This is a genomic window from Nostoc sp. 'Peltigera membranacea cyanobiont' 210A, assembly GCF_002246015.1.
Classification (GTDB): Bacteria; Cyanobacteriota; Cyanobacteriia; order Cyanobacteriales; family Nostocaceae; genus Nostoc.
Map to the genome: position 1 here is coordinate 428,600 of NZ_NOLJ01000003.1, position 115,343 is coordinate 543,942.

The 115,343-nt window shown below is 41.9% G+C and carries 124 protein-coding genes, 2 tRNA genes and 2 pseudogenes (1 of these 128 cut by a window edge); 93 read left to right on the forward strand and 35 right to left on the reverse strand.

Translation table 11 applies throughout. The features are described 5' to 3' along the window. Both CDG76_RS10990 and CDG76_RS10995 read right to left on the reverse strand, forming a co-directional pair. Positions 1-802, reverse strand: partial view of a DHH family phosphoesterase gene (locus CDG76_RS10990; RefSeq protein WP_094349058.1) — the 5' portion only. Its footprint begins 482 nt before the window's first position; only the first 802 of its 1,284 coding nucleotides appear in the window; the start codon lies at positions 800-802; the stop codon falls past the left edge of the window. 663 nt (positions 803-1,465) lie between these two features. Continuing rightward, positions 1,466-1,963, reverse strand: coding sequence for an HNH endonuclease (locus CDG76_RS10995; protein WP_094349059.1), 498 nt, complete (start codon positions 1,961-1,963; stop codon positions 1,466-1,468). 402 nt (positions 1,964-2,365) lie between these two features. On the opposite strand from CDG76_RS10995, the gene alr reads away from it, so the two are divergent. Both alr and CDG76_RS11005 read left to right on the forward strand, forming a co-directional pair. Continuing rightward, on the forward strand, positions 2,366-3,553 hold the full coding sequence (gene alr, locus CDG76_RS11000) for an alanine racemase (RefSeq protein ID WP_094349060.1): 1,188 nt from the start codon (positions 2,366-2,368) through the stop codon (positions 3,551-3,553). A 213-nt stretch (positions 3,554-3,766) separates the two neighbouring features. After that, positions 3,767-3,848: transfer RNA gene (locus tag CDG76_RS11005), tRNA-Leu, on the forward strand. Between the two features lie 197 nt (positions 3,849-4,045). Here the strand turns inward: CDG76_RS11005 and CDG76_RS11010 are convergent. Both CDG76_RS11010 and CDG76_RS11015 read right to left on the reverse strand, forming a co-directional pair. Continuing rightward, positions 4,046-4,381, reverse strand: coding sequence for a XisI protein (locus CDG76_RS11010; protein ID WP_094349061.1), 336 nt, complete (start codon positions 4,379-4,381; stop codon positions 4,046-4,048). Beyond that, positions 4,369-4,785 (reverse strand): annotated as a pseudogene (locus tag CDG76_RS11015) (element excision factor XisH family protein). The gene CDG76_RS11010 and the pseudogene CDG76_RS11015 overlap by 13 nt, the downstream one beginning before the upstream one ends. 339 nt (positions 4,786-5,124) lie before the next feature. Between CDG76_RS11015 and CDG76_RS11020 the strand changes: the two are divergent. The 14 genes from CDG76_RS11020 (at position 5,125) to CDG76_RS11085 (ending at position 25,171) form a co-directional block, all read left to right on the forward strand. Continuing rightward, the gene (locus tag CDG76_RS11020; protein WP_094349062.1) at positions 5,125-8,817 is read left to right on the forward strand and encodes a CHAT domain-containing protein; all 3,693 of its coding nucleotides are present in this window, start codon (positions 5,125-5,127) and stop codon (positions 8,815-8,817) included. Between the two features lie 10 nt (positions 8,818-8,827). Continuing rightward, on the forward strand, positions 8,828-9,160 hold the full coding sequence (locus tag CDG76_RS11025) for a hypothetical protein (protein ID WP_094349063.1): 333 nt from the start codon (positions 8,828-8,830) through the stop codon (positions 9,158-9,160). Positions 9,161-9,229: 69 nt separating this feature from the next. After that, positions 9,230-10,618 carry a hypothetical protein gene (locus tag CDG76_RS11030; RefSeq protein ID WP_094349064.1) on the forward strand — a complete coding sequence of 463 codons (1,389 nt, stop codon included), beginning with the start codon at positions 9,230-9,232 and terminating at the stop codon, positions 10,616-10,618. A 647-nt stretch (positions 10,619-11,265) separates the two neighbouring features. Further along, complete coding sequence (locus CDG76_RS11035; RefSeq protein WP_094349065.1) at positions 11,266-12,333, forward strand: response regulator; 1,068 nt, start codon at positions 11,266-11,268, stop codon at positions 12,331-12,333. Positions 12,334-12,395: 62 nt separating this feature from the next. Next, positions 12,396-12,773, forward strand: a complete 378-nt coding sequence (locus CDG76_RS11040; RefSeq protein WP_069071198.1) for a response regulator transcription factor — start codon at positions 12,396-12,398, stop codon at positions 12,771-12,773. A gap of 4 nt (positions 12,774-12,777) precedes the next feature. After that, positions 12,778-13,275, forward strand: coding sequence for a chemotaxis protein CheW (locus tag CDG76_RS11045; protein WP_094349066.1), 498 nt, complete (start codon positions 12,778-12,780; stop codon positions 13,273-13,275). Between the two features lie 61 nt (positions 13,276-13,336). After that, complete coding sequence (locus CDG76_RS11050; RefSeq protein ID WP_094349067.1) at positions 13,337-16,147, forward strand: methyl-accepting chemotaxis protein; 2,811 nt, start codon at positions 13,337-13,339, stop codon at positions 16,145-16,147. Between the two features lie 154 nt (positions 16,148-16,301). Beyond that, a complete protein-coding gene (locus tag CDG76_RS11055) occupies positions 16,302-19,325 on the forward strand; it encodes a hybrid sensor histidine kinase/response regulator (protein WP_094349068.1) in 3,024 nt (1,007 codons plus the stop codon). Positions 19,326-19,343: 18 nt separating this feature from the next. Next, positions 19,344-19,781, forward strand: a complete 438-nt coding sequence (locus tag CDG76_RS11060) for a hypothetical protein (protein ID WP_094349069.1) — start codon at positions 19,344-19,346, stop codon at positions 19,779-19,781. A gap of 69 nt (positions 19,782-19,850) precedes the next feature. Further along, entirely contained in the window at positions 19,851-22,490 is a 2,640-nt protein-coding gene (locus CDG76_RS11065) for an NACHT domain-containing protein (protein ID WP_094349070.1), read from the forward strand. 138 nt (positions 22,491-22,628) lie between these two features. Continuing rightward, a complete protein-coding gene (locus tag CDG76_RS36060; protein ID WP_190240821.1) occupies positions 22,629-22,880 on the forward strand; it encodes a hypothetical protein in 252 nt (83 codons plus the stop codon). A 222-nt stretch (positions 22,881-23,102) separates the two neighbouring features. Continuing rightward, on the forward strand, positions 23,103-23,342 hold the full coding sequence (locus tag CDG76_RS11070; RefSeq protein WP_094349071.1) for a type II toxin-antitoxin system RelN family antitoxin: 240 nt from the start codon (positions 23,103-23,105) through the stop codon (positions 23,340-23,342). Positions 23,343-23,495: 153 nt separating this feature from the next. After that, positions 23,496-24,068, forward strand: coding sequence for a Uma2 family endonuclease (locus CDG76_RS11080; protein ID WP_094349072.1), 573 nt, complete (start codon positions 23,496-23,498; stop codon positions 24,066-24,068). 83 nt (positions 24,069-24,151) lie between these two features. Then, on the forward strand, positions 24,152-25,171 hold the full coding sequence (locus CDG76_RS11085; protein WP_094349073.1) for a PEP-CTERM sorting domain-containing protein: 1,020 nt from the start codon (positions 24,152-24,154) through the stop codon (positions 25,169-25,171). A 133-nt stretch (positions 25,172-25,304) separates the two neighbouring features. Here the strand turns inward: CDG76_RS11085 and CDG76_RS11090 are convergent, their stop codons facing one another. Next, entirely contained in the window at positions 25,305-25,589 is a 285-nt protein-coding gene (locus tag CDG76_RS11090) for a DUF427 domain-containing protein (protein WP_094349400.1), read from the reverse strand. A gap of 573 nt (positions 25,590-26,162) precedes the next feature. Between CDG76_RS11090 and CDG76_RS11095 the strand changes: the two genes are divergently transcribed. From CDG76_RS11095 to CDG76_RS11120, 6 genes are all read left to right on the forward strand, one after another. Then, a complete protein-coding gene (locus CDG76_RS11095) occupies positions 26,163-26,387 on the forward strand; it encodes a hypothetical protein (RefSeq protein ID WP_094349074.1) in 225 nt (74 codons plus the stop codon). Positions 26,388-26,656: 269 nt separating this feature from the next. After that, on the forward strand, positions 26,657-27,061 hold the full coding sequence (locus CDG76_RS11100; RefSeq protein WP_223265210.1) for a hypothetical protein: 405 nt from the start codon (positions 26,657-26,659) through the stop codon (positions 27,059-27,061). 314 nt (positions 27,062-27,375) lie between these two features. After that, positions 27,376-28,608 carry a damage-control phosphatase ARMT1 family protein gene (locus CDG76_RS11105; RefSeq protein WP_223265211.1) on the forward strand — a complete coding sequence of 411 codons (1,233 nt, stop codon included), beginning with the start codon at positions 27,376-27,378 and terminating at the stop codon, positions 28,606-28,608. Positions 28,609-28,735: 127 nt separating this feature from the next. Then, positions 28,736-28,951, forward strand: coding sequence for a hypothetical protein (locus CDG76_RS11110; protein ID WP_094349076.1), 216 nt, complete (start codon positions 28,736-28,738; stop codon positions 28,949-28,951). A 7-nt stretch (positions 28,952-28,958) separates the two neighbouring features. Continuing rightward, positions 28,959-29,384, forward strand: coding sequence for a type II toxin-antitoxin system VapC family toxin (locus tag CDG76_RS11115; RefSeq protein WP_094349077.1), 426 nt, complete (start codon positions 28,959-28,961; stop codon positions 29,382-29,384). A gap of 279 nt (positions 29,385-29,663) precedes the next feature. After that, entirely contained in the window at positions 29,664-31,232 is a 1,569-nt protein-coding gene (locus CDG76_RS11120) for a metallophosphoesterase family protein (protein ID WP_094349078.1), read from the forward strand. A 56-nt stretch (positions 31,233-31,288) separates the two neighbouring features. On the opposite strand, the gene CDG76_RS36065 is transcribed toward CDG76_RS11120, so the two are convergent. After that, positions 31,289-31,510: a hypothetical protein gene (locus tag CDG76_RS36065; RefSeq protein ID WP_143854071.1), complete on the reverse strand. Its 222-nt coding sequence runs from the start codon at positions 31,508-31,510 to the stop codon at positions 31,289-31,291. A gap of 63 nt (positions 31,511-31,573) precedes the next feature. Between CDG76_RS36065 and CDG76_RS11125 the strand changes: the two genes are divergently transcribed. Together CDG76_RS11125 and CDG76_RS37250 are read left to right on the forward strand one after the other, a co-directional pair. Next, the gene (locus CDG76_RS11125) at positions 31,574-32,332 is read left to right on the forward strand and encodes a YebC/PmpR family DNA-binding transcriptional regulator (RefSeq protein ID WP_094349079.1); all 759 of its coding nucleotides are present in this window, start codon (positions 31,574-31,576) and stop codon (positions 32,330-32,332) included. 313 nt (positions 32,333-32,645) lie between these two features. Then, entirely contained in the window at positions 32,646-32,822 is a 177-nt protein-coding gene (locus CDG76_RS37250; RefSeq protein WP_190240823.1) for a hypothetical protein, read from the forward strand. Between the two features lie 417 nt (positions 32,823-33,239). On the opposite strand, the gene CDG76_RS11130 is transcribed toward CDG76_RS37250, so the two are convergent. Both CDG76_RS11130 and CDG76_RS11135 read right to left on the reverse strand, forming a co-directional pair. Next, the gene (locus tag CDG76_RS11130) at positions 33,240-33,557 is read right to left on the reverse strand and encodes an RNA recognition motif domain-containing protein (protein WP_094349080.1); all 318 of its coding nucleotides are present in this window, start codon (positions 33,555-33,557) and stop codon (positions 33,240-33,242) included. Between the two features lie 264 nt (positions 33,558-33,821). Next, positions 33,822-34,361, reverse strand: coding sequence for a phycobiliprotein lyase (locus CDG76_RS11135; protein WP_094349081.1), 540 nt, complete (start codon positions 34,359-34,361; stop codon positions 33,822-33,824). Here CDG76_RS11135 and CDG76_RS39050 point away from each other — a divergent pair. The 3 genes from CDG76_RS39050 to CDG76_RS11145 all read left to right on the forward strand — a co-directional run bounded on the left by CDG76_RS39050 (position 34,352) and on the right by CDG76_RS11145 (position 39,785). Next, positions 34,352-34,477, forward strand: a complete 126-nt coding sequence (locus CDG76_RS39050; protein ID WP_262984320.1) for a hypothetical protein — start codon at positions 34,352-34,354, stop codon at positions 34,475-34,477. The two genes, CDG76_RS11135 and CDG76_RS39050, sit on opposite strands and share 10 nt — an antisense overlap. Before the next feature lie 431 nt (positions 34,478-34,908). Further along, complete coding sequence (locus CDG76_RS11140) at positions 34,909-36,360, forward strand: efflux RND transporter periplasmic adaptor subunit (protein WP_094349082.1); 1,452 nt, start codon at positions 34,909-34,911, stop codon at positions 36,358-36,360. Between the two features lie 68 nt (positions 36,361-36,428). Next, complete coding sequence (locus tag CDG76_RS11145; RefSeq protein WP_094349083.1) at positions 36,429-39,785, forward strand: efflux RND transporter permease subunit; 3,357 nt, start codon at positions 36,429-36,431, stop codon at positions 39,783-39,785. Positions 39,786-40,166: 381 nt separating this feature from the next. On the opposite strand, the gene CDG76_RS11150 is transcribed toward CDG76_RS11145, so the two are convergent. Next, positions 40,167-40,460, reverse strand: a complete 294-nt coding sequence (locus CDG76_RS11150; protein ID WP_190240838.1) for a hypothetical protein — start codon at positions 40,458-40,460, stop codon at positions 40,167-40,169. Between CDG76_RS11150 and CDG76_RS11155 the strand changes: the two genes are divergently transcribed. Further along, a complete protein-coding gene (locus CDG76_RS11155) occupies positions 40,450-40,875 on the forward strand; it encodes a GNAT family N-acetyltransferase (protein WP_262984321.1) in 426 nt (141 codons plus the stop codon). The genes CDG76_RS11150 and CDG76_RS11155 overlap by 11 nt on opposite strands. A gap of 49 nt (positions 40,876-40,924) precedes the next feature. On the opposite strand, the gene CDG76_RS11160 is transcribed toward CDG76_RS11155, so the two are convergent. Continuing rightward, positions 40,925-41,401, reverse strand: coding sequence for an NAD(P)H-quinone oxidoreductase subunit N (locus CDG76_RS11160; protein WP_094349086.1), 477 nt, complete (start codon positions 41,399-41,401; stop codon positions 40,925-40,927). Positions 41,402-42,425: 1,024 nt separating this feature from the next. On the opposite strand from CDG76_RS11160, the gene rplC reads away from it, so the two are divergent. From rplC to prfA, 31 genes are all read left to right on the forward strand, one after another. Further along, the gene (gene rplC / locus CDG76_RS11170) at positions 42,426-43,058 is read left to right on the forward strand and encodes a 50S ribosomal protein L3 (protein ID WP_094349087.1); all 633 of its coding nucleotides are present in this window, start codon (positions 42,426-42,428) and stop codon (positions 43,056-43,058) included. Between the two features lie 134 nt (positions 43,059-43,192). Beyond that, on the forward strand, positions 43,193-43,831 hold the full coding sequence (gene rplD / locus CDG76_RS11175) for a 50S ribosomal protein L4 (RefSeq protein ID WP_094349088.1): 639 nt from the start codon (positions 43,193-43,195) through the stop codon (positions 43,829-43,831). After that, positions 43,824-44,138 carry a 50S ribosomal protein L23 gene (locus CDG76_RS11180; protein WP_094349089.1) on the forward strand — a complete coding sequence of 105 codons (315 nt, stop codon included), beginning with the start codon at positions 43,824-43,826 and terminating at the stop codon, positions 44,136-44,138. The genes rplD and CDG76_RS11180 overlap by 8 nt, the downstream gene beginning before the upstream one ends. A gap of 123 nt (positions 44,139-44,261) precedes the next feature. Continuing rightward, positions 44,262-45,125 (forward strand): 50S ribosomal protein L2, encoded by an 864-nt coding sequence (gene rplB / locus CDG76_RS11185; protein WP_094349090.1) that lies wholly within the window; start codon positions 44,262-44,264, stop codon positions 45,123-45,125. A 94-nt stretch (positions 45,126-45,219) separates the two neighbouring features. After that, positions 45,220-45,498, forward strand: a complete 279-nt coding sequence (gene rpsS, locus CDG76_RS11190; RefSeq protein ID WP_012410721.1) for a 30S ribosomal protein S19 — start codon at positions 45,220-45,222, stop codon at positions 45,496-45,498. Between the two features lie 108 nt (positions 45,499-45,606). Then, complete coding sequence (gene rplV, locus CDG76_RS11195; protein ID WP_069070777.1) at positions 45,607-45,963, forward strand: 50S ribosomal protein L22; 357 nt, start codon at positions 45,607-45,609, stop codon at positions 45,961-45,963. Positions 45,964-46,017: 54 nt separating this feature from the next. Next, positions 46,018-46,800, forward strand: a complete 783-nt coding sequence (rpsC, locus tag CDG76_RS11200; RefSeq protein WP_094349091.1) for a 30S ribosomal protein S3 — start codon at positions 46,018-46,020, stop codon at positions 46,798-46,800. A gap of 104 nt (positions 46,801-46,904) precedes the next feature. Then, complete coding sequence (gene rplP / locus CDG76_RS11205) at positions 46,905-47,330, forward strand: 50S ribosomal protein L16 (protein WP_012410718.1); 426 nt, start codon at positions 46,905-46,907, stop codon at positions 47,328-47,330. A 3-nt stretch (positions 47,331-47,333) separates the two neighbouring features. Next, a complete protein-coding gene (rpmC, locus tag CDG76_RS11210) occupies positions 47,334-47,561 on the forward strand; it encodes a 50S ribosomal protein L29 (RefSeq protein ID WP_094349092.1) in 228 nt (75 codons plus the stop codon). 6 nt (positions 47,562-47,567) lie between these two features. Further along, the gene (gene rpsQ, locus CDG76_RS11215) at positions 47,568-47,816 is read left to right on the forward strand and encodes a 30S ribosomal protein S17 (protein ID WP_094349093.1); all 249 of its coding nucleotides are present in this window, start codon (positions 47,568-47,570) and stop codon (positions 47,814-47,816) included. A gap of 46 nt (positions 47,817-47,862) precedes the next feature. Beyond that, the gene (gene rplN, locus CDG76_RS11220) at positions 47,863-48,231 is read left to right on the forward strand and encodes a 50S ribosomal protein L14 (RefSeq protein ID WP_069070772.1); all 369 of its coding nucleotides are present in this window, start codon (positions 47,863-47,865) and stop codon (positions 48,229-48,231) included. Then, positions 48,231-48,584: a 50S ribosomal protein L24 gene (rplX, locus tag CDG76_RS11225; protein ID WP_094349094.1), complete on the forward strand. Its 354-nt coding sequence runs from the start codon at positions 48,231-48,233 to the stop codon at positions 48,582-48,584. The genes rplN and rplX overlap by 1 nt, the downstream gene beginning before the upstream one ends. 126 nt (positions 48,585-48,710) lie before the next feature. After that, complete coding sequence (gene rplE, locus CDG76_RS11230; protein WP_094349095.1) at positions 48,711-49,259, forward strand: 50S ribosomal protein L5; 549 nt, start codon at positions 48,711-48,713, stop codon at positions 49,257-49,259. 20 nt (positions 49,260-49,279) lie between these two features. After that, on the forward strand, positions 49,280-49,681 hold the full coding sequence (gene rpsH, locus CDG76_RS11235) for a 30S ribosomal protein S8 (protein ID WP_094349096.1): 402 nt from the start codon (positions 49,280-49,282) through the stop codon (positions 49,679-49,681). Positions 49,682-49,799: 118 nt separating this feature from the next. Beyond that, the gene (gene rplF / locus CDG76_RS11240; protein WP_094349097.1) at positions 49,800-50,348 is read left to right on the forward strand and encodes a 50S ribosomal protein L6; all 549 of its coding nucleotides are present in this window, start codon (positions 49,800-49,802) and stop codon (positions 50,346-50,348) included. Positions 50,349-50,350: 2 nt separating this feature from the next. After that, complete coding sequence (rplR, locus tag CDG76_RS11245) at positions 50,351-50,713, forward strand: 50S ribosomal protein L18 (protein ID WP_094349098.1); 363 nt, start codon at positions 50,351-50,353, stop codon at positions 50,711-50,713. A 100-nt stretch (positions 50,714-50,813) separates the two neighbouring features. After that, entirely contained in the window at positions 50,814-51,341 is a 528-nt protein-coding gene (gene rpsE, locus CDG76_RS11250) for a 30S ribosomal protein S5 (RefSeq protein ID WP_094349099.1), read from the forward strand. A gap of 89 nt (positions 51,342-51,430) precedes the next feature. Continuing rightward, entirely contained in the window at positions 51,431-51,874 is a 444-nt protein-coding gene (gene rplO, locus CDG76_RS11255) for a 50S ribosomal protein L15 (RefSeq protein ID WP_094349100.1), read from the forward strand. A 74-nt stretch (positions 51,875-51,948) separates the two neighbouring features. Further along, on the forward strand, positions 51,949-53,259 hold the full coding sequence (gene secY / locus CDG76_RS11260; RefSeq protein ID WP_094349101.1) for a preprotein translocase subunit SecY: 1,311 nt from the start codon (positions 51,949-51,951) through the stop codon (positions 53,257-53,259). Between the two features lie 2 nt (positions 53,260-53,261). After that, positions 53,262-53,816 carry an adenylate kinase gene (locus tag CDG76_RS11265; RefSeq protein ID WP_094349102.1) on the forward strand — a complete coding sequence of 185 codons (555 nt, stop codon included), beginning with the start codon at positions 53,262-53,264 and terminating at the stop codon, positions 53,814-53,816. A 174-nt stretch (positions 53,817-53,990) separates the two neighbouring features. Further along, on the forward strand, positions 53,991-54,215 hold the full coding sequence (gene infA / locus CDG76_RS11270) for a translation initiation factor IF-1 (protein ID WP_006276978.1): 225 nt from the start codon (positions 53,991-53,993) through the stop codon (positions 54,213-54,215). Positions 54,216-54,332: 117 nt separating this feature from the next. Beyond that, positions 54,333-54,446 (forward strand): 50S ribosomal protein L36, encoded by a 114-nt coding sequence (rpmJ, locus tag CDG76_RS11275; RefSeq protein ID WP_015129703.1) that lies wholly within the window; start codon positions 54,333-54,335, stop codon positions 54,444-54,446. Between the two features lie 115 nt (positions 54,447-54,561). After that, positions 54,562-54,942, forward strand: a complete 381-nt coding sequence (rpsM, locus tag CDG76_RS11280; RefSeq protein WP_094349103.1) for a 30S ribosomal protein S13 — start codon at positions 54,562-54,564, stop codon at positions 54,940-54,942. Between the two features lie 54 nt (positions 54,943-54,996). Further along, on the forward strand, positions 54,997-55,392 hold the full coding sequence (gene rpsK / locus CDG76_RS11285; RefSeq protein ID WP_012410703.1) for a 30S ribosomal protein S11: 396 nt from the start codon (positions 54,997-54,999) through the stop codon (positions 55,390-55,392). Positions 55,393-55,702: 310 nt separating this feature from the next. After that, a complete protein-coding gene (locus tag CDG76_RS11290) occupies positions 55,703-56,650 on the forward strand; it encodes a DNA-directed RNA polymerase subunit alpha (protein WP_094349104.1) in 948 nt (315 codons plus the stop codon). Between the two features lie 32 nt (positions 56,651-56,682). Continuing rightward, on the forward strand, positions 56,683-57,033 hold the full coding sequence (rplQ, locus tag CDG76_RS11295; protein WP_094349105.1) for a 50S ribosomal protein L17: 351 nt from the start codon (positions 56,683-56,685) through the stop codon (positions 57,031-57,033). 117 nt (positions 57,034-57,150) lie between these two features. Continuing rightward, positions 57,151-57,999, forward strand: coding sequence for a tRNA pseudouridine(38-40) synthase TruA (truA, locus tag CDG76_RS11300; protein ID WP_094349106.1), 849 nt, complete (start codon positions 57,151-57,153; stop codon positions 57,997-57,999). 65 nt (positions 58,000-58,064) lie between these two features. Continuing rightward, complete coding sequence (gene rplM, locus CDG76_RS11305; protein WP_012410699.1) at positions 58,065-58,526, forward strand: 50S ribosomal protein L13; 462 nt, start codon at positions 58,065-58,067, stop codon at positions 58,524-58,526. Then, the gene (gene rpsI / locus CDG76_RS11310; protein ID WP_012410698.1) at positions 58,526-58,942 is read left to right on the forward strand and encodes a 30S ribosomal protein S9; all 417 of its coding nucleotides are present in this window, start codon (positions 58,526-58,528) and stop codon (positions 58,940-58,942) included. Before rplM ends, rpsI begins: the two co-directional genes overlap by 1 nt. 180 nt (positions 58,943-59,122) lie before the next feature. Beyond that, positions 59,123-59,365 (forward strand): 50S ribosomal protein L31, encoded by a 243-nt coding sequence (rpmE, locus tag CDG76_RS11315; RefSeq protein WP_094349107.1) that lies wholly within the window; start codon positions 59,123-59,125, stop codon positions 59,363-59,365. 104 nt (positions 59,366-59,469) lie between these two features. Beyond that, positions 59,470-60,567 carry a peptide chain release factor 1 gene (gene prfA, locus CDG76_RS11320; protein ID WP_094349108.1) on the forward strand — a complete coding sequence of 366 codons (1,098 nt, stop codon included), beginning with the start codon at positions 59,470-59,472 and terminating at the stop codon, positions 60,565-60,567. A gap of 9 nt (positions 60,568-60,576) precedes the next feature. Here prfA and CDG76_RS11325 read toward each other — a convergent pair whose 3' ends face one another. Then, positions 60,577-61,023, reverse strand: a complete 447-nt coding sequence (locus CDG76_RS11325; protein ID WP_094349109.1) for a hypothetical protein — start codon at positions 61,021-61,023, stop codon at positions 60,577-60,579. Between the two features lie 240 nt (positions 61,024-61,263). Between CDG76_RS11325 and CDG76_RS11330 the strand changes: the two genes are divergently transcribed. Together CDG76_RS11330 and CDG76_RS11335 are read left to right on the forward strand one after the other, a co-directional pair. Continuing rightward, complete coding sequence (locus CDG76_RS11330; RefSeq protein ID WP_012410694.1) at positions 61,264-61,626, forward strand: helix-turn-helix domain-containing protein; 363 nt, start codon at positions 61,264-61,266, stop codon at positions 61,624-61,626. A 69-nt stretch (positions 61,627-61,695) separates the two neighbouring features. Then, the gene (locus tag CDG76_RS11335) at positions 61,696-62,154 is read left to right on the forward strand and encodes a DUF29 domain-containing protein (RefSeq protein WP_094349110.1); all 459 of its coding nucleotides are present in this window, start codon (positions 61,696-61,698) and stop codon (positions 62,152-62,154) included. Positions 62,155-62,206: 52 nt separating this feature from the next. Here CDG76_RS11335 and CDG76_RS11340 read toward each other — a convergent pair whose 3' ends face one another. Beyond that, entirely contained in the window at positions 62,207-62,935 is a 729-nt protein-coding gene (locus CDG76_RS11340) for a type I restriction enzyme HsdR N-terminal domain-containing protein (RefSeq protein ID WP_094349111.1), read from the reverse strand. A 94-nt stretch (positions 62,936-63,029) separates the two neighbouring features. Then, the gene (locus tag CDG76_RS11345; RefSeq protein WP_223265212.1) at positions 63,030-64,973 is read right to left on the reverse strand and encodes a hypothetical protein; all 1,944 of its coding nucleotides are present in this window, start codon (positions 64,971-64,973) and stop codon (positions 63,030-63,032) included. Positions 64,974-65,364: 391 nt separating this feature from the next. Between CDG76_RS11345 and CDG76_RS11350 the strand changes: the two genes are divergently transcribed. From CDG76_RS11350 to CDG76_RS11380, 7 genes are all read left to right on the forward strand, one after another. Next, entirely contained in the window at positions 65,365-65,862 is a 498-nt protein-coding gene (locus CDG76_RS11350) for a hypothetical protein (RefSeq protein WP_094349113.1), read from the forward strand. Between the two features lie 34 nt (positions 65,863-65,896). Then, positions 65,897-66,730, forward strand: a complete 834-nt coding sequence (locus CDG76_RS11355) for an Rpn family recombination-promoting nuclease/putative transposase (RefSeq protein ID WP_094349114.1) — start codon at positions 65,897-65,899, stop codon at positions 66,728-66,730. A gap of 52 nt (positions 66,731-66,782) precedes the next feature. Beyond that, complete coding sequence (locus CDG76_RS37255; protein ID WP_094349115.1) at positions 66,783-67,094, forward strand: hypothetical protein; 312 nt, start codon at positions 66,783-66,785, stop codon at positions 67,092-67,094. Positions 67,095-67,249: 155 nt separating this feature from the next. Further along, positions 67,250-68,935: an ABC-F family ATP-binding cassette domain-containing protein gene (locus CDG76_RS11365; protein ID WP_094349116.1), complete on the forward strand. Its 1,686-nt coding sequence runs from the start codon at positions 67,250-67,252 to the stop codon at positions 68,933-68,935. Positions 68,936-69,156: 221 nt separating this feature from the next. Then, on the forward strand, positions 69,157-70,755 hold the full coding sequence (gene gpmI, locus CDG76_RS11370; RefSeq protein ID WP_094349117.1) for a 2,3-bisphosphoglycerate-independent phosphoglycerate mutase: 1,599 nt from the start codon (positions 69,157-69,159) through the stop codon (positions 70,753-70,755). Between the two features lie 142 nt (positions 70,756-70,897). Further along, a complete protein-coding gene (gene secG / locus CDG76_RS11375) occupies positions 70,898-71,131 on the forward strand; it encodes a preprotein translocase subunit SecG (protein WP_094349118.1) in 234 nt (77 codons plus the stop codon). A gap of 10 nt (positions 71,132-71,141) precedes the next feature. Continuing rightward, positions 71,142-71,951 carry a peptidase gene (locus tag CDG76_RS11380; protein WP_094349119.1) on the forward strand — a complete coding sequence of 270 codons (810 nt, stop codon included), beginning with the start codon at positions 71,142-71,144 and terminating at the stop codon, positions 71,949-71,951. A 68-nt stretch (positions 71,952-72,019) separates the two neighbouring features. On the opposite strand, the gene CDG76_RS11385 is transcribed toward CDG76_RS11380, so the two are convergent. The 7 genes from CDG76_RS11385 to CDG76_RS11415 form a co-directional block, all read right to left on the reverse strand. Then, the gene (locus CDG76_RS11385) at positions 72,020-72,463 is read right to left on the reverse strand and encodes a DUF29 domain-containing protein (protein WP_094349120.1); all 444 of its coding nucleotides are present in this window, start codon (positions 72,461-72,463) and stop codon (positions 72,020-72,022) included. Positions 72,464-72,627: 164 nt separating this feature from the next. Continuing rightward, positions 72,628-72,879 (reverse strand): hypothetical protein, encoded by a 252-nt coding sequence (locus tag CDG76_RS38255; protein ID WP_223265213.1) that lies wholly within the window; start codon positions 72,877-72,879, stop codon positions 72,628-72,630. A gap of 268 nt (positions 72,880-73,147) precedes the next feature. Continuing rightward, complete coding sequence (locus tag CDG76_RS11395) at positions 73,148-74,296, reverse strand: glycosyltransferase family 4 protein (protein WP_094349121.1); 1,149 nt, start codon at positions 74,294-74,296, stop codon at positions 73,148-73,150. A 357-nt stretch (positions 74,297-74,653) separates the two neighbouring features. Beyond that, complete coding sequence (locus CDG76_RS11400; RefSeq protein ID WP_094349122.1) at positions 74,654-76,306, reverse strand: MFS transporter; 1,653 nt, start codon at positions 76,304-76,306, stop codon at positions 74,654-74,656. Beyond that, a complete protein-coding gene (gene recO / locus CDG76_RS11405) occupies positions 76,293-77,240 on the reverse strand; it encodes a DNA repair protein RecO (RefSeq protein WP_094349123.1) in 948 nt (315 codons plus the stop codon). The genes CDG76_RS11400 and recO overlap by 14 nt, the downstream gene beginning before the upstream one ends. A gap of 76 nt (positions 77,241-77,316) precedes the next feature. After that, positions 77,317-77,997, reverse strand: coding sequence for a deoxyribose-phosphate aldolase (gene deoC, locus CDG76_RS11410; protein ID WP_094349124.1), 681 nt, complete (start codon positions 77,995-77,997; stop codon positions 77,317-77,319). 168 nt (positions 77,998-78,165) lie between these two features. Beyond that, on the reverse strand, positions 78,166-79,344 hold the full coding sequence (locus CDG76_RS11415; protein ID WP_094349125.1) for a DNA cytosine methyltransferase: 1,179 nt from the start codon (positions 79,342-79,344) through the stop codon (positions 78,166-78,168). Positions 79,345-79,718: 374 nt separating this feature from the next. Between CDG76_RS11415 and CDG76_RS11420 the strand changes: the two genes are divergently transcribed. The 6 genes from CDG76_RS11420 to CDG76_RS11445 all read left to right on the forward strand — a co-directional run bounded on the left by CDG76_RS11420 (position 79,719) and on the right by CDG76_RS11445 (position 85,289). Beyond that, positions 79,719-80,993, forward strand: coding sequence for a glycosyltransferase family 4 protein (locus CDG76_RS11420; protein WP_094349126.1), 1,275 nt, complete (start codon positions 79,719-79,721; stop codon positions 80,991-80,993). A gap of 610 nt (positions 80,994-81,603) precedes the next feature. After that, the gene (gene rsfS, locus CDG76_RS11425; RefSeq protein ID WP_094349127.1) at positions 81,604-82,062 is read left to right on the forward strand and encodes a ribosome silencing factor; all 459 of its coding nucleotides are present in this window, start codon (positions 81,604-81,606) and stop codon (positions 82,060-82,062) included. After that, entirely contained in the window at positions 82,059-82,559 is a 501-nt protein-coding gene (locus CDG76_RS11430; RefSeq protein WP_094349128.1) for a CGLD27 family protein, read from the forward strand. Before rsfS ends, CDG76_RS11430 begins: the two co-directional genes overlap by 4 nt. 95 nt (positions 82,560-82,654) lie before the next feature. Further along, positions 82,655-83,608 carry an asparaginase gene (locus CDG76_RS11435; RefSeq protein ID WP_094349402.1) on the forward strand — a complete coding sequence of 318 codons (954 nt, stop codon included), beginning with the start codon at positions 82,655-82,657 and terminating at the stop codon, positions 83,606-83,608. A 46-nt stretch (positions 83,609-83,654) separates the two neighbouring features. After that, a tRNA-Met gene (locus CDG76_RS11440) sits at positions 83,655-83,731 on the forward strand. A gap of 103 nt (positions 83,732-83,834) precedes the next feature. Continuing rightward, on the forward strand, positions 83,835-85,289 hold the full coding sequence (locus CDG76_RS11445; RefSeq protein WP_094349129.1) for a YcjF family protein: 1,455 nt from the start codon (positions 83,835-83,837) through the stop codon (positions 85,287-85,289). A 303-nt stretch (positions 85,290-85,592) separates the two neighbouring features. On the opposite strand, the gene CDG76_RS11450 is transcribed toward CDG76_RS11445, so the two are convergent. After that, entirely contained in the window at positions 85,593-86,642 is a 1,050-nt protein-coding gene (locus CDG76_RS11450) for a sugar transferase (RefSeq protein ID WP_094349130.1), read from the reverse strand. A gap of 198 nt (positions 86,643-86,840) precedes the next feature. On the opposite strand from CDG76_RS11450, the gene CDG76_RS11455 reads away from it, so the two are divergent. Next, positions 86,841-87,638 carry a 7-carboxy-7-deazaguanine synthase QueE gene (locus CDG76_RS11455; protein ID WP_094349131.1) on the forward strand — a complete coding sequence of 266 codons (798 nt, stop codon included), beginning with the start codon at positions 86,841-86,843 and terminating at the stop codon, positions 87,636-87,638. 278 nt (positions 87,639-87,916) lie between these two features. Here the strand turns inward: CDG76_RS11455 and CDG76_RS11460 are convergent, their stop codons facing one another. Then, positions 87,917-88,561, reverse strand: coding sequence for a DUF3318 domain-containing protein (locus tag CDG76_RS11460; protein WP_094349132.1), 645 nt, complete (start codon positions 88,559-88,561; stop codon positions 87,917-87,919). A 77-nt stretch (positions 88,562-88,638) separates the two neighbouring features. Continuing rightward, on the reverse strand, positions 88,639-89,196 hold the full coding sequence (locus tag CDG76_RS11465) for a hypothetical protein (protein WP_094349133.1): 558 nt from the start codon (positions 89,194-89,196) through the stop codon (positions 88,639-88,641). Between the two features lie 814 nt (positions 89,197-90,010). Between CDG76_RS11465 and CDG76_RS11470 the strand changes: the two are divergent. From CDG76_RS11470 to CDG76_RS11485, 4 genes and pseudogenes are all read left to right on the forward strand, one after another. Continuing rightward, a pseudogene (locus CDG76_RS11470) lies at positions 90,011-90,805 on the forward strand (IS5 family transposase). A gap of 25 nt (positions 90,806-90,830) precedes the next feature. Continuing rightward, positions 90,831-91,709 carry a LysR family transcriptional regulator gene (locus CDG76_RS11475; protein WP_094349134.1) on the forward strand — a complete coding sequence of 293 codons (879 nt, stop codon included), beginning with the start codon at positions 90,831-90,833 and terminating at the stop codon, positions 91,707-91,709. A gap of 701 nt (positions 91,710-92,410) precedes the next feature. Further along, on the forward strand, positions 92,411-93,991 hold the full coding sequence (locus CDG76_RS11480; protein ID WP_094349135.1) for a group II intron reverse transcriptase/maturase: 1,581 nt from the start codon (positions 92,411-92,413) through the stop codon (positions 93,989-93,991). 85 nt (positions 93,992-94,076) lie between these two features. Beyond that, entirely contained in the window at positions 94,077-94,307 is a 231-nt protein-coding gene (locus tag CDG76_RS11485) for a type II toxin-antitoxin system HicB family antitoxin (RefSeq protein WP_094349136.1), read from the forward strand. A gap of 66 nt (positions 94,308-94,373) precedes the next feature. Here CDG76_RS11485 and CDG76_RS11490 read toward each other — a convergent pair whose 3' ends face one another. The 4 genes from CDG76_RS11490 to CDG76_RS11505 all read right to left on the reverse strand — a co-directional run bounded on the left by CDG76_RS11490 (position 94,374) and on the right by CDG76_RS11505 (position 98,893). Further along, complete coding sequence (locus CDG76_RS11490) at positions 94,374-95,024, reverse strand: DUF3226 domain-containing protein (protein ID WP_094349137.1); 651 nt, start codon at positions 95,022-95,024, stop codon at positions 94,374-94,376. Positions 95,025-95,026: 2 nt separating this feature from the next. Continuing rightward, entirely contained in the window at positions 95,027-96,169 is a 1,143-nt protein-coding gene (locus CDG76_RS11495; protein WP_094349138.1) for an AAA family ATPase, read from the reverse strand. 126 nt (positions 96,170-96,295) lie between these two features. Beyond that, on the reverse strand, positions 96,296-96,913 hold the full coding sequence (locus tag CDG76_RS11500) for a Uma2 family endonuclease (RefSeq protein WP_094349139.1): 618 nt from the start codon (positions 96,911-96,913) through the stop codon (positions 96,296-96,298). Positions 96,914-97,084: 171 nt separating this feature from the next. Beyond that, positions 97,085-98,893: an ABC transporter ATP-binding protein gene (locus CDG76_RS11505; protein WP_094349140.1), complete on the reverse strand. Its 1,809-nt coding sequence runs from the start codon at positions 98,891-98,893 to the stop codon at positions 97,085-97,087. Between the two features lie 417 nt (positions 98,894-99,310). On the opposite strand from CDG76_RS11505, the gene CDG76_RS11510 reads away from it, so the two are divergent. Beyond that, the gene (locus CDG76_RS11510; protein ID WP_094349141.1) at positions 99,311-99,901 is read left to right on the forward strand and encodes a restriction endonuclease; all 591 of its coding nucleotides are present in this window, start codon (positions 99,311-99,313) and stop codon (positions 99,899-99,901) included. Here CDG76_RS11510 and CDG76_RS36075 read toward each other — a convergent pair. After that, positions 99,840-100,115: a hypothetical protein gene (locus CDG76_RS36075; RefSeq protein ID WP_143854072.1), complete on the reverse strand. Its 276-nt coding sequence runs from the start codon at positions 100,113-100,115 to the stop codon at positions 99,840-99,842. The genes CDG76_RS11510 and CDG76_RS36075 overlap by 62 nt on opposite strands. Positions 100,116-100,345: 230 nt before the next feature. On the opposite strand from CDG76_RS36075, the gene CDG76_RS11515 reads away from it, so the two are divergent. After that, positions 100,346-100,567: a hypothetical protein gene (locus CDG76_RS11515; protein WP_094349142.1), complete on the forward strand. Its 222-nt coding sequence runs from the start codon at positions 100,346-100,348 to the stop codon at positions 100,565-100,567. Beyond that, positions 100,545-100,802: a ParE family toxin-like protein gene (locus CDG76_RS11520; RefSeq protein ID WP_094349143.1), complete on the forward strand. Its 258-nt coding sequence runs from the start codon at positions 100,545-100,547 to the stop codon at positions 100,800-100,802. The genes CDG76_RS11515 and CDG76_RS11520 overlap by 23 nt, the downstream gene beginning before the upstream one ends. A 95-nt stretch (positions 100,803-100,897) precedes the next feature. Here the strand turns inward: CDG76_RS11520 and CDG76_RS36080 are convergent, their stop codons facing one another. Then, a complete protein-coding gene (locus tag CDG76_RS36080) occupies positions 100,898-101,104 on the reverse strand; it encodes a hypothetical protein (protein WP_143854073.1) in 207 nt (68 codons plus the stop codon). A gap of 26 nt (positions 101,105-101,130) precedes the next feature. Here CDG76_RS36080 and CDG76_RS11525 point away from each other — a divergent pair, with 26 nt between their 5' ends. Beyond that, complete coding sequence (locus CDG76_RS11525; protein ID WP_094349144.1) at positions 101,131-101,349, forward strand: hypothetical protein; 219 nt, start codon at positions 101,131-101,133, stop codon at positions 101,347-101,349. Next, the gene (locus CDG76_RS11530; protein WP_094349145.1) at positions 101,342-101,764 is read left to right on the forward strand and encodes an aspartyl protease family protein; all 423 of its coding nucleotides are present in this window, start codon (positions 101,342-101,344) and stop codon (positions 101,762-101,764) included. Before CDG76_RS11525 ends, CDG76_RS11530 begins: the two co-directional genes overlap by 8 nt. Before the next feature lie 325 nt (positions 101,765-102,089). Here CDG76_RS11530 and CDG76_RS11535 read toward each other — a convergent pair whose 3' ends face one another. Then, positions 102,090-103,220 carry an aldo/keto reductase gene (locus tag CDG76_RS11535; protein ID WP_094349403.1) on the reverse strand — a complete coding sequence of 377 codons (1,131 nt, stop codon included), beginning with the start codon at positions 103,218-103,220 and terminating at the stop codon, positions 102,090-102,092. A 100-nt stretch (positions 103,221-103,320) separates the two neighbouring features. Then, positions 103,321-103,818, reverse strand: a complete 498-nt coding sequence (locus CDG76_RS11540; RefSeq protein ID WP_094349146.1) for a bifunctional nuclease family protein — start codon at positions 103,816-103,818, stop codon at positions 103,321-103,323. A 340-nt stretch (positions 103,819-104,158) separates the two neighbouring features. Here CDG76_RS11540 and CDG76_RS11545 point away from each other — a divergent pair, with 340 nt between their 5' ends. Further along, positions 104,159-104,836, forward strand: coding sequence for a riboflavin synthase (locus CDG76_RS11545; protein ID WP_094349147.1), 678 nt, complete (start codon positions 104,159-104,161; stop codon positions 104,834-104,836). Between the two features lie 62 nt (positions 104,837-104,898). Here CDG76_RS11545 and CDG76_RS11550 read toward each other — a convergent pair whose 3' ends face one another. Then, complete coding sequence (locus CDG76_RS11550) at positions 104,899-106,467, reverse strand: peptidoglycan DD-metalloendopeptidase family protein (protein WP_094349148.1); 1,569 nt, start codon at positions 106,465-106,467, stop codon at positions 104,899-104,901. 90 nt (positions 106,468-106,557) lie between these two features. Next, entirely contained in the window at positions 106,558-107,376 is an 819-nt protein-coding gene (locus tag CDG76_RS11555) for a biotin--[acetyl-CoA-carboxylase] ligase (RefSeq protein WP_094349149.1), read from the reverse strand. 77 nt (positions 107,377-107,453) lie between these two features. On the opposite strand from CDG76_RS11555, the gene pgeF reads away from it, so the two are divergent. Beyond that, positions 107,454-108,239 carry a peptidoglycan editing factor PgeF gene (pgeF, locus tag CDG76_RS11560; RefSeq protein WP_094349150.1) on the forward strand — a complete coding sequence of 262 codons (786 nt, stop codon included), beginning with the start codon at positions 107,454-107,456 and terminating at the stop codon, positions 108,237-108,239. Position 108,240: 1 nt separating this feature from the next. Here pgeF and CDG76_RS11565 read toward each other — a convergent pair whose 3' ends face one another. Further along, positions 108,241-108,693: a retroviral-like aspartic protease family protein gene (locus tag CDG76_RS11565; protein WP_094349151.1), complete on the reverse strand. Its 453-nt coding sequence runs from the start codon at positions 108,691-108,693 to the stop codon at positions 108,241-108,243. A gap of 25 nt (positions 108,694-108,718) precedes the next feature. Then, positions 108,719-109,756, reverse strand: coding sequence for a polysaccharide pyruvyl transferase CsaB (gene csaB / locus CDG76_RS11570; RefSeq protein ID WP_094349404.1), 1,038 nt, complete (start codon positions 109,754-109,756; stop codon positions 108,719-108,721). Positions 109,757-110,179: 423 nt separating this feature from the next. Here csaB and CDG76_RS11575 point away from each other — a divergent pair, with 423 nt between their 5' ends. From CDG76_RS11575 to CDG76_RS11605, 7 genes are all read left to right on the forward strand, one after another. After that, on the forward strand, positions 110,180-110,890 hold the full coding sequence (locus CDG76_RS11575; protein WP_094349152.1) for a TVP38/TMEM64 family protein: 711 nt from the start codon (positions 110,180-110,182) through the stop codon (positions 110,888-110,890). 108 nt (positions 110,891-110,998) lie between these two features. Further along, positions 110,999-111,997 carry a glycosyltransferase family 2 protein gene (locus CDG76_RS11580; RefSeq protein WP_094349153.1) on the forward strand — a complete coding sequence of 333 codons (999 nt, stop codon included), beginning with the start codon at positions 110,999-111,001 and terminating at the stop codon, positions 111,995-111,997. 119 nt (positions 111,998-112,116) lie between these two features. Then, positions 112,117-112,452: a DUF2499 domain-containing protein gene (locus CDG76_RS11585; protein ID WP_094349154.1), complete on the forward strand. Its 336-nt coding sequence runs from the start codon at positions 112,117-112,119 to the stop codon at positions 112,450-112,452. Next, a complete protein-coding gene (locus tag CDG76_RS11590; RefSeq protein ID WP_094349155.1) occupies positions 112,449-112,748 on the forward strand; it encodes a DUF3593 domain-containing protein in 300 nt (99 codons plus the stop codon). The genes CDG76_RS11585 and CDG76_RS11590 overlap by 4 nt, the downstream gene beginning before the upstream one ends. A gap of 47 nt (positions 112,749-112,795) precedes the next feature. Beyond that, on the forward strand, positions 112,796-113,569 hold the full coding sequence (hisA, locus tag CDG76_RS11595; RefSeq protein ID WP_094349156.1) for a 1-(5-phosphoribosyl)-5-[(5-phosphoribosylamino)methylideneamino]imidazole-4-carboxamide isomerase: 774 nt from the start codon (positions 112,796-112,798) through the stop codon (positions 113,567-113,569). 232 nt (positions 113,570-113,801) lie between these two features. Beyond that, positions 113,802-114,509 carry a Uma2 family endonuclease gene (locus CDG76_RS11600; RefSeq protein WP_094349157.1) on the forward strand — a complete coding sequence of 236 codons (708 nt, stop codon included), beginning with the start codon at positions 113,802-113,804 and terminating at the stop codon, positions 114,507-114,509. Between the two features lie 335 nt (positions 114,510-114,844). Further along, entirely contained in the window at positions 114,845-115,249 is a 405-nt protein-coding gene (locus tag CDG76_RS11605; RefSeq protein ID WP_094349158.1) for a hypothetical protein, read from the forward strand. Positions 115,250-115,343: the final 94 nt, after the last annotated feature.

The window sequence follows — 115,343 nt, forward strand, 5'->3', positions numbered from 1 at the left end:
AAATGGCATTCAGCAGTTGGGCATCATAAAATCGGCTTAAATATGCCGCTGCCATAAAATCTTCTTCTTGGGCTTGCATGAGCCGATTTGTATCCGATCGCAAGCCATGCATCAAGGCAGTAGCGCATTTGACGTGTTGATTTATGCTGCTATCTAATGCCAATAACCCCGTTTGGAGGTATTGAGTAAAAATTGTTGCCGTCGCTCTTACATAAGGACGGATATCCTCAAACTCTGATTGCAGATCGCCTTGTATACTGTGATGGTCGATCAGTACCACTAGGGGAATTCCAGCCTGCTGCACCCCTGATAGTAGCTGCGAAGTCGTTCCCTGGTTATCAATTAATACAAAACCTTGATAAGATGACAAATCTTTAGTTTTTAAGGTTTGCGTTGTCCAGCGTTGGATAGGTAAATTAGTCAGCCTTACCAAGGCAATATTTTCTTGATGGCTCAATGCGCCAGCATAAATAATTTCACATTTGATATCATATTGCTGGGCAATTAACTGGTAAGCCCAGGCACAGGAAAGGGCATCAGGGTCAGGAAAATCTTGCAGAATTACCAGTTGGCGATCGTGTCTGTGTGCCAATAGGGTTCTTTGCAGTTCTTCTGACTTTTGTTGTGTCAGAGAATTACCACGGTGACTGAGATATATAGCCCCATCACCTACCGATGGCGGTAATGACGGGCTTTTAAATGCAACTTCCACTGGCGCTTTCTCGATTTCAGGTTCCTCTGGGTTTGGCTCTGTGGTCAATGACAAACTCTCAAACTGAGTAACGGGAGAATTAAAGTACATAGGGAACTTTTTTAAAGTGTGAGGCTCCTTTAATTCAGAAATACTACGAGCAGCAATTCACTGAATTTAGCCACCTTATTATGATCTTCGCAAAAATCTCAAGACATTGCACTATACATCTAAGTATATTTCTTGTCAGCAACAGCGCTCAACAATCAACTAACTTCCACTAAAGGGCATACAGCAAGGAAGTTTAGGATATCGGGCTGTATCTGGCAGCATAAATATGTTTTAGGAGTTTTGTTCTCTTTCGTAAATTCAATCAGGGAGATTTTTATCTAACTTAGGGTATACTTCCTATCTTATACTTTAGAATTAGTCCTTGATATTTGAAATATTCTTATGCTTAATATTCTCATTATTGTGACTATTGAGCAATTAACAATTATTTTTGATGAACAACGTCTGTTTCGTATCCCCTTTGAAAATTCTGACAATTTAGAGTAAAGTCCAATGGAAAAGGGCAAAATACAAGGGGAATAAAGAGCAAAGGGGAAACTCTATATACATACAACAAATTTAAAAGCTTGATAGTTGATGCAATCGCCTTCGTTGCCAGCCATATAGTCACCAATTTCTTAACACTCAATAACTAAAGTTATTGGCTATTTCCCAAAGAAAGAGGGTATTTCTTCTTTCTGCTTTGCTCCTCTGAGTTTTGGCTCAAAGACCTATAACATACTTTTGCCACTCTGTATGCAGTCCACTCTTAAGATGTTTGCTGACCTCGAAATAGAGACTGCTATAAGGTTGGCGCGGGGGATGACGCAAAGGCATGTGAGCTTCGTGGGGAGTCCGACTGCCTTTTTTGACATTGCAACGGACACAAGCGGTAACAATATTCTCCCAAGTATCGCCTCCGCCGCGCGATCGCGGTATTACATGGTCTAGTGTCAATTCATCCCCTGTGTAACCACAGTATTGACAGGCATGACCATCACGGTGCAATATATTTCGGCGAGTTAGAGGGATTTCTTTATAAGGAACGCGTACATAATGACGCAACCGGATCACGGTCGGCAACGGGAAATCGGTGTACAGAAATTTACCGTTGTGTTCCACGCGTTCTGCTTTGCCCTTGATTAAAAGAACTACAGCACGACGCCAACTCGTTATATTGAGAGGTTCGTAAGAGGCGTTTAAGACTAAAACCTTCCCCATTATTTGCGCTCAGGGTATGAGTTTTACAATATATTAACACAAATACACCCTGCTAGGGAGATGAGAAGAAATTATACTTTCGGGAGAATTTGGAAATTAAGTTATGAGTGAGAAGTTAGGAGTTATGAGTTAAGAGTTGGAAAGTCAAATTTATAACTTGATTAAAATGCTTACGTAGACTGACCTAATCGCGCAGCGTCTCGTAGAGAAGAACGGAGTGAAAACTTGAGCCGTAGATTTACTTCTAATTCATAACTCTTAACCTTTACTTTAGCGCCGCAACATCTTGTATCAATTCCAATCTGAAGGTTAAACTTCCTATTTAATCTGATCTCGCTTTTAGGAGCGTGTATAGATAGATAACTTGCAAGTTTAGCCGTGGCGGGATAGGAGTCAGTACAAATGTTAAGTCGCAAACAAATCCCTGGTGTAGTTCCTAATCAGCAGTGCGATACCTACGCGTGGTTTTCGCAACGAGCTTGGGTAGAAATTGATTTAGAGGCGTTGTCGTACAATGTAAAGCAATTGGTGCAGTTTTTATCGCCGCGTACCCAGTTAATGGCAGTAGTAAAAGCTGATGCCTATGGACATGGAGCGGTGACAGTCGCCCAAATTGCCATCCAATCGGGAGCTAATTGCTTGGGAGTGGCTACAGTTCCAGAAGCTATTCAATTGCGAGAAGGCGGGATTCAAGCGCCCATTTTGATTTTAGGAGCAACTCATACACTAGAGCAGATTCATGCGATCGCCCAATGGAAACTTCAGCCCACACTGTGTAGCCCTAAACAAGCTTTAGTATTTTCCGATGTTCTGGAATCGATGAATCATGGTTCTCCAGTGCCCGTACACATTAAATTAGACACGGGAATGTCTAGATTGGGAACTGATTGGCGGCAAGCTGGCGAATTTGTGCAATTAGTGCAGCGATTACCACATCTTGACATTGCCAGTATTTATTCTCATTTGGCGACAGCAGACGATCCTGATACCACGGCAATGGAAGAACAGCATAAACGATTTGAGGATGCGATCGCTCAAATCAAAGCAATGGGAATTGAACCGCCTTGCTTGCACTTGGCAAACTCAGCAGCCGCACTCACAAATCCGGCATTGCACTACGATATGGTGCGTGTAGGTTTAGCCGTTTACGGACTCTACCCAGCACCGCATTTACAAAATGCGATCGACCTTAAGTCCGTTTTGCAACTTAAGGCAAGAGTTACCCAAGTTAAAACAATTGCCGCAGGAACAGCTGTTAGCTACGGGCATAAATTTATTGCCCCACGTGAACTTCGCCTCGCCGTCGTGGGAATTGGCTACGCTGACGGTGTTCCTCGCAGTCTTTCCAACAAAATGCAGGCTTTAATTCGCGGTCAGCGGGTGTCGCAAATTGGGACAATTACAATGGATCAGTTGATGTTGGATGTGAGTGCCATACCCAATATCCAAGAAGGAGAAGTAGTCACCTTATTAGGAGAACAGGGAAAAGAACAAATTTCAGCGGACGACTGGGCAAAACAATTAAACACAATTTCTTGGGAAATTCTCTGTGGATTCAAGCATCGTCTGCCTCGTGTTGCAGTCATGTAATTGGGCATGCATGGGGCATAGAGAAGAGGCAGAGGGCTAGGCTTGCCGTGAGCGTAGCCGAACGGGAGCAGAGGGGAAAGATGTAATTTTTTATTCTTTCCATTCCCCCGGTAAGAATTTTTTCTTAATCTATCCCTGCACCCCCTTCTCTGCTGCTTCTTCCCCATTCCCTATTCCCAAACATAATTTCTTATGGTATGATAGTGAACTGATGCGGATGTGGCGAAATTGGCAGACGCGCTAGATTTAGGTTCTAGTTCCGAAAGGAGTGAAGGTTCAAGTCCTTTCATCCGCATTTTTAATTGACGAGAAGTGCATGAGTTAACTGGCTCATGCACTTCGTTTATGAATTAAATGAAGACTTTTTAGCTGATTAGTGGATTGTTGATATTTAACCCGCAGGTAATTATGTGGCGATCGCATCCTCATCTTACCTGAAATTGCCACTGGGCGATGCCTGCGGGGGGCTACGCCAATGCATCTTTTTGAAAATCAAGCGATCGCAAAATCAGTGTATTGTCTAACATCCTCTGGATGAAAAGCTAAAACAATTTTATCTTTGGGAATTCCTGCGGCTACGAGTTCATTGGCAATACCATATTCAGTCCCATCGCGCTGAATCCAAATTTTTCTATCAATAATTTCAATATGGATAATACAACCATGAACTCGCTCTTCTCCCTGCCATCCCAAAGTCATTACTATGTAATTAGTCGCTGTGCTATCAATGATTAGCTTTGTTTCTAATTGACGATTTGAATATGGTATTTTGATATATTCATTCAGAACATCTTCGATTATTTTTTGATATGTTTCTAAGGTATCCATTGCACAATTATCTCTTGCTTTGGGTCAAATACAAGTAAACGTAAGCGGTTCTTTTTTAATAAAATCTTGCCGATGGGTTCGGTAAACACTTCAGTGTAAGTTCGGTAGGGTATAGCAAGATATAAAATCCGGTCGCTTCCTTGTTCTTCTAAAATATCGTAATAAAGAATAAACTGTCCTAATGCATTTTCTAAATCTCTAACGGGAGATTGGCTGATAAAACTCTTGATTTAAAATGCTATTTTTTGCTGACCTTTTTGTGCGGCTATCAGTTTTTCTGCACCCAAGTCTATATATAAATCTTTTGTCCCACATTTTAATTTAAATGGGTCATCAGTAATTAGCCAACTATCTTTTTCTAGGGCTGTTATCACAACATTATGATAAACATCTTTGGCTGGCATGGGTATTTGCAGAAAGTATATTTGTGGAGTTATTTTGTATGGTATTTTAGCATAAAATGCTTTTAAGTGTATCTTGGCAGACAAAGAATGCAGTAAGAGTAATCAGGAAAAAACAGGCGATGCCTGCGGCGGGCTACGCCAACGCATTGATCAACAATTAAGGAATAATCTGAAAAGCTTCAGTAGCTAGTTTTTTTTGTAATGTTAGGTGTAGAGTAATCGGTGTCGGAAAAGTATGGCCTGTGATAAGACTCTAAATTTTTCCAGAGTCTATGTATGGGGCTGATATTGAATTTTTTTCCTACTCAAAGTGTAATATAATACCTCACGCCTTTAGCCATGAACGAACAACGCCAGCAAGAGTATTTCAACCTGATTCAAAGCCTGTTAAATTGCCGTAGTCACGATGAAATCCTAAAGACTTTGGAAGCAAGCCAAGAATTAGTGGATTTTGGCTTCTTGCAAATGCTAGAGGCGAAGAGGGCGATGTTTTCACAGCAGGGAGATGAGAATAAAGCGAATTGGTGCCAACGTTTTGGAATGCAACTAAGGGAAACGTTGAATCTAGATACTACATTAAATTTGGAATCTCTCAGCAAGGAGAAGATACAGGCATATTTACAATTCTTGATTGAAGTGCTACAAGCAACCAAAGAAAGTAACGGTGACAGGCAGGTAGTTTACCCATTGCTGGCAAATAATACAGACAAACTTGACGGAGTACTGGCAGAAATATTGCACCGTTGGGGGACAAATGAACTGGGGAAAGCGGCAGCAGATAAGGCGGAATACCTAGCAGCAGTTATTGGCATTTTCAGCAGTCTAATTGAGCAATTTCCCTTGGGTAACAAAATCAGCAATATGGAAATTGCCATCAGTGGCTATGAAGTTGCACTAACTGTCTACACCCAGCAAGCATTTCCCGAAGCTTGGGCGGCAACGCAAAATAATCTCGCCACTGTTTATAGTAAAAGAATCAAAGGGGATCGAGCAGAGAATTTAGAGCGGGCAATCTCTTGTTACCAAAAAGCTCTGGAAGTTTATAGTTTGGAAGAATTTTCCCAAAATTGGGCGACAACGCAAAATAATCTCGCTATGGCTTACAGTAACAGAATCCGAGGGGATATAGCAGAGAATTTAGAGTGGGCAATCTCTTGTTACCAAAATGCGCTGAAAGTTTATACTTTTAAATCATTTCCCCAAGATTGGGCAGGTACGCAACATAATCTTGCTATGGCTTACAGTAACAGAATCAGAGGGAATATAGCAGAGAATTTAGAGTGGGCAATCTCTTGTTACCAAAATACGCTGAAAGTTTATACTTTTAAATCATTTCCCCAAGATTGGGCAGGTACGCAACATAATCTTGCTATTGCTTATGGTAAAAGAATCGAAGGTGAGCGGGCAGAGAATTTAGAGCGGGCAATCGCTTGTTTCCAAGATGCGCTGAAAGTCAGGACTTTGGAAGCATCTCCCCAAGATTGGGCGAAAACGCAACATAATCTTGCTATTGCTTACCGTAAAAGAATCGAAGGTGAGCGAACAGAGAATTTAGAGCAGGCAATCTCTTGTTTTCAAGATGCGCTGAAAGTTTATACTTTGGAAGCATTTCCCCAAGATTGGGCAGGTGTGCAGCGTAGTCTCGCTATTGCCTACCGTGAAAGAATCAAAGGGGATATAGCTGAGAATTTAGAGTGGGCGATCGCTTGTTTCAAAGATGCGCTGAAAGTTTATACTTTGGAAACATTTCCCCAAGATTGGGCAGGTACGCAAAATAGTCTCGCTATTGCCTACCGTGAAAGAATCAAAGGGGATATAGCTGAGAATTTAGAGCAGGCGATAGCTTGTTTCAAAGATGCGCTGAAAGTTTATACTTTTAAATCATTTCCCCAAGATTGGGCGATAACGCAAAATAATCTCGCTATCACTTACCGTGAAAGAATCGAAGGGGATATAGCTGAGAATTTAGAGATGGCGATCGCTTGTTCCCGAAAAGCTCTGAAAGTTTATACTTTTGACGCTTTTCGGGAACAAGCGATAATGATGCAAAATAATCTTGCTACTACTTACCTTTACAGAATCAAAAGGAAGCGGGCAAAGAATTTACAACTGGCGATCGCTTATTTGGAAAAAGCTCTGAAAGTTTATACTTTGGAAGCATTTCCCCAAGATTGGGCAGGTACACAAAATAATCTTGCTATAGCTTACACAGCAAGTGCTTACAGTGCAAGAATCAGAGGAGAGCAGGCAGAGAATTTTAAACTAGCGAAACTAGCGATCGCTTCCTTTGAGTCCGCTTTGACTGTCTACACCCGCGAAGCCTTTCCCAAAAATCATGCAGGAGCTTTATACAATATAGGGATAGTTTACAAAGAAGAACAACAGTTTGAATCAGCCTACAATACTTTTGCATCTGCTATTGCCACAGTAGAATCTTTGCGAGAAGAAATAGTTTCTGGGGAGGAAAGCAAACGCAAACAAGCAGAACAATGGAACAAACTTTATGGCCAGATGGTAGAAGTTTGCCTAGAATTAGGTAAGAAAACGGAAGCGATTGAATATGTTGAACGTAGCAAAACCCGCAATTTAGTTGAACAGATCCTCAGCCGTGACATGAAAATTATCTTTCCCGCAGATGTTGTCACTCAACTAGAAACATATAGGGATGAAATAGCTGAAAGACAATATCAAATCCAAAATGGCAAAGCTGAAGATCCAAAAGTCGTAGCACAACATCTCCGAGAATTGCGGCAGAAACGTAATAATTTACAAAACAAGCACTTACGCGTTGGTTATGATTTCCAATTTGACCCCTTCCAGGCTACTTTGAATGAGCGTACAACCATTATCGAGTGGTATATTCTCAATGATAAAATTCTGGCGTTTATTGTTACAGCTACAGGAGAGGTAACAGTTTGGGAATCCCAACCACAAGAGCGAAAAACTTTAGGAAATTGGTTAAATCAATATTTGCAGAACTACAAAGAGCAAAAAGAGCAGTGGAAGAATAGCTTAGGGGAAGAACTCAAAACATTAGCTTCGATTCTGCACATTAATGAAATATTAGCCGAGATACCAAAACCCTGGGATAAACTCATCCTAATTCCCCATCAGTTCCTGCACTTGTTACCCCTTCATGCACTCCCAGTCAGCCAAAATCCTGAAAATTCGCCTTGTCTTCTAGATTTATTCCCTGGTGCTGTGGGTTATGCACCCAGTTGTCAATTATTGCAACAAATGCAACAGCGCGATCGACCTAATTTTCAATCCCTGTTTGCGATTCAAAACCCCACAAAAGACCTCTCTTTCGCCGACTTGGAAGTAGAAAGTATATTATCTTACTTTCTCTACCATCAAGTATTAGCCAAAGAACAAGCCACAAAAGCTGCTTTATCTGAAGTAGCATCACAATTAAAAGAAGTGAATTATCTCCACTTTTCTTGTCACGGTTTTTTCAACTTAAGTTCTCCACAAAATTCATGTTTAGTGCTAGCAGATTCTTATGTTTCTTCAGTCCTTGCTGAAACTAACCTCGAAAGATATGTAAAAGTTTCCAAAGACAAAGCTGTAGATTTAAGTAAATGTTTGACATTGGGTAACTTGTTTGAGGAAAATTTAAACTTTAGTCAATCTCGTCTCGTGGTTCTCTCCGCTTGCGAAACTGGATTGATTGACTTCACCAATACCAGCGATGAATACATTGGCTTACCTAGTGGGTTTCTCTATGCAGGTAGTAGCAGTGTTGTAAGTAGTCTATGGACAGTAAACGAATTATCAACATCATTTTTGTTGATTAAGTTCATTCAAATTTTGCAGGATGCTACAGATATGTCAGTACCACTTGCTATGAATCAAGCGCAGCAGTGGTTGCGAGATGCTACAAAGGAAGAGTTACAGGAATGGGTAAAGAAATTGACTTTAGATAGCGATAATAAAGGAAAGATACGTCGTCAAATTAATTATAAGATGACTGGAGAGAAACCATTCAACTCTCCTTATCATTGGGCTGCATTTACTGCTGTTGGCAAATAGGAGAATAGTCATGTCTAATACTGTTAACATTTTTGTCCATCTTTTGAGAACTAATTCCTCATTGTTTTCCCAAGAGGATAGGGATGAATTAGTTAAATTGATTGATAAACAACCTGATGAAAATCAATCTCTTTTGAATGCAATTTCCGATTGGCTGTCAGAACATCCTAAAATAGAAGAAGCTTTAGCAAAATTTGAGGAAATAGGAGAAAAAGCGCCAGGGGATAAGCAAACAAATACAAGTATTTCCAAAGACAAATTTGATAAAAATAGTCTAATTAATGAGATTCAACCAAGTTCGTCATCTGCTAAGGAGGTAGAAAAAAGAACTCGTAATAATTGATGCTTTAGATCCCCGACTTCTTAAATAAGTCGGTAATCTGAACACCACGATATTTAACATCAATCTAAAATGGATTATTTTTCAACAGGAAAGGTAGCTTATCCCAAACTAACTCTCTATGCCTTTCATCTGAAGCATAGCTTGGCAGAAAAACCCAAACAGCCTGTAAAAAATGCCAGCGATTTATGGCTAAAATGCCAGCAGCTTGGTAAACAACTTAGTATTCCTAAACTAGAAACTTTACCTGAACTAATTGAAAAAGCAAATAATAAAAAAACTAGCATCACTGGAGAAATCCTAGAACGTATTTTAACTTTCACTGCCATCCAACATCAACAAAATCTACACTTAAGCGGTGAAGTTAATCCGCTAGAAAACCGCGATACCTATGCCCTTGATTTAACCTTACGTTATCGCCATCCAGAAGTAAAAATTGCTGATTTAAGAGGGCTAAATCCAGATGGTTTATTGCTTTCTAAAAATATCAATGCTTCTCTAGGACAAACCCTAGTATTTTTTGCCCACCCTGTAGAAAAAATAGATGATGAACAAGCATTCGCTTATGCTTGTGTTCAAGCTTTGCTATCAGAAAAGAAAGTTCAAGAACTCAATATTTATTGTCAGCATCAAGGGCAATTATTAGGTAGTCCTATATTTGAATATAACAATGATGCTGACTCTCCTAAAGAACAGTGTCATTTATTAATTTGGTTAAATACCCACGACATAACTACAGAATTAGAAAACAAGGGAGAATATTATTATCTTTTAATTGACCTTCTCCTTTGCCGCAGTAAAATTATTTATGCTCGTTCAGAAGCTATATGGTGTCATGAAAAAGCCAGATCAACCTATTCTGAATTAGAAAAATATAAGCAAGAGTTTAAAGAACAAAAAAATAACTCCTTTGATAAATTCAATCAATGGCTGAATGAAATACCAGAAATTTCTTTTAATTATGTTGATTATTTAAGAGATTTAGAACTTCACAGAACTACGATTAAAACTAATAGCAAAAACTATCATTTATATCTTGACAAGCTAAATAAAATATGCTCAAATTCAGATAATTTAGAATTCTTGTCCGACTTCCTAGAACTGGCTGAAGATACCTTTGTTGAACAAATCAACACCAACTTAGCTTATCTTAACCCCGGTCAAAACCTCTTTGACCAAATGATTGCCACAATTCGCGGCATAGTAGAGGTGGAACAAGCCAAGCGCGATCGCTCTTTAGAAAATACCATCCAAGTAGTAGGTATAGCCTTTGGTGGCGGTGCAATAGTTTCCGGTGTCGTCACCCAATACATAGATAAACCCTTCGCACCGACTAATTTCAAGTACCCAATTTCTCCCCTAGTGTTATCCTTGCTGTGGAGTTTTCTAGCTGTCGCCTTTTTTGGTTTAGTGGCGCGTTTGTGGATTCAACTCAGACGGAACGGAACAAAAGGAAAGTAAGTGGGGTTAGAACAAGTTATCTTAACTCACATAACATCCACAGTAGGAATAATCTTACTGTGCGATGTCTACGACGGGCTACGCCTACGCGCATTTTGGACAACCAGAAAAATTCACATGGAGACTCGGTTAATTTCACGTCTTTTTCTGGTATAATTACAAGCCCTTCTGAATTCTGTTTCATTTTTGTCAAAAAATCAGTATTATCCCCGTAGTCACAATGGGGTTATTTAATGAAGAGTGTCTTCATATAGTTCTTACTTGTTTAAAAAATATATTTTACTTAAGTGTAAATACAGAAGTTCAAAGATATTACCATCAATAAAATCAGTATTATTCCTGTGGTCAGATTGGGGTTACTCAATGGAAAGTGGCTTCATCTAGTCTTGACATTTTTATGTCTTATTTCTCGAAAGATGTTGATAAATTTCAGTAACACTAAGTAGATTAATCACAATTTACGAATTTACTAAGATTTGCTCATCTGAAAATAACGCTACTCTCGTTGAGTTTCACCACAAACCTAGATGTAAACAGATGTACTTTAAAATACAAAAGTTTAATGCTTTTTACTTGATTTTAATTGTGGAATAACTTTACACGAATTTAGCTTACACGTATCGAATTTTAGCTGAAGTAAAAGCAAAATGAGCACAACTCCTATAGGTAGCTACAGGTTGTTCCAGAAACTACATCCGCTATCTCTGTTGGCACAATTAACAAGTCGGCGTGCTACGGGTTGCTTAAGCGTATTTACCGGGATAGTTTCTTGGTCAATCTATCTAGAGGACGGTAAACTTACTTATGCCTCCTATTCAGATAAACTATTTGAGCGCCTTGACAGTCACTTACGGCGCTTGAGTCAGCAAATTCCTGCTCTCAACAGTGCCACTCGCGTACAGATGCGGCTGATGTTTGAGACGAAGAATGAACATCAATCAATACCAAATGCGGATTACCAAGCTATTTGTTGGTTAGTCAATCAGGACTATATTACCTCTGTGCAAGCAGGAAGCCTGATAGACGAATTGGCAAAAGAAGTAATGGAATCATTTCTGTGTTTAAAAGAAGGTAGTTATGAATTCAGTCCAGAAAGCTCTTTGGACGGACAACCAAAGTTCTGTCACCTGGATTTACGGTTGCTTGTTGAACACTGTCAAAAGCAATTACGAAATCGGCAAAATATTCAGTCATCAATTCCGGCTGGTGCGAATTCCCAAGTTTTTTCTACAACACAATCGTCTCAAGTTCAGCCACAACTGCAAATAAAGCTTGGGCAAAAACTGCCAATACCAATCAATTTTGATATTCCTGAGAATAATAAAACTACTCAGCCACCTGTTGGCAAAAAACTATATACAATTGCCTGCATTGATGATAGCCAAACAGTTTTGAATTCCATTAAGCACTTTTTGGATGAAAACACATTTTCAGTTGTAACGATCAACGATCCAGTAAAAGCTTTAATGCAAATTCTACGGAGTAAGCCCGATCTGATTTTGCTAGATGTTGAAATGCCAAGTTTAGATGGCTATGAGCTATGTTCTTTATTACGTAAACACTCAGCTTTTAAAAATACACCGATCGTTATGGTGACTGGTAGAACAGGATTTATCGACAGAGCAAAGGCTAAAATGGTCAGATCGTCAGGATATTTGACCAAGCCTTTTACACAATCAGAATTGCTAAAAATGGTTTTTAAGCATCTTGGTTGATTGGAATAAGGCAAATAAAAATAATAAAATATGTTTAATTTATTTTTTTAGGAGATTTGATAGTGAGCCTGACTTTGCTTGGCACAATTTTGATTGTAGAAGATTCTCCCAGTGAATTGGAATTAATGAGCCATTATCTCAAAGAGAGTGGTTACAACGTAATTAAAGCAAGTGGTGCAAAAGAGGGTTTAGAAAAAGCTGTGTTAGAAAAACCAGATGCGATCGTTACTGATGTAGTAATGCCAGAAATGAGCGGATTTGAATTGTGTCGTTCTTTGAGAAGAAATCCGATTACTGCAAAGGTGCCGATTGTGGTTTGTAGTTCTAAAAATCAAGAAATTGACCGTTTGTGGGCAATGAGACAAGGTGCAGATGCCTATATAACTAAACCTTACACCCGCGAACATCTCCTACGTACTATTAAATCAGTGGTAATTTGAATCAATGACTAGTACAAACATTACTCTTTCTTCAAAACCAATCCCGAATAATTTAGCAGATAGTTATCTGAAGTTTCAGCTAAATCAACAAACTACTGCTGTTTTATCAATGAAGCATACGCAAGAAGCAATTCTTGTGCCTGTTGAATCTATTACGTCAATACCGAATATGCCATCCTGCATATTAGGATTAATGAATTGGCGGAGTCGAATAATTTGGGTAATTGATTTACCAAGAATGCTCAATTTAGAATCCCTAGATTATCGACTGCGACAATACAATGTGATCGTTATCCAAGTGGAATCATTGGTGTTGGGATTAGTTGTACAAGAAATAAAAGGTACAACCAAGTTCTTAGTTGATGATATTCATTCTCCTATAGGACAAGTGACATCCAGCTTAGTTCCTTATTTATGTGGGTGCGTTGTGCAACAGGAAGAAATATTACTGGTATTAGATGCACAGGCGATTGTGCAATCTTCTATTCTCCGCAGTGATTAGGGTTTACTACTAAAAACAGCTTTTTAGTGTTCTTATTCACATACTTAGGAGAACTACTTTTATGTTTAATAAAACCAACACAAATCAAGGTAATAGCGCTCAAAATCGAGCATCACTGATTTCATCTCAAAAAGCTATGGGAACTGTAGTAAAGCTACCAACTAAGCTGACTACTGAAAGTGCTAATAGTTCTTCTTGGAATCAGGGGATTGCCTATTTTACAAGGCTGGGATTAGTTAAGAAAGCGACTATTTTAGCGATCGCAATCGGTACAATACCAGTTTTGGGCATCGGTGCGATCGCTTTTGGTTTTGCCAACAAATCTATTACTAAGCAAATTACCCAATCTCAACAAGCCGAAGCCACTGGCTTAAGTGATAAAGTTAACCGCTTTATGCTGGGACGCTACGGAGATATTCAGGTAATATCAAACTTGCTATTTTTGACAAATTCTCAAGCTAGTATTAGTACTCAGGAAAAGCAAGCAGTTTTAGATCGGGTTGTTGAAGCCTACAAAGCTTATGACAGCATTGCTGTTTTCGATCGCCAAGGTAACTTGATTGTGCAGTCTACAGGCGAACCCCTGGAAAATCAAAAAGACCGTACCTATTTTCAAGACGCTTTACAAAAAGAGACTCCTGTCATCAGCAAACCGGAAGCAGCAAAAAATACTGGTGTCGTGAGTATTTATCTAGCTGCACCTGTGAAAGAGACAAGAACGGGTCAAACCATTGGCGTGGTACAAGCACGTATGCCCGTAAAATCTTTAGAAGAAGTAATCAAAAATTACGTAGCCAACGGACAACAATACTATTTGCTTGATGCTTCAGGAACGGTTTTCTTGAGTCCTCAAAAGGAATTACTGGGGAAAGAGGCCAAGGGAGAGTATTCTAATTTACCTAAACTGCTAGCAGCTAGAAAGGTAGATAGTTTTATAGAAGTTCCCAAAACTGACAAAAAACAAGAACTAGTTAGCTATGTACCAGCTAGTACGATAGATGGTTTACCTGATTTAAACTGGCAGGTACTTTTAGCTACAGACACGGCAACTGTATTTGAGCCGCAAAGACAATTGTTGTGGATTATAGCCATCGGTACAGCAGTGACAGCATTGATTGTGGGTGCGATCGCATCTTGGTTAGCTAAACTGACTACACTGCCAATTCTCAATGCAACTGCGGCATTAGCAAAGTTAAGTCAAGGTAAATTTAATACCCGTCTGGAAATTGAAAGAGAAGACGAATTAGGGGTATTGAGTGCAAATATCAACCTGATGGCTGAACAATTGCAGGTCTTAGTTAAAGAACAGCAACAGGAAGTAGACGTTGAAGGGGCAAAATTACTAGCAGATATTACCCTACGGATTCGGAAAATTCTCAAAACTGAAGATATCTATCACGCCGCAGTTAAAGAAGTTCAGCGAATCCTCAAAACAGACCGGGTAATCATTTATAGTCTGAATCCAGGTACTTCGGCTGGCGTTGTCGTTGCGGAATCGGTAACTGGTAATTGGCCGGAAATGCTAGGAGTGCAAATTGATGACCCCTATTTTCGGGAACATTATCTAGAAACTGATCGTGATGGAGAGGTGCAAGCGGTTGCAAATATTCATCAAGACCAAAGCTTGAAAAATGCCGACGGTTACATCCAACTGTTGGAAAAATTTGCTGTCAAAGGTCATTTAATTGTACCGATTCTTGCCCAAGAAAAACTTTTAGGCTTATTAATTGCTCATCATTGCGAAACTCCTCGTGTTTGGCAACAGCCGGAAATTGACTTGTTTCAACAGATAGCAACTCAAGTCGGCTATGCCTTAGAACAAGCCAAGTTATTAGAAGAGATAGAAAAAGTCAGAAATGTAACTGTAAGTGGGTCAGACGAAACACTGCAACAACAACTTTTACAACTACTCAATGACGTAGAAGGTGCAGCTAGAGGTGACTTGACAGTGCGTGCAGATGTAACGGCTGGGGAAATCGGTACTGTTGCCGACTTCTTCAACTCCATTGTGGAAAGCCTCCGGGATATTGTTACCCAAGTTAAACAAGCTGCCATCCATGTAAATAGTGCCATTGGCTCTAACGAAGGAGCCATCCGCCACCTAGCAGAAGAAGCACTTACCCAAGCTGCCGAAATCAACCGCACCCTTGATGCTGTTGACCAAATGACCCAATCCATGAAAGCTGTAGCCGAAAGTGCCGAAAAAGCTGCCTTCATTGCTAACCATGCTGCTCACACTGCTACTAAGAGTGGACACGCGATGGATTTAACAGTACAAAACATCCTCTCTTTACGGGAAACCGTGGGTGAAACTGCTAAGAAAGTGAAACGTTTGGGAGAGTCTTCGCAACAAATTTCTCGCGTGGTTTCCTTGATTAACCAAATTGCGATTCAAACTAACCTGCTTGCCATTAACGCCGGCATCGAAGCAGCGCGTGCGGGTGAAGAAGGTCAAGGTTTTGCCGTAGTGGCTGAAGAAGTCGGCGAACTAGCAGTCAGGAGTGCCGCAGCAACCCAAGAAATTGAACAAATTGTTGAGAATATCCAACGAGAAACCAGTGAAGTAGTGCAAGCAATGGAAATAGGCACTACCCAAGTGGTAGAAGGTACTCGAATTGTGGAGGAAGCTAAACAAAGTCTGAGTGAAATTTTGGATGTATCTTCTCAAATTGACTTCTTAGTGCAGTCGATTTCCACTGCAACTGCATCTCAGGTTGAAACATCACAAAGTGTTAGCCAATTGATGAAAGATATCGCTGCTATATCACAACGTACTAGCGATTCTTCTCGCCAAGTTTCTGAATCTCTGCAACAAACTGTGGATATTTCCCAGCAGTTGCAAGAAACTGTCGAGGCTTTCAAAGTTAGTTAAGTTTGTCATTTGTCATTTGTCCTTTGTCCTTTGCTAGTGATGAATGACGAATGACCATGCAAATTTTAGATTTTAGATTTTGGATTGAAATAAAAATCTAAAATCCGCAATCTAAAATCCAAAATTGATTGACCAATGACTAAGGACAAAAACCATGCTACAAGACAAAGAATTAGAAATCCAGATGCAGTTTCTGGAAGAAGCAACGGATTACTTAAATACCTTAGAAGGGGTATTGCTGGAAATCGATACTAGTAACCGCATCGATTTAGATAAAATCAATGCTGCACTCCGGGCCACTCATTCTATTAAAGGTGGCGCGGGGATGATGGGATTTAAATCGCTCAGTGATTTATCTCACCGTCTGGAAGATTCCTTTAAAGTTTTAAAAACTAAAAAAAATTCTTTAGAAATTGATACTCAGTTGCAAAGTTTATTGCTATCTGGAGTTGACTGGCTGCGTCAAATTGTCGAATTGCTTGCAGAAGGGAATGTTGTCGAAGATCAGTGGTTAGCAACTTTTTGTTATCCCATCTTCGATGAGTTGCACGATCGCTTGGGCGACCCCACCCCAGAAGATGCCTCAACTATGCTATCCCCAGAGGATGGGCAAGACGTTGTTCCTTTGCTATTTGCCACAGAAGTAGAAGAGTGTTTGCAGCGTCTAGAATCTATATTGGCAGATAGCCAACAAGCCGGATTGCATGAAGAAATTACGATTCTGGCAGCTGAATTAGGTGGTTTGGGAGAAATGCTCCAGTTGCCAGCTTTTAGCAAGCTTTGTGAGTCGGTAACGCAGCACTTGGAAACTGTTAGTAGCGAACGCATTCCCGAAATTGCCCAGTTAGCATTGCAAGCATGGCGGCGATCGCAAGCTTTGGTGCTGACGAATCAGCTAGATAGCTTGCCTACAGAAATTGACTTGGGTAGTTCTACACAATCCCAGCCACTATTAGCAGCAGAAGTAATACCACAGCTTCTCCCCACAGATGTCCTTGACACAGAAGTAGTGTCAACAGCTGTTTGGCAAGCAGAGATAACTCCAGAAACTTGGGTTAAAGATGAAGCAATCGCAGCCAATTTTACATTTGTAGATGCAGAATTTGCCGACGATGTAAATGCTGTCAATGTAACTGAACACAATACAATATTTGCTAAAGAAGAGAATCCTCCCGATGCCAAATTTAGCGAAGGCAAAGGAGAGCCAGTTGCCGTTGGTAAAGAACGAGAAATTCATGAAAATAGCGTCCGAGTCCCTAGCAAGCAGCTAGAGCAAATTAATGACTTATTTGGCGAACTGATTGTTCAGCGAAATGGCTTAAACTCGCAATTAGAAAGATTACGCAAACTAGTTCGCAACCTCAACCATAGAGTCCAAATTCTCGACCGCGAAAACCAGGAATTACGTATAGTTTCTGACAAAATTTCCACTCAAGCTACCATGTCGAATGGGGCGCATCTGCAAGCTGAAAATGGTCATCAAGTAGAAGGTACAAACACACAATTTGATGCCTTAGAAATGGATCGCTATAACGAATTAAACCTGCGATCGCAGGAAGTTATGGAAACCATTGTTCAGGTACAGGAAGTTACGACAGATGTGCAACTCAGTGTAGATGATACAGACCATATTGCTCGTAAACTAAACAAAACATCAAAACAGTTACAGACAAAGTTAAATCACATCCGAATGCGGCCGCTGTCCGATTTAATCGAACGTTTTCCCAGAGCTTTACGCGATTTGAATGTCGAGTATGGCAAAAATGTTCAGTTAAAAATTGAAGGTGGCAACACTTTAATTGAACGCAGCATTTTAGAAGCTTTAAATGAACCTTTAATGCACCTATTAAGGAACGCTTTCGATCATGGTATCGAAGACTCTGCCACGCGTCGCCTTTTGGGTAAACCAGAACAAGGATTAATTGAAATTACAGCTACTCACCGCAGTAATCGCACTCTCATTACTATCCGTGATGATGGTTGGGGCATTTCTCTGGAGAAAATTCGCACCCGCGCCTTAGCTATGGGATTAGATGCTTCTCTACTTGCTAATGCTAGCGATGAAGAACTGTTATCACTAATTTTTGAGCCAGGTTTTACTACCTCCGAACAAGTTACAGCATTATCTGGCCGTGGTGTTGGTATGGATGTGGTTCGCAACAACCTCAAACTAATTCGAGGAGATGTGAAAGTTGATACAGAACCAGGAGTTGGTACTACCTTCACTTTATCATTACCCTTTACACTTTCCGTTGCGCGAGTTCTGCTGGTAGAAATCAATAAAATTCTATTAGCATTTCCCACAGATGTCATTTCAGAAATATCTTTACTCCAAGACGATCGAGTTTTTGAAATGGCTGGTAGCGAAGTTTTAAATTGGCAAGGAACCATGCTGCCACTGATTCGCTTAACTCGTTATTTAGAGTTTAATTGCCTACGCTACGATAGCGCAGAGTTAGAAATTCCGGCAGCCATTAGTACTAACAGCGTGTTAGTAGTCAAAGGCAATAATCAGCCAGTCGCAATCCAAATAGATCGTTGCTGGGGCGAACAAGAAGTTGCGATTCGCCAAGTCGAGGGAAATATACCTTTACCTGAAGGCTTCAGCAACTGCACAATTCTCGGTGATGGTCGAGTTGTGCCACTAGTTAATGTTAATGAGTTGCTGTATTGGATTGCTACAAATAAAAAGACACCGAGAGGAACTCAATTACCATCAGCAAGGTTAAAAACACCGTTCCTGATATTTGATGAAGAGAAAATATCAGCAGCATCTATTAAGCAAAAAGGTACAATTTTAATCGTCGATGATTCGATTAATGTACGCCGCTTTTTAGCCCTGACCCTTGAAAAAGGAGGGTATCAAGTAGAGCAAGCTAAAGATGGTCAAGATGCCTTAGAAAAACTCCATAGTGGATTGAAGGTTGAGGCAGTAATTTGTGATATTGAAATGCCTCGCCTTGATGGTTATGGGTTTTTAGGTAAGGTAAATTCAGACGTTGATACAAAAAATATTCCAGTTGCGATGCTGACTTCTCGTAGTAGCAATAAGCATCGGCAACTAGCTATGCAATTGGGAGCGCGGGCTTATTTTTCTAAACCTTATAATGAGCAAGAGTTATTGCAAACCCTGGAGGAAATAATTCATCCTGTCGCAGAAAAGGCAGAGTCTAATTAACTTATTTGTGGTGAATTTATGGTAACTGTAACATTGACGGCTGTTGCTACTGCGATCGCAACTACGCTTTGGACTAAAGCACAAGAGAAAATCGGCGAAAACCTTGGTGATGCTACATGGACGCTAGGTGGTAAGTTAATCGGATTACTCCACCAGAAGAATAAATCGCCATTACTCACCAATGCTGTAGAGGGAAGTGAACCGCAGCGTTTAGATTATGGTCAAGCAGTGCTGGAACTCAAAGCAGCAGCAGACGCAGACCCAGAAATTGCTCAAGCTGTTGTAGAAGTAGAAACAGCAGTCAACAACGACCAGTCTGAGACTGCTAAGGAAATTAAAAAATTAGTAGAACAAATCAACTCGCACCCCTCAGTTGTCAACAATGCAAAGTTAGCAAATGAGATTAAGAATCTCTTCCAAGGCAATCAATTTAATGCTCCAGTCACGTTTAGCTGACTACAGTCGTCTCCACGGGAGGATGGGACAAAGTTAACTCCCGATGAATGGCGTGAAATCTGCCGTGAAATGCTGGCAGGACGGCGAAAGCTGACTACAAATCCTCTGACGTTAAATCAAGAGGTCGCTCTGCAAGTTGATGATGTTTACGTACCACTAGGATTAGTTGAGCGCAAAAAACAATCCAAGCGTCAGGGTGATGCTTCTCCAGAACAGGGTTCAGAACTGTACAAGGAAACAGAAATCACCAAAATATTTGAGCATGATGCTTTTCTTGAAGAAGTTCTCAAACAGAAGAACACGCCTAAAAGTCAAGGTAAGCGGATTGCCATCATTGGCGAACCAGGAGCAGGAAAAACAACACTATTACAGCAGATTGCTGATTGGGTATCTCGTGAGATTGATCAGTCGATTGTCATTTGGGTATCATTAGCAGATTTACGGGAGAAGGAACTAAAATCTTATCTGTTCGAGAATTGGTTAACTCAGGTGGCTGAGAAAACAGGTAAAGCTGAAGTCACTAGGCAACTGAAGGATGATTTTGTTGCTCTGTTTAATCAAAATAAGGTATGGCTGCTGCTAGATGGGTTAGATGAAATGTCCGCATCTTCAGGTAATTCTCTCGCAGAAATTGCCCGACAATTCCGTGAAGAAAGGTTAATTTCTCAAGTGCGAATTGTGCTGACCTGTCGGGTTAATCTGTGGGATGGCAGTATTAATGCACTTGATGATTTTGATACTTATCGCAGTTTAGATTTTTCTTATCCAGAACAAGTAGAGAGATTTATTCACAAATGGTTCACTGCCATTCCCAAAACAGGAAAGCAGTTATGTACTGCCCTGAAAGAGTCAGGTAAGGAACGGATTCAAGATTTAGTGAAAAATCCTCTGCGGTTGACGCTGCTGTGCTTGAATTGGCAATCAGGAGATGGCAAATTACCGGATACTCAAGCGGGACTCTATCAGCAATTTGTTGATGATTTCTACAAGTGGAAAAAAGAGGAAATTTCTACAAACTATAATCAGCGTCAGCAACTCAATGTCAAATTGGGGGAATTAGCTAAAGAAGCAATAGATAAAGAAGCAACCCGTTTTCGCTTGCGGGAGGATTTTGTTAGCCAGTTTTTAGGGAATGCTGATGATGAAAATTCGCTGTTGAAATTGGCACTAAATCGCGGCTGGCTGAACTGTGTAGGGATAGATACAAATAGAAAACCTGTTTACGCTTTCTTTCATGCCTCATTTCAAGAGTACTTTGCTGCTAAAGCAATTGATGACTGGCATTTCTTTCTCAACCACGTTCCTAAAAATCCCAGTCAAGGAACTTATCGCATCTTTGAACCGCAATGGAAGCAAACAATATTACTTTGGTTAGGGCGACCAGAAGAAAACCTCAAACAGCAAAAGCAACAGTTTATCGATGCTTTAGTAAACTTTAAAGATGGATGTGGTAAGTGGAATAGAGTAAATGTGCATAAAGGATTTTATGAATATCGCGCTTATTTTTTAGCAGCCGCAGGAATTGCCGAGTTTAGGTGCTATTCTAAAACTGATGAAATAGTAGCGCAAATTATTAAGTATGGGTTTGGTTATTTCAATACCAAAGAACAGGAGTGGCACACATTTGATAAACAGATAGAAGAAAAGGCTAAGGCTGTACTTGTAGAGACGGATTGCAAAAAAGCGATCGCGGCATTAGAGGAATTAATCAATAATTCTCAAGATGAAGCAATTCGTGAGCAAGCGGCTTATAGCTTAGGAGAAATCGACAAAGATAATTCTACAGCTATCGCTGTATTAGTGGATTTAATCAATAATTCTCAAGATGAAGTAATTTGTGAGCAAGCCATATTTAGTTTAGGAGCAATAGCCAAAGATAATACTACAGCCATCACTATATTACTGGGATTAATAAGTACTTCTAAGGATGAATATATTCCTGGATTAGCAGCATCTAGCTTAGTTAAAATAGCCCAAGATAATACTATAGCAATTTCTACATTAGAGAATTTAATAGATACTTCTGAAAATGAATATACCCGTTTTTTAGCAACATCTATTTTAGGTAAAATAACCAAAGAAAATCACAACGCTATTACTCTGCTAGAGGAGTTAATTTGTACTTCTCAAGATGAATATACCCGCTTTTTAGCAGCATCTAGTTTAGGAGAAATAGATAAAAGTAATTTTACACCAATTGCCGCATTAATACAATTAATCATTGCTTTTGCAGATGAATATATTCCCTTAAATGCGGCATCTAGCTTAGAGAAAATAGCGAACTATAATCCTAAAGCTATTACTGCATTAGAGCAGTTAATTCTTACTTCTCAAGATGAAGATATCCGTAGTCTAGCAGCATCTAGCTTAGAGAATATAACCAAACATAATCTTCCCATAGCTATTACTGTATTAGAGATATTACTTCTTACTTCTCAAGATGAAGATATCCGTAAGCTAGCGGCATCTAGCTTAGGGGAAACTTTAACAGAATATGAGAAGATGACGGCAGTAGTCAGCGCTTTAAAGAAGTACTTATCAGATGAAATTTATGAAAATCACTTTGAGCAATGGAAAGATTGCTATCAGGTAATTTGGCACTGCACCCAAACTATGACTTATCCAGCCTTTTATCAAGCTTGGCATCAGCATAATTTTGTTGCTCGTGCGATGCGGAGCTTAAAGAAAATCCTCTTTACAAGAATTTAAGTACTTTTGCGGCAGCGACGTTACAAATAAAGTTGCCGTGATAACAACAGCTTGTCCACTTGTTACTAAGACAGAAGCCGTTGTTAGGAATAAAGTTGTTGTCGTCACCACAACTTGTGCGATCGTTCACAACACAAGTTGTTTGATTCAGAATGCTTATCCGTTGTTACAGAATGCTTGTCCGTTCGTTCACAACACAAGTTGTTTCGTCCAGAATGCTTATCCGTTGTTACAGAATGCTTGTCCGTTCGTTCACAACACAAGTTGTTTCGTCCAGAATGCTTGTCCGTTGTTACAGAAAACTTATGCGTTCGTCCAGAACACAAGTTGTTTCGTCCAGAATGCTTGTGTTTTTGTGACAAAACTTATGTCTTCGTTCACAACGCTTAAACAAAACTTATCAATTAAGTTGTTTCGTTAAGAACGCTTATCTATTTGTGACAACGCTTATGCGATCGTTAACAAAGCTTAAATAAAACTTATCAATTAAGTTGTTTCGTTACCAGACCTTATCTATTTGTGGCAAACGCTTATGCGATCGTTACCACAGCTTAAGCAAAACTTATATATACAAGTCCTATACTATTAACAGCACAACTCAGATTCACGACAATGAAAGCAATTGCAGTCAAAGGAACCGTGAACGAATGGGGTCAAATTTCTTTAGACAAGCCGTTGACTATAGCAAAACACAGCCGCGTCCGAGTCATTGTCTTAATCACGGAAGAGAATGAAGAGGATGATGAACTTGTTGAGTCTGCCTGTGAAAGTTTTTGTCAAGGTTGGTACGATGCGATGACCGGAAATACTATACCTATATCTCAACTGTGGGAAGGTATTGATGCAGAGTGAACCACCTTTGATTCAAGTCGAAGCCACTGCTAAATTTAAACATAATCTGCGTATTTTAGCGAAAAAGTACTGAAATATTAGTAATCATATTCAACCTAAAATCTAAAGACAGAAAATGCTAAGATTCCAATCAAATATGGCATTTGCACAGCTATGACAACCACGCTGCACAAATCAATTTCATTAGGAGAATTCCTCAAACTGCCAGAAACAGAACCGGCTAGTGAATTTATCGATGGTCGTATCTACCAGAAACCAATGCCACAAGGCAAACATTCCCGGCTACAACTAAAACTTTGTAACGCAATTAGCCAAATTGCTGAAGAACAAGAAATTGCTTTGGCTTTTCCAGAATTACGCTGTACCTTTGGTGGACGTTCGATTGTACCAGACGTGAGTGTATTTGCTTGGGAACGGATTCCTTTTGATGCCAACGGGGAAATTGAAAATACCTTTGGTATTTATCCTGATTGGACAATTGAAATTCTTTCACCAGAACAGAATACAACCAAGGTAATTATAAATATTCTTCACTGTCTAAAACACGGTACTCGATTGGGATGGTTGATCGATCCAGATGAACGCTTAGTATTAGTATTTTTGCCAGGACAGCAACCTATAGAGATGACTGGAGATGAAGTATTGCCTGTACCTGATTTTTTACAACTTAATTTAACAGTTACGCAGGTTTTTGCATGGTTAAAACCAACAAAAATTAATTCATAAAGATGATTAATATTCAGGTAAAAGATGTAAGACTAATATCCCAGATTTTTTTAATTTTGAAAAATTAATTCGAGGAGTTTTAGGTGACAAAAAACAATAGAAAAAAGGCTGTTGCTCAAGCTATTTCTACAGCCATTGCTCTGGGTTGGGTGATAATGCAAGTGGAATCAGCACAAGCTGCTACTTTGACGGTTAACAATCTTGCTGACAGTGGCGTTGGCTCATTGCGAGATACGATCAACATTGCAGCTAGCAATGACGTGGTAGAGTTCTTACTGGGAAGTGATCCTAGTACAATTACCCTGACAAGTGGGGTACTTGCCATCGCTAAAAATCTCACTATTAATGGCCCAAGTGCTAACTTACTTACCATCAGTAGCAATAATCACTTCCCCGTGTTAGACATTAACGCTGCGAATGTTACCCTTTCTGGGCTTGCGATCGCTGGTAATATCAACGCTTACAATTCTAGTAATCTAACGTTTACCAATAGCACCATCAGCGGCGACAATGTGAATATAGATAGTAACCTAACACTTATCAATAGCACTATCAACAGCGAGCGTTTGGCCATCAATGGTGGACTAACGGGAATCGATGATAGTAATGTAACGGCTCTCGATAGCATCACCATCGGCGGCAATTTAACTGCCTCTAGCGGCAACTTAACTATCTCTACTGGTAGCCTCTATATTAAGGGTGGTAGCAATAATTCAGAAGCAGCAGGTAGTTTAACTATTACAGCCGACGATAGCGTTGTTGTGACTGGTAGTCAGGTAACGATTCCCATTAGCACCAGCGGCAATTCTGGGCAAATTAACGCTGGTAGCAATAATTCAGGAGCAGCAGGCAACATAAGTATTACAATTCCTAACCTGATTTTGAGAAGAGTACCCGAACCAAGGGCGATCGCTGCTGGTAATATTAATTCAGGATCAGCAGGCAACATAACTATCAACTCTGGTACTTTGATATTGAACCCTGGTGCTATTATATCGAAACCAGTACCCGAACCAAGTGCGATCGCTGGTACTATACTTGCTGGTAGTCTGGCTTGGCTAGTGAAGAGAAAGCAAGTAGTATTTCGCAAGGCGAAGGTATAATTAGTTATTAAAATAAATTTGTAAAAGGAATAGTTTAAATAATTAGCCCGCACAGACGGGCTAATTATTTTATGGGCAATTAGTCGGACATAATATCAATTACCTGAAACTAAAATAATTCCAGGAACCTTTATTAAGCCTCGACTTTTACACCCTTCCAGAAAGCCACATAACCTTCAATATTCTTAGCCTTCTCCTTGGCGCTGGGATAATACCAAGCAGCATCTTTATTGGTTTGTCCCTCAACGTCGATACTGTAGTAACTGGCAACACCTTTCCAAGGACAAGTAGTGTGGGTGTTACTTTCAGTAAAGTACTGCTTGTTAATGGTGTCCACAGGGAAATAATGGTTGCCCTCCACAACTACAGTATTATCACTCTCGGCTAAAACAACTCCATTCCAAATTGCTTTCGGCATAAATGACTTTGTAAATAAACTATACATATAACATTTTTACACTATCAGCTTATTTGTAGTGAATTTATGGAACCCGTGACGCTGCCAAAATAGTTCAGAAGTCATGAAGAGGCAATGAGTTACAGGATTTCCCTCTAGATATTAATTACAATCACTTTTATTTATCAATTTGAACATTAAAAGCATTTGCTTCCATCATAAAGATTTTCTAACATATTGGTATGGAAAGTTTATTAGCCAAAACAAAGTTATATTTCGATTGTTCGCCTTGAGCAAAAAATATCTAAATATGTAAGCGATGCCTGCGGTGAGCTATGCTAAAGCACCTTCTAGAAATGCTTGTCAGCTAAGGATTTTATTTAGCATATATTTGCATCTTTGAAACTCTGACTAAACCTTGTCTCGATGTTCAATTTCTCCAGTTTGGGTGAATTTGACTAACCCGTTTGGGTAATTAACAAATCAATCCATCAGATGAACTGATCGCAAAAGGTTGAGATTAGTAAATCGGTGGAATCTATTACTAGAGAATACTGATTGCAATTGCATTTTGTTCTAATTAAGGATAACTCGATGAAATTCACAAATTCGCTAAATTCTGCACATATTATTGCTTGGATTAACTCTATGCCTAAAATCACTTGCTTTCATCAAGCCAAGAATCACAATAGTCCATCAATAAACACAGCCGTCATCTCTGAAACTTCTCCTAGCTATTCCACGGATACCAATTATCTCAAACCCTTTGATACTGCTTTTATTGCCTATTACATGATGGGTTTTGGTAATTTTGAATGAACTAAGTTACTTCTATGCTTTTGAGATGTAGCTTAGATGATTTTATTAATTACAGTTTTGTTTCCAAAATACTCCATTCTTACCCTGTACTATTTTTCTTAAAAGCTTAGTTTTCAAGCTGTTAGGTAATTGTCTAACTCAAATTTGCGAGTAATAAATGAACAAACATAATGACCTAATCAATAATGACCTAATCATAAGAGCTTGAAATTGCTAAAAAAGAAGACTCTATTAATTAAAAACACTAATTAATCTCTCCCAAGGATAAAATGATGAAATTTACAACTTTGCTCAATTCTGCACTTATCATTGCTTCTATGGCTTTTATGCCTGGAATTGCTGGCGCTCAAACAGTTAATAATAACAATGGTGGTGGACAAATAAATACAGATGTCAACTCTAATACTTTACGTAAAAATCCTACAGATACTAAATATCTGCAACCCTTTAATATTGCCTTTCTAGCTTATCAAGGTTATTTAAAAGAGCAGGGTATTCCCAGTGGGGGCAATTTGTTATTCAAATACCAAACCGGATACTTGACTGCGAAAGATGTGGTTCAGGCTGCTATCAGGGCTAATAAGTTACCAGCGGAAGTTTTGAATGATCGAGGTTACGTCAACGCAGTCGAGTTACAGATGAGATCATTTGGCGACATTAATGATTCACAATAGACAATTTAGGAGTGCTGGAATCAATCTCCACATCTTTCTATAACTTTAGACGCGATAAATCGCCGTCTCTACAATAATCAGACGCGATAAATCGCCGTCTCTACAATAATCAGTCTTTCATCTTGACGGCGATTTATCGCGTCTCTGCGATCTAGAATTTTCATCACAAAACCTTAATCAAACCGTATTGGAACCACTCCAGCGATTTTGTTTGCAGCCATTGGTCGAGTTATCCGGCTTTTGAGTTGATTAGGTTTGAAAGAAAGTCGCACACAGCGTTAGAATAACTGAAAATATGAGGAGAATCAAAGTTTGTGGTAAATATATCCCACATCCCCAAATTACCCATACCACCGTCTCTTTTGGGGTCAGAAGTTGGTTCTTTTACTGAGTATACAGTTACTCAACGAATGCCTGCGATCGCTCGCAAAGTTATCGCTGAAAATAATTTCTCGTCTGAAATTAATACCAGCTTAGAAAATCTGGCTACAGAATTGCCAGCAGGATATGTGCAACCTCTTTTAAATAAGACTGCTGTAGATTTTTCAGCCTGGAATACATATTTAGAATTATACAAAGGTCAGCGTTGGCTAGATGTTCCTTGGTTTTTTGCCGAAACTTATTTTTTTCGGTTGATTCTAGAAATTACCAATTATTTTCGCCCTGGTGTATCGCAAGGTGTCGATCCATTTGAGTTACAAAAGTCTCAAAGTTTGGAAGCATCTCTAGATTCGATTATTCTACTGTGCGATCGGGCTAACAATTGGTTAAATAATTCACGACTGAAGGGAGAATCAAATCAAAGAGCTTTAATCGCACTGTTATATTTTGCTTTGTGGGGAAATCGAGTTGACTTGAGTTTATGGTCAGCATCCGAGAGCGATCGCAGTCGTTTTGATATTCAAACCCAACTAGCTCACATCCTAGTAAATGATGCCTCCCAAGTCACGGAATTGTTAACTAACTCTCAAGGGGGACGGATTGATTTTGTTGTAGACAATGCTGGTTTTGAACTTGTTTGTGATTTATGTTTAGTAGATTTTTTATTAAGTAGCGGACTGGCCGATCGGGTTTACCTACATTTAAAGCCACATCCGACTTTTGTATCTGATGCCATGATAAAGGATGTACATTACACAACAAGTTTTTTAGCCGCTACTGGAAATCAACAACTTACATCCTTTACCCAAAGACTCCAAGACAATATTGCATCAGGGCATTTAGTACTATCTGAAGATTACTTTTGGACATCGCCTTTAGCCTTTTGGGAAATACCCAACTACCTCAAAAATGAGTTAGCCAATGCGAGTTTGGTTATAGTCAAAGGAGATGCTAATTATCGCCGATTATTAGGCGATCGCCACTGGGATTTTACCACCAACATTGCAGATATAGTCTGCTACCTACCCGTGCCAATGGTAGCTCTACGCACCCTCAAGTCAGAAGTAGCAGTTGGTTTGAAACCAGAAGTTATTGAGAAAGTAGCAAAATCTGACTCTTCTTGGTTGACAAATGGACAGTGGGGTGTAATTCAGTTGGTGCTTTAGACAATTTTTGAAAAATCGAGATAATTTGTAAAACAAGTATACGTATCTTCACTACTTATAGCGTCGTCTACCCTACCCGTATCATTCCAAGCAGCTTAGGATAGACTAGAAGAACTTTCTAAGGAAAATGGTAGAAAAAATCACAGCTGTGTTTAATGGCAAAGTGTTCTATCCATCTGAACCGATCGCACTGCCAATCAATACCCGCGTGCGAATCAGTGTTGAAATTTTACCGCCAAGTGAGCATGAAACGGTATCATTTTTGCAAACGGCGCGATCGCTCAACCTCGAAGGGCCGCCTGACTGGTCTGCCAATATAGATAAATATTTGTACAGTAAATAAACTTTTCATGCATTCTGAAGTCTTTCTTGATACATCATTTGCCATTGCCTTATCTGCACCGAGCGATCGCTTGCATGACCGAGCCTTACATCTGGCTAAAATGTTACAAGCAGCAGAAACTCGTTTGGTGACAACACAGGCGGTGATGTTGGAAATTGGCAATGCCTTATCCCAACAACCTTATCGTCAGGCGGCAATCATATTATTAAATTCTCTAGTAGCAGACTCGAAAGTAGAAATTGTCCCCCTTTCCCAGGAACTTTACGAACGTGCTTTCGAGCTATATCGCGAACGAACAGAGAAAGAATGGGGATTTGTCGATTGCATATCTTTTATTGTCATGCAATATAGCGGAATTACTGAAGCACTGACTGCTGATGAGCATTTTCAACAAGCAGGCTTTCGAGCATTACTGCGAGAAAATTTGCCGTAAGGATTTGGTATTGGGCATGAGACATTAGACTTCTTGCATGAATCCTTGCCCTCACCCAAGCTTGGGAGAGGGACTTTGAAATTGTCTCCCCTTCTCCCAATATTGGGAGAAGGGGTTGGGGGATGTAGCTTGCTTCCCGCAGGGTGGGCTAGTTTTGCATTCGTGCAAGAAGTCTATTAGCAAATGACAAATGACTAATGACAAATGACTAATGACTAATGAAAATTAAATGTTTCGTTACAATCGGTGTGTGCGTTAGGCATTCAAGAGTTATCAGCCATGAAATTGATTTCCGATCCACCGATTCCTGTGAAAATTCAAAAAATGAAGGAACGGGTGCGGTGGATGCATCCAAGTTTTGTGCAACGGGGAATTGACCAAACCAGTCTAGTTATTGACGATCGCAGGCAAGATAATCCAGAATTTTCCTTTATGGTTATCGGCGATTCTGGCACTAAATCCCATTCTCGACACCACCCCCAACGAAAAGTTGCCGAACTGATGCTGACTCACCGCGATGATTGCAGCTTTGTGTTGCACACTGGCGATGTCATCTATGTGGTGGGTTCCCAAGAATATTACTCAACAAACTTTATTGAGCCTTACCGCGAGTTTCTTGTCGGTGGTGACAACCCGAAAAGCATTCCTTATGACCGCATGGTGTTTAATCTGCCGTTCTTACCAGTACTTGGTAATCATGATTACTACGATGTGCCGTTGATGTACCGTTTATTTACTGGCACAACATCGTCACTACGTCGCCTGTTTCGCTACAAAGATATCGAGATTGGCTGGCATGGATCGTATCAAGGTAATGCTTATGCACGAGCATTTATGGACTATACCCAGGCGATATCTCCACAAGAGTTAGAACGTCATTTAGATCGGCACTACACTGCAAAGACCGACAAAGGGCGTTGTTTGCGTTACGAACCTGGACAGTTTACTCGTTTACCCAATCGCTATTACACCTTTCGTTACGGCGGGATTGACTTTTTTGCACTGGATTCTAATACCTTTAATACACCATCACCTTTACCTGCAACCAAAGAAGGGGAAATTTACCGTCGGGAATTACAAAAGCGTCGCCAGGAAATAGATCGAGAAGAATTGGAGATTTTGGGAATATGCGATCGCCTCAACCCAGATAAACCCACCGAAGCAGAACAACTTGATGACCTCAGTGCCAAATTAGACCAAATAGACGAAATCAAAATCGACATTGAAAAACAACTAGCATCTCATCAAATGCCTGCGATCGACTTTGAACAACTTGAATGGTTGCGAAGCAGACTAATCGAATCTTGGAATACCTCCGAAGTGCGCGGACGTGTAATCTTTTTCCACCATCCTCCCTACGTCACAGAGGCCACCAAATGGAATCAAGCACAAACCTTGGCGGTTCGTCACCGTTTGCGCTGGGTGTTTGAACAAGTAGCAGAAACTCTTGGTTCTCTAATTAAAGAACGTCCCATAGTCGATTTGATTTTAAACGGTCACGCTCACTGTTTAGAGCATCTTTGCACAACTGACACCGGATTTGCAGACTCGCACATAAACTGTATTATCTCTGGTGGGGGCGGTCATCGTCCCCGCTATCAACGGCGAGAAGGGACTGAATTGATGGAAACTTTTGCTGAGGTTGCAGGTAAACCCACTCGGAAAGTTGCAGATTCAACGCTATTTGTGGGCCGTCATAACTACAATTTCCAGAACCGACTGCCTTATTCATGTGTGCGGATTGATGTTCTGGATGGTAGCCCGCCCAAGTTTATCATCAGACCGTTGATTACTGAACGGTTTGAACAAGAGTGGCATAACACGGAACTTGAACCTTTTGCGATCTAAACGGGATGCGAAGTAATTGAACTACACCATTCCCCATCTGACTTGAAAATCAAATCTCAGGTGATTTCCGACAAAGAAAATACCTGTCTTGGCGAGTTTCGACAACTCTTGGAGACGCTACGCATAGCTTGCTTCCCCGCAGGGGTACGCTCAACTCTCGATCTATCAGTTGGTTGAGCGAAGTCGAAACCAACGGCATCGGTATATTTATTCTTGTAAATTACCTCAGTGCTGCTGGGTTGCTTTGAGTGATTCTGTTGGTGTTTTACCAAATGCACCTTTGCATTCAGACAAAAGCTAGGTATATCCTAATCTTAAATAGAGTTTTGATAATTCAAATTATGGCAGGACATAGTAAATGGGCAAATATTAAGCGCCAGAAAGCGGTAGTAGATGCAAAAAAGGGAAAAACCTTTACTCAGTTATCCAGGGCAATTATCGTTGCGGCTAGAAGCGGCGTGCCAGATCCGGCGCTGAATTTTCAACTTCGCACAGCAGTTGACAAGGCAAAGGCTGCGAGTATTCCCAATGATAATATTGAACGAGCGATCGCTAAAGGTGCAGGCACTTTTGGCGGCGATAGTGCTACTTTTGAAGCGATTCGCTACGAAGGTTATGGCCCTGGTGGTGTAGCAATTTTAATCGAAGCCCTCACAGATAATCGCAATCGCACTGCTGCTGACTTGCGTGTAGCTTTTAGTAAAAATGGTGGCAATCTTGGTGAAACAGGTTGCGTTAGCTGGATGTTTGAACAAAAAGGCGTTTGTGTAGTGGAGGGTGTGCTTGACGAAGAACAGCTTTTAGAAGCATCCCTCGAAGGTGGTGCCCAGTCTTATGAAATGACTGAAAATGAGATGGCTGAGGTTTTTACTGATATTGGAAATTTAGAAACCCTTAGCCAGACACTCAAAAATCAAGGCTTTAAGGTAACTGATGCCGAATTGCGCTGGATTCCTAGTAATAGTGTAGAAGTTACCGATCCCGATCAGACGCGATCGCTATTCAAGTTAATTGATACTTTAGAAGGCTTGGATGACGTGCAAAATGTCACAGCTAACTTTGAAATATCAGAAGAATTGATGTCTATCACCATTTCCTAATCAAAATTAACCCAAGTATCATAGCCAAATTACAGTTATTTGGATGATGTCCAAATTGTTACATTGAAGATTGAAATGCCAGCAAGTATTTTTTAGCTAAGTATTCCATGTAAGTCCATACGATTCAATTAAGCTTTTTTGATGAAAATTCTAGATTGTAGAGACGGCAATTCATCGCGTCTCTTGCCTTAACCGAGTAAATCCTATATTTGACGAATGTAAAAATAGACATGAAAGATTCATCTCAATTACAAACTTATGACATACGTCTATTGGATAGTTAAATTGTTGATTACCTGATGAGGATTTTCAAGTGAATAAGTTCGCTAAAGCTTTACTTTTGGCTCTAATTTTTGCTGCACCTGTAACCGCTTTTGCATCTCAAACTCAAGCTAAAACTATCCGTCATACAAGCGTAAAATCTGCTAAAGTTCATCATACTAAACATCACAGACATCATGCTAAAAAACTAGTTCATAAACACTTATAAATAGTTACTATTAGTCGTAAAAGTTTCTAGTAGCTCTGTAATCAAGTTTAGCGTTGGTTTCTCTGAAAAGATAACTGTATTAACCCCGCTGGAATCCCTACCAATCAGCGGGATTTTTTAATTAATATCATGTCCGCATAATTAGTTATGCTAACCACAGTCATTGCACCCCACCCCTTAATCCCCTCCCCGCGAGCGGGGAGGGGAGACAAAGCTACGCTTTGGCGGGGGTGGGGTTCTTCGGGTTTAATAAGGAATCAAGCGGACATGATATAACTTGCTCAAGGGTACGCTCGTATAAAAATCAAAGTTCAAAGCGATCGCAAAATATTTAGAGTCAAAGATATTTAGAGTCAAAGTTTTGCATAAAAAAGACTCAAGCATTCCTGCCTGAGCCTTTTCTAAATTCAATTAAGCTTAGTAGCGGTTGTTGCTACGGTTGTAGCCGCCGCCACCACCACGGTTCCCACCGAAGGAACCACCACTTCTGTCTTCTTTGGGCTTGGCTTTATTTACCTTGAGGTCACGCCCAAGCCATTCAGCACCATCAAGAGCTTCAATAGCTTTTGTTTCTTCATCTTCTGAACCCATTTCCACGAAAGCAAAGCCGCGTAAACGACCTGTTTCACGGTCAGTGGGTAGTTGAACACGCTTTACAGCACCATATTCTGCAAATACAGCACTTAGCGCATCTTGTGTAACATCATAGGAGAGGTTACCAACGTAAATTGACATCAAATGTCTCCAAAATCATAAGTTTGTAGAGATTTAGATTTCGGAGAGAAGTCTGTAATACCAAAAGGAAAAAGCCTGTCAATACTAAAAACAAACACTGTCGCCGAATTAATTCTCATTTCACTTCCCATAATGACATAGGAAGCAAATTTCTGGGTAAAAGTTTGAAAAACTGTTATAAAAAGTTATATAAGCGGTTAATAGCTAGATGCTGGCTAGTCTCAAAACGGGTGAGGCTCTAGTGAACCGCACCCACGAGATCAACTAATCCACTCTCTTTTCTAAATATTGACCAATCATCAACTGCTCACCGGCACGGGAGATAATGGTTTGTCTGGTGCGGTATTTGCTGCCAATTAGCTTTAACTCTTCTTCAAAGACCGAACCGTTGTACTCAGTTCGCAAACACATTGTTTTAGGATTGGAGAAATAATACTGAGCGGTGACTGGTTTGGATATGGCAAAACCGCGATCGCGATACAAAATATTTCCTAAAGCTCCAAATAATGTTGAGCCTTGCGACTCTTTCCTGTCCTTCAGCACATCCATACTTTCCCATGTAACTGCTGCGCCACAGATCAAACTACCTGTATCAGGCAAATCGTGCATCTGAGCTAGGTTTTGCAATTCATCACAGCCCTGCTTGAGAAAATTGATCGTAACTATGCTCTCCATCTCCTTAGTTTCTCCCTTGGGTAGGGTGTAGTAGCGCCGTTGCGATCGCCACTTACCCACCGATTCCTGGAAAAATTCCGAAATCTGGGCTTCATCAGCAGTTTGGACAATTTTTAACAATGATGTCACTTGTTACTTTCCTGACTAATATTGATGGCTGTAATATATATCGCCCTTTTCTTGGCTGTATATGCGATGTCTACGACGGGCTACGCCTACGCTCGATCGAAATATTACAGCGTTAGAAAAAGCAACTTATGTTTACTATTCTTAATATATTTGATCGTCCGTAAAAATTACTAAGTATTTTGCTATATTAAATTTGGTTATTTCAGCCATAAGTATAACTACTTAATACTGCCCATTTTAGAAGTAGGGGTGTGAAAGTCCCGTATCTTCAGTAAACGCAAGTCTTCTACTAAGGGCAGATTGCAAGAAATTTAAAAATATTTATACTGGGTTAAGAATTGCATTGGAAGCTAAAAAGCTGCTAACTCAATGTAATGAGTTAAAGTGGTGAGAATTTTTTTTGAATAGAAAGTAATTTTTGATACAAAATTCTGCAAGAAGATAGCCAATTGACTCTCGCCGCTTTTCACTATTTATAATGTCTCAAAATTACTTGGTAATGCACGGCTGTTTAACCCAAAAAGCTCCCCAAATACGAGAAAAATAAATGATTTTGGACAGAAATAAGCCGCACGAGCAGGCGAAAATCTCACCTTTGGCAGCCGCTAACCAGGTAATTAATACCCAGTTAAATTCAGTTATGAAAACTGATGTGGCTGTTGCAGATACAAAGAGTAGCGTTGACACAAAGGTGTCTTCCCCTTTTCCATCCATATTATTGATTCCCTGTTTGCTGGGCATCGGACTGCTGACAGCGAATTGTGGAGCGCTACCCAAGGAAGAACCGGCTGATGCCCAATCTCAGAGTCCTGGTAGTGGACAACGTGGTGGTAGTGCAACTGCTGTAGATGTGGCGATCGCTCGAACTGATACGCTGCAAACACAACCAGAATACACAGGTAATACAACACCCTTCCGAATTGTGTCAGTGCGATCGCAAGTAGAAGCTCGGTTGTTGGCTTTGAACCTTGATGTGGGCGATGCAGTAAAGCTTGGGCAAAACGTCGGGCGGTTAGATGATGCTATACTTTCGACCGAATTAAAGCAAGCAGAAGCAGAGCTAGCAGCCCTCAAATCAGAAGTAGCTAGGGCAACCAATCAGGTAAGCAATGCCCGTGCAGACGTTGAACGAGCGCGCCTAGAAGTGGTACAAGCTCAGGCAGACTCAGAACGCCAACAAAATCTATTCAAAGCTGGAGCGATCGCTGAACAAACTGCCCAGCAAGCACGTACCCAGGCAAAAACATCCGCCCAGGCTCTGCGGGCAGCCCAAGAACAAGTTCGGACAGAACAGCAAGCCGTCGCTGCCGCCCAAGGTAGAGTACTTGCCCAACAAGCATTAGTTGCCCAAACCAAAGAGCGCAGGTCTTACGCTCGGCTGACATCCCCCATCACTGGTATAGTCACAGAAAAGGTGACAGAACCAGGCAACCTACTGCAAGCAGGTAGCGAAGTTTTGAAAATTGGCGACTTTAACCGTGTCAAAGTCGTCGTCCAAGTTTCCGAATTAGAACTAGCACAAATTCAGGTTGGACAGTCTGTACAAGTCCGCTTAGATGCCTTCCCCAAAGAAGCATTAATTGGCAGAGTTACGCGCATTTCCCCAGCTGCCGATGCCACAGCTCGGTTGATACCTGTAGAAGTAGTGATTCCTAACACTCAAGGGAAGATTGGCAGTGGACTGCTGGCGCGAGTCAATTTTCAAACCCAGACTCAACAGCGCGTAGTAGTGCCGCAAACAGCGATTCAAAAACAAGCAGGGGCAGCAAAGGGAGCAGAAAAAGAGCAAGAAAACCCATCGGGGACGCTATTTGTCGTGAAAGACACAGAAGGCAAGACGAAAGTAGCGACACGTGCAGTTACTTTAGGAAAAAGGGCTGATGGCAGAGTGGAAATTTTATCCGGTTTGCAAGCAGGAGAGCGCTACGTTGTTCGGAGTGGTAAGCCGTTAAAAGAAGGTGACACTGTGAGTCTTTCAATTCTTTCAGAAAAGCAATAGTAGGGTGAGCAATAACCACCATCCCAAAGAAAAAAGTACTCAGTAGTCAGCACTTATCACTTAGTATCATGCAACAAGCAAACAATAATAATGGCAATGGCGGATTTAGCCTTAGTGCGATCGCTATCCGCCAACACATTGGCACACTCATGCTCACCGTGGCAGTAATTGTCATTGGGGTATTTTTTCTCACAACGATCCAAGTCGATCTCCTACCGTCAATTACCTATCCCCGAATTGGGGTTCGGCTAGAAGCCCCTGGTATTTCACCAGAAGTAGCAGTAGATGAAATCACCAGACCCTTAGAAGAAGCTTTAAGGGCAACCGAGAATGTAGTGCAAGTTTTTTCTCGCACCCGTGAAGGACAAGTCAGCCTCGATTTATACTTCCAACCAGGGGGCGATATTGACCAAGCCCTAAACGATGCTACTGCTGCTTTTAACCGAGGTCGAGGACAACTACCAGATACGATAGAGGAGCCGCGCCTATTCAAAGTCGATCCTTCTCAATTGCCGGTTTATGAATTGGCGCTGACATCTGCCTCGTTACAAGGGAAAGATTTACGCGTATTTGCTGATGAAGAGTTAACGCGTGAACTCAGTGTAGTACCAGGAGTCGCTTCTGTTGACGTATCCGGCGGTGCAGAAGAAGAAGTACGGGTACTTGTTGACTTAAACCGATTGCAAGCTTTGGGTGTCGGGTTAAATGATGTCTTAAATGAATTAACAGCCCGTAACCAAGATACTTCTGGTGGTCGGATTCTGGGGCAAAATTCCGAGCCATTAACTCGGACTGTCGGACGTTTCCAAAATGCCAAGGAAATTGAAAACCTTTCCTTGGAAGTTTCCTCTTCTTCTCCTGCTAGTGCTAATACCACTAATAGCAGTAATACTACTACCACTCCCACTACTACACCTACACGCCGCGTTTATTTGCGAGACTTTGCAGAGGTAATTGACGATACAGAAGAACAACGAGTATTTGTTTACCTCAACCGTCAGCCTGCGGTAAAATTTTCAATTCAAAAGCAGCCTGAAGCGAACACAATCAATGTTGTAGATGCTGTAAAGCGGCGAATTGAACAATTACGACAATCGGGTTTAATTCCAGCAGACATGACTTTGAGTCCGACCACAGATGAATCTGTCTTCATCCGCAACTCTTTAAATGATGTCATCTTTTCAGGGATTTCTGGGGCATTGCTAGCAGCAGCAGCAGTATTATTATTTTTGGGATCGTTCAGGCAAACATTTATTATCAGTTTGACGATTCCGCTGTGTACTCTGGCAGCGATCGCTTTAATGAGAATATTTGGTTTAACCTTGAATGTTTTTAGTTTGGCAGGTCTGACACTAGGAGTCGGTCAAGCAATTGATACATCGGTTGTGATCTTGGAGAACATTTCCGAAAAAACAGGCATGACTCCCAATCAGAGAGAGATGGAGGCAGGGGAGCAGGGGAGCAGCACTTCTCTACGAGACGCTGCGCGAACGGCTACGCTCAGTGACCGAGGAGCAGAGAATAAGGGGAGAAATTCTAAATTCTTTATTGACAGTGCGATCGCAGCTTCCCAAGAAGTAGAATCTGCTTTAATTGCTGCTACAGGTGCCAACTTAGTTTCTGTAGTGCCATTTCTCTTAATTGGCGGCTTTATTGCACTGCTATTTAATGAACTGATTCTGACAATTAGCTTCGCAGTTGCAGCATCCCTTGTTGTCGCCATCACAGTAGTACCGATGCTGTCTTCTCGACTCTTGGGAATCCGCTGGTCTAGTCGAATTAGCGAATTTTGGCTGCTTAGACAGTTTAATCACCGATTTGAAGATGCTACACGGGGATACGGTAACTTCTTAACCAGAGTTTTACGCTATCGGCTTCTTGTAGTTACTGCTGCTTTGCTAATTTTAGGCGGCAGCAGTTTCTTTATGTTTGGTCAAATTCCCCAAGAAATTTTACCCCGGATCAGTACCGGTCAAGCTAACTTAAGAGCGCAGTTTCCTCCCGGTACACCTTTAGCAACTTCTGAAAAAGTTATGCAAATTGTCGATGACATTTTGCTCAAACAACCAGAAACCGAGTCTGCTTTTACAACTGTGGGTGGTTCTTTGTTTGGTAGCAATACTACAGAGAATCCTTTACGTGCCAGTAGCACCATCAATCTAAAACCAGGCACAGATGTCGAAGCCTTCGTCAAAAAAGTAACTCAGGAATTTAACAAACTCAACTTAGCAGGAATTCTGTTGCGCCTCAATCCTGGTCAGGTACGGGGTTTAATCTTGAGTAATTCTCCGGTGCAAGGGTCAGAAGTTGACGTGATTCTGCAAGGTGAGAATGAACAAAACTTAACGCAAGCAGGCGCACAAGTGCTGCAAGCATTGCAAGAAAGAGCAAAATTAGCGACATTCCGACCAGATGCCGACCCCCGACAACCGGAAATCCAAATTCGCCCCGACTGGGAACGGGTTTCGGCTTTAGGGTTGAGCGCTCAACAAATTGGTGCAACAGTTCAAACAGCAATTGAAGGTTCAGTTCCGACGCAAATTCAACGCGGTAATCGTTTAGTTGATGTGCGGGTGCAGCTAAATAAAGAAGCGATTCAGCGTCCTTCGCAGCTAGAGCAATTACCGCTATTTACAGAAAACAATCAACTAATCCGCCTTTCAGATGTTGCAAACATTCAAGAAGGTCAAGCGCCTGGTGAGGTGCAACGGATTAATCAGCGCCAAGCTTTTATTGTCGCAGGAAATCTCAGCGAAGGAGCTAGTCTTGGTGAAGCGATCGCAGAAGTAAACGAGGTACTTCAGGATGTAGACTTACCTGATGGCGTTTCAATTGTGCCTAGTTCTGCCCAAGAAACTAATCAGCAACTTCAGGATGCTTTAAAAACTTTGGGAGCGTTGGCAACGTTCTTAATTTTTGTAGTCATGGCGGTGCAATACAATTCGCTAATCGACCCATTGGTAATTATGTTCACCGTACCACTGGCATTAGCTGGAGGAATTTTTGGACTTTATATTACCCAAACTGCAATTGGCGCAACTGTAATTGTTGGCGTTGTGCTGCTGGTGGGAATTGTGGTGAATGCAGGGATTCTCATGGTGGAACTAGCAAACCAAATTCGGGATGAAGAAGGTTGTAGTCGCCAAATTGCCATCATGAAAGCTGCTCCTCAACGCTTGCGCCCAATTATCATGACCACAGTCACCACTATCTTGGGACTGTTTCCTTTGGCATTGGGCATCGGCGAAGGTTCGGAGTTTTTGCAGCCATTAGGGATTGTAGTTTTCTTTGGGATGGCGATCGCAACAATGCTGACACTATTTATCATCCCTTGTTTTTATATTCTGCTGCACGATTTGCTTGGTGGAAATTGGGCAAAGCCAGTGTTAACCCGATTGCGTGGATTTACGAAAAAATTTATTTAAATCCCCGATCGGGATTAACGCAAAACAGTGTATACAGTTTATCGAATTACCAAAAACAAAAACCTCACCCTGTCCTGACCGAGACAATTTTAGATTTTAGATTTTGGATTTTGGATTAAAATCAAACATCGTGAATCTAAAAAAGGTTTCAAGCCCCCGACAACAGCCGGAGTGAGAATCAAGCAATTTCATTATTCAAGCGTCATGCATTCATGCATGGGGTTAATCCAAAAGACGCTCCTGCGTCGCTATCGTAAATCCAAACATCGTAAATCGAGTGACGGACATCCCTCTCCTTAGTAAGGAGAGGGACAGGTTTTGCGTAGCAGAACCAGCGTGAGGTTTCTTATTCGCTTTAAAGTAAAGCGGCGTTGCATCTCGTTAACTAGCTGATGTCTGGTCTATAATCTTCTTAAATCTCTCAATCACATCCTTTTGGATCAACTTGAAATCTGAATTTTCTATTTTATTTTCAGCTTTGTCTGTGCCATCAACATTGAATTTGCCGTAATAAACCCCTACAGGAAAATACAATGGACTGCCATTCAAACCTTTTTTAAGGAAAAGAATGTATTTCGCATTCTTTCTTGTTTGTGCTTTTTGTGCTTGAAAGCTTATGCTGATCCGCCCCGCCACAATAACTGACGTACCCGCAGTTTTACCAATGGTTGCCAAAATTTGTGCTTTGCATGAGTCTTGGGATTCTGCCAAGTATGGTTTTCTACCGCATCCAGAACAGCGTTATGAACAATGGTTGACACGTTTAGCAAATAGCGAGCGCAGTGTATTTCTAGTATCCGAAAATGAAGGGCAAATTGTAGGGTTTCTTATAGCAACAATTGAGCAAGAAATACCAATTTATCGGTTACAGGAATTTGCTTTTATTCATGATATCTGGGTTGAGCCAGAATATCGCCAAAAGGGGATTGCGCGGCAGATGGTGATGCTGAGTGTTGAACGCTTTCATCAGATGGGCATCAAGCAAATTCGTCTAGATACAGCAATTGCTAACGAGGCTTCACGGCGGTTATTTGCATCTTGTGGTTTTCGCTTCAGCATTATTGAAATGCTGATTGAATTGAGTCATTAGTCATTAGTTATGAGCAAATGACTAATGACTAATGACTAATGACTAATGACTAACTAGCTAACAGAGTTTTTTCTAGAGAAGTCCAACGGAAAGAGCGATCGCCACCTCTCTCAATAATGACTTTCACTCGTGGTTCTAACTGAGGCAAATTCGTTAAATACTCAACTTCCTCATTAGAAAGAATATGCCCTTCAATAATCCACAAGACCAGCCCCTTTGATTTTGGTGGTAGCTGTTCTAGATGAGAATTGAGAATTGGCGGTAAATAGTACACATGACCTACTGCTGCACCACTACCAGTACTTTTTTTACCAAGATGAGGAGGTCTAACTCCATGAACTCTTGTGAGATACGCAGCTACATCACCCAGTCCTTTAGCAGTAATGTGGAGGGTAGTATAGCCAGCTGCCCGTAGTCGGCGCTGATATCGACCTTCATAACCCCCTTCCAGAGGTATATACACTCCAAGAGCGCCAAACTTTTCCAGATCGCGGATTAAACCGTTGCCAGTGGTAATTAGTGCCATAGATTTTCGTCTTATCCCACTTAGATATCTCTATTATTTACCCTGAACCGATAGATTAAAAGCATTTTTTTGGGTATTGAGAAGAGGCAGAGGGGCAGGGAGCAGGGAGCAGAGGGGAAAGAGGAGGCAGAACGCAGGAGGCAGAGTTCTTTAATTTTGAATTTTGAATTGATTTCTCCCCCTTGCCCCCTGCGCCCTGCTCCCTTGCTTATTCCCCACTCCCTAAAAATAGCTCTATAAATTACTGGACAAACATAAATAAATAATTTATATTATTAGATTGTGACCAAAAACGCAAATTAGGTTGACTTTTTACTGTCATTCTGAAGTGGTGTTAGCATCAAAAACTGATGACTTGATCCAAATTGGATAATCTAACTCAGATTGATCGTAGACTGGTAAACTAAGAAAGCTTTCAGGTCAACATTAGAGCTTATGGAAGAATAACTAAAGTTAATCCTAAGCTCCAAGGTACGTTTACTTCTGTGCCTCAAAAAAAGCAGGCAAAAGCTTAAACAATAGTTTAAGGTGTTTAAGGAAGTAAAGACTGAGCAGCAATGTTGGTTTCATGGCATTACGTCAGTCTCAGTTAACGGATACTGGGCGGTAACAACCGCTTAAGTCCAACTGCAACACGGCAGTAGCCAATCTCCGGGAAGCCGCCCTTCGGGCGTGTACAAATCGGAAAACCCGCCGACAGCGCTGCCTCCAGAAAGTGCCAGAGCAATTGCTTGGACAAAGCATTGCTGCACACAGCTTTAAGCTGTAGCGCCTTGCATTGATTCCAGAAGTTACTCCTTCCCCAGGGGAAGAGACTTGTGGCTGTTCTGGTGATCTAATGAGTGAAGCTAAACAGATTCACCAAGCAGTAAGGACACGGTTTGTTGTGTCCGAAAGCATTTGGAGCGGTTTATTGAAACCATTCCAAATTTCGCAGGCTAACCCAGCCTAAACTGATGCGTACAAAGCGTGTCCTCTAAAGTCCAATTCCAAGGTCAGCAAGTAGAAAGGAGAACCAGTTACTGTGTCTGTAGGTATTCTCGGCACCAAGCTGGGCATGACTCAAATATTTGACGAAGCAGGAGTATCTATTCCTGTAACTGTCATTCAAGCAGGGCCATGCACTGTTACACAAGTTAAAACGAAAGAAACCGACGGTTACTTTGCCATTCAAGTTGGTTATGGCGAAGTCAAACCAAAGGCACTAAACAGACCACTACTGGGTCATTTGGCGAAATCATCTGCCCCAGCATTGCGTCACTTAAATGAATATCACACCGATAGCTCTAGTGATTATGCTTTAGGTCAAGAGATTAAAGCAGATATTTTTAGCGCTGGTCAAATTGTCGATGTCGTCGGTACAAGCATCGGTCGCGGCTTTGCGGGAAACCAGAAGCGCAACAACTTTGGTCGCGGGCCAATGTCGCACGGTTCCAAAAACCACAGAGCACCCGGTTCTATTGGTGCTGGTACAACACCAGGTCGTGTCTATCCAGGTAAGCGGATGGCAGGTCGTTTGGGTGGAAAACGTATTACAATCCGCAAACTGACCATAGTGCGAGTCGATCCAGAACGCAACTTATTGCTGATTAAGGGAGCTATTCCTGGTAAACCAGGCGCTCTAGTAAGTGTTGTGCCTGCAAAAACAGTGGGATAGTCAAAAGTCATTAGTCAGTAGTCAGTAGTCATTGGCTAAGGACAAAAGACAAATGACAAATGACGCCACGTGCTTCACTTGGGGAGACCCCAAGACCGCAGTGGCTCACAAATGACAAAGGACAGATAACAAAGATGGTTGAAAGCGTAGTTAAAAATTGGCAAGGAGAACAGGTCGGCGAGACGACCTTCGAGTTGCGCGTTGCCAAAGAAGGAACAGCGTCTCATATTGTGCACCGGGCCTTAGTACGGCAATTGACTAATGCTCGTCAAGGAAATGCCAGCACAAAAACTCGTGCTGAAGTCAGAGGTGGTGGCCGTAAACCTTGGCGGCAAAAAGGTACTGGTCGCGCTCGTGCAGGGTCTATTCGTTCACCATTGTGGCGTGGTGGTGGTGTGATCTTTGGGCCAAAGCCTAGAGATTTCGACCTGAAGTTGAACCGCAAAGAGCGACGTTTAGCACTGCGGACAGCATTTGTCGGTCGTATTGACGACTTGATCGTAGTAGAAGAATTTAGCACCGAGCTATCTCGCCCCAAAACTAAAGACTTAGTGGCAGCGCTTGCCCGTTGGGGAATAGTACCAGAAAGCAAGGCACTGTTAATTTTGTCTGAAATTGCGGATACAGATAACGTTTATTTATCAGCCCGCAACATTGAAAATTTAAAACTAATTGCAGCCGACCAGCTAAATGTTTTTGATTTACTGCACGCTGACAAAATTGTAGTTACGGCATCAGCCCTAGAAAAAATTCAGGAGGTCTACAGTGCCTAGCTTTGACCCCCGCGACCTTGCCGACTTAGTACGTCGTCCAATCGTCACCGAAAAAGCGACCATCTTGATGGAGCAAAACAAGTACACCTTTGAAGTAATTCCAAAGGCATCTAAGCCAGAAATCAAGGCTGCGATCGAAGACTTGTTTCAGGTCAAGGTTGTAAAAGTAAACACCATCCTACCACCGCGCAAAAAGCGGCGTGTTGGTAAATTTATTGGTTATAAACCCCAATATAAGCGAGCTATTGTCACCGTCGCACCTGGGGATGAAGACAAGATTAGACAAGTTCTATTCCCAGAAGTCTAAAAAAGTTAGGAGTTAGGAGTTAAGAGTTAGGAGTTACTACGCTCAAAACTCAGCACTCAAAATTTCAAACTCAGCACGGGCTAAACGCCCTGCTATCGCTAACAGCATTCAGCACTTAAAAATATGGGTACCCGTTCTTATCGCCCTTATACCCCCAGCACTCGCCAAGTTACAATCTCTGACTTTGCGGAAATTACCAGAACCGAGCCAGAAAAATCCTTAACAACCTCGAAGCATCGCGCCAAAGGTCGGAATAATCACGGACGGATTACTAGTCGTCGCCGGGGTGGCGGACACAAACAGCTTTATCGGATCATCGATTTTAAAAGGGATAAACATAATATTCCAGCCAAAGTCGCAGCGATTGAATACGATCCTAACCGCAATGCCAGAATTGCCCTTTTGTATTACCAAGATGGCGAAAAACGGTACATCCTTCACCCCAACGGATTGAAAGTTGGAACAATAATTGTTTCTGGGCCTGATTCTCCCTTTGAAGATGGTAATGCCTTACCGCTCTGGAAGATTCCTTTAGGTACTAGTGTTCACAACGTAGAATTCACTCCTGGCAAAGGTGGTCAAATTGTACGTGCTGCTGGTGCTAGCGCCCAAGTCGTGGCCAAAGAAGGTAATTACGTGACTCTCAAGTTGCCTTCAGGAGAAGTCCGCTTGATTCGGCGTGAGTGCTACGCCACTATTGGGCAAGTAGGCAACACCGATGCGAGAAACCTGAGTGCAGGTAAAGCCGGACGAAATCGCTGGAAAGGTCGCCGTCCTAAGGTTAGAGGTAGCGTCATGAACCCAGTGGATCACCCACATGGTGGTGGTGAAGGTAGGGCGCCTATCGGTAGATCGGGGCCTGTTACACCTTGGGGTAAACCCACATTGGGCGCGAAGACACGCAATCGCAAGAAACTTAGCAGCAAGTTGATTGTACGTCGTCGTCGTAAGTCTTCTAAACGCGGTCGCGGTGGTCGTGAATCTTAAAGAGTTAGAAGTTATGAGTTATGAGTTGAATCTAAACTTATTAACTCCTAACTCCTCACTCCTAATTCCTAAATCCTAAATCCAAAATTGAACTATGGGTCGTTCTCTAAAAAAAGGTCCTTTCGTTGCGGATCATCTCTTAAAGAAAATTGAAAAGCTCAACGACAACAACAGAAAAGAAGTTATTAAAACTTGGTCACGAGCTTCGACAATTTTGCCCCTAATGGTAGGTCACACCATAGCTGTTCACAACGGACGCCAACACGTTCCCGTTTTTGTAAATGAACAGATGGTAGGACACAAGTTGGGTGAATTTGCCCCAACACGCACCTACAGGGGTCATGGAAAAAGCGACAAAAAAGCGGGTAGGTAGTTATTAGTCATTGGTCATTTGTCATTAGTCATTTGTCATTAGTTATTAGCTTTCGACAAAGGACAAAAGACAAAGGACGAAGGACGAAAGATAAAATTGGAGAAAATTATGGCTACTAATACTACTGAAGTAAAAGCGATCGCTCGTTTTATCCGCATCTCGGCCTATAAAGTGCGTCGGGTACTCGATCAAATCCGCGGGCGCTCTTACCGAGAAGCGTTAATCATCCTGGAATTCATGCCCTATCGCGCTACTGAACCCATCTTGAAGGTTCTCAGAAGCGCTGCTGCCAATGCCGAACACAACGCTGGGTTAGATCGGACTCAACTAGTGATTACTCAGGCTTATGCCGATCAAGGGCCGCCGTTGAAGCGCTTCCAACCAAGAGCGCAGGGTCGAGCTTACCAAATTCGCAAGCCGACGTGTCATATTACTGTGGCCGTTGCAGCCGCCCCAGAAAAATAAGCTTTTTTTACACGAATAAATTGCGTAAAGTAAGAAATTTTAGAGGAAGCATTCGTGGGACAGAAGATTCATCCAGTTGGTTTTCGCCTGGGTATTACACATGAACATCAATCCCGTTGGTTTGCTGTTCCTGATCGTTATCCAGAACTTCTACAAGAAGACTACAAACTCCGTCAATATATAGAACAAAAGCTGGGTAGACAGGCTCAAAACAACGCCGGAATTTCCGAGGTACGGATTGAGCGGAAAGCCGACCAAATCGACTTGGAAGTACGCACAGCTAGACCTGGGGTAGTAGTGGGTCGTGGTGGACAAGGTATTGAATCCTTACGTACCGGACTCCAAGGATTGTTGGGTAGTAATCGTCAAATTCGGATCAATGTAGTTGAAGTTCAACGAGTTGATGCTGATGCCTACCTAATTGCTGAATATATTGCTCAACAATTGGAACGTCGGGTTTCCTTTCGACGGGTAGTGCGGCAATCGATTCAACGCGCCCAACGGGCGGGTGTCCAAGGTATTAAAATCCAAGTTAGCGGTCGCCTCAACGGTGCAGAAATTGCCCGGACAGAGTGGACTCGTGAAGGTAGAGTACCTTTACATACCTTACGGGCTGACATTGACTACTCTTATTGCACGGCAAAAACTGTTTACGGCATTTTGGGTATCAAAGTATGGGTGTTTAAGGGAGAAATTATTCCTGGACAGGAACCAGATCCGCTACCACCAGCAAGCCGCGATCGCGATCGTGACCCCCGCGATCGCGATCGTGAACCCCGTCGCCGTCAACAACAACGTCGTCGCCAGCAGTTTGAAGACCGCTCAAATGAAGGGTAAACGGGGACTGGGGAATGGGGACTGGGGACTGGGTAAGAATTCTCAATCCCCAATCCCTAATTCCCAATCCCTAATCCCCAGTACCTAGTACCTAGTAGCCAATCATGTTAAGCCCTAGAAGAACTAAATTCCGCAAACAACAGCGGGGACGGATGGAAGGACTAGCCACCCGTGGTAGTACCCTCAACTTCGGTGATTTTGCACTCCAAGCTCAAGAACCTGCTTGGATTACCTCGCGTCAAATCGAGGCTTCCCGTCGGGCAATGACTCGTTATATTCGTCGGGGTGGACAAATCTGGATTCGGATTTTCCCTGATAAACCTGTAACCATGCGTCCTGCTGAAACCCGGATGGGTTCCGGTAAAGGTAATCCAGAGTTTTGGGTAGCTGTAGTCAAGCCAGGACGAATTTTGTTTGAAATCGGTGGAGTTTCTGAAGAAATCGCCCGTGAAGCGATGCGTTTGGCTTCATTTAAACTGCCCATCAAAACTAAGTTTATTGTGCGCTCTCAACCACAGGAGCAGGAGTAGCTTATGCCTCTTCCCAAAATTTCAGAAGCTAGAGAATTAAGCGACGAGAAGCTCTCTGATGAAATTGTCGCAATCAAAAGACAACTATTCCAGTTGCGCTTGCAAAAAGCCACCAGACAACTAGAAAAGCCCCACCAGTTTCGACAATTGCGCCACCGCCTAGCCCAATTGCTGACGCTAGAAACAGAACGCAAACGGGCAGCAAGTCAATCGGCTAAAGAAGAAAAGTAGGAGATTATGGCAGTTAAAGAACGAGTTGGCTTGGTAGTGAGCGATAAAATGCAAAAAACTGTGGTAGTCGCCATAGAAAACCGCGCTCCTCACCCCAAGTACGGCAAGATTGTGGTTAACACCCAACGATATAAAGTTCACGACGAAGAAAATCAGTGTAAAGTAGGCGATCGCGTTCGCATTCAGGAAACTAGACCCCTGAGTAAAACCAAGCGCTGGAAAATCACAGAAGTCCTGAACGTCAAGCCTACTTAAACCTCATCGTTGTTAGAAATTAACAACATTACAAGGGAGAATAATTGTGATTCAACCCCAGACTTACCTGAATGTCGCAGATAATAGCGGCGCCCGCAAACTGATGTGCATCCGCATCTTAGGCGGAGGCAACCGTCGTTATGGTTTTATTGGCGATAAAATTATCGCCGTTGTCAAAGATGCTACACCAAACATGGCTGTAAAAAAGTCTGATGTTGTGGAAGCAGTAATTGTTAGAACTCGTAAAGCTGTATCTCGTGATAGCGGTATGAGTATTCGCTTTGATGATAACGCTGCTGTAATCATCAACAAAGACGGTAATCCCAGAGGCACACGGGTTTTTGGCCCAGTTGCACGGGAACTGCGCGATAAAAACTTTACTAAAATTGTTTCTCTGGCTCCGGAGGTGCTTTAATGGCAACCAAACAAGGTACGCCCAAAGTATTCCATAAAATGCACGTCAAAACTGGCGACACCGTACAAGTGATTGCTGGCAAAGACAAAGGAAAAATTGGCGAAATTACTCAGGCACTTCCCCAACTGAGTAAAGTTATCGTCAAAGGTGTCAACATAAAGACCAAGCACGTCAAACCCCAGCAAGAAGGGGAATCAGGGCGAATTATTACCCAAGAATTCCCGATTCATAGCTCCAACGTTATGCTTTATTCCACCAAGCAAAACGTTGCCAGTCGTATTGGTTACACCTTTACCTCAGAAGGCAAAAAGGTCAGAAAACTCAAGAAAACTGGCGAAATTCTAGATAAATAGTCATTAGTCATTGGTCATTAGTCATTAGTTATTAGTAAAAAGACTAATAACAAAAGACAAAGGACAAATAACAAAGGACAATAAAAGTTTCCCTGACCAAGCCCAGGGATATCAGGACAAAAAACTATGCCGACAACAAGACTCAAAACCTTATATCAAGAGACAATCGTCCCTAAACTGATTAATCAGTTTCAATATACCAACGTTCATCAAGTACCGAAGTTGGTAAAAGTTACGATTAACCGGGGTTTGGGTGAAGCAGCTCAAAATGCGAAGTCTCTAGAGGCATCCATTAACGAAATTGCTCTGGTAACAGGTCAAAAACCAGTGGTGACAAGGGCGAAAAAGGCGATCGCTGGCTTTAAGATTCGTCAAGGGATGCCTGTGGGGATCATGGTGACTCTCAGAGCCGAACGGATGTATGCCTTTTTCGATCGGTTAGTTAGCCTGTCACTACCCAGAATTCGAGATTTTCGCGGTGTTAGCCCTAAAAGCTTTGACGGACGCGGTAACTACACTCTAGGTGTGAGAGAACAGCTAATTTTTCCAGAAGTCGAATACGACAGCATCGATCAAGTGCGTGGGATGGATATTTCCATCATCACCACAGCAAAAAACGACGAAGAGGGACGCGCCTTACTTAAAGAATTAGGAATGCCCTTTCGCGATCAATAAGTTCATCTATAGAGGGAACGATGGCGGCTAACGACACAATTGCAGATATGCTGACGCGCATCCGCAATGCCAACCTGGCGCGGCATCAAACTACACAAGTGCCAGCGACAAAATTAACCCGGAGCATTGCCAAAGTGCTACGGGAGGAAGGCTTTATTGCTGAAATCGAAGAAGCAGAAGAAGGGGTAAAACGCAATCTGGTGATTTCCCTGAAATACAAGGGAAAAAACCGTCAGCCTCTGATCACCGCCTTAAAGCGAGTGAGTAAGCCTGGCTTGCGTGTTTATTCAAATCGAAAAGAATTACCAAGGGTACTAGGCGGCATTGGCATTGCCATTATTTCTACATCCAGTGGCATTATGACTGACCGCGAAGCGCGGCGTCAGAACTTGGGTGGCGAAGTACTTTGTTACGTTTGGTAGTCATTGGTCATTAGTCATTGGTCATTAGTCATTTGTCATTAGTCTGTTATTAGTAAAAGACAAAGGACAAATAACAAAGGACAAAGGACAAAGGACAAATAACAAAGGACAAAAAGTCATGTCTCGTATTGGTAAACGTCCAATTACTATTCCCGCCAAAGTTCAAGTGGCGATCGATGGTACAACTATTGTGGTGAAAGGCCCGAAGGGGGAACTTTCTCGCACTCTCAGAGATAATGTCTCATTCTCTCAAGAGGGGGAAATATTACACGTAAATCGTCGGGATGAAACTCGCACATCGAAGCAATTGCACGGCTTGAGCCGCACTTTAGTTGCCAACATGGTCGAGGGAGTTTCCCAAGGTTTTCAGCGCCGTTTGGAAATTCAAGGCGTTGGTTACAGGGCACAACTTCAAGGGCGTAACCTAGTTTTAAATATGGGTTACAGCCATCAGGTGCAAATTGAACCACCAGATGGAATTCAGTTTGCAGTAGAAGGTACCACTAACGTCATTGTTAGCGGCTATGACAAAGAAATCGTCGGTAACACAGCCGCCAAAATTCGTGCCGTTCGTCCACCAGAACCTTACAAAGGTAAAGGCATTCGCTATGCCGGTGAAGTGGTCAGACGGAAAGCTGGTAAGACTGGTAAGGGTGGTAAGAAGTAGAAATGAAACTTACTCGTAGAGAATCAAAAAACCGTCGTCATCGACGCGTTCGTGGCAAAGTTATTGGCTCCCCAGAACGTCCCCGTTTAGCGGTATTTCGTTCCAATGAGCATATTTATGCCCAGCTGATTGATGATACTCAGCATCAAACCATCGTGGCCGCATCGACTGTAGAACCAGAGTTGAAATCTAGTTTAGCGTCATGTGCAAACCGCGATGCCTCGGTACAAGTTGGGAAGTTGATCGCAGTGCGATCGCTAGAAAAAGGCATCACCAAAGTAGTCTTCGATCGCGGTGGTAACTTATATCATGGTCGTGTCAAAGCACTAGCTGATGCAGCCCGCGAAGCTGGTTTAGATTTCTAAAGTCATTGGTCATTAGTCATTAGTTATTGGACAAATGACAAAGGACAAATGACAAATGACAAATGACAACTGACAACTGACGTTCACCAGAGCATAAATTATGGCAACAGAGCGTAAAAGTAGAACAAAGCGTGCCAAAAAAGAAGAAACCACTTGGCAAGAGCGGGTTATTCAAATCCGCCGCGTAAGTAAAGTGGTCAAAGGTGGTAAAAAACTCAGTTTCCGAGCGATCGTTGTCGTTGGTAACGAACGCGGTCAGGTTGGAGTTGGAGTAGGCAAAGCTTCAGATGTAATAGGTGCCGTTAAAAAAGGTGTAGCCGACGGCAAAAAACACCTTATTGATATCCCAATCACCAAATCCAACTCCATCCCCCATCCCATTGATGGCGTCGGTGGCGGTGCGAAGGTGATGATGCGCCCAGCCTCACCTGGTACTGGGGTAATTGCGGGTGGTGCTGTGCGAACTGTGTTGGAATTGGCAGGAGTTCGTAACGTTTTAGCCAAGCAACTAGGCTCCAACAATCCACTCAATAATGCTAGAGCCGCAGTTAATGCCTTATCTACACTGCGTACCCTTTCTGAAGTCGCCGAAGATCGCGGTATTCCTATTCAAAATCTCTACATCTAATTTAGTCATTAGTCATTGGTCATTAGTGAATAACAAAGGACAAATGACAAATGACAAATGACAAACGACAAATGAGAACTTGATAAATTATGAGACTCCATGATGTTAAGCCGCAAAAAGGCTCCAAGAAACGCAAGAAGCGTGTAGCTAGAGGTATTTCTGCCGGTCAAGGCGCTAGTGCTGGTTTAGGTATGCGGGGTCAAAAATCTCGTTCTGGTAGCGGGACTCGACCAGGTTTTGAAGGTGGTCAACAGCCATTGTACCGCCGCTTACCTAAGCTGAAGGGCTTTCCGATTATTAATCAGAGGATTTACACTACGATTAATGTAGAGAAGCTAGCCTCCCTTCCCGCGAATACGGAAGTAACTTTGACCTCATTGAAAGCCGCAGGTATCCTGACTGCTGTCAAAGGGCCATTGAAAGTTTTAGGTAACGGGGAATTGAGCATTCCGCTCAAAGTACAAGCGGCAGCTTTTACAGTTTCAGCTCGTAGCAAAATCGAGGCAGCTGGTGGTAGTTGTGAAGTCTTATGAGTGAGCCGGAACAGCGCACTTAAATGCAAGCCAACTCGCTGCCAGTGCTTGGTTCACTATAAAGGTAGCACTCTATGATCAGTCGAGATAAAGCCCCAACGGCTCAAGAAACTTTTATGCAGATGGCACAGGCAGCTGGCCTCAGAGGTAGGCTGCTTGTCACCGTCGGTATTTTAATTTTGGTTCGCCTGGGTATCTTCTTACCCGTCCCAGGCATTGATAGACCGAGATTTGCCGAAGCCATATCGGGCAGTAATTCCATATTCGGCTTATTGGATATATTTTCCGGGCGAGGACTTTCGACTTTGGGAGTCTTTGCTTTAGGGATTTTGCCCTTCATTAATGCGTCTATTATCATCCAATTGCTCACCGCAGCGATTCCATCTTTAGAAAATTTACAGAAAAATGAAGGCGAAGCAGGTCGGCGAAAAATATCGCAAATTACCCGCTATGTCACTGTAGTTTGGGCAATTCTGCAAAGTACAGCTTTTTCGGCATTATTCCTCCAGCAATTCGCCTTAAAGCCAGGGCCTATATTTGTCGCTGAAACTGCGATCGCTCTGACTGCTGGTTCTATGTTCGTCATGTGGGCATCAGAACTGATTACAGAACGGGGCATTGGTAACGGAGCATCATTGTTGATTTTTGTCAACATTGTTGCATCATTACCAAAAGCTTTAGGCGATACTATCGACTTGGTGCAAGTCGGCGGTCGGGAAGCAGTGGGTCGGGTGATTGTGCTGATCTTAGTTTTCCTCGCAACAATTGTTGGTATTGTGATTGTGCAGGAAGGAATGCGCCGCATCCCAATTATTTCGGCTCGTCGCCAAGTAGGTCGGCGAGTTTTGGCAGAGCAGCGTAGTTATCTGCCACTGCGGCTAAATCAAGGCGGCGTGATGCCAATTATTTTTGCTGCTGCGATCCTCAGTTTGCCACTGCTAATCGCCAATTTTACTAAAAATGCCGATTTGGCGAATATAGTTAACACTTATTTGAGTCCAAGCGGTTCTAGCTCCTGGGTCTATGCCTTGGTCTACATGATTTCCATTGTTTTCTTCAGCTACTTCTATTCTTCGTTGATTCTCAACCCGGTAGATGTGGCGCAGAACTTGAAAAAAATGGGTTCTAGTATTCCTGGAATTCGTCCCGGCAAGGCAACTAGCGAGTATATCGAACGCGTTTCCAACCGACTAACTTTTTTGGGTGCCATCTTTTTGGGCTTCGTCGCTATTATCCCCACTGCCGTAGAAAGCGCTTTGAATGTGAAAACTTTCCGGGGCATCGGTGCGACATCTTTGTTGATTTTAGTTGGTGTGGCAATTGAGACAGCCAAACAAGTCCAAACTTATGTCATATCTCAGCGCTATGAAGGAATGGTGAAATAATAGTGACGCGATTAATCTTCTTGGGGCCACCTGGAGCGGGTAAAGGAACACAAGCTCAAACCTTGGCTGAACACTTGAATATTCCCCATATTTCTACGGGTGAAATATTAAGACAAGCCATGAAAGAGCAGACTCCTTTAGGAATCAAAGCTCAAAGTTATGTTGATAGCGGCGAGTTAGTACCCGACCAGCTAGTGGAGGACTTGGTACAGGAGCGCCTCAGTCAGCCAGATGCCAAAAATGGTTGGATTCTAGATGGATTTCCCCGAAAAGTGACCCAAGCAGCTTTTTTGGAGAAGTTACTAGAAGCAATACATCAAGGTGGCGAAAGGGTAGTCAATTTAGATGCACCAGATGAAATTGTCATCGAACGTTTGCTAGCTAGAGGACGAAAAGATGATACCGAAGAGGTGATTCGTCGTCGTTTAGAAGTGTACCGCGCTGAAACTGCACCTTTAATTGATTATTATGGCGATCGCAAAAAACTCCTAACAGTCAATGGCAATCAGTCCCAAGAAGATGTCACTGATGAACTACAAAAGGTAATCGCTTCCTGAAAAAGAGGGGAAGTAGGGAGTAGATAATTCCCAATCCCCTCACTGCTCCCAAGAAAAAGATCAATTTTAGCTAAGATATATTAATAAACTGTTGATATATTTCTTAAAATGTGTTTCTTTGCAGATGAAGCGCTGCAACTAAACACGAAATTGTTGAGTTGAGGAAAAAACAAATTGTCTAAGCAAGATTTGATTGAAATGGAAGGCACGGTTACAGAGTCCTTGCCCAATGCGATGTTTCGCGTTGACTTGGACAATGGCTTTAACGTGCTAGCACACATTTCCGGCAAGATTCGCCGAAATTATATCAAGATTTTGCCCGGCGATCGCGTCAAGGTGGAGTTAACCCCTTACGACTTGACCAAAGGCAGAATCACCTATCGACTACGCAAGAAGTAACTATATGTAGAGAATTTTACCATAAAACCATTTTTTTGACTGTTTATTAGTCATTTAACTGGATTAATTTCCCTAGAAATGCTATAATTTTATATTTGGAGTCAAAAAATAAAAGGCATGAAAGTTAGAGCCTCAGTCAAGAAAATTTGTGAAAAATGTAACGTTATCAAACGTCGTGGTCGCGTCATGGTGATCTGCGTGAACCCCAAGCACAAACAACGTCAAGGATAACGCTCTTACCAACAGAGCTAGTTGTAACAGGCATATCATCATTAAAACGAAAAGACGCGATTAATCACGTTTTTCCAACCAACAGTAATTGCGACAACAATAGGGAGAGTTCATTGTGGCACGTATTGCCGGAGTAGACCTTCCACGCGATAAGCGCGTCGAGATCGGTCTAACTTACATCTACGGAATTGGGTTATCACGCGCTCAAGAAATTATAGCGGCAACTGGTGTGAATCCAGACATCCGCGTTAAGGACTTAAGTGATGCCGATGTAACAGCCCTACGAGGGGAAATAGAAAGCAACTATCAAGTTGAAGGCGACTTGCGGCGCTTGGAGTCTTTGAACATCAAGCGCTTAGTTGACATTGGTACCTACAGAGGCCGTCGTCATCGCATGGGCTTACCAGTCAGAGGCCAAAGAACTCGCACCAATGCCAGAACCCGTCGAGGCAGAAGGCAGACAGTGGCTGGGAAGAAGAAGGCTCCAGGGAAATAATTTTGCAACGCTTGCTAATCCGAGCAAGTTTTACCTTAAATCAACTAAACAAGTATGGCGAGACAACCAACTAAAAAATCCGGGAGCAAGAAGCAGAAACGGAATGTACCCAGTGGGATGGCCTACATCCAGTCTACTTTCAACAATAGCATTGTCACCATTACCGATCAAAATGGAGATGTCATCTCCTGGGCCAGTGCTGGTTCTAGCGGTTTTAAGGGAGCAAAAAAGGGAACTCCCTTTGCAGCGCAAACCGCAGCGGAAAGCGCAGCCCGTCGAGCTATCGATCAAGGAATGCGCCAAATTGAGGTAATGGTCAGTGGGCCAGGAGCAGGTAGAGAAACCGCTATCCGGGCACTCCAAGGAGCAGGGCTGGAAATTACACTGATTCGGGATATTACCCCGATTCCTCACAATGGTTGTCGTCCACCCAAGCGCCGTCGAGTTTAAATACTAAGACTTGGGCAGTGAGGGCAAAAAGTGACAGCCAGCAATGACCGCTTGAGCGTCTAACGTACAAACTGTCATTGAGTCAAAGTTTGGGCGACCAGAAGCGTGTCAGGTTTTCCCACCGGGAAAGCTGTTAGGCTTCGGGCTACCCAAAATATTATTAGCACCTGCAAGCTCAATAGAAGTGTCAAACTATACCGTAACTTTATAGTAGTAGTTTGATATACCTATAATCTACAGGACATAAATTCAATTCGGGAGGCAATTGATTTGTCTGCTAGCAGCACCTTAGAAGAAGGGAGGCTCATCCGTGGCGCAGTTTCAAATTGAATGTGTAGAGTCGAATACCGAAGAAAGTCGGAACCATTACAGTAAATTTGTTTTGGAACCTCTCGAACGCGGTCAAGGGACAACTGTTGGCAACGCACTGCGGCGGGTTTTACTGTCTAATTTAGAAGGTACAGCAGTTACAGCAGTGCGGATTGCGGGCGTTTCACATGAGTTCGCCACAGTTCCGGGCGTGCGGGAAGATGTGTTGGAAATCCTCATGAGAATGAAGGAAGTTATCCTGAAGAACTATTCTTCGCAGCCCCAGATTGGTAGATTACTTGTTAGCGGCCCAGCAACAATCACTGCGGCACATTTTGATTTGCCCAGTGAAGTAGAAGTAATTGATCAGACTCAGTATGTAGCCACCATCGCTGAGGGTGGAAAGCTAGAAATGGAATTTCGGATCGAGAAGGGCAAAGGCTATCGGACTGTAGAGCGAGGACGTGAGGAAGCCACATCGTTGGATTTTCTGCAAATCGACTCGATATTTATGCCAGTGCGAAAAGTCAACTACAGTGTTGAAGAATCTCGTGGGGAAGGCTTGATTCCAAAAGACCGACTACTGTTGGAAGTTTGGACAAATGGTAGTATTTCCCCTCAAGAAGCACTATCTTCTGCTGCTGCGATCTTGGTAGATTTATTCAACCCGTTGAAAGATATCTCCCTAGAACCAACAGACACAGGTTCCGATATTCCAGACGATCCAACTGCCCAGATACCCATCGAAGAGTTGCAACTTTCTGTGCGGGCATATAACTGTCTCAAACGGGCACAAGTTAACTCTGTGGCAGATTTGTTGGATTATACCCAAGAAGACCTCTTAGAAATTAAGAACTTTGGGCAGAAGTCAGCAGAAGAAGTCGTAGAAGCTTTGCAGAGACGCTTGGGCATTACCCTGCCAATGGAAAGAGGCTCTAAACACCCTTAAGAAAAACCGTTCATAATTCATAGTGCATAATTATGCGTCACCGTTGTCGCGTCAAAAAACTCAGTAAACCAGCCGATCAACGCCGTGCTTTACTGCGATCGCTCGCCACCGAGCTGATCCGTCATGGTAAGATCACCACCACTTTAATTAGAGCGAAAGTTCTAAGAAGTGAAGTGGAAAAAATGATTACCCTAGCCAAAAATGGCTCCTTGTCAGCACGTCGGGAAGCTCTTGGCTATATCTTCGACAAACAACTGGTTCACGCTCTATTTGAGCAAGCTCCAACTCGATATGGCGATCGCCAGGGCGGTTATACCCGCATCCTGCGTACCGTACCGCGTCGGGGTGATAATGCAAAAATGGCAATAATTGAATTGGTTTAAGTCATTGGTCATTAGTCATTAGTCATTGGTCATTAGTGAATAACAAAGGACAACTGACAAAGGACAAATGACATAGACGCCCTTTGGCGGCTTCCCGTAGGGTAGGACAAAATCTGTATGTTAGAAAGCCACCAGCCTACACAAACTCATCGAGTAGCCTTGGTAATCCAATACCTTGGCACTCATTTTCATGGCTGGCAACGGCAAAAACAACACCGGACAGTCCAAGAAGAGATTGAAATTGCGATCGCTACTATTCTTGGGCATCATGTAACATTACACGGTGCTGGGCGAACCGATTCGGGAGTTCACGCTGCTGCTCAAGTAGCCCATTTTGAAGCAACAGGTTTTATTCCGCCTCACAAGTGGGCAACAATCCTCAACAGCTACCTGCCGCCAGATATATTAATCAGGGCTTCAGCTAGTGTCGATAACCGTTGGCACGCTCGCTTTAGTGCAGCCTATCGACGGTATCGCTACACAATATATACTGAAGATCGGCTTAACTTGTTTGTAAGACCCTTCAGTTGGCATTATTATTATGCACCCCTGGATGAATCTTTAATCCAAGCTGCCTTGAAACCTCTATTGGGAAAGCATCACTTAGCTGCTTTTCACCGTGCAGGCTCAAAGCGATCGCATTCCTGGGTAGAGGTGCAAGCAGCAGAGTGTCGTCGCAGTGGGCCATTTATCCATATTGAAATACAGGCAGATGGATTTTTGTATGGCATGGTACGGCTGTTGGTAGGGATGCTGGTAGAAGTAGGTTCTGGACAACGAACACTTTCTAGCTTCACCGAACTCTGGAAAGAAGAACGCCGGGAAGAAGTGAAATATGCCGCACCGCCTCAAGGCTTGTGTTTGTTGCGAGTCGGCTATCCCGATTTTCCCTTTCCAAAAGAGATTTGGTACGACACCTTGCCAAAGTTCGTCACTAGTCAAGAGTCATTAGTCATTGGTTCTTAGTAACTACAAATGACAAAAGACAAATGACTAATGACAAATTAAAAATGACAAAGGACAAATGACAAATGACAACAGTTAAAACATACCTTCCTTCTCAAGCAACCCTTGAGCGTGAGTGGTACATAGTAGATGCCACCGATAAACGTCTCGGTCGCCTCGCCAGCGAAATCGCCCAGGTATTGAGAGGCAAAAAGAAACCCGAATATACACCTCATCTAGATACAGGTGACTTCGTAATCGTCATCAATGCCGAGAAAGTAGCAGTCACAGGCAAAAAGCGCACTCAAAAGCTTTACCGTCGCCATTCTGGTCGTCCTGGTGGGATGAAAACGGAAACTTTCGCTAAACTGCAAGACCGCATACCAGAGCGAATTTTAGAACAAGCTGTTAAAGGTATGCTACCTAAAAATAGCCTCGGTAAGCAGTTGTTCACTAAGCTGAAAGTTTACGCTGGGCCTACGCATCCCCATGATGCTCAAAAACCTAAAGAACTAAAAGTTAGTACAATTCCTGGAGAAGAAAATTAATGGTAGTAGCAGATGCTAATAGCGGTCGCGCCGTATACTGGGGTACTGGCCGTCGTAAGAACGCAGTAGCACGGGTACGCTTGGTTCCAGGCACAGGTCAACTGACTGTGAACGGTAAAGATGGAAACTTGTATTTCCAATTTAACCCCAACTACCTGGGAGTGATCAAAGCACCCCTGGAAACTCTGGGACTAGAAAACGAATATGACATTTTGGTAAAAGCAGAAGGCGGCGGCTTGACCGGACAGGCTGATTCTGTTCGCTTGGGAGTTGCTCGTGCTTTGTGCCAACTAGACCCAGACAACCGCCCACCTTTGAAAACCGAAGGTTATTTGACTCGCGATCCGAGAGCAAAAGAGCGGAAGAAATATGGTTTACATAAAGCTCGGAAAGCACCTCAGTACTCTAAGCGATAAGCGATTGGGTACTGGGTATTGGATACTGGGTACTGGGTACCGGAGATTAAGTATTGAGAATTGAGTCTTGGGAAAAGTCTGTTATTTTCATCTTTCCCACCCTATTCCCCAGTCCCTAATCCCTAGCTCCAATTGAAGCCTGAAAGTTATAATTGATATAGATTCATCACAAAAAGAACAATGGCTAAAGCTGATATTCACCCCAAGTGGTATCCAGATGCTAAAGTTTACTGCAACGGTCAAGTTGTTATGACCATTGGCTCTACCAAGCCAGAATTGCACGTAGATGTTTGGTCTGGAAATCACCCATTTTACACCGGCACTCAGAAGATTATTGACACTGAGGGTCGAGTAGAGCGCTTCCTCCGCAAGTACGGTATGAGCAGCACTCAAACATCTGACGACGATCAAAACAAAAAGTAGCGGGTTGGCTCTGCTGTTAACGACGGCCCTGCATCAGCTGGGTCGATTTTCATTTATATGCTCGAGCCAATTTGTTATTTTTTTAAGGAGCGATCGCAATCGTCATGGCTGAATCATACTTACTGGATAAACTAAAATCCGTTGAACAAACCTTTAATGAATTAACACGTCGTCTTGGCGACCCCGATACCGCTAGCAATCCTGATGAATATCAAGAAATTGCTAAGTCTCGTTCTTCTTTGGAAGAGGTCGTTGATACTTATGAAATTTGGAAAACAGCCCAAGAAGACTTAATCGGAGCGCGTCAAGTTTACAAAGAATCTGCAAGTGACCCAGAGTTGCAAGAAATGGCATCACTGGAAGTAAAAGAACTTGAAGAAAAAATAGAACATTTAGAGTCTCGCTTGAAAGTCTTACTGCTACCACGCGATCCCAATGATGAAAAGAATATCATGTTGGAAATTCGCGCTGGTACTGGTGGCGATGAAGCAAGTATTTGGGCTGGCGATTTGATGCAGATGTACACCCGCTATGCCCAAACTCAAGGTTGGAAAGTTTCTCTAGTGAGCGAATCTCGCGGAGAAATGGGTGGCTGGAAAGAGGTCATTTTAGAAATTAAAGGTAATGACGTTTATAGCCAGCTAAAGTTTGAAGCTGGAGTGCATCGTGTGCAGCGCGTGCCAGCAACTGAATCTGGGGGAAGGGTTCATACTTCCACAGCTACTGTGGCAATTATGCCAGAGGTGGATGATGTGGAAATTCATATTGACCCGAAAGATATTGAAATGACTACAGCCCGTTCTGGTGGTGCTGGTGGACAAAACGTCAACAAGGTGGAAACAGCCGTTGACTTGATGCACAAACCAACGGGAATACGCATTTTCTGTACAGAAGAACGCAGCCAGTTGCAAAACAAAGAACGGGCGATGCAAATTCTGCGGGCGAAGTTGTATGACATCAAGTTAGGCGAACAACAAGCAGAAGTAACTTCCATGCGGCGATCGCAGGTTGGTACTGGATCGCGATCGGAAAAAATTCGCACCTATAATTATAAAGATAACCGCGCTACCGATCATCGGTTAGGTCAGAATTATTCCCTTACCCCTGTTTTGGATGGTGATTTAGAGACACTTATCCAATCTTGTATATCTCTAGACCAACAGGAACGGCTGGCGGAGTTAGCGACTTCTGCCGCTAACTAATTTTTACTGTTAAATATTTTGTAAAACCACTTGTTGTTCTGTTTCTTTTAACACACACAGGTGGTTTTCTAATATCGCGTGGAGTATATCTTCTATTTCACTGGGATAATGGTAATAAGCAAATTCGTACTTCATAACATAATTTAGCTTCGCCCATTCCTTCAGGGTTTGACAGGTATAAATTAAATTTACTATTTCTTTTTGCCAACGCGCAAAAATCCTGTAGCTAAAAAAGCTGCTGCATATATTGCCTTTTACATCCCAGTAGGAAATACACACTTGATGCTTCAGAAGGTGGATTTTTTTGATTTGCTTAACATCGTAGCCTTTAACTTTCAAAGCTTCTTTGGTTTCTGCGTCAGAAATGTTCCACTGTTCTGGTTTAATTTTATTAGTGGCTATAAGGTTTTTACCTTTGCGGCGATATTGGTTAATTTTGCGTGGCTTGCGAAACATGATGCACCTTCGATATTATTTCTTCGCAGCAAAGTCTAGCTACTAGCACAACCGCCGTAGCAAACTAAGTTTTTTGGGTTGATTAAAGATAGATGGGTTATTCTACTAGCTTGATGCCTGTAGTTGTCGATTTACAACCAGAGATATAGTTTAGTACTAAAACACAAGGCTGTCAATATAAAAGTAAACTTGTAATATTGAAAGTAGACTTGTAAATAAAGTTGGCTAGCTATATAAGCAGTGAAGATCGAAAGCAAACAAAAACTCATTGAAATCATTAAACTAGCTCGCGGTTCAATGAGTCAGCGAGCATTTGGTAAGCTTTTGGGAGTATCTGCTACTGCTGTTCAGATGTGGGAAAAAGGTGTGAAAGTGCCAGATACGGAAAATTTGGCTCGAATCGCATCGAAAGCAGGCTACACAATGGAAGAGTTAATCAGCTGCATTGATGGCAAGCCAATTCCAGAAACCTCAGATTTGAGTCTAATTCTGAGACAAATCCAGCACATGCCTTTGGCCCAAGTGGCTCAAATTGTGCAAGCTGCGGCAGATAGATTGGCGGCTGTGGCTGAAGCATCCGGGGATGAAGCAAAAGCAAGTTGAATATTTGTTCAGGATTGAATTTAAATCATCAAACTAGCTTGTGATCTTTTGCTGTCAAGATTCAACTCTATGGACAAACCTTTTTTGTATGACCAAGACTTCTATGGCTGGACACAGCAGCAGGCTAAAGCGTTAGAGCAGAGGCTAGTTATGGAACTAGACTGGCAACACCTGCAAGAAGAAATTCAAGCTTTGGGGAGACAGGAGTATCGGGAACTCGTGAGTCGTCTGAGTGTATTACTCGGTCATCTCTTGAAGTGGGAATTTCAACCCGAACAACGCTCTCGCAGTTGGTTTTTAACAATTCGAGAACAGCGTCGCGCTATCCGCAGGCATCTGCGACAGAACCCTAGCTTAAAGTCTCGAATAGAAGAAGCTTTGTTAGATGGCTTTGAAGCGGGAGTTGATTTGGCGCTACGAGAAACTAACTTACCATTACGAACTTTTCCAGAGTATTGCCCGTATTTATTTGATGATGCGATCGCAGACAATTTTCTGTGCGATACTCGTCAAGACTGGGAAGGATAATTCCTGCAATTTTTCTTACGATCATTTGTTATTTGGAGACAAGTTATATTTGTCAATAAATAATAGAAACTAACTTTTCAAAATCTTGGGAATTTAAGCTTTGCCGCTTTTTACCATTTCTAAGGTAGTTCACCTGATGATCTTGAGATTCAAAGAAAGTGCCTGATACAGGTAATTGTTCACCTTTAAGTCTAAAAGTTATTGTATTCAGCTTATATTCACCATACTTCTTAACAAGATAAATAAAACTATCAAAACTTCCATTTACAGCTTTTTCAAATTCTAATATATCCTTCTCTAACTTATTAGAATTTTGTAAAATTAACGGTGGTATATCTTTAAGACTATTGAGATAATTACTCGTAAATACTGCGTCTTTTTTCGTATATGCAATAATTTCATGATAATTATATAAAATACCTATTTCTGAACCAGATTTTTTTAGGTATCTTTCAATCTGTTCCTCATGATTCTGTAAGTCTTCTTCTTCTCGCTTCACTTCCACAATCATCAAAGGAGGGTGATATGGTTTAAAATATTTATTCTTGACAGTTTTATATAGTTCTATATCATGATTATTAGATTCAACTTTGATATCAATTTCATTTGGAAATAAACCACTTTTATTTATCATAAAGTAGATAAATATTTGCCTAACTTTTTCTTCAGGTCTTCCATCAAGAACAACTTCTCTTCCTCTAATCAAGCATTTTGTATATTCTGTATAACTTCTCTTGTATATCTTTAGTTTGATGGATATTTCTTCACTTAAGCTTTTCATAGATAGTAAAATTTATTTAGTAACAAAAGAATTTTAAGGACGCAATCAGATAGCGTCCTCTGTCTTTCCTATGCAATTTAAAGTTTATATCTGTCTATTTATCTCCGAAAAAGCTTAATAGTTTAATAACTAATTTTTCCCAATGTTTCACTGTTTGAATCTCTAAAAATGTATTTAAACTTTTATCTTTTTCAAGTTCGTTTTTTAGGGTCTGACATACATTATCGGTATAGGTTTCATCTGGAGGTCTTACTTTACCTTTTTCATTAATTAGAGCCTCCCAGAATTTAGAGGTTTCGCTTTGAGGTGAGAGTTTCTCTTCAGCTTTCTTTTGAATCTTTTTTCCTACTTCACTTATAAAATTGTCATACAATGAATGAAATTGTATAACTAATTCAGGAATAAATGTTTTTAAAGATTCATTTGCAGATGTAAGCTCATTAAGGATATTTTCTAATTCCTGTTTTGCTGGTTTTGTAAACTTCTTCAACATCTCATCTTCATTTCTTCCCTCAGCAATAACCCTCATATCGTAATATATGTCTATATTCTTTGGATCATAGTAACCGAAGTTACTATGGATAGCATGTTTTGTATTCCATGCTTTAGGATTAGTACGATAGTGTTCAACATATTTAGTAACAAAACCCTTATCTTGACCTTGGTCTTTAAAATTATGACTTGGTACACTTTTACTTAAATCCCGTAAATCTTTTATCCTCTGAATCGCATTTTCAATTGCCTTGATTTCTGCTATGGTCAAAGCATCACCATTTTTTATTCTCGTAAAGTTTTCTTGGATATTCTTTATTTCATCCAATAAAATATTTTGTCTACGTTCTACTACATCGGCTATGGCTTCGATAAATTCATTTTTATCCGCCTGTACATATTCTTTGGTGTATATATCATCCCCATAGTACCTAAATGCATCATAGAACAAAATATTCTCCAGGAAAAAATCTAAATTCAAATTCCTGAATGTAGTTTGAACTTCTTCTTTTCTGATTTGAATTCCTGTATCCCAATCTCCATCACATCCATTGACTTGTTCAGGTTGATTTTTGTGAGGCAATACCAAAGTTACAAATCTATGATGAAAATCTTTGGATTTAGATGTAAGATAATAACCTATTAAATTCCTAATATTAGCTTCAGGGGCATCATTAAAGGGAGTAACAAAGAGACAGATAGTATCCTGACTCTCAATATATTTCTGCAAGTCTTTACGAATTGGATTTTCATCAAGTCCTTTAGTATCCACAACTGAATCGAACTGAGATAAGTTTGAGCCAGATAAAACATCATAGCTCAAATAAAGATATATTTTTCTAGGAATAGCAAACTCCTCAAGCTCAACATTATTTATAGCTGCAAAGGTGTTCTTTATCCATTCTTGCTCATTTTTTTGATGATCAAATTCAATCTTATTCGTAATCCTAGATTGTAGATTTGCATTATTCAAAGCAAGTTTTTTAAATTCAACAAATCCGAATAAATCAAGCTTTTCTTTAGCTGTGTCAATTCTTTTAGTCTTATTTTTAACACCATCAATTTTTTTATTGTAAAAATTCATTTTTATAATATTTCTAATAGCCCTTTCAACTTCTGTAGAAATAATTGTTTTTTGATCTGCTTGAGTATTATTTTTATCTGCAATATATTCGCAGAATTCAAAAATAAGATTTTCCATCTCATCAACTGTATAAGGCTCTATTTCTATATAAGTTTTTTCCGCAGATTTTATAATTACTTCACATATAGTAGTTTTACCTGATCCCGTTGATAGTAACTCTTTGGTATTTTTGGAAACATGAAAGTCGCTTATCAAGTTAAAAAGATGACAAATAGCTGTAGTCTTTCCTTGCCCAACAGTACCTATAAAAGCAATTTTATATTTTTCTATACTAAGAATTTTTTCTATTTCATCTAATCGCTCTAACTTGGATTTCAGGTTATTAATGCAAATATGATTAGGTATATTAATTTCAGAATGACCTGAAATTTTATTTATTTCCTTCCTCAAATCTTGTTTCAAAGATGCGATCTCTTCTTGCCACGTTATCGTCAACATACTGTTTACCCTGTTTCGATGCTTAATTACTTGATATTTACAGTATGCCCATTATGGTTGAATATCTAACAACAGCCTCATAACACTACCAACTCCTTGTCTGGTAAGACTTTAGCCACTTGGTGATTAGCAAGGCGATCGCTAATTTTGGCTGAGTTAAAGGTTCTGGAAGAAATACGTAATGGCTACACAAACTAAGTCCATCTGCGTGGACTCCAGCAAGTTGAAACCCACGGAGGTGGGTTTTGTCTGTATAGGTGCGATTTCTAATCGCCAGGGCTAGCGTATTTTACTGGCAGTTAAGGAATAAATGGTTTTAAAATGGTGCAATCTGAAAATATTTAGGGGTGCAACTATGTCGCTACGCAATGAGCCTTTAGATTGGCAACTTGAAACGAATAATCCTTATATACCAGTTTATCATCAAGGTAATTTGGTAGGTTTTTTTAAACCAGAATATGCCAGGGAAATTATTAAAATTTTAAATGAAGAAGAAGTTTTAAAAAAAGCGCTGAAAATGGCTTGTACTGATTTAATTAAAAAAATCGGCGGCGATACCAGAAAAGTCAATTATTTAATGGAAAAATATGTAAAAACTAGTGAGCGTCCGAAGCATGGAACTAGAGCGATCGCAGTTTTACTTCAGGATAGGCAAAAAGAGCTTGATTTGAGTAATCAGGAGTTTGCTAAGTTCTGTGACACCTTTAAATTATCCCCTACCGAACTGAATAATATTTATGCTGGAGAACCATTTGATGATAGTTTGTTAGCGCCCTTATCACGTATATTAGGGATGGCAAAAGAGCGGTTGCTGGAAGTGCGAGATGGTTCTGAAGAATCAAGTAACACATGAACAGGAAATCAAAATTTTCAAATGATATAAAATTGTGAAAACAGACATCATCTTTTATCGGCTGTTTCAAGAATTCCCTGATATCTTCTTTGAACTTATTGGTAATCCTCCAGAAGAAGCTAGCCTTTATCAATTTTCATCAGTTGAAATCAAACAAACAGCCTTCAGAATCGATGGTGTGTTTCTACCGACACAAGGAAGCGAGAACCCGATTTACTTTGTTGAAGTGCAATTTCAAGCTGATGGGGAAATTTATTCACGGCTAATTGCAGAAATATGTTTATACCTCCGTCAGAATCAACCATCGAATGATTGGGGTGCTGTGGTTTTATACCCAAACAGGAATGTAGATACAGGCGATATTAAACATTACCGTGAGTTTTTCACAAGTGGGCGCGTCAGGCGCATTTATTTGGATGAATTAGGTGAAGCTGCATCGCTTCCAATTGGCATTGCAACTGCTAAATTAGTAATTGCAACCGACGATATAGCGATCGCACAAGCAAGAGAGTTGATAGACAGAACTAAGTCCGAGATAAACTCACCACCAAAACAGCAGCAATTATTACAATTTATCGAGACTATTTTGGCTTATAAGTTTCCCACAATGAGTAGGGAGGAGATGGAGGAAATGTTTGGATTAAGCGAGTTAAAGCAAACCAGATTTTATCAGGAAGCCTTTCAGGAGGGTGTTGAACAAGGTAAGGTTCAAGGCATCGAACAAGGCATTGAACAAGGTAAGGTTCAAGGCATTGAGCAAGGTAAACTCAGAGCAGTACCAGCAATGTTGGCAGCTGGGTTGACTCTAGAACAAGTAGCACAGGCGCTAGATTTGAGTGTCGAACAAGTCAGACAAGCCGCGCAGTAGGATTCTTCTGATCAAGGAGTAGAGGAATTGGTGGACTACAACCATAGGAACCATGAGTTTCAAAGATACAAAAATTTATCAAGAAGCATTTGAAGAAGGGCGTTTGGAAGGTTTACGGCAATCAGTACCTCGTCTATTAGATTTAGCGTTAACTATTGAGCAAGTTGCGGAGGGATTAGGTTTAACTATAAACCAAGTTCAAAATGCGAAACTTTATCATGATGGCATCCAAATAGGGGAGCGTAGAGCCAAATTAAAATTAATACCCACCTTGTTGAAATTTGGGGTGACAGTGGAACAAGTGGCTGAGGCATTTGATTTCAGTGTCGAAGAAGTTAGACAAGTGACACAAAGCCAGCCTTGAGATGGATGTGGTAAATTTTATCCGTGGCTCAAACCAAATTCGGTTTGCGGCTTCCAAACTTTCTCACGACGATTTTATAGTTAATTTTTGTTAATATTAGAGGCGGTGTTAGTACTTCGTCCTCAACCACCCACTCCCTACCTGAGAGAAACTTAATGCTGCGACTAGAACATATAAGTAAAATTTATCCCACAGGCGAAGTTCTCAAAGATATCAACTGGGAAGTTAAACCAGGCGATCGCATTGGCTTAGTCGGTGTCAACGGTGCTGGAAAGTCCACCCAGCTAAAGATCATCTCTGGGGAAATGGAACCCACCGCAGGCGAAATTATCCGTCCTAATAGCTTACACATAGCCTACCTCAACCAAGAGTTTGAAGTAGACCCCACTCGCACCGTTAGAGAAGAATTTTGGACTGTCTTCAAAGAAGCCAACGAAGTACAGTTATCTCTGGCGCACATACCACAAGAGATGGAAACGGCTAGCCCAGAGGAACTGGATCGACTGATCGACAAGTTGGATCGCTTGCAGCGCAAATTTGAAGCCTTGGATGGCTACAACTTAGATGCACGTATCGGGAAAATTTTACCAGAGATGGGGTTTGGGCTAGAAGATGGCGATCGCCTCGTCAGTGCCTTCAGTGGTGGTTGGCAAATGCGGATGAGTTTGGGTAAAATCCTCCTGCAAAAACCCGACTTGTTACTGCTGGATGAACCGACTAACCACCTAGATTTAGAAACCATTGAGTGGTTGGAAAATTACCTCAGAGGGCTAGTTACACCGATGGTAATAGTCTCCCATGACCGGGAGTTCCTTGACCGCCTCTGCACCCAAATTGTGGAAACTGAACGTGGCGTTTCCAGTACCTACCTTGGTAACTACTCAGCATATTTGGAACAAAAAGCCGAAAGTCAATCAGCACAACTTAGTGCTTACGAACGTCAGCAAAAAGAATTAGAGAAACAGCAAACCTTTGTTGATAGATTTCGCGCTAGTGCTACCCGCAGTACCCAGGCAAAAAGCCGAGAAAAACAACTCGATAAAATTGAGCGTATTGAAGCACCCATTGCTGGGGTAAGAACTCTCCACTTCCGTTTTCCACCTGCACCTCGCAGTGGACGTGAGGTAGTAGAAATTAAAGATTTAACTCATCTTTATGGTGATAAAATCCTGTTTTTGGCAGCAAATCTTCTAATTGAAAGAGGCGATCGCATTGCATTTCTTGGCCCCAATGGTGCTGGGAAATCCACCCTTCTGCGTGTAATTATGGGTATGGAACCACCCACAGAAGGTAGTGTTCAATTAGGCGATCATAACGTTATTCCCGGTTACTTTGAGCAAAATCAAGCTGAAGCTTTGGATTTGAAGAAAACTGTCATGGAAACTATCCATGATGAAGTTCCAGACTGGGATAATCAAGAAGTCCGCACCCTTTTGGGACGCTTCTTATTCACTGGTGATACTGTATTTAAGGCAGTTGGGGCATTAAGTGGAGGAGAAAAAGCTCGTCTGGCGTTGGCAAAAATGCTCTTACGTCCCGCGAACTTACTAATTCTAGATGAGCCGACAAACCACCTAGATATTCCAGCTAAAGAAATGCTGGAAGAAGCGCTCAAAAATTATGACGGTACGGCAATTGTAGTTTCCCACGATCGCTACTTTATTTCTCAAGTAGCTAACAAAATCGTCGAGATTCGTGATGGTGAATTCCGCGTTTACTTAGGAGACTATCATTACTATCTCCAGAAAATTGCCGAAGAAAAAGAACAAGCAAAGTTAGCTGCTATAGAAGCCCAAAAAGCGGCTAAGAAAGCTGCAAAAGCTTCTACAAAAAGGAAATAAAGGATTGGATAACACCTTAGTAGTAGTGCTAAAACGCTACTACTAAGTAATCACTCGTTATTAGTGTTCAAAAAAATCACAGAAAAACTACTAAAAGTTAAAAACTATTTCCAAAAACTGCAAGTCCTTCGTAAAAGAAGTTAATAAGCAAAAATTCACTTGCGGCGTGGATTAGCAGTGGTATCATTCGGGTATTACAAAAAGTAAAGGGCAATTTTACTATGACCAAAGCACCTGTTGCTCCTGTGGTGCTAGTCATTTTAGACGGATGGGGCTACTGCGACCAAACGCGAGGAAACGCCATTATTGCTGCTAAAACTCCCATCGTGGACAGTTTATGGGCAGCTTACCCGCATACCCTCATCCACACATCAGGAAAAGCCGTAGGGTTGCCAGAAGGTCAAATGGGCAACTCGGAAGTAGGTCATTTGAACATTGGTGCTGGGCGAGTTGTACCGCAAGAACTGGTACGCATCTCTGATGCGGTCGAAGACGGTTCTATTGCCTTAAACCCAGCACTGGTCAAAATTTGCCAGGAAGTTCGTTCTCGGAATAGCAAGCTGCATCTAGTAGGCCTTTGTTCTGAGGGAGGGGTACATTCTCATATCACCCATCTATTCGGACTACTTGACTTAGCCAAAAACCAGCGAATTCCAGAAGTTTGTATTCATGCCATCACCGATGGTCGTGACACCGCCCCTACTGACGGTGTAAGATCAATCACATTGCTGCAAGATTATATAGACCGCGCGGGAATTGGACGCATAGTCACCCTCAGCGGTCGCTACTACGCGATGGATCGCGATCACCGCTGGGATCGGATCAAACGCGCTTATGATGTGATGACCCAAGATGGTATAGGTGGCGATCGCACGGCTGTGGAAATCTTGCAAGCATCTTACGCCGAAGGGGTAAAAGATGAATTTGTCAACCCAATCCGAATTGCACCCGGCGCAATAGAACCAGGGGATGGGGTGATATTTTTCAACTTCCGCCCAGATCGCTCCAGACAATTAACTCAAGCTTTGGTTAGTCCCACTTTTAACGGTTTTGAAAGACAGCAGATCACACCACTGTCTTTTGTCACCTTTACGCAGTACGATTCAGACCTACCCGTGGCTGTAGCCTTTGAGCCGCAGAATCTCAGTAACATTCTGGGAGAAGTCATAGCCAATCATAGTTTGAATCAGTTCCGCACCGCCGAAACAGAAAAATACGCCCACGTCACCTATTTCTTTAATGGGGGTCTGGAGGAACCTTTTGTCGGAGAAGATCGGGAACTGGTAAGTAGCCCAATGGTAGCGACTTACGATCATGCCCCAGCGATGTCAGCAGTAGCAGTTACAGATGTTGCGATCGCTGCGATTCAAAAGGGTACGTATTCCTTAGTTGTGATTAACTATGCTAACCCAGACATGGTAGGGCATACTGGTCAAATCGACGCTACCATTACAGCAATTGAAACAGTCGATCGCTGTTTGGGTCGCTTGTTAGAAAGCGTTATCAAAGCCGGTGGTACAACAATTATTACTGCCGACCACGGCAACGCTGAGTATATGCTAGATGAAGGGGGTAATCCCTGGACAGCTCATACTACTAATCCAGTCCCCTTCATCTTGGTAGAAGGAGAGAAAGTCAAAATCCCTGGATATGGTACAAATGTCGAACTGCGAAGCGATGGCAAGCTATCCGACATCGCCCCCACAATTCTAGAGATTTTACAGCTGCCTCAGCCACCAGAAATGACCGGGCGATCGCTGCTGAAAACAGCAGAATATGAGCTGCAACGCACTCGCACCCCCGTACAAATGGGGCTGTAAAACAGTTAAAAGTGAGGAGTTAAGAGTTAATAGTAAAGAGTGATGAATTAAAACTTTCCTAACTCCTAACTCCTAACTCCTAACTCCCAACTTCCAACCCTGATCCCCTGTTTGAAAAATTGTTATAAATGAGATTCCTCCCATGACAGTTAGTAATATCGTGCAAAGCATTTGGGCATTTTCCGCCACTGGTTTGATTATCTTAGTTTTACTGCATAGCCCTAAAGGTGATGGTGTTGGGGCCATTGGCGGACAAGCCCAGCTATTTAGCAGCACCAAAAGTGCAGAAAACACCTTAAACCGAATTACTTGGGCATTGACAGTAGTTTTTCTCGGTTTAACAGTAGTTTTAAGTGCTGGTTGGCTGCCTAAATAAGGATAGGTAAATGGGGAAAAGAACCCAACACCCGATAGTTAACACCCTAATAAATTTAATTTCACGACGGTTAATTACAGCTCTTGCCTTATTTTCTGGCACAGGGCTGTTGATCGTTTTTACTAATATCCAGTCGAGTAAAGGGTTTACAATAATACCAGAATATGTATATTCAGACTTAATAATCTCTCTCCCCTCATCTCTCCCAAAATCCCATCCCTTACCGCCTACACTTGCACAGTGGCAAGATAAGACTAACAGTGGTGACTACTTTTCCCAAGTCACAACAACTCAGGTAGGTTATTTAGTCTGGTCACAATTTCCCATTCGAGTTTATGTAGAACCACCAAAAGCCGTCAGTGAAAAACAAGCTCAAGCATGGGTTAACGCTGTCTTGCAGGGTGTACAGGAGTGGAGTACTTATTTACCTTTAACAATAGTCGAACAGCCAGAAATTGCTGATATTACGATTGTACGAAAAGCGCCACCTTTACAAATTTCCCCTGATAGTAATATACCCCGTGCGCGATCGGCACAAACTACTTACGAGTTATACACCAGCAACAACGTTTTATCCCACCGCTTCACCATCTTATTAAGTCCCAGTCAAACAGGTGAGTATATCCAAGCCGCAGCCCGCCACGAATTCGGTCATGCGTTGGGAATTTGGGGTCATAGTCCGCTACAAACTGATGCGCTATATTTTTCTCAAGTTCGTAACCCGCCGTCTATTTCTCCCAGAGACGTAAATACTCTAAAGCGGGTTTATGAACAGCCAACTACTTTAGGATGGTCTTTAGTGGATAATTCAGCGACTTAATTTTATGGTGTTGCTGAGTTAAAATATAAAATATGAATATGTTTTGTGTAAAAAATCAAAATTTAAGATTAAGGCAACCAATTTTTATCCAAAATTTGCTCTAAGGTATAAGGACATAATTCAGGTAAATTGGTTAAATTTGTTTTAGCCTTAACATAATCTAAGGCATTGCTATAAATTATGCTAAAATTCTCTTCTAAATGATTGCGTAAATTGGCACTTAAATCTTCATTTATTTGGTTCCGAAAACTAATAATTTCCGCAGCCCAATGATTAGAATTTCTTGGCTTTTCTAAATCCCAATATTGATAAAGTAATAAATGTCTAATAATTTGTTCCAACAAACTTCTTATTCGCCTTTTTTCATTTTTGGCCAAATCTTCCAATTCTTCTATTAAGTTTTCATAGTCAACGTCTGCTAATTTTCGATTTTTGAGACATTTAATAGTCTCCTCTAACCATTGCAGGTAATTGGATTCATATAATGTTTTTATGTCGATGATTGCAGTCATTTTTTGATTTTTTAGCTTTAATTTACTATTATTTATTATTTAATTCTAACTAATTTATTAATTTTTGCCGATAATTGCCCAGAAAAAAACACACACAGCACCCATAAGTTAAGTCAGAAAATATCCAGCGACTCCCAGAAGAACAATCAAGCAAAAGTTCTACCCTACCGTCTGTCAGTAATCCAAGTCTCTCTCTGTTCCCCCTGAATCGACTGTACAATTCCAAACCTTTCCTCAATTTTGCGTGGCAGAGTATGTGTCCCAAAGATGTAAACGCAATCTTCTTCTGGTTGATCTGTCAAAACACGAACTCTGGCTTCGTTATCTTGTAAACGCTCGATAAAAATAGATGCACAAATTTCAACATCTTCAGGAATCTTATATACTTCCTTTGAAAAGATGAATCTCTTCTCCAAACTATTTGCAATTTGATCGATAATGTTTTGCTCAGGCTACGGATTTGTGAAGCAATAGACGTATGTTCGGCAGCACTTTCCATGTTCTAGCTGCTCTAAGTCAGGGATATTTATCAACTTTATCTGACTTGCGTGATACTTCATTTTGTTAACTTTAGATAGCCTTGTAAAACTGGTAAGAGAATTCTTAGTTAGGTATTTGTATTTTACCCGATCGCACTTATTGCCATCTTAAGATTTACAGTGCGATCGCACTTTTTCCCTTTCCTTACGCTCTGCGACTTAGTGGTAGAGGTCGCTGTGCTAAAACTCCTTTATAAAGTTCTTCCAGCAGACTAATATTTTTACTAAGGGTATAGCGGTCTAATACGCGCTGTCTAGCTTTTTGCCCCAGTAGCGTTGTTAACTCTGGATGGTCTTGCAACACTGGTAAGAGGGTTTTTAATTGCGATCGCGCTGTTTTGGTACTAATAACGATACCTGCGCCCTTTTCCAAGACTTCTCCATCTGCACCCACATCTGTTGCTAAACAAGCCAACCCACATGACATTCCTTCTAACAGAGATAGGGATAAACCCTCTACCAATGAAGGCAAAACAAATACATCTGCGCCCCGCAAAATTTCGATGCGTCGGTCTTCATCAGCGACAAATCCCAACCAGATAATGCCGTATTCTGAACCAAAAAACGGCTCTAAGGAAGACTTCAAAGGGCCGTCGCCAACAATTAGCAACTTAGTACCAGGCCCCATTGCCGACTGCTTCCAAGCGCGGAGGAGGGCTTCGACATTTTTCTCTGGCGCTATTCTACCCTGATAGACAAACAAGCGATCGGCTTTAAATTCTGCTTTAATTTGAGAAAATCCTGGAGAATACTTAGCGGTATCAACACCATTGGGAATTACAGCAATATTTTCTTCCCGCACGCCCATCCCTGCTAATAATTCTCGCTGAATTTGGGAAAATACAATCACGCGATCGTAGTTAACTAAAAAAGGTGCGTAGAGCTGATAAGCCAAAAGTTGTGTTCCCGATACCAGCTTTGCTCCCTTGCCAGCAAACGGTGTGTGAAAAGTGGCAACTAAGGGCAACCTCAGTTCCTCACAGATTTCTGGTAGAAAAAAGTCTAGAGGAGATAAGGTCAAGGAAGCATGGACTACATCTGGTTTGATTTCCCGCAGTGAATCGGTTAAAACTTTGGTGGCTTTAAAAGTGGGAATCGTGTAAACCTGGGACTTGTAAATGAAAGGTAGGGAAACCTCTCGAAGATTTGGCCAATTATCAGGTTCAGAATCTTCCTGGGCGAAGTGAAGAAAGCTAACTTGATGTCCCCTATCTAGCAAGGCATTTGTAATTTCTCGACTGTAGGTAACATTGCCGCAAAAGGGTGATTTTTTTCCAATCCAGGCTATACGCATTCTTTATTTAGCTGTAAGAAAAGCGGGTTTAATGTATTACTTGTGTGTCCTTTGTGATTTTTCTTTTATCTAGCTATACTTGCTGGTTTTTTTATTTATTAAAAATTTCCAAAACTTTCTACTAGTTTAAAAAGCTTATTGTCAGCTTATTAAACCAGTGAATTGATGGCTTTATTTATTTTAGTTAGTAAGTTGTTAATTTCTGATATTTCAACAACTTATTCCGACTAATGTCAGATTCATATCCGGCAAGTATGTGATAAATTTTCACTGACCACAGTTTACCATGAACGCAAAAGCTTTAAGTAAATATTAATTACCTCAAGGTAATGAATAATAACTCCTGTTAGCTGATAACTACTTGTGCGAGTTATACCAGGTTAATATACCTCCTGAAAAGACGATCGCAGCTAATCCCAAAAAAACTACCTGTAATCCCAGAAAGGTTTCTGCGACACCAGCTAATGCTAAAGGTAAGGAGAGGGCAATATTAATTACATTGTTCTGCAAGCCAAAAACTTTACCACGCATTTCTGGAGGTGTTTCTGTTTGGATGGCAGTTTGCATCGGGATTCCCACTAGCGCCCCAAAGATACCTAATAGCGTCACCAGTAACAAGACTAGCCACAGTTGAGTTGTAAATACTGATAGACCAATTAGGGATGCTGCCATACCCATACAACCGTACAGACTTAGCTGAGTATAGGAGAAGCGTTGACCAAATTGACCGAGAATTGTTGCTCCCGCCGCAATGCCAACACCACCAGCTGCTAGCAAAAAGCCAAACTGTGAGGCTTTCATGTTGGGAATTATTTCTGCCATCCGAACGGCTAGAACAGTTAATGCTGCAAAAACAGAAAACAAGATAATCAGTTGAAGCAAAGCATTGCGGACGCGATGATTTGCTTTGAGATAGGCAAAACCGTCTCGTAAGTCAGAGAATACGTGAGGGAATTCTGTATCGGGGTGGTGATGTTTTTCCTTAGTTGCCAGAAAGAACAAAATTAGTCCAGCGATCGCATAACTGCCACCTACTAAAAGTTCTTTGCCCAAACTACCACTACCACCGATTTGCAGCCAAAGTCCATCAGCGATCGCTAACAACGGTTCTCCAACGGCAAACCCAACAATCACCGATGCCATCATCGTTGTTGTGTAAAGCGAATTAGCCGAGAGTAAATGCTGTTCTTCTACGATTAAGGGAATTGCCGCCTGTTCTGCCGGGGCAAAAAACTGCGTCAAAGTCGAAACTAAAAAAGTCACACCCAGAACGATCAAAAAACCCACTGGCAGCACTCCTATGGGTTTCCAGTCATGAGTCAACCACACCAGGAAGGGAATTGACAAAACTAGGATGCCGCGCCAAATATTCGTTGCCACCAGCACAGCCTTTTTCGACCAGCGATCAACAAACACACCAGCAACGGAACCAAACAATACGGCTGGAATAGTAAAAGCCATCATCAAGACTGATACCCAACCACTAATACTCTGATTGCTCCCTTGAAATTGAGTATTAATCAAGGCAATCATCAAGACTAAATAAACTTTATCTGCTAGTTGGGAGAAAACTTGACCGCCCCAAAGAGCCAAGAAATTAGGATTTTTCAATACAGGTAAAAATCCTAGCTGTTTTACATTTCCTGCAATAGCTTCTCCACCTGAACCAGACCCATCTAATTTTGGTAATTCTTTTTCTGGGATAGTGGCTACTGGCAAATTCTGTCCATTGCTAGCACCGTTACTATCTACCTCAGCAGTGGTTAATTTGTCCTCTGATTGTGTTTCTGATTGGCTTGGAAGATCAGTTTTTGGGATCTCCGCTGTCCAACTTTGATCGTTTTGAGAAACATCTTTTGGGGACATTTCTTGGCCATTTATTTGACTAGGTGTACACTTGGGAACAGCACTCAAGTGATTCCTGACTGTAGGATCTGATACCCTATTCTGTTTTTTGGCGAGGCTTGGTGACAAAGGCAGGATTTTCTTATCCAAATCAGAGGGTTGCATCATGGTTGGCAGCAAAATAAGAGTCGATCAAGGTAGCAGAGCGAATAGGGCGACCTAATTGATACTGAGCATACTGGCGCAAAATCTGCTCAACAGATAACCAGTTATGATCTCTAGCACCATCAATTTGCATTATCTCTGGTTGTGACAGGTGTTGAAGCAAAGTCAGTTCCATAGCACCCAAACGACTAGAAATTACAGGTATTTCTTGCCGATGCACAACAACTGTTTGGGTATTGGGGAGCCAGTGCGTTGCGGAGGTTCCCTCCGTTGAAGCAACTGGCGTCATGGAGGATGGGACATTGGGCATGGGGTATTGGTTATTAATCTCCCTCTGCCCTTCTTTTCGTAAACGTTCCCTAGCTTCTAAGGAAACCGTTCCACCCGCAGGGATACTAAATCCTACCTGCCAGTTGGGGTCTGTAAAGTCTGGTTTGAGGGGGTGCTGAGATAGGCAACAGATTTGCACTTGCGGTGTCAGTCCTGCTAAGGCTAAAAGGTGAAATACACCATGAGCCAGATGAGCTAAAACACCAGATGGATTTGCACTAGACACCGCCTCTAAGCGATGGAGATGTTCATTGAACAAATCATAAAGTTCTTCTTGGGGTTGTTCGCTCAAAGCTTCACACAGAACTATTTCTGCTAAATATTGACTGGCAGCCAGTTTTCCCAAATCTTTAGCTAAACCAGGATAAGTTTTTAAAGTCTGTGCTTGAGTAATTTTATCAAGCGATCGCCCTTTGGCAATCAATAGTTCATTCACAACGAACATCCCACTCCTACCGCCCAGGCTGGAGTTGTGCTTACGTGCCCCTGGAGCCACGGCTCGAATCAAACCGAATTCTCGTGTCAAAATCGTCACTATTTTATCCGATTCTCCTAGCGCCTGGGTTTTAAGATTAATACCAGTTGCTTTGTAGGTTCTACTCATTAGTCATTAGTAGTTATTAGCCATTAGTAATTAGTCATTGGTCATTAGCTTAGGACAAATGACAAAGGACAAATGACTATTCACCCTTCCCCAGATTATCGCGCTGACGGATCAAATCCATACCGCGAGATGTGCCTAATCTAGTAGCACCCGCTACGATTAAGTCTAGAGCTTGATTGATAGTCTGGATACCACCTGAAGCCTTAATTCCTACCCTTTCTTTTGCCAATTCCTGCAAAAGTCGTACATCTGCCACTGTGGCACCACCATTCCAACCTGTACTAGTTTTTAAGAATGCTGCTCCCGCCTCCATAGCGATTTCAGCAGCTATTTTTTTCTCTGCATCTGTCAACAGGTTAGTTTCCAAAATCACCTTGACCGTTTGCCCAGTCTCTTCACAAATTTCGGCAATCTCCCGGTGGACTTCTTCAGTTTTGCCAGCTTTCAACCAGCCCAAGTTCATGACTACATCCAACTCAGTTGCCCCACTATCCGCCGCTTCTTGAGCTTCATACAGTTTCACGGCTGAAGTCGTTGCACCAGAAGGAAAACCAATCACCGTACAGACTTTAGGGTTTTTACCGTGGAGGAGTTCTACTGCTTGCTTAACATTAGCGGGGAACAGACAAACCGCCGCAAAGTTGAATCTGTATGCTTCTTCACACCATTGCTCAACCTGCTCTGGAGTAGCTGTCGGTATTAACAGGGAGTGATCGATAAATGGCGCAATATCAATGTCTGGATAGTCTGCTGCCATCGTGTCTTCTGCCAGTGATTGATTATTAATTTATAAAAAATTAAAGCATTTCTTATATATATATTAAACCACATTTATTACGAGTTTATCCTGAAAACAAGCTGCTGACTTGTCTGAAATTTTGGCTTTACAGATAACCCGGAATTACTGTAAGTATTTAAGTTAACGTTAAGTGGTAGTAAGGTTAGCAGTATTAACAGTGTTTTTCACAGCAGTTCCTAAGAAGTTAATAATAGTTTGAGCTAACGCCTTCGATGCCAAATATGGGACGCCATTACCAATCGTTTTAAACATATTCGTAAGTGATATGTTTTCTGGAAGTACAAAATTTGTAGGCAAAGATTGGATAGCTAAAGCTTCTGCTACAGAAATCCGCCGGATTTTGTAAGGATGTAAATGTACTTCATTGTTTCCATAGCAAGCTGTTGGAGAGTAACGCCATCTATGTAGACGTTTGAAAGACTTCCTGGAATTATCTCCTTCCTGAACAGCAGCAAATTTAGTGATCCCTGCCCTTGGTTGAAAATAGTGTTCAGTATTAGGATGCTTCAGAACGTTATTTTTTCTAAACCAGTATTCAACTGTCAGTTCTTCAGGTATGCCATCAGGACAAGGTATTAGAGAATTTTCTTGGAATGGATCACACTTACACCAGGGGTAAGCAAAAACTTTTTCTGGAGGATGTAAAATGTAATTATTCCAAGGAAAATATCCCTCAGGTAGTAACTTTTCACTACCTATTTTTATTCCGATATCGTGAAGAAAATTATTTTTAAAACCAATTAAAATAATTCTTTCTCTATCCTGAGGTACACCATATTCAATAGCATTGATTAACCGCTCTGTTAATATATAGCCTGTTTCCTGTAATTGTTGTTTGAGCGATTCAAAAAATAAACGGTGTTTTGTTGTCTTCCATAAACCCTTAACGTTCTCAAATAAAAAGAAATCTGGAAGATTGCGGCAAATTAATTCAACATAAGAAGCAGAAAGCTTACCATTCTCTCCCAAACCTCCTCTATTTTTTCCACCAATAGAAAAATCAGGACAGGGAGGCCCGCCGATGAAACCAATTATATTATGAGATTTGCGGCAGTTTTTGACTAATTCTTGAAGGCGTTGCGCTTCTTTTCCGGCAATAAGATTTGTTACATCGGCGGCTTCACCGTGATGATATCCATATTCAGGCGATCGCATTTTCAGAACTTCTCGTGAATGGCGATAGGCGGCGATGAATGGGGCGAAGATTTCATTGACATAAACAATATTGAAACCGCTGGTTTCAAAACCTAAATCTAGAAAACCTGAGCCAGCAAAAAAAGAGAAAATACAAGGGCGATCGCTCATTGAATTACTAGTACGATCAAAAAATCTTATTAATATTGAGATTCTATGAAAATGGGTTATGTGCGTAACTTATAGAGAGAGTTAATACTAACTATCCCAATTTGGTTTTAAGAGTTGGTAAAACCTAATATACTTAGGACTTCTACGTAGGTACCAATCAAAAAATAACAATTGAAAAACTGTTTAAATAGTAAAAAAAATTTATAGTTTCCCTAAGTATTACATCTCAAAGTTTACTCAATCTTTAAGGAAAATACCTGACAGAAAAACAGTCTGGAGTCACAATTAGATATAGGGTTTTCCAAGCCCAAATGATATTTCAGACAAATATTTGTCACTAAATAAAAAACCGGGGTACTTCGGACTAAATTTTTATGCGGATTTTAATTTACTCCTACAACTACTATCCAGAACCGATTGGTATTGCCCCACTAATGACTGAATTAGCAGAGGGACTAGTGAAACGTGGGCATGAAGTGCGTGTAGTCACCGCTATGCCCAATTACCCTGAGCGGCAAATTTACCAGGAATATCGGGGTAAATGGTATGTCAACGAATACAAAAATGGCGTTCAAATTCAACGCAGTTACGTTTGGATTCGTCCACAACCCAACCTATTAGATCGGGTGTTACTAGATGCTAGTTTCGTCGTCACTAGTTTTGTACCCGCCCTCATCGGTTGGCGCCCAGATGTGATTCTCTCAACATCGCCATCCTTGCCAAGCTGTGTACCAGTTGCTCTTTTAGGATGGTTACGTGCTTGTCCTGTGATTTTAAATCTACAAGATATATTACCAGAAGCAGCCGTCCATGTCGGTCTACTGAAAAATAAATTACTTATCCGGGTGTTTACATTATTGGAAAAATTTGCCTATAGTAGTGCCAGTAAAATTAGCGTCATCGCCGATGGGTTTGTGGACAATTTGCGAGCTAAGGGCGTAGAAGCTGAGAAAATTGTGCAAATTCCCAACTGGGTTGATGTAAATTTTATCCGCCCTTTGCCTAAAGAGGATAACCCTTTCCGCGCAGCACATAATCTGAATGGCAAATTTGTAGTACTGTATTCTGGTAACATTGCCCTAACCCAAGGCTTAGAAAGCGTCGTCAAAGCTGCTTCTGTATTGCGCCATATCCCAAATATTGTCTTTGTCATCGTTGGAGAAGCAAAAGGTTTACAGCGATTGCAACAGGAATGTCTAGACTGCGGCGCAGATAATGTGTTGTTACTGCCATTTCAACCCCGCAAAGATTTACCACAGATGTTAGCAGCTGCGGATGTTGGTTTAGTGGTGCAAAAGAAAAATGTTGTATCCTTCAATATGCCGTCAAAAATTCAAGTGCTACTTGCTAGTGGAGGGGCCTTAGTTGCCTCTGTCCCCGACAATGGTACGGCAGCAAGAGCCATTAGGCAAAGTGGCGGCGGAGTTATCGTTCCTCCAGAAGATCCCCAAGCTTTAGCGATGGCAATTTTAGATTTGTACCAAAACCCCGAAAAAGTCAAAACTCTGGGTTACAAAAGTCGCCAATATGCCGTTGAGCAATATGCTTTTGAGCAAGCTTTAAATCAGTATGAGTCCTTATGTTACTCATTGACAGCAGAACGTAGAGCAATTCAGTCTAGAGGCATAGTTACGAAACAAGAAGTTTAATCTTTACTGCAAAGTTATGTTACATGTGTAGAGATTACAATTATGCCCTCATGTCTAAATATTATGAGATTTTGAGGGTAGCTAATTTTACTATTAAAAATATAGCGATAGACAAGCAGGTTGTCAGGTGGATTGTTGAACTAAAAATCTCACGGCTTCACTTCATTCCATCCGTGGGTTATTACTGATAAAGTATGTATAAATATTGACTTTATGCGTATACAATAAAGCGCACTTTTGCTAGACCAGTTATTAGTATGCTGTGTTGTATCATAATTTTTGGTAGAGAGTATAAAGCGTAGATGTATAGTTACCTCCGAATTACTAGCTTTAGATTACATATTATGCTGTTTGATGAATCTGCGATTATTTTCGCTGTTAATTCCTGCTGGAAAGCTATTGGTTGATTTATCGCTGCACAATAACCATCAGCAATCAGCTGTTGCGGATATCGAAATCTAAACAGCTAATTATCAAACTAATCCCATAGACACCTGTTTTTTTGTTAGTATTCAAAAAAACCTATTGACACATTTGTCAGATCAATTGTTCGTTGTTTGTAAGTAAATGTCAACAATTGTTTCAAAAGGAAGAAAGCACCTGAGGTTTAATGACTGATTATTTCCAAGGAAATTTCCCATTGCAATCTGTCCCACTGACGAAGAGTGCGGTAATAAGCCACGGCCAAACCGAAGAGGCGAGCGAAAAATTAGCTGCAACGATCGCTGTTGCAGCCTCAGACCGCAAAGCAGGTGAGATTTTATTGCTCAAAGTAGCAGAGGTATCTTACCTGGCTGATTACTTTGTGATGATGACTGGCTATTCTAGGGCACAGGTCAGGGCGATCGCTCAAGCAATTGAAGGAAAAGTCGAAACTGAGTTGCAACGCCGTCCCTTAAGGACAGAAGGAAAAGTTGAGGGGAGTTGGGTACTACAAGACTACGGTGATGTGATCGTTCATATCATGATGCCCAAGGAACGGGAGTTTTATAATTTAGAAGCGTTCTGGATTCATGCAGAACGTATTTCCCTTCCAGAATCTGATGAAGGTGAGGGTAAGCCAACATGATTAGGTCTTCGGTTTCTAATTGCCCAGTTCCTACAGACCAACAACCACTCAATGAATACGAAGAGTTAAAAACTTCCTGGCTGTTTCGTGATACTACTTTAGATTGGCGCGAGTATATCACGAAACTCGTTTGGATTTGGGGTTTATCTTGGCTATTCGCAGGGCCCATAGCTGCGGCAAGTTTTCCCCCTCACAAGTATATTGCACATTTTATTCTTTGTGGTGCAGCCGGAGCCAGTGTCGGGTTGGTGCTGATACTGGTAAGGTTATACTTAGGTTGGTTCTACGTGTGCGATCGCCTTTGTAGTCCCACAGTATTTTATGAAGAGTCCGGCTGGTACGATGGTCAAACTTGGACTAAACCAGAGGAAGTTCTCAACCGCGATCGCTTAATTGTCTCATACGAAATTAAACCCATTTTGCGGCGGTTACAATTTACCTTTGCTGGCTTGGCGGGAATGTACGTTACTGGTACTATAGTTTGGCATTTGTTTTAAAAAGTTATTGGTCATTGGTCATTAGTCATTAGCTAAGGACTAATGACCAATGACCAATGACTAATTTAATTAAAAAAGGTGATAAATATAAACCCATGACAATGGGAAAACGAACTCAAGCCGCAGCACTGGAAGTCCGGTTGCTGCGGGAAGGTATTATTGAATCCAGGCATATAGTTCAAGCTGTTGTCTGCGACGAACGAGGACGGGTTCTAACCGTTGCCGGAAATTCTGAAACTGCTGCATTTATCCGTTCAGCCCTCAAACCATTTCAGGCACTCGCTGTCACAACCACAGGTACACTAGAACGCTATCAACTCAGCGATCGCGACTTAGCAATTATCACAAGTTCCCATAAAGGAAAAATCGATCAAGTCCGACAGGTATTTAACATCCTTTGGCGGGCGGATCTTGACCCAACTATACTCCAGTGTCCAATTCCTGAAGGCAAACGGAGTCCTCTAGAATACAATTGCTCTGGAAAACATGCGGGAATGTTAGCTGTTTGTCAGCAACGCCATTGGCCCTTGAATAACTACTTGGATCGCAAGCACCCAATACAGCAATTGATTTTGGGCAAAGTCGCAGAGTTGCTGCGAATGCCAGCAGCAGAATTTATCAGCGCTCATGACGACTGTGGCGCACCAACTTATCTGATGCAACTCGGTCACATGGCATCTTTGTATGCACTGTTAGCCTCTAGTACCAACTTGGATATGGAGCGCATTGTCCGTGCGATGACTCATCACCCCGCGATGGTCGCAGGAGATGGAGAATTTGATACGGAACTGATGCGCTTAACTCCAGGAGAACTAGTCAGCAAAACTGGTGCCGAAGGAGTGCAGTGCATTGGTAGACTCGGTGAAGGCTTGGGATTGGCAATCAAAGTCATGGATGGGGCGAAACGGGCAAAATATGCCGTTGCTATTCACTTACTCCAGCAAATGGGGTGGATTAGTCCCAGCGCCGCCGAAAGCCTCTCAGAAAAGTTTGTCACCTTGGGAAAATACAAGCGTTTAGAAGTAATTGGAGAATTATCGTTTTTGTAGTTGCCAAACTCTTGACTATAGGTTACTATAAATAAGTCGAGAGCAACGCGGGATAGAGCAGCCTGGTAGCTCGTCGGGCTCATAACCCGAAGGTCAGTGGTTCAAATCCACTTCCCGCCACCAAATGAAATATAAAACAAAGCCCTACAATCAGTAAAGATTGCGGGGTTTTGTTTTATTTTGATCTATTCTGGAAGAAATAGCCATCCAAAAAGCGCGGAGAATCATGGTTGTGAAGTTGCAGCGACCAATTTTAGTGGGAGGATTGGGACTTTCCTTTTCCCTGTGGATGTTGGACAGTTGGCACGATTCTATAGTGCAGGTGGGTGAGTTTGGTTTGTTGAGTGCCTTAGCTGTAGGTGGTGGTTTGTGGTTATTCCAGCAAAATCGCCCCAAAAACAGTTTAGAGCCGCTAGATGGGATGGTGGTTGACCGAGCGACTGTGGAAAGTGCGATCGCTAAAACTGAAACTGTAATTAACCAACTGGCACAAGAAACAGAAAACCATCCAGCCTTAGAGACACTCAGAGAACAAATTGCCCAATTGTTGTTGGAATTAGACAGACAACAAATTAAAGTAGCTGTGACTGGCGGGAAATCCGTGGGTAAAAGCACTTTAATTCAAGTGCTACAAAATCTAGAGACACAAAATTTCGTATCTCTACAAGAAACAGCACCTTTATTTAGAGAAGTGGGTGAAAATTCAGATGCGGCTATTTTGGCAGAAGTAGCAAAATCAGATTTTGTGCTATTTCTGACAAACGGTGATTTGACAGACTCAGAATTTCAAACCTTACAGCAGCTAAAGGCAGCAAATCAGCCTAATATGCTGGTTTTCAACAAACAAGACCAGTATTTAACCGATGAAAGTGCCAACATCTTGCTGTCTTTGAAACAGCGGATGCAGGGAAATGTAGTTGCAACTGCGGCCTCTCCCATTGCCATCAAAGTCCGAAAGCATGAGGCTGATGGTTCTGTGCAAGAGTGGATGGAGCAACCAGCAGCTGATATTCAGCAGTTAACTCAGCAGTTGGGTGAAGTTTTAGTACAGCAAAGACAACGGCTAGTTTGGGTGACAACCATGAGGAAAGCCGGATTGTTGAAAGCTGAGGCGAAAAATTGGTTGAATGGAACCAGACGCGATCGCGCCACTCCAATTATTGAACAATATCAGTGGATAGCTGCTGCTGCTGCCTTTGCTAACCCAGTACCAGCCTTTGATATTCTAGCAACTGCGGCAATTAATGCTCAAATGGTAATGGATTTAGGTAATATCTATCAGCAAAAATTTTCTCTAGAACAAGCACAAACCCTAGCTGGAACAATGGGAAGTTTAATGCTGAAATTGGGTTTAGTTGAACTTTCTACGAAGGCTATTAGTACTGTTCTGAAAAGTAATGCCGTTACCTTTGTTGCTGGTGGCGTAGTGCAGGGAGTAAGTGCAGCTTATCTAACTAGAGTCGCAGGGTTGAGTCTAGTTGAGTATTTCCAACAGCAGGAAATAGCGATAGATTCTGGGACTGGTTTGAATTTGGAGAATTTGCGGCAAACATTGCAAAAGGTATTTCAGCAAAATCAGCAGATTGGTTTTTTGCAGGGGTTTGTTAAGCAAGGCATGAAGCGTTTGTTACCAGAGGTGCAGCCGATTGAAGTAGTTAGTGTTCAGAAGGCAATCGGATAATCTCACACACAGGATTACTAAATTTTAGATTTTGAATTTTGGATTTTGGATTGAATAATTCAAAATCCAAATTTTTTCAAACTCTGATTTTAATAGTGGATAAAAATACATAAACATCTTTGTTTTAATAAAGAGGATTGATCCGTGGGATCAGTCTAAAATCTCAAAACCAAAAATTGGCTGACACTTGCGTGGTGTTATAAGTAAACCTAAAATTTACCCAAGCCCATAGTAGGCTTGGGTGTATTTAAGAATATCGTGAGAGTTGCGAGTTCTCAAAAAATTGTGAATAAGGATAATTAGCTAAACAGCACCACTGTTTCTATTAAACAGAATAGCTATAGTTTTGAAAATTAGCTTTAAATCGTACACTAAACTCCAATTTTTTTGATACTGCAAATCCAGACGAATTACATCTTCAAAACTACGGACTGTAGAACGTCCATTTACTTGCCATTCGCCAGTCATACCGGGTTTTACATCTAAACGTTGCCACTCTGGTACTTCATAACGTTCCACTTCATCGGGTGTAGGTGGCCGAGTGCCTACTAAACTCATCTCTCCTTTGAGGACGTTCCAAAATTGGGGTAATTCATCAAGACTAGTTCGCCGTAAAAAGCGCCCTACCTTAGTAATTCTAGGGTCATTTTCATTCTTGAAAAAAGCACCTTGCACTTGGTTCTTGACTTCGGATTTCTTTGCTTCCGCATCCACACACATAGAGCGGAATTTCCAAATTTTAAACTGTTTCCCCATCCAGCCACAACGAATTTGACTAAAGAAAATGGGACCGGGATCGTTAATTTGAATAGCGATCGCAATTGGAATAAACAAAATTCCTGTAATTAATAAACCAATCACTGACCCAATAATATCTAAGAACCGTTTCATCCAAGATGCCATAGATGGGTGAGTAGTAGGTAACTGCTCTACTTTACGGGAAGTTGTCTTTCGATTATCTACTACATCATCTTGTTCTATTAACGACCCATCCTCCACAAGTTCTAGAGGAAAAACCTGATCTAACCCTGTGAGTTTTAGAACTGCCATGACTTGAGGTGTTACATTCCGCAGTGTTAATGTAATATCCTTAGCTTGAGCATATTTAAAATTACTTACCAGGGCACCTAAACCACTACTATCGATAAAAGTAGTTTGGTGAAAATCAATGATGATTTGCTTGGGATGTGAATTGGGACCAATTAAGCCTTGGCAGGTTTGCTTAAAGCCTAAAGCCTCCAGCACGCTCAACCGCGTCGGCACCTGCACTATAGCAATGTCGTTTAGGGAATTAACTGGAAAATCGACCTCTGTCGGTTGGCTAGTCATGAAGCTCTGCACTTTCGTTGCCATGTATAATGTAATATGCCAAACATTAGTTTGTCCTACAAAATTACTTAACCTAATATCGAAATTAGTGGTAATCAGGACTAACTGCTATTTATTGGGGCTGAGATTGGAGATCGCTAGCGACGATTCACAATAGAACAAGAAGCCAAAAAACATCCTTTCTGTTGTGCCGACGCAGCGCGATCGCGTTGCTCTCATCAAATGATTGCTAAAAATACGGTTACACCTACCGCACGCCTGATTGAGGTCTTTTCTGCCATTCAAGGGGAAGGATTGAATGTAGGGACACGTCAGATATTTATTCGTTTTGCTTTGTGTGATTTGCGCTGTCACTTTTGCGATAGTGCCCACACGTGGAGTGCACCTACAACTTGTCGGATAGAGCGATCGCCTGGATTGCGCGACTTTGAAATTCACTCTAACCCCGTCCCATTACCCATATTACTCGAATGGGTGGAACAGCAAAATCTACCTTGTCTACACGATAGCATTAGCTTAACTGGCGGCGAACCACTTCTTCATGCCTCATTTTTAACGCAGTTTCTACCCCAAGTGCGAGCCATAACTGGTCTACCTATATACTTAGAAACTGGCGGACATCGCCCAGAACAATTAGCAATGATTATCCCATACTTAGACTCTGTAGGTATGGATTTAAAACTGCCCAGTGTTAGCGGCGAAAGTCATTGGCAAGAACATAGTAAATTTCTCCAGTTATGTTATGACTCATATTTAAATGTTTTTGTCAAGATAATTGTGTCTCAAAACACAGATCCCGCCGAGTTGGAACGTTCAGCTTTGTTAGTGGCAGAGGTTAGTCCAGATATCTCAGTATTTTTACAACCTGTTACGCCTTTAGCAGTATCAGAACAATTTTCTCCAGTACCTGTACTTGCGCCTTCTAGCGATCAAGTTTTGACGTGGCAAGCTTTGATGAAGGGGTTTGTTAAGCACGTGCGCGTGATCCCCCAGACGCATAAAATGCTGAACCAGTTGTAAAATTTTAGTTTGATAAAGATGTAGTCAAGAAAAAAGTAAGATTGTATGAAATGGTAATTGGGTTGTTGCCACTAATTAGGAAGGCAGCAGCCCCTTTACTAGGCAGTCTAATGAGCCAAATCAAAAGACCACTAAGAGGCTTTATCAGGCAAAATCTTGCCTCCCTGACTCGGAGAGAAACTTGAACTAAAGTTCAAGGCAGGGAGAGGTTCGTCAAACTCAAATTGATTTAGGTATTTCGGGGGTAGGCAATACCCACCCAACCTAATTTTTGGTTGCTATAGTGCGCCCTCATCTGGAGCTTTGGATTTAGCTTTTGCCTTATTGGCACTGCGTTTGAGGGCAGAAAGTCTTGCTTCGTATCTTGCTCGTTGGCGCTTACTAGGAGTATTATCAATCAGGGTTTTCAAGGCGCTACCGAGACTCTTGTAGGCATTGGGGAGGCTATAACCAAAACGAGTTGCTAAAGCGATCGCTTTCTCATCAGCATTGAGCAATTCTCTTAGTTGCTTTTCCCCATTATTCTTTTGGTACAGTCGCCAGCCTGACACGCCACAAAGCGACAAAGCTAACACCAGCAGCAATCCATCTTGTACCCACAATTCCCCTACAGCACCACCTAAACCAATGGCTAGTGCTGCCATTTCCCAACCATCTTTAGGAATTGTGTCATTTTGAACGCGAGCAACCTCATGCCAGAACAGCAGATTACGCTGATCCATTGCGAGGGCGTCCCATTTCACTAAATCAATTTGAATTTCTACTTGGTCTTTCCCAATTTCTTCGCAGCGAACCAGGGGTGGATTGACCTCAGTTGTGCCTTCAACCGTGACCCAGCTTTGCAGTTCTGGTGGTAGTAAGGCTTTCAACCGCCGGAGTTCGCTCATTTCCGCTTTGGCAGAGGAGGTTGCATAGGATGTCATAATATCCAGCCCCAGAAAATTTCAGTATATAGTGAGGGTATCACTTTGGAGTATAGCTATTTAAGTGATGATCCGTCTCACTCACTAGGAAAAGTTCCTCGCTTTTTTCGTGCTTCCATTGCTTTTTCTAGTAAATCTAACAATCCTGGGGCTTCTTCTTGGATACTGAGTAATAGTCTTTCCCCAAGTTCTATATTCCCCGGATCGAGACCTGTTGCCATCACTTCTGTCAAGCGAGGTATTGCTATGCCATCCACAATCTGAATTAATCCACTCAGACAACGGTGAAATTGTTTTTCTGTGAGAATCGAGTCTTCTAAAGGAAACTCAATAATGGCACGAATTTCACCATCCGATGGGTCATACTCCCATTGCAACATTTTGGTTTCCCAGGAAATGGCAAGCATTGTCTGGAGGATAGCTGCCTTGTGAGGATGGTCTTGGATTCCTCCCAGAACTTGAGGGGCAAATACCCGGAAAAATTTTCCTTCTTCATCCAGTTGGACAACTATTAGAAAATCTTCTAGATTATCAGCCTCCACACCTGTTATAATTCGGTCTTCTTCATCATCAAAACGGTAGTCCCAACCAAGGTTGTCTAAATAGTTGGCAATCTGTTTGAGGTTAGCTCCCATAAAAGCCTCATAAGGAACGTGGAGCAGTTGTTACCAGACCTAGTTTAACCTGCTAGAGGTATTTGTTTGGGTTGGTGTGGATACTTCCGATCGCATAGAAGTATGCAATTAGGGTATTGGAGATGGGTTATGGGGTATAGGGCATTGAAGATCAGAAAAATAGACGATCGTTCGGCGCTATGAATGATATTTTTTGAGTCACTATTGCTCATTCTTAAAGAAGCGATAATTACTATTTTTACAATCTTGGACAGTGAAGTATATAGCATTAACTCGGTTAAACTTTAATATTATTTTATGGTTTGAATGAATCTCTTGGTAGATCAAGTATGGTGGCAGTATTTGTAATCAAATTTGAAAGCTGAAGCCAAGTTTAAATAATTTCTACATAGCATCTGAGGCTTTTATAAATATACGTAAAAACTTTAATAGCTGCTTTTAAAAACGAATAAACATAGCATAGATACTGATACAGTTTTATATTACAAGCAACAAATTGTTTTCACGGGATGATTATAGTAAGCAATACATTTTTGATTGTCGAGTCTCAATGAAATTTATACGTAAATCAGCATTAATCAGAGCGATCGCACCTCTAGTTTTTGTTAAAAATTCTCTAAAATCTCTGCGCTACCTTGCGCCTCTCTGCGTTTATATATTTATAGAGAATTGAAACTTATAAAATATCAAAACAATGGAATTGCGACACTTGCGCTACTTTAGAGGCTATTTATAAAGTAAATCTAAAGGAGAGCCATCAGATAAAAAGGCAGCGATAAGATACTGTTTGTAGAGTGTATTTACATAGGAAACAATGAGACGAAAGTCTTATTCTACAGACCTTAATGACTCAGAATGGGCAATTTTAGCTCCTTTGATTCCACCCGCTAAATGCGGTGGTCATCCCCGAACAACTGATATGCGAGAAGTATGCAACGCTATCTACTACCATCTGAAAACAGGTTGTCAGTGGGATATGCAACGAGCGAGATTTTCCTCCTAGTTCAACTGTTTACAGCTACTATCGGAAATGGCAAAAACGAGGTATCTGGGAGCAAATGAATCATACTTTGCGCGATCAAGTTCGTCAAAAAATGGGGAAGTCAACTCAACCCACTGCAATCGCGGCAGATAGCCAGTCGGTAAAAACGACTGAAAAAAGGGGGATGTGTACGGCTTTGATGGTGGCAAGAAGGTAAAAGGACGAAAGCGGCAAACTTTGGTTGATAGTCTGGGACTTTTGTTAAAAGTGGTTGTAAGTGAAGCCAATGCTGGAGAAAGATTACTTGCCGCCTATACTTTGATGGAACTGTTAGAAGAGCGTCCAGAATTACTGGAAAAAGTTGAAGTCATCTGGGTTGATTCCGGCTATGACGGTGATAAATTTGCGCTCTCTGTTTGGCTGATGATTCAAGCTCATGTTGAGGTAATCCGGCGTACTAATCAAGAATTTCAGGTTTTGCCCAAACGGTGGGTAGTAGAAAGAACATTTGGCTGGTTAAACCAGTACCGTCGTCTCAGTAAGGATTATGAGCGTCTCTCAGAAATGAGTGAGGCTGCCATATATGCCGTTATGACTCGTATTATGCTACGTCGTCTAGTCGTCTAAAGATTTACTTTATAAATGGTCTCTTATTGCTGTAGCTGAAGAACTGCACTTCAGTAGAGCCGCCGAGCGACTGCACATCGCTCAACCACCCTTAAGCCAGCAAATTCAGCAATTAGAGGCGCAATTGGGAGTAGAACTGTTTCACCGCAAAACCAAACGACAGGTGCAACTAACAGAAGCAGGACAAGTTTTTTTGCAAGAAGCTTATCAACTTTTAGCTCAACTCCAAAAAGCAATTGAGCTAACTCAAAAAACGGGAAGAGGTGAAAAGGGACAATTACGAATTGGGTTTACCAGTTTGGTAACTTACGATTTGCTTCCTGTGATTTTGCGGCGGTTTAGAGAACAGTTTCCAGAAGTAGAGTTGGTATTGCAAGAATTAACCACAACTCAGCAAGAGCAAGCGCTACAGAATCGGCACATCCATGTAGGTTTTGCCCATCCGCCCTTAGAAGACAACACACTCAATCAAGAGTGCATTCAGCAAGAAGCGTTAATTGTCGCTATGTTGGAAACTCATTCTTTAGCTGGACAAGAAAAGATTTCAGTGCGATCGCTAGTCAACGAAAACTTTATCATGTTCCCTCGCCATTTGGGGCCCGGACTTTACGATCAAATCGTAAGTCTTTGTCAGCAAGGAGACTTCAGCCCAAAAGTGACTCAAGAAGCGATTCAGATGCAGACGATTATCGGATTGGTTTCAGCAGGAATGGGGATTGCGATCGCACCGTCTTCATTGCAAAATCTTCAGAGAACTGGTGTAGTTTATCGTACTCTACAGGAGAAAACACCATTAGTAGAAACGGCTATAGTGTGGCGGGAAGAAGATATGACACCTGTACTAAAGGAATTTCTACAAGTTGTCAGGAGTATCTGTTCAGGAATGACGACCATTTTTTCATGAAGAGGCTATGTAAATACGAGTTAGCTTTATTTTTGCCAATCGACTTATTTCGTTAAAACAGGTTTTGCTACGTTGTCAATAGTATTTTTAAGTAAAAAAATTAATATTTGAAGCAACTAGGAGAAATAGAGAAAGAATTAGTGCGATTCGTTGATTAGTGAATCACGGTAATCAGTCCGTAAATAACTAATCCAGCCCGACAGCAGATTACTGTCATTAAAGGCTGAACTCTCGGTCAGATGCAAGTGCAAGTCTTGCCATTCAGACTCAGAATTGACTCCTTACCTGCCCACACCGAATAAGCTCGGTTCTTATAGAGTGAAGCTGGGAACAGGGCGCAATCAGACGACCGTTGCGGGTTGACACTGGCGCTAACAGGGAGTTCCTACGGTGAAACCGAGTCTATAAAAGCAACCTAGTCTTGAGCAGGGCGTAACACTAAAAACCCTGACTTCACTGGAGAATTAATTCCCGCCGCATCTTAGTTCTATAGCGGTAAGAGTCCTGGGAATCCAGTGGTTGAATTGACTACACCTAACGGAACAATCAATCTCTCCGAGGGAACGAAGAAAAACGAGTTGTGGGTCTAGGGGCGGTCGAACCCCAAGTAGCCCAGACGAGCGGAGGAATTCCCACAATTCGGGTAGGACAGACCGTAATTGGTCTGAGGTGTTCAGAAAATACAAACTCTAGAAGAGAAAATGATTAGACACAGTTACAAAACTAGTGAATCTTGGAAAGCTCTACCGTGGAAGAAATTCCGCCGAAATCTTTTCCGCCTTCAAAAGCGTGTATTTAAAGCGGTTCAAGTTGGAGACAAGCGGAAAGCTCGGTCGCTCCAAAAGCTTATTCTAAAATCCACCTCGGCTCGATTTCTGGCAATTAGACTTGTATCTCAGCTAAATGCTGGCAAAAAGACGGCTGGTATTGATGGGAAGAAATCCCTCTCATTTGAAGAACGCTTCAACCTTGAAGAACTACTGAAAATGAATAGTGGAAATTGGAAGCATCAAGGATTACGAGAAATTCCCATCCCTAAGAAGGACGGAACTATCAGAATGCTAAAGATACCAACCATTGCGGATAGAACTTGGCAATGCCTAGCAAAATATGCACTCGAACCAGCACACGAAGCCACTTTCCACGCCAGAAGTTACGGGTTTAGAACTGGGCGCTCTGCCCACGATGCACAAAAATACATCTTTGAAAACCTTAGATCCTTTTGCAATGGAATAGAAAAACGAGTAATTGAACTCGATATTGAAAAGTGCTTCGACAGGATTAACCACTCAGCAATAATGGACGAACTCATCTCTCCCAAAGGCTTAAAACTCGGTATTTTCCGATGCCTCAAGGCAGGAGTAAATCCAGAATTTCCTGAACAAGGAACCCCACAAGGGGGAGTGGTCAGCCCATTACTAGCAAATATCGCGCTCAACGGAATTGAGAGTATCCACAGATACCACTCTCAATATTGTGAGGGTAAAAGGATTACACCTAAAACATCGGCAGAAAAAATTGTCGAGCCATCAATCCGATACGCGGATGACATGGTTGTTATACTCCGACCCGAAGATGACGCAACAGAGACGCTTGAAAGAATCAGCGAGTTCCTCCGCAAACGCGGAATGAATGTAAGCCAAAAGAAAACCAAAGTTACCGCCGCGACAGATGGGTTTGATTTCCTCGGCTGGCATTTTAAAGTCCAGAAAAACGGAAAGTTTAGAAGCACTCCCTCAGTGGATAACTTCAAAGCATTTCATAAGAAAGTAAAACACATCGTCAACAACTCGAATTATGGTGCTACCAAAAAGGCTGAGAAATTAGCCCCGGTAGTTAGAGGGTGGAGAAATTACCATAAGTTCTGCAAGATGGACGGGACTAGAAACTCGTTATACCACATTCAAAAAAGAGCTTACACGGTATTCAACAAGGAAACCAAGCAAAACAGCTACTCTAGCAAGAAATTACTAGATAAAGCATTCCCAAAGGTTCCTTACTCCGAAAACAAACACATTTCTGTCAAGGGAACTAAATCACCTTACGACGGAAATACAGCCTATTGGAGCGAACGTAATAGTAAGCTCTACGACGGCGAAACTTCTATTGCTCTTAAGAAGCAGAATCATAAATGTGCTTCCTGCGGTTTAAAATTCATCGATGAAGAACGGGTTCACCTGCATCACATCGACGGAAATCACGCCAACTGGAAGAGAAATAATCTTGAAGCAATTCACGAGAGTTGCCACGATTACAAGCACATGAGCAAAAGCGCAAGCTGAGAACATCGGAAGCTGGGTGCGGTGAAAGTCGCACGCCCAGATTTAACTGAGAGGTGCGGGGAATAATATCCCCCATCGACTCAACCTGAGCGATCGCTACAGTATGGTAATTCAATGGTCAGATGAGGATAATTGCTACTTAGTACACTTACCAGAATTTCCTTGGCAGCAATTCCACACTCATGGTAAGACTTATGAAGAAGCTGCTAAACATGGGCAAGAGGTGATTGAATCTCTGATTCAATGGTATAAAGAGCAAGGAAAAACTTTGCCAGAGCCAATTACTTTTCCTCATAAACCGTTAAAAGTTGCTTAAATCTTTTTAAGATACTCTGCACAAGTAGGGCGATCGCTATTCTTGAATATCAAATACATCTCAAGATTATAAATCGTATAAAGTTTTAAACCATATTAAAAATGTCTGCGCCTTTGGATGTTGAGGATTCAGAATTTTATACTTTATAGCTTGATGCAGTTGTCTTCCTGGTTCTTCTTGCCATGCTAGCCAACTGTAAATTTTAGCTTTATCAAGATAAGAATCTTTGAATGATGCTCCTTTGTTTTTTGCTTCTTGTGCTACTTCCTGAGCATATTGCCAAATAGTTTCGGCTTCATCTTTAATCATATAAGCTAAAAAAGTCTCTAACATACCTCTTGTTTGGTTATCTGGCATAATCCAGATACCAAACTTAATGCCATTGTTTGTAACATGGATAAGTCCTGTCTCTGATATTTCTTCAGGAATATCAGGTATACTTGGCAAACAAGCATTTCTTATACTTATCCAACGTACAGATAAATCTTCATCTGCGTCTATTATCACGCCTAAATGAGTGAGTCCTGATGCTCGTAATTCAGTAGATATAAGGTTTGCATCAATATTTTCGTAACCACCACAATCTTCTATTAATACAATCGCTTCCTTTTTTTTATCACCCCAAGGAATTCCATTTTTTTCTATTAATTCTGGTATAACTCGCAAATCGTCCTGTCCTTCTACTAACAGTTTCTTGGCTACATAACCTTTTGCCATTACTAACGTACCTCAATTTCTCTTTCAGCAGCAATGACGATTTGAGGTTCAGTGAAGACTACACTTGTTTCTTTACCTTTTTCAATTCTGTGAATTCTAATACCATCCTCAGTAGCATCTTCCTGCTCTGCAATAGTGGCTAAACTTGTCCAACAATCACTATTGTGTGTAGTTGCAAAAACTTGCACATTTAATCTTTTAGCTGTATCCCAAATCAGTTCCCACATATCAGACATCGCCGTAAAATGGAGTCCGGTATCAATCTCATCAACAAATAAGTATCCATCTTTAGCACACACTGTAGCTAGTGCTAATCCTAAGATACGCCAAATACCATCACCCATACTGCCGATTGGTACACGCTGATTACTATCAGAAATAAGTACAAAAAAACCGCCCCGCGAATCTAAGGAATACCTAGACTTTCGAGAACTAACTGGAGCAATCCGTTGAATTTTAGAGTCTATTCTATGAAGTGCCTGCTCTACAAGTTTTTCTTCAGGCGTTAGTACTATCTGATCAAATAGTTCAATCATCTTCTCGGTTCCTAAAGAAGATGATGTGACAAATTGTATTTTTGGTGATGAATTTTTAGGATCTCTACGCAATTGACGAGTATAATCTTCCACAAAAATCCCACCATTAGCTGATAGCGGTAGTCTCCAAAGCTTTTCTTCTCGCCCATAATTCCACTTAATACTGAAATCTAGTTCCCTTAATGCATCTGGGACTTCATCATATAGAAATTCAGGCGATGAGCCAAGTGGCTCTTTTGAAGAAATGTTGCGTACTTCTATTGATACAATAAGTTCCTCTTGAATATTACCATTAGTACCTGTTATTGAAAATTTGCTCCCCAATTCAATCTCGTGACCATAAAAAAGGTGACGAACATCAAGGTCTTGAGCTTGACCTAACCTTAATCTACGTTCACTACGCTCATCATCAAAAAAATATTCACTCCGGTTAGTCATTGTCTGACGTAGTGGATCAAGATTATTGCGTGAGCATAAAAGTTGAATAGCTTCCAGTATTGATGTTTTACCGATATTGTTTTTACCAACAAGTAGGTTGACTCTACCAAGTTCCTGAAGCTCGAAAGACTGGAAACTACGGAAATTATCTATTTTTATCGTCTTCAACATAATTTTGCTAGCCGGAGACAACAAAGAGTTAATGACTGGTATTAGCATAAGCAGTATTAACACCTCTCACTTTAGCAGAAAGGAGCGATCGCCTTTGTAAATTGAGATAAATTAGGCGATCGCACTTTACCCCAATTGCTCAACATCAGCACTTTCGCCTTCCGACTCAACAGGCTCAAAGTTTACCTTGTTATATAAATCCTGTAGGGAAATTTCAAATGGTACGGTTACAAGTGCGATCGCTTCATCTTCTTCATCATATTCACGAAGTGCCCATTGCTTTTTCCCGGTTTTAGAAAATTGATCTACATGAATCCGTGTTTGATCAATTAATAGATATTCTTGAAACGTAGAAATTGCTCGGTAAGCCTGAAATTTATCTTCGCGATCATACCCTTTCGTTGATTTTGATAAGACCTCAACAATAATCTGTGGATTCAGAATTACATCCTTACGGTTGTTAAAAAACTCTGGTTCACCTGCCAGAATCATCACATCTGGATAGGTATAGGTAAGCTTTTGGGGTATCCACAGACGAACATCACCCATGAAAACTTCGTAATCTTGCTGGCGAAACGCAAAATTTAAGGCAGCACTTAGATTCAACGAGATTCGATTGTGATTTATTGTTCCACCCGCCATAGGAATTATTTGCCCGTCAATGTATTCACTTTTGTAGTCAGCAACTTCCTCTAACTCTAAATATTCCTCTGGGGTATAGTATCGCTGTTTTGTTATTTGCATAATTTTATCAGGTAGCAATGTTTAACGATACGGAGTGTCTAGTGACCCATATTTACTGAACAGTTTAACGTGGTTAGATAGAGATGTTATGTGCTTTCTACAAAGTGAGCGTAGGCGCAGCCCAACCTAGACATCGCTATCTCAATTCACACAGTCTACTAGCTTCTTTTCCTATTGATAACCAGCGGCTTGTAAGAGAAACAACTTGGCATAACGTCCTCCTAGCTGTAGCAAATCTTCGTGAGTTCCCTGTTCTATAACTTCGCCGTTTTCTATAACTAGAATTTTGTCAGCCATTCGTACCGTCGAGAAGCGATGGGAAATCAAAAGTACCATCTGATTTTGAGTAATAGCGCGAAAATGATTGAAAATCTCAAACTCAGCTTGGGCATCTATTGCTGATGTTGGTTCATCTAACACCAAGATATCTGCTTGCGATCGCATAAAAGCACGAGAAAGAGCAATTTTTTGCCACTGTCCCCCAGAAAGTTCTTGTCCTCCCTTAAACCAACGACCAAGTTGAGTGTGAAAACTTTGGGGTAATTGGTCAATAAAAGATTGGGCCATGCCTTTTTCAGCAGCAGTTTTCCACTGCGTTTTGTTTTCAAGATGTTCTACATCGCCCACGCCAATATTCTCCCCCACAGTGAACTGGTAGCGGACAAAGTTCTGAAAAATCACACCAACGCGCCGCCGCAACACATCCACATCCCATTCCTGCAAATCCAAGCCATCTAAGAAAATTCGCCCTGAGTCTGGCGTGTAGAGTCGGGTAAGTAGTTTGATTAAGGTAGTTTTACCGGAACCGTTTTCACCCACAATTGCCAGTTTTTCTCTGGGTTTGAGATGCAGCGAAATATTTCTCAAGGCTGGCTTGGAACTTCCCGGATAAGTAAATGAGACATTCTCAAAACGGATACCATCTTGGGGATTTAAACCAATGGTTGCCTTACCCCAAGATTTTGGTACTTCTTCTTCCAGAAAATCATAGAGATTTGATAGATATAGGTTGTCCTCATACATCCCGCCAATAGAAGTGAGGGCATTGGAGAAAGTAGATTGTCCTTGGCGAAACACAGTGAGATACATTGTCATATCTCCCAAGGAAATCTTACCTAGCACTGTTTCCAGCACAATCCAAGCGTAAGCTAGATAAAAAGCAGCAGTACTGACTAAACCCAGGAGATATCCCCAAAATCCTCGCCGGAGAGTCAAATCGCGGTCTTCGCCATAGAGTTGATCAAACAGGCTGCGGTAACGTCCTAGCAGCATATCTCCCAGCTGGTAGAGTTTGACTTCTGTGGCAAAATCTTCTCTTGCCAGCAGATTTTCTAAGTAGTGCTGTTGACGAGTTTCTGCTGCACGCCAACTAAACAAGCGAAAGCCTTCTCCAGCAAACTTCGTTTCGGCAATAAATACAGGCATAGCTGCCAAAATCAGTACCACCACTGCCCAAACTGAGAAATTTACTAGCAAAATGCCGTAGGTGATTAGGGAAAGGGCATTTTGCACCAACCCAAAGGTGCGGTTTACTAGGGAAAGGGGACGAACCGATGCTTCTCGTCGCGCATTGGTCAATTTGTCATAAAATTCTGAGTCTTCAAATTGCCTAAGATCCAGTGTCAGCGCCTTTTCTAAGATGAGTACATTCACTCGCTGACCCATTAGCGCCCGTAATAACGATTGACAAATGGTGATTCCTCGCTGACTGCCTGCTAGTAGAATTACAGCGATCGCTTCTAATCCTACATAAAATAGCGAGGGATAAATATTGACAAAATCATTGCTTTGTGGATTAGATTGAGATGCAAATACCACTGCATCAACAATTAATTTACTGATGTAGGATATCGCCGCCGGTAAAAGACCAGCCACCAAAGTTAAACTAGCCAGAAAAATAGTAAGCGATCGGCTAGTAGTCCATACTAAGCTTACAGCCCGTCCACTGTAGCGGAAAACCGTCAGTGATTGGCGGAGGATATTTCTTTTTTTTTAATTTTCATCTTTCTTTGCGCGAGATACCCCAGCTTGGGCGGATCTACCTAACTCTATATTAATCTTTATAAATTATTACATTCTTATCAGAATGTTGGCTGAAAACCCCAAAGTTGAAACCTAAAAACTAGTTTTGTAGGGTGTGTTATGCCGTAGGCTAACGCACTAGGGTGTTAACTTTGTACCATTTCAGCTGTTCAAATCTGTATAATATCCAAAATAGGGGTTTAAAAAAGAAGTTTTCCGCATATCCAGAAAGAAGGTAGCTGTAATGCTTGATATATTAGGATTTAGAAAAAGATTATACGGAAAGTTTCCGTATAATAAATAGTTAGACAGACAGATAGATAGGCTTGCCTTAAGCACTAAAGTACTTGGAAACTTAGTTTAGAGAATTTTTAAATGAGTAAGGGAACTGATTACGAAATCAAAGTAATGAATCGTATAAAACTAATGCTAGATCAGGAAGAGTTAGGCATTATTCCCAAGCAAGCTAAAATCTCTCACAAGCCAGCCTATTATTCTAGGGATCGTCAGAAGAATATAATTTTCGACGTGTCAATTGAGGTATGTAGAAAAGGTGCTGAAATGCCCCACTGGATTTGGATATGGGAGTGTAAAAACTATTCACACAAAGTGCCTGTTGACGACATTGAAGAATTTCATGCAAAGCTTAACCAAGTTGGATCTGACAAAACAAAAGGAACAGTTATTAGTCCATCTGAATTCGACGAGGGTGCTTATGAATTTGCGCGCTCAACAGGGATCGGATTGTGGCGATGGATTCCTGATGCAGCAATTGTATTTCGTCTAGATACTGGTTCAGATTCATGGTCGGATGATAGCATCCACTATGGTCTCATTAATAACGTTACAAGTGGTTTTCCTGACGACAATTTCGTTTTTGCTTTAACAACTAATGGAAAGCTAATTACAGTTCTTTCTGAGATGATCGCACAGGAGTTCTTGGATGTAGACATAAATGCTGTCTAACAACTGCGCTGCACCGGAACGCCTCGATTTGATGGGTCGAGCAGCCGTAGGCTCGGTTGACAACAGGAAACCCAGCATCACTTTTCTCTGGCAGTACTAACCAGAAGCCAGATTGCACTTGAAGCTGCAACCGTGGATGCGATCGCGAGGCTAAAATGAGAGGGCGATCGCTTAATTCACAGGTTGCAAAATTTTTCTCCCACCAGTCCAACATGATTTGTCGCCTCTGATACCACACTTGGCTTATTTTACTGTAAATCTTGTACCTTATAATCATCCCGTAAGGGGTGGATATACGGAAAAATTCTGTATAATATCCAATAATTGAGTACTGACTTTTACACAAAGGCTTTCAAATAGCTGCTGTCTATTTTTTTAGCTCTGCTGACCTCTAAGCTATAATTAGTGGGCATATATGTCTGCTTTTAGTATGTGGAGTACCCGATGAACACTCGCCTAGAAGTTGAATCAGCAATCAAGCAATTATCAGAGGATGAAGTTCGCAATCTGGCAAAATGGCTTCAAGAATATCTTGATGAGATGTGGGATCGGCAAATCGAAGTGGACTTAGCATCAGGAAAATTAGATCGTCTCATTGCTCAAGCAGAGGAGGACATTGCAGCAAACAACGTGAGAAATCTGGATGAAGTCCTTTGCGACGGCTGATTTTTGGAAAGCGTATGCCGAGTTGTCACCTGAGATGCAAGAGCAAGCGCGGAAAGCTTATCAACTTTGGCAGGAAAATTCACTTCATCCCTCGTTGCATTTCAAAAAAGTTGGTAAAAACCTTTGGTCTGCCCGTATCAGTGGTGGGTATCGAGCATTAGCTTTGAAAAAGGGCGACGATTATTATTGGATTTGGATCGGTGATCATGATGAATATGAGAGTTTTTTGAACTAGCCCGTTGCGACAAGCCAGCTAACAACGCAGTGGAGCGGACGGTACAGAGACTTCGCGCTACGTTCTAGTCTACTCGACGCCGCTCACTTGTGCCGTTATACGTCGTTATACATATAGCTCCAGAGGGTGCAATTGCACAGGTCAAAGTAGGGCGATCGCCTATCGCCGTAGGCTAGGTTGACAACAGGAAACCCAGTATCACTTTTCTCTGGCAGTACTAACCAGAAGCCAGATTGCACTTGAAGCTGCAACCGTGGATGCGATCGCAAGGCTAAAATGAGAGGGCGATCGCTTCCTTTCACCAGCCCTCAGACGAGGAGATTCTCAAATGCCATTAGCTGAACTCATGTCACAAATCCAGGAACTTTCAAAAATTGACAAGCTTCGGCTAATGCAGTTCCTTGCCACAGAACTGGTCAAAGAAGAAGATGCAAACTTCTTTGTTGCGAACCGGGAGTATCCAGTCTGGTCGCCGCACAATTGTTCTGAGGCTGCCAATGTCTTGATGAATCTTCTGGCGACAAAGCAGCAAGAGAAGAATGGTTGACACTCAAAAATTTCCCTACAAAATCATTGATAGCAGCCTTGGCATGGTTGATCGATTGCCATACATACCTTTGACGCTCAGTCTTGATGGTCAATCTCTGAACACTGAAGGTTTATTGGATACAGGTGCAAGCGTTAATGTTTTGCCCTATGAGTTGGGTTTACAACTGGGCTTAATTTGGGAGGATGAAACTCTCTCAGTTGTATTGGCAGGGAACTTGGCTCGATTTGAAGCTCGTGCAGTCGTTGTTGATGCTCAAGTCAGTTCATTCCCCACCATTAATCTTGCATTTGCTTGGACACAAACACCCAATGTGCCTTTAATCTTGGGGCAAGCTAATTTCTTCTTTGAGTTTGATGTTTGTTTCTTCCGTGCGCGTTCTGAATTTGAAGTTCGTCCCAAACAGGTTGGATAAAATGAAGACAGGAGCGTTAGTTGGCAGCGATCGCTGAGGTAAGGTCTAACAATCCCGTTGCACACCGACCGTATAGAGAGAGAGAGAGTCTCTTTGTTGAGTCCGAGAGGTTGCTTGCGGCGGGTGAACGGGGGCGTTATACGTCGTTATACATATAGCTCCAGAGGGTGCAATTTTTCTACAAAGTCAACACCCTACTAACGCACCATCTCAGATTTTCGGTGCATTAGGACTAATTTTCATAACGCACCCTACCAGATTGAAGCCAATGTGGATGAGGTTTTCCGACTTGTGTGTACACAGTAAGTCTTTAGATCGGAGACTGTCAACCCCACAATCTCCGTCCTGCTTTCCCACTTAATTTTTGGTGAGTATCTTTTAACAAAGCTGGGATATCTAACTTTTCTGGGCAGCGAGGCAAACAATCACCACATTCTGTACAACGGTTGCCTTTCATTCCAGGGAACCAGTGACCGGCATTTTCAAACATTCCGTAACGATATTGGCCATAGTCTTCCATCTCGTATGCCACGGCAAGATTACGTAACCGCAATACCTCTGGAATATTGATATTTTCTGGACAAGGCAAACAAGCATAACACTGACTACAATTATCAGTTTCCAAAGCAAGTTTTTGGTGATTTTCTAACTGCCAGAAAGTGGAAATTTCTGCTGATGTTAACTCTCCATCATGGTCAGCAATTTGCAAAGGTTCTCTTAATTCACCTGGGTTAGCTGGGCCTATACTCAAAGTAGTAATACGGCGATCTGCAAGTAAAAATCGATAATTCAATTCTAAGGGTGAATACGGATAACACAGGTCTTTTAAGGTTTGAGGTGGCGTGTAGAGGCGTCCTCCCTTATCAGCAGGGGAAATAATGAAAATACCCATATCCTTCTCGGCAGCTAGTTGAATCGCTGGTGCGTGCCGTTGAAAAAAATAGTAATAATGCAGATTGACAAATTTAAATAAATCTGTATTTATTGCTGCCTGAATTACCTCTAATGGCCCGTGGGTGGAAAAACCAACGTGTCGTACTCGGCCATCAGCAACAGCTTCTTCTACGGCTTGCATACAGCCATTTTTGGCTTGCACCCACTCCAAATGTTGCCAAGTGTTCAAACCATGAACCCCTAAGCAATCTAAATAATCTAGTTGTAATCGTTCTAGGGATTCGTCAATGTACCGACGCATGGTGTCAGCATCTGCTGTGGCTGAGATTTTGGTAGTGACATAAAGCTTCGTTCGGGGTACTGACAACCCAGCTTTTAGCGCCCTACCAAGATACTCCTCGCTTTTGCCGTAACCTCTGGCGGTTTCTAGATGATTAATTCCTAGCGCTAAGGCTTGTTCGATAGTCTGGTGAGCATTTTCAAAATCAGCCAAGTAGCGCATTGTTCCCAAGGAAAAAACCGAGAGGCGCAGATTCGTTTTTCCAAAGCGTCGGTATTGCATTTTTAACAAAGAGTTAGGAGTCATTCAATTTTAGATTTTGAATTTTCGATTTTAGATTCAAGGAAAAATCTAAAATCTAAAATCTAAAATCTAAAATTGCCTAGCTATCGCCATTACCAAAGCGCTTGATCAAATCTTCAGGACGGAGATTAGAAATAAATTCACGGAAGGCTTGCTGTTCGGCTTCATCTGCATCGCGATCAACAGGGATAGAAGCATCGGCAATGACTTCTTCCATTACCCAAATGGGAGTATTTGTACGGAGGGCAATAGCGATCGCATCGCTAGGACGCGCGTCAATTTCTTTTTTGACTTCGCCTTGCTGGACAATTAAAGCTGCATAAAATGTATCCTTTTGCAGGGAATGAATAATGACTTTTTCTAGAGTCATGTTCCAAGTCTCTAGAATATTTACAATTAGGTCGTGAGTTAAGGGTCTAGGAGGCTTCTGATTCTCCAGTGCGCCCATAATTGCCCTAGCCTGTTCCTGACCAATGTAAATTGGCAAAGCCCGCCGATCTGAAGAATCTTTCAAAAGGACGATCGGGCTGCGGGTTATGGCATCTAATGCTATGCCAGCGACTTTCATTTCAATCATTGCCTAAGCCTCTACAATGCTTTGAGAGCCTTTAATGGCGTGTAACAAATAACACCCCTTTTTAGGCGGTTTGGTGACAGTAATAAACATAAGCATTCGTTCTCTATAATTGCTTCTATTAAACTCCGAACTTGTGGTGAAAACCAGAGTAAGTCAAATTGGTCTTCTTAAAGAATAACCTTCTTAACCAAGTATGCCTTGTGAAGGATGCTAATGTGTTAATATTCCTATCCTAAAAAAAGTCAGAAAATATACTTGGATGTTCGAGATTTCTGTGACAATTACCAATTGACTTCAGGCAAAATTAGGCAATAAATAGAGTTAGTTTGACAAAAAAGCCGTGTTTACAGGATTAATCCAAGCATTAGGAACGATGGAACCCTTAGGGGGCGATTCTTGGCAAATTACTTGTGTAAGCCAGTCGGGTGAAGTAATTATGCAAGATTTGGCTTATGGTGACAGTGTTGCTGTCGATGGTGTTTGCCTGACAGTAGAACAAGTTTTAAAAGACGGGTTTATTGCCACGGCTTCACCGGAAACTTTACGCCGCACGACGTTGGGAGGTGAGCAAACCCAACAGAGATATGTCAATTTAGAAGCGTCGCTCAAGGTAGGCAGCAAAGTTGGCGGTCATTTTGTGATGGGTCATGTAGACGGCATCGGTCGATTGCTAGTGGCGGAACAAACGGCTACTTCTTGGGAAATGACCTTTATTGCTTCCGTTGCGATCGCACGGTACATTGTCCCCAAAGGTAGCATTGCCGTCAATGGCATCAGCCTCACAGTCGCCGCTTATGAGCCAGAATCCCAATTCAAAGTAGCGGTAATTCCCCTGACATACAGCGAGACAAATCTTCGCTATTTGGTTGCTGGAAGTTTGGTAAATCTAGAAGGGGATATTCTCGGCAAATACGTCGAAAAATTCCTTTATTCTGGCAACCCCCACACCAGAGGCACTGATGACAATAGTATAGATGGCATTACACCCGCATTCCTAGCAGAACACGGGTATCTCTGAATTTTAGATTTTAGATTTTGGATTTTAGATTAATTTAAAATCCAAAATCTAAAATTTCCAATCTAACTGCCTGGTTGCTGGCTTACCTGAGCGGTTTGCAAACCTCGCACTAACTGACTGAGGGCACTTTGTAATTCCACACCTGGGTCAGTAGCAACCCACCCGTTTGGTGTCAGGTGGCGGACTTCAAAGTGCAAGTGAGGGCCTGTGGAGTTCCCAGTGCTGCCAACTCGCCCGATGAGAGTTCCAGGTTGTACCCACTGACCGGGTTGAACGAGGATTTCTGACATGTGACCGTAAAGAGTTTGTTCAGCAGATTTGTGATTCAGGATAACGGTTAAACCATAACCACCCACCCAGTTAGCAGTTTCCACTTGACCCGCAGCAGCTGCCAAAACTGGCGTACCCGTAGGCGCACCTATGTCTGTACCAGCATGGAAGCGTTGATTACCTGTAATTGGATGAACTCGCCAACCAAATACAGAAGTGATGGAAGCGGGAATAGACAGGGGATACATCATTCCCGTACCACTATATGCAACTCTCCCCATGTAGGGAATTTGCGGCAATACTGATGCCAGCGAGAAGTCGTAAGCTACGTTGCTAGGGCGGGGTGCAATGTTGCCATCTGCCATTGGTGGCGGTAAAGTCCCACCACTTGGTGCAATGGGAGTTGCACTAACTCTTGTGGGGCTGAATTCAGCGGGAGTCGGGATAAACCGATTCGAGCGTGCGCTCTTGCTAACACCGCTAGAACCACTTTGAGCAGCACGCCATCTACTGGTGTTGCCAGTAGTTGCAATTTGCCGCACGGGTGGAACTACTGGTAATTGGGCGTTTTGACTTCTTCTGAGCCAATTAGGTGCTGGTTTACCATTAGAATCAGCTACACTCCTTTGGGGTGCTTTGGCGCAAACGCTGCCTAATACACTTTGCCCTGATGGCAAAATGGCTCGACAACCGCTGGAGCGTTCTGTAACAATTACAGAGTTTGGTGCTTGATAAGTACCTGTTGCACCACTGTCATAACTATTAGGATCGATATAGGCGTTATTATAATCCTTCGTTTTCTCCGCCGTTGCACTGACAGGGCTGTTAGAGTTATTTGATGGTTGAGCAACTACTGGAAGTTTTTCAGGTGCATAGCGGGCAGGGGTATTGGGTTTTTCCTGTCTCACCCTTACAGGAGTAACCTGTGAGGACTCTACTTTGGGCTTTGACTGTCTGATAATCACCACAGGTTCAGCAGCTTCGATTTTGGGTGTAGACTGCCTAACTGGCTCTTTTGATTGAGCAACCTCTGGCTTGCCTAGTCTCTGTCTGAGTCTGGCTCGTCGTTGGGAAAATTCCGGTTGCGCTTGAGCGGCTTCCGGCGACGCAACAGCCTGTTTTTTAAAAGTCGAGGCTTTAACTGGATTTGTAACTGCTGTTGGTTGAGAACTTTCAACAGTGGGAACTATATTGTCTATTTGTGTTTCCGTTTGGGCAAACACGAAGCCACCGCTAAGGAGGCTAACGCTACTCAGCCAACAGAGGCTCTGAGCTGGTAGTGTTGAGGCAAAACGTTTTTTTGTTAGACCTTGCTGCCATAAATGCAAACGATGATGGGCAGAATTATTGCGCTGCGTCATTTGTTCTCTCAGTTGTGTGTAATTAGCCTAAAGAGATGATGCTAGTGGTTTGTCTTGCCCAAAGAGCGAAATTTTGAACAAACCTCAAATTTAAACGGAAGATTTATGGTACCCCAAACTGATTGTACCGGGTTCAATATAAATTTCCGGTGTAATTAGTTCCTTTGTATTGTATGTTTCTAAATCAACTCGTAAATTTCCTTGAGGAGTCACTCCAACTACTGTACCTGAAAGATTATTGACATACACCCGATCGCCCATGTTTGTAAGCAAGTCTAGATAGCCAGACAAGAGTATATTTACTCCTTCTTGAAAAAGGCACTCCATACCGGATTCTATTCCCAGTAAGACTTTAGAGGTGAGCATTTCCAGACACGAAATTGGTCTGCGATCTTGGGAAGCTTGCCACGATTCCAGATTGATTCCAGTTTCTGGTACTGGGTTCGTCCAGTTAATACCAACACCAATTACTGCTTGGGTGATTTGTCCTTTGTTTACTTTGGTTTCTGTCAAAATGCCGCCTAGTTTGCGACCATTTAAAACTAAATCATTGGGCCATTTTATCCCAACATCTATACCGCATTGGCGCAATTGCGACGCAATTCCCCAAGCAGTAGCGAAAGTTAGCTGGTAGCTGTCAGTAGCCTCTATTTTATGGTCGAAAGAAATCGCCACGGAAATATATAATCCCCCAGCCGGAGAAATCCACTGGCGGCCCCATTGTCCCCGCCCAGCAGATTGCTGAGTTGCGATTACTACTGTCCCTGAAATAGCCCCTTGGTTGAGTAAGTTCCAGAGGGTTTGGTTGGTTGAGGAGACGCTTTCAAAAAAGTGAAGAGAAAATGGTAAATATGTATGCTTACGCCCTGCTTGCAAGGCTGCTTCCAAGTTTTGCAGATTAAATCCCACAGCAGTTAACCCAAATTCCGTTGTTCAAGTTAGCATTGATTGGCTGATGAGTGATTTCTGTTTAGGTTTGGTTGAAGATGCACACTTGGCACTGGCGCAATTGGGAAGGACTCCCCTATCTAACTTGTAGTATTCTGGAAGGTTGGCATCACGGCTTCTTTACCCAGCAGTTTTGGCCGCGATCGCCACAAGTTATCACAGAAGTATTGCAACCAGAGGCATCAGTCTATCGCTTAAAGCAGGTTCATGGCAATACTGTTCTCACCCCCCAAGAAGTTGAAACCTTCTTAAGCTCTGCTGAGGAGGATTTCGCATCGGCAGATGGTTTAATGAGCGAACAGCCTCTACAAGCTGTTTGGGTCGCTAGCGCAGATTGTACACCCGTGTTAATTGGGGATGTGCGAACTGGACGGGTAGCAGCATTACACGCGGGTTGGCGGGGGACTGCTAAAAAGATTGTTCCCTTGGCGATCGCTAGATTACAATCTCAAGGCAGCAAACTCGATGATTTGAGAATTGCGATGGGCCCAGCGATCGCTGGTGAGGTTTACCAAGTCTCTCTTGAAGTGGCTGCCGAAATCGGGGCTAGTATTATATCACATAATGACGAAGAAAAAATAATAACTGCATTGCATGAACTACCAAATTCACCTTTACTAAAAGACCCCGATCCAGGAAAGGTAAGGCTAGATGTGCGGCGAGTGAATACCTTACAACTGGAAAATATGGGAATTAGTGCAGAACAAATTGCGATCGCACCTTATTGTACTTTCCAAACTCCAGAGCATTTCTTTTCTTACCGCCGAGAGAATGATAAAAAAGTACAGTGGTCAGGGATTGTTAGCGGTAAAACGAGTCAATAGTTTATATTCTCATCACAGGATAGTTAGGATGTTCAGGATTCGGGATAAGTTGTTGATTTCTACAGTCCACCAGTAAATCCAGCGTTTCTAGAACCGTCTGTCCAATCAGGACGATATTACCTGTAACTAATGTGGCTTCGGTAGTTTCTCGTCCTGCCAATTCAATAATTACGGGTTCAGTTACTCCTATAGATTCTTCACTACCGTTTGCGTATTGAGCAATCTGCTGTCCTCGAATTCTCAAACCAAGTTGCTGGACAATAGACATGGGTAGCACAGTACGTACTGCCCCTGTGTCCACTAATGCTTCTGTTTCATACACCCGCAGCATATTTGGATTGAGCATTCCTCGGCTGACAAGCGCTTCATCAATGGCATTGGTGAGCTTGACTTTGATGCGAACTGCACCCATAGGTTGATTGCTGGCAGAATTGGCACTATTGAGATTTACCATAATCTGTATAATTTGGGGAAATTCTTTAACTTAAAGCTTCACTCAACAACTCACAATGCATTAAAGCGCCATCCACCAAAGATTGGATTTTCTCTGATGATAAAGGATCACCATTGGCGTAATGCTCCATCCAAGTCAAACCAATCAAATTGGGGTCATCGGGTAAACTCGCTAAATCCCATCCAGGCATTTCCAAGTCTTCCATCAGGCGATTTACTTTGGGGTCATAACTAAGAGCAAAACAGCGACAACCTTCAGCAGCAGCCATAATTAAACTGTGCAAACGCATTCCAATCGCCATTTCAACGCCGCGAAACACACCTTTTAAAAGTTGCGGATCTTCCAGACACAAAATCTTGCTAACATCTTTAAGGTGTGGTTGAATGGCTTCGGCAATACTTAAATCTTCACTTTTTTGAAACGGCAGTAATAAAATAAAAGCCTGCGTAGCTTTTTGAAAGTCAACTAAAGCGCGAGTTAAGTTTGCTAAACGTTTTTCTGTAAGTTGGGGATGCGATCGCAACGTTACCGCAACTCTCGGCGCAGGTAAATCCCAAAGTCCCGGTACTGGTTTAGATTCCAACGCCCAAACTGGGTCAGGAGCTATCATACAAGGAATTTGCCAATCAGATAATAAAGCCGCACTGGCGCGATCGCGGACACTAACTTTGGTACAATTACTAAAGGTTTGCCGTGCCAACCAACGAGTTTGCGGACGCACTAACGGGCCAATACCCTGCGCCCAAGCAACAGTTTTCAAACCCATTTTCTGCGCTAATGCCATCAGCCCCCCGTAATAAAATGGGCTAATAGTACTGGTGACATCTTGAATAAGACTCCCACCGCCCCAAATCAAGGCATCACTTGAGCGTAAAGCTTGTATTACAGCTAAGGGAGCCATGCGATCGTAGGTTTCTACATTGTAGCGATCGCGCGTTTCCTTTGGATTACCAGAAAGTACTATAGGCGTTACGTGAGATGGCAACATTTGCAAAAGCGTTGCCAATAAAGCTTCGTCACCACCATTACCTTTACCGTAATACCCAGACAATAATGCCCGCATTTTGACCATTTTGGATTTTGGATTTTGGATTAATTAATAGCTATTGTTAATTGACATCCTCTCCCGTTAACCTTGCGGTGTAGCGGGAGAAACCCAAGACTCACGACTTGGGTTTCTGCTTGTTTCCCTTACGGGTTTTTTGCAACTGCCCTTTAGACTTATGCCTATACTTACATTTTTTCGATTCCGAAGTGTTCACTTCCGGTTTTATCGACAAAAGTCTTGCTAACTTGCGGTTTCTTGGTCTGTGCTTAGATACTTCGATACTTGAATAAAGGTTACGATCGCTTATCTTTAAAACTAGCTAATACAATAGACATCTAGTGAAAAATCCTTGTAGAAACTCGAAATTTCGCGTCTCTACAAGGATTTAAATTTGAAAAAGATGGGTTTTGTTACACAAAAAGTAGGAGTAGAGTTCTAATGTGGAACTTGAAAACTGGTATTTTGCTACTCACGCTGAGTTGCATAATTGCAACTGGTATAACCGTATATCTTCTTGGCGGCATTGAACCAGTACAAATTCAAGCTTTGCTGAAATCTTCTGGTATCTGGGCACCTATTATTTATATTGCTTTGTACGTTGTGGCAACGATGTTAGTTTTGCCCTCAACGGTACTAAATTTGACTGGAGGTGCCATTTTTGGCCCTTGGCTGGGTACTGTCTGGACTAGTGTTGCAGCAGTCGTTGCGGCAATAATTGCCTTCGTTTTTACTCGAACTATTGGACGTAAAGCAGTTGCAAAACGACTAGCAGGACGCTGGCAAGCTATGGATGCTGAGGTGCGTCGTGGAGGGCTTTTTTATATGTTTGCCATCCGATTAGTACCAATCATGCCCTATGGCTTGGTCAACTTTGTCGCAGGACTGACTTCAATCGGTTTTAAAGATTATGTTCTAGGTACAACACTTGGTACTGTTCCTAGTGTCTTACCTTTTGTACTACTAGGTAGTTCTGGTCTGAAGGCAGTGAATACGGGCGATTTTTTGCCGCTAATACTTGCATTAGGCTTAACTGGAACGCTGGTAGCAGGGTCTACTTGGTACCGTCATCGTCGAACTTTTCCCAAAAAAGCTGTAGAAAGGCTGAAAAAATCAGACTCTTCAGAGAACATAAATCCGAAGAATAAATAAAGTATGAGAATGAAACTTGAGTGTTGCTAGCTATACTGTGAACCACACCTTTTCGATCGCAGACAGCCTCTTATCTTAGCTGTAAAAAAAATTAAACAATATTTTTAGATGTTACCAAAGTATTCATTCATTGTTCCAATTTATAACGAAGAAGAAACTATTCCAGAACTATACCGCAGACTGAGTGCAGTAATGAATCGGATGGATGGGCTTGTCGAATTAATTTTAATCAATGATGGTAGCCGCGATCGCTCCCTACAATTACTACGAGACCTCCATCAAAAAGACCCGCGCATTTGCTATCTGAGCTTTGCTCGTAACTTTGGTCATCAAATTGCAGTAACTGCTGGTCTTAATTTTGTTCGGGGACAAGTTATTGTCATCCTTGATGCTGACTTACAAGACCCACCAGAACTAATCCCCGACATGGTTGAAAAATGGCGGCAGGGCTATCAAGTCGTCTATGCTCAACGCACTCAACGCCAAAAAGAAGGATGGTTTAAGCGTTTTACTGCCTATTTCTTTTATCGTATCCTTAAGAAGCTTGCAGATGTAGAGATTCCTACTGATACTGGTGATTTTTGTCTAATGGATCGGCAGATTGTAGATATTCTCAATTCTATGCCAGAACGTACCCGCTATATTCGTGGTTTGCGTTCTTGGGTTGGCTTTCAGCAAACAGCAATTCAGTTCGAGCGCAACCCCCGCTTTGCCGGGGAAGTTAAATACACTTTTAGCAAATCCTTAGTCCTTGCTATCAATGGTCTAGTGTCTTTTTCAATAGTGCCACTGCGGTTATCAACCTACTTAGGCTTAGTAGCCGCGGTAGCGGCCATCTTCATGGCTTTATTAATCTTATATTGGCGTCTTTTTGTCCCCCATTCCCCTTTAACTGGGTTTACGATTATTTTGATGGCAATTTTCTTTCTCGGATCTGTGCAGTTAGTCAGTGTTGGCATCTTAGGTGAATATATAGGGCGCATCTATGAAGAAGTTAAAGCCAGACCCCTCTATACTTTGGCAGAAGTAGGTGGCTTTGAGCGCAAATCCTCCAACTCAACGAGCAATTCTGACAAACTAGATAATTTAGAAGACGCTTACAAATAAGAATCTTTGGCGTTGCATAATAAAGGTTTGTTTAAACAAATATAAAATTCAAGCTACATATCACCTTGACAGTGCTACTGTCCACTCCAAATCCCTAACTCCCAACTCCTAACTTTCTTATGCACACCCTTTCGATTCCCACCTGGATTATTCATGTTTCTAGCGTTATAGAGTGGATTGCGGCCATTTGGTTAATCTGGACTTACGGCGAACTGACTAATAACCGCAGCTGGTGGGGATTATCCCTGGCGATGTTACCAGCTTTAGTCAGCGCTATGTGTGCCTGTACCTGGCATTATTTCGACAACGCCGAATCTTTGGAATGGATGGTAACGCTTCAAGCTACTATGACTTTAGTTGGTAATTTTACGCTTTGGGCAGCGGCGTTTTTGATTTGGCGTTCTACCAAATCTGTCAACACTGTTGAACCAAAACCTATCAAATCAGAGCAATGATTTCTAAAGAAACCCTGTTTGCACTTTCACTGTTTCCCTATTTGGGTTTCTTGTGGTTTCTCAGCCGCAGTCCGCAAATGCCGCGTTTAGCGTTGTATGGATTTTACGGCACTCTCGTCTTTGTTGCCATTACCATCCCGGCGGGGATTTATGCTGTATTGCATTATGGTAAGTCTTTAGCCAATGTGGATTGGTTGCACGGTGGTGCAGAACTATTTTTGACCCTTTCTAACATCTTGCTTGTGCTAGGTTTTGGGCAAGCTGTAAGGCAATTACAAATGAAAAATGAAAAATAGTAAATTCAGCGATAAATAGTATTTGGATTGCAATGAGGAAGAGTTAGATGGACGTAATTCCAGCGATTGATTTACTAGAAGGTCACTGTGTGCGACTGTATCAGGGAGACTACGATCGCTCGCAAGTTTTTAGCGAAAATCCTGCTGATGTTGCCAAACAGTGGGTAGATCAAGGTGCTACCAGATTGCATATAGTTGATTTAGATGGTGCCAAAGCAGGTAAAGTAGTAAACCTGGGAGCAATTGAAGCGATCGCTCAAGCAGTGTCAGTACCCATTGAAATTGGTGGAGGATTGCGCGATCGCACCAGTGTACAACAAGTATTTAATCTAGGCATACAGTGGGCAATTCTCGGAACCATTGCCGTAGAACAACCCAAGTTAGTGCAAGAACTCTGCCAAGAATTTCCCGAACAGATTATTATCGGTATTGATGCCCGTAACGGTCGAGTCGCAACTCGCGGCTGGTTAGAAACCTCGGAAGTTTTAGCAACTCAACTGGCTGTACAAATGCAAGAATTGGGCGCAGCCGCCATAATTTACACAGATATCCACCGAGATGGTACACTCACAGGCCCAAATTTAGAAGCTTTGCGAGAACTTGCAGCAGCAATTTCCATCCCGATAATTGCTTCTGGCGGAGTAAGTTCTGTCACCGACTTGTTGAGTTTGTTGGCGTTAGAACCTCAAGGCGTGACTGGCGTAATTGTGGGACGTGCCTTGTACACTGGGGATATTTTACTCAAAGAAGCATTACGAGCGATCGGGCCGGGGCGAATTCAGGATATTCCACCCAATCTCGGTTTTTCTACTTTTGCTTGACATTTTCTGTCTTTGCTAAGTTGCTAAATGCAGTTTATTTGTAAACAGGAGTTGTGTTTGGCGTTGCTGATTAAATGGTATGAATCTTGGAATTGCTAGTCTCTACAAAAGTTTTGAAATCACGCAAAATGATTTTCATCCCTGCGTTCAGCAACGCTTTGTGTCCCCATACCCGCAACCAACTATAAAAAATGTCATATTACTTATTATCCCCCACATTTAGGAGGTTCCCATGACCTCAGCACAGACATCATTAGGCATTGAATCAACCCTACCAGACCATAGGCAGCTACCAGAATCTGACGGGACTTTTGTAAAAAATCTGCAAGAACATCCTCAAAGCTTATTACTGACAGATTCTATTGAGCCAATCTTGCAGAAGCTGCATCCCAATGGACAATATTGCATTGGTCAAGATAGCGGCATCTATTGGCGCATGACTGAACCACCAGAAAGAGGAGCAGAAGCCCCAGATTGGTTTTATGTGCCAAATGTACCACCAACTTTAAATGGTCAAGTCCGTCGTTCTTATGTGCTATGGCAAGAATATGTTGCACCTCTGATTGTGTTGGAATTTGTCTCAGGAGATAGTTCAGAAGAATGGGACAAAACACCCATTACAGGAAAATTTTGGGTTTATGAGCAAGCAATTAGAGTCCCCTTCTATGGCATTTATGAAGTGAAAAAAGCCAGTGTCCAAGCATATCAATTGCTTAGGGGTGAATATCAGCTAATCTCTGCCAATGAACGCGGACATTATCCTATTGAACCGATGGGTGTAGAATTGGGGATTTGGCAAGGCCGCTATCAAAATTTAGAATTACCCTGGTTGCGCTGGTGGGATAATCAGGGTAATTTGCTACAAACAGGATGGGAGCGGTCGCAACGCTTGGCCACTAAACTCAGAGAATTAAATATTAACCCCGACGAATTAGTTTAATTATTTTGGCAACTACCTTTGGATAGATAGGGTAAACACTATGCGATTTCTGATTATAAAAAGCTTGCGAGTCACGAAAAAATACACATTGCATATTTAGTTAATTGTGTCAATATGTAATCCCTAGCATTGCCTAATAAATCAGCAAGGCCTTCTGTGGACTGAATTTATATTCATGCTTTCAGTAGATGCAGTTATGACTTTGCAAATGCAACAATAAGTATGTTCTCAAACAATAAATAGTTGCTGTAATTCAGATAAAAAATTCAGATTTTATCAGACTCTAGTAACTCAGGTTTTTAGAAAATTGTTTGATGTTTTGAGAAGGTAACACAATGAATAAAATCCTAAAACGCGCACTTTTACCCAGCCTCATGGCTGCAAGTTTAGCTGGTGTAAGCTTAGTTCCCGCCAAACCCGCTGCTGCTGATGACCAAGTACTAAGAGATGCAGGTATTGGGGCTGTTACCAACGTTGTAACCGGAGCTGTTAGGGGAAATGGCAGTGTATTAGGGAATGCTGTTAAGGGTGGTGTCACTGGTGCAGCCGTCAATGGTGCAAATGGTCTGAGAAATACTCGCAATCGCCGCCACCGGAATGCTGCTCAAGATATCGGAGTCGGTGCAGGGACTAGTGCAGTAACAGGCGTAATTACTGGCGATAAAAGAGATACCCTTGGCAATGCTATTGATGGTGCAGCTGTTGGTGGAGCAATCCATCTATTAACCAATGGTAAATAATTCGTAAATTCATCACCTAAAATATTTTCCAACGGTTAACGAACTTACCCCTCCCTAATTGCTCTCCTTCGTAAAAGGAGCAAACCTAACCTCG

Excerpts from the sequence above, each read along its gene's own strand:
- CDG76_RS11430 (WP_094349128.1), top strand. The coding sequence starts at position 82,059 with ATGATTAGGTCTTCGGTTTCTAATTGCCCAGTTCCTACAGACCAACAA.
- CDG76_RS11080 (WP_094349072.1), top strand. The coding sequence starts at position 23,496 with ATGACAACCACGCTGCACAAATCAATTTCATTAGGAGAATTCCTCAAA.
- CDG76_RS11415 (WP_094349125.1), bottom strand. The coding sequence starts at position 79,344 with ATGAGCGATCGCCCTTGTATTTTCTCTTTTTTTGCTGGCTCAGGTTTT.
- CDG76_RS11420 (WP_094349126.1), top strand. The coding sequence starts at position 79,719 with ATGCGGATTTTAATTTACTCCTACAACTACTATCCAGAACCGATTGGT.
- gpmI (WP_094349117.1), top strand. The coding sequence starts at position 69,157 with ATGACCAAAGCACCTGTTGCTCCTGTGGTGCTAGTCATTTTAGACGGA.
- CDG76_RS11365 (WP_094349116.1), top strand. The coding sequence starts at position 67,250 with ATGCTGCGACTAGAACATATAAGTAAAATTTATCCCACAGGCGAAGTT.
- CDG76_RS11030 (WP_094349064.1), top strand. The coding sequence starts at position 9,230 with ATGGATTATTTTTCAACAGGAAAGGTAGCTTATCCCAAACTAACTCTC.
- CDG76_RS11495 (WP_094349138.1), bottom strand. The coding sequence starts at position 96,169 with ATGTTGAAGACGATAAAAATAGATAATTTCCGTAGTTTCCAGTCTTTC.
- CDG76_RS11500 (WP_094349139.1), bottom strand. The coding sequence starts at position 96,913 with ATGCAAATAACAAAACAGCGATACTATACCCCAGAGGAATATTTAGAG.
- alr (WP_094349060.1), top strand. The coding sequence starts at position 2,366 with ATGTTAAGTCGCAAACAAATCCCTGGTGTAGTTCCTAATCAGCAGTGC.
- rplX (WP_094349094.1), top strand. The coding sequence starts at position 48,231 with ATGGCAACCAAACAAGGTACGCCCAAAGTATTCCATAAAATGCACGTC.
- CDG76_RS11155 (WP_262984321.1), top strand. The coding sequence starts at position 40,450 with ATGGTTGCCAAAATTTGTGCTTTGCATGAGTCTTGGGATTCTGCCAAG.
- secG (WP_094349118.1), top strand. The coding sequence starts at position 70,898 with ATGACAGTTAGTAATATCGTGCAAAGCATTTGGGCATTTTCCGCCACT.
- rpmJ (WP_015129703.1), top strand. The coding sequence starts at position 54,333 with ATGAAAGTTAGAGCCTCAGTCAAGAAAATTTGTGAAAAATGTAACGTT.
- CDG76_RS11020 (WP_094349062.1), top strand. The coding sequence starts at position 5,125 with ATGAACGAACAACGCCAGCAAGAGTATTTCAACCTGATTCAAAGCCTG.
- truA (WP_094349106.1), top strand. The coding sequence starts at position 57,151 with ATGTTAGAAAGCCACCAGCCTACACAAACTCATCGAGTAGCCTTGGTA.
- CDG76_RS11380 (WP_094349119.1), top strand. The coding sequence starts at position 71,142 with ATGGGGAAAAGAACCCAACACCCGATAGTTAACACCCTAATAAATTTA.
- CDG76_RS11050 (WP_094349067.1), top strand. The coding sequence starts at position 13,337 with ATGTTTAATAAAACCAACACAAATCAAGGTAATAGCGCTCAAAATCGA.
- CDG76_RS11065 (WP_094349070.1), top strand. The coding sequence starts at position 19,851 with ATGCTGGCAGGACGGCGAAAGCTGACTACAAATCCTCTGACGTTAAAT.
- rplF (WP_094349097.1), top strand. The coding sequence starts at position 49,800 with ATGTCTCGTATTGGTAAACGTCCAATTACTATTCCCGCCAAAGTTCAA.
- rplM (WP_012410699.1), top strand. The coding sequence starts at position 58,065 with ATGACAACAGTTAAAACATACCTTCCTTCTCAAGCAACCCTTGAGCGT.
- CDG76_RS11325 (WP_094349109.1), bottom strand. The coding sequence starts at position 61,023 with ATGTTTCGCAAGCCACGCAAAATTAACCAATATCGCCGCAAAGGTAAA.
- secY (WP_094349101.1), top strand. The coding sequence starts at position 51,949 with ATGATCAGTCGAGATAAAGCCCCAACGGCTCAAGAAACTTTTATGCAG.
- rplR (WP_094349098.1), top strand. The coding sequence starts at position 50,351 with ATGAAACTTACTCGTAGAGAATCAAAAAACCGTCGTCATCGACGCGTT.
- csaB (WP_094349404.1), bottom strand. The coding sequence starts at position 109,756 with ATGCGGGCATTATTGTCTGGGTATTACGGTAAAGGTAATGGTGGTGAC.
- CDG76_RS11025 (WP_094349063.1), top strand. The coding sequence starts at position 8,828 with ATGTCTAATACTGTTAACATTTTTGTCCATCTTTTGAGAACTAATTCC.
- CDG76_RS11465 (WP_094349133.1), bottom strand. The coding sequence starts at position 89,196 with ATGGGAGCTAACCTCAAACAGATTGCCAACTATTTAGACAACCTTGGT.
- CDG76_RS11400 (WP_094349122.1), bottom strand. The coding sequence starts at position 76,306 with ATGCAACCCTCTGATTTGGATAAGAAAATCCTGCCTTTGTCACCAAGC.
- pgeF (WP_094349150.1), top strand. The coding sequence starts at position 107,454 with ATGCACACTTGGCACTGGCGCAATTGGGAAGGACTCCCCTATCTAACT.
- rpsQ (WP_094349093.1), top strand. The coding sequence starts at position 47,568 with ATGGCAGTTAAAGAACGAGTTGGCTTGGTAGTGAGCGATAAAATGCAA.
- rpsS (WP_012410721.1), top strand. The coding sequence starts at position 45,220 with ATGGGTCGTTCTCTAAAAAAAGGTCCTTTCGTTGCGGATCATCTCTTA.
- hisA (WP_094349156.1), top strand. The coding sequence starts at position 112,796 with ATGGACGTAATTCCAGCGATTGATTTACTAGAAGGTCACTGTGTGCGA.
- CDG76_RS11520 (WP_094349143.1), top strand. The coding sequence starts at position 100,545 with ATGAAGTCCTTTGCGACGGCTGATTTTTGGAAAGCGTATGCCGAGTTG.
- rplD (WP_094349088.1), top strand. The coding sequence starts at position 43,193 with ATGGTTGAAAGCGTAGTTAAAAATTGGCAAGGAGAACAGGTCGGCGAG.
- CDG76_RS11100 (WP_223265210.1), top strand. The coding sequence starts at position 26,657 with ATGATGAAATTTACAACTTTGCTCAATTCTGCACTTATCATTGCTTCT.
- CDG76_RS11055 (WP_094349068.1), top strand. The coding sequence starts at position 16,302 with ATGCTACAAGACAAAGAATTAGAAATCCAGATGCAGTTTCTGGAAGAA.
- CDG76_RS11130 (WP_094349080.1), bottom strand. The coding sequence starts at position 33,557 with ATGTCAATTTACGTTGGTAACCTCTCCTATGATGTTACACAAGATGCG.
- CDG76_RS11460 (WP_094349132.1), bottom strand. The coding sequence starts at position 88,561 with ATGACATCCTATGCAACCTCCTCTGCCAAAGCGGAAATGAGCGAACTC.
- CDG76_RS11445 (WP_094349129.1), top strand. The coding sequence starts at position 83,835 with ATGGTTGTGAAGTTGCAGCGACCAATTTTAGTGGGAGGATTGGGACTT.
- CDG76_RS11530 (WP_094349145.1), top strand. The coding sequence starts at position 101,342 with ATGGTTGACACTCAAAAATTTCCCTACAAAATCATTGATAGCAGCCTT.
- CDG76_RS11145 (WP_094349083.1), top strand. The coding sequence starts at position 36,429 with ATGCAACAAGCAAACAATAATAATGGCAATGGCGGATTTAGCCTTAGT.
- rpmC (WP_094349092.1), top strand. The coding sequence starts at position 47,334 with ATGCCTCTTCCCAAAATTTCAGAAGCTAGAGAATTAAGCGACGAGAAG.
- CDG76_RS11510 (WP_094349141.1), top strand. The coding sequence starts at position 99,311 with ATGAGTAAGGGAACTGATTACGAAATCAAAGTAATGAATCGTATAAAA.
- rpsI (WP_012410698.1), top strand. The coding sequence starts at position 58,526 with ATGGTAGTAGCAGATGCTAATAGCGGTCGCGCCGTATACTGGGGTACT.
- rpsK (WP_012410703.1), top strand. The coding sequence starts at position 54,997 with ATGGCGAGACAACCAACTAAAAAATCCGGGAGCAAGAAGCAGAAACGG.
- CDG76_RS11385 (WP_094349120.1), bottom strand. The coding sequence starts at position 72,463 with ATGACTGCAATCATCGACATAAAAACATTATATGAATCCAATTACCTG.
- CDG76_RS10995 (WP_094349059.1), bottom strand. The coding sequence starts at position 1,963 with ATGGGGAAGGTTTTAGTCTTAAACGCCTCTTACGAACCTCTCAATATA.
- CDG76_RS37255 (WP_094349115.1), top strand. The coding sequence starts at position 66,783 with ATGAGTTTCAAAGATACAAAAATTTATCAAGAAGCATTTGAAGAAGGG.
- rplQ (WP_094349105.1), top strand. The coding sequence starts at position 56,683 with ATGCGTCACCGTTGTCGCGTCAAAAAACTCAGTAAACCAGCCGATCAA.
- CDG76_RS11160 (WP_094349086.1), bottom strand. The coding sequence starts at position 41,401 with ATGGCACTAATTACCACTGGCAACGGTTTAATCCGCGATCTGGAAAAG.
- rplP (WP_012410718.1), top strand. The coding sequence starts at position 46,905 with ATGTTAAGCCCTAGAAGAACTAAATTCCGCAAACAACAGCGGGGACGG.
- CDG76_RS11045 (WP_094349066.1), top strand. The coding sequence starts at position 12,778 with ATGACTAGTACAAACATTACTCTTTCTTCAAAACCAATCCCGAATAAT.
- CDG76_RS11585 (WP_094349154.1), top strand. The coding sequence starts at position 112,117 with ATGCACACCCTTTCGATTCCCACCTGGATTATTCATGTTTCTAGCGTT.
- rplV (WP_069070777.1), top strand. The coding sequence starts at position 45,607 with ATGGCTACTAATACTACTGAAGTAAAAGCGATCGCTCGTTTTATCCGC.
- recO (WP_094349123.1), bottom strand. The coding sequence starts at position 77,240 with ATGAGTAGAACCTACAAAGCAACTGGTATTAATCTTAAAACCCAGGCG.
- CDG76_RS11035 (WP_094349065.1), top strand. The coding sequence starts at position 11,266 with ATGAGCACAACTCCTATAGGTAGCTACAGGTTGTTCCAGAAACTACAT.
- CDG76_RS11605 (WP_094349158.1), top strand. The coding sequence starts at position 114,845 with ATGAATAAAATCCTAAAACGCGCACTTTTACCCAGCCTCATGGCTGCA.
- CDG76_RS11350 (WP_094349113.1), top strand. The coding sequence starts at position 65,365 with ATGTCGCTACGCAATGAGCCTTTAGATTGGCAACTTGAAACGAATAAT.
- rpsH (WP_094349096.1), top strand. The coding sequence starts at position 49,280 with ATGGCGGCTAACGACACAATTGCAGATATGCTGACGCGCATCCGCAAT.
- CDG76_RS39050 (WP_262984320.1), top strand. The coding sequence starts at position 34,352 with ATGATGTCACTTGTTACTTTCCTGACTAATATTGATGGCTGTAATATA.
- rplE (WP_094349095.1), top strand. The coding sequence starts at position 48,711 with ATGCCGACAACAAGACTCAAAACCTTATATCAAGAGACAATCGTCCCT.
- CDG76_RS11490 (WP_094349137.1), bottom strand. The coding sequence starts at position 95,024 with ATGGCAAAAGGTTATGTAGCCAAGAAACTGTTAGTAGAAGGACAGGAC.
- CDG76_RS11525 (WP_094349144.1), top strand. The coding sequence starts at position 101,131 with ATGCCATTAGCTGAACTCATGTCACAAATCCAGGAACTTTCAAAAATT.
- prfA (WP_094349108.1), top strand. The coding sequence starts at position 59,470 with ATGGCTGAATCATACTTACTGGATAAACTAAAATCCGTTGAACAAACC.
- CDG76_RS11115 (WP_094349077.1), top strand. The coding sequence starts at position 28,959 with ATGCATTCTGAAGTCTTTCTTGATACATCATTTGCCATTGCCTTATCT.
- CDG76_RS11335 (WP_094349110.1), top strand. The coding sequence starts at position 61,696 with ATGGACAAACCTTTTTTGTATGACCAAGACTTCTATGGCTGGACACAG.
- CDG76_RS11090 (WP_094349400.1), bottom strand. The coding sequence starts at position 25,589 with ATGCCGAAAGCAATTTGGAATGGAGTTGTTTTAGCCGAGAGTGATAAT.
- rplO (WP_094349100.1), top strand. The coding sequence starts at position 51,431 with ATGAGACTCCATGATGTTAAGCCGCAAAAAGGCTCCAAGAAACGCAAG.
- deoC (WP_094349124.1), bottom strand. The coding sequence starts at position 77,997 with ATGGCAGCAGACTATCCAGACATTGATATTGCGCCATTTATCGATCAC.
- CDG76_RS11060 (WP_094349069.1), top strand. The coding sequence starts at position 19,344 with ATGGTAACTGTAACATTGACGGCTGTTGCTACTGCGATCGCAACTACG.
- CDG76_RS11110 (WP_094349076.1), top strand. The coding sequence starts at position 28,736 with ATGGTAGAAAAAATCACAGCTGTGTTTAATGGCAAAGTGTTCTATCCA.
- rplB (WP_094349090.1), top strand. The coding sequence starts at position 44,262 with ATGGGTACCCGTTCTTATCGCCCTTATACCCCCAGCACTCGCCAAGTT.
- CDG76_RS11010 (WP_094349061.1), bottom strand. The coding sequence starts at position 4,381 with ATGGATACCTTAGAAACATATCAAAAAATAATCGAAGATGTTCTGAAT.
- CDG76_RS11550 (WP_094349148.1), bottom strand. The coding sequence starts at position 106,467 with ATGACGCAGCGCAATAATTCTGCCCATCATCGTTTGCATTTATGGCAG.
- CDG76_RS11340 (WP_094349111.1), bottom strand. The coding sequence starts at position 62,935 with ATGAAAAGCTTAAGTGAAGAAATATCCATCAAACTAAAGATATACAAG.
- CDG76_RS36075 (WP_143854072.1), bottom strand. The coding sequence starts at position 100,115 with ATGTTGGACTGGTGGGAGAAAAATTTTGCAACCTGTGAATTAAGCGAT.
- CDG76_RS11140 (WP_094349082.1), top strand. The coding sequence starts at position 34,909 with ATGATTTTGGACAGAAATAAGCCGCACGAGCAGGCGAAAATCTCACCT.
- CDG76_RS11575 (WP_094349152.1), top strand. The coding sequence starts at position 110,180 with ATGTGGAACTTGAAAACTGGTATTTTGCTACTCACGCTGAGTTGCATA.
- CDG76_RS11450 (WP_094349130.1), bottom strand. The coding sequence starts at position 86,642 with ATGGCAACGAAAGTGCAGAGCTTCATGACTAGCCAACCGACAGAGGTC.
- CDG76_RS11580 (WP_094349153.1), top strand. The coding sequence starts at position 110,999 with ATGTTACCAAAGTATTCATTCATTGTTCCAATTTATAACGAAGAAGAA.
- rpsE (WP_094349099.1), top strand. The coding sequence starts at position 50,814 with ATGGCAACAGAGCGTAAAAGTAGAACAAAGCGTGCCAAAAAAGAAGAA.
- CDG76_RS11540 (WP_094349146.1), bottom strand. The coding sequence starts at position 103,818 with ATGATTGAAATGAAAGTCGCTGGCATAGCATTAGATGCCATAACCCGC.
- CDG76_RS11125 (WP_094349079.1), top strand. The coding sequence starts at position 31,574 with ATGGCAGGACATAGTAAATGGGCAAATATTAAGCGCCAGAAAGCGGTA.
- CDG76_RS11395 (WP_094349121.1), bottom strand. The coding sequence starts at position 74,296 with ATGCGTATAGCCTGGATTGGAAAAAAATCACCCTTTTGCGGCAATGTT.
- CDG76_RS11535 (WP_094349403.1), bottom strand. The coding sequence starts at position 103,220 with ATGCAATACCGACGCTTTGGAAAAACGAATCTGCGCCTCTCGGTTTTT.
- CDG76_RS11455 (WP_094349131.1), top strand. The coding sequence starts at position 86,841 with ATGATTGCTAAAAATACGGTTACACCTACCGCACGCCTGATTGAGGTC.
- CDG76_RS11120 (WP_094349078.1), top strand. The coding sequence starts at position 29,664 with ATGAAATTGATTTCCGATCCACCGATTCCTGTGAAAATTCAAAAAATG.
- CDG76_RS11590 (WP_094349155.1), top strand. The coding sequence starts at position 112,449 with ATGATTTCTAAAGAAACCCTGTTTGCACTTTCACTGTTTCCCTATTTG.
- CDG76_RS11435 (WP_094349402.1), top strand. The coding sequence starts at position 82,655 with ATGACAATGGGAAAACGAACTCAAGCCGCAGCACTGGAAGTCCGGTTG.
- rpmE (WP_094349107.1), top strand. The coding sequence starts at position 59,123 with ATGGCTAAAGCTGATATTCACCCCAAGTGGTATCCAGATGCTAAAGTT.
- CDG76_RS11515 (WP_094349142.1), top strand. The coding sequence starts at position 100,346 with ATGAACACTCGCCTAGAAGTTGAATCAGCAATCAAGCAATTATCAGAG.
- CDG76_RS11565 (WP_094349151.1), bottom strand. The coding sequence starts at position 108,693 with ATGGTAAATCTCAATAGTGCCAATTCTGCCAGCAATCAACCTATGGGT.
- CDG76_RS11095 (WP_094349074.1), top strand. The coding sequence starts at position 26,163 with ATGAAATTCACAAATTCGCTAAATTCTGCACATATTATTGCTTGGATT.
- rsfS (WP_094349127.1), top strand. The coding sequence starts at position 81,604 with ATGACTGATTATTTCCAAGGAAATTTCCCATTGCAATCTGTCCCACTG.
- CDG76_RS11480 (WP_094349135.1), top strand. The coding sequence starts at position 92,411 with ATGATTAGACACAGTTACAAAACTAGTGAATCTTGGAAAGCTCTACCG.
- CDG76_RS11600 (WP_094349157.1), top strand. The coding sequence starts at position 113,802 with ATGACCTCAGCACAGACATCATTAGGCATTGAATCAACCCTACCAGAC.
- CDG76_RS11070 (WP_094349071.1), top strand. The coding sequence starts at position 23,103 with ATGAAAGCAATTGCAGTCAAAGGAACCGTGAACGAATGGGGTCAAATT.